106 protein-coding genes and 2 tRNA genes (1 of these 108 cut by a window edge) are annotated in these 112516 nt (G+C 61.8%); 47 read left to right on the top strand and 61 right to left on the bottom strand.

Annotated features, from left to right (window positions below; genetic code table 11):
• Positions 1 to 821 carry the 5' portion of an MFS transporter gene (locus tag BLT09_RS23105; RefSeq protein WP_091597114.1) on the bottom strand. It extends 640 nt beyond the left edge of the window, so 821 of the gene's 1461 nt are visible here — the first part of the coding sequence; it begins with the start codon at positions 819 to 821; its stop codon lies off the left edge, out of view.
• A 132-nt stretch (positions 822 to 953) separates the two neighbouring features.
• On the opposite strand from BLT09_RS23105, the gene BLT09_RS23100 reads away from it, so the two are divergent.
• Positions 954 to 1568 (top strand): TetR/AcrR family transcriptional regulator, encoded by a 615-nt coding sequence (locus BLT09_RS23100; RefSeq protein ID WP_091597110.1) that lies wholly within the window; start codon positions 954 to 956, stop codon positions 1566 to 1568.
• A gap of 54 nt (positions 1569 to 1622) precedes the next feature.
• Here the strand turns inward: BLT09_RS23100 and BLT09_RS23095 are convergent, their stop codons facing one another.
• Both BLT09_RS23095 and BLT09_RS23090 read right to left on the bottom strand, forming a co-directional pair.
• Positions 1623 to 2231, bottom strand: a complete 609-nt coding sequence (locus BLT09_RS23095; RefSeq protein ID WP_091597107.1) for a flavin reductase family protein — start codon at positions 2229 to 2231, stop codon at positions 1623 to 1625.
• Positions 2232 to 2816, bottom strand: a complete 585-nt coding sequence (locus BLT09_RS23090) for a nitroreductase family protein (RefSeq protein WP_091597104.1) — start codon at positions 2814 to 2816, stop codon at positions 2232 to 2234.
• 155 nt (positions 2817 to 2971) lie between these two features.
• Between BLT09_RS23090 and BLT09_RS23085 the strand changes: the two genes are divergently transcribed.
• Positions 2972 to 3937, top strand: a complete 966-nt coding sequence (locus BLT09_RS23085) for a hypothetical protein (protein WP_091597101.1) — start codon at positions 2972 to 2974, stop codon at positions 3935 to 3937.
• Between the two features lie 48 nt (positions 3938 to 3985).
• Here BLT09_RS23085 and BLT09_RS23080 read toward each other — a convergent pair whose 3' ends face one another.
• The 5 genes from BLT09_RS23080 to BLT09_RS23060 all read right to left on the bottom strand — a co-directional run bounded on the left by BLT09_RS23080 (position 3986) and on the right by BLT09_RS23060 (position 8964).
• Positions 3986 to 4924 carry a lysophospholipid acyltransferase family protein gene (locus tag BLT09_RS23080; protein WP_091597099.1) on the bottom strand — a complete coding sequence of 313 codons (939 nt, stop codon included), beginning with the start codon at positions 4922 to 4924 and terminating at the stop codon, positions 3986 to 3988.
• Positions 4925 to 5026: 102 nt separating this feature from the next.
• Positions 5027 to 7003: a threonine--tRNA ligase gene (gene thrS, locus BLT09_RS23075; protein ID WP_091597096.1), complete on the bottom strand. Its 1977-nt coding sequence runs from the start codon at positions 7001 to 7003 to the stop codon at positions 5027 to 5029.
• A 165-nt stretch (positions 7004 to 7168) separates the two neighbouring features.
• Positions 7169 to 8008: a class D beta-lactamase gene (gene blaOXA, locus BLT09_RS23070; RefSeq protein ID WP_091597093.1), complete on the bottom strand. Its 840-nt coding sequence runs from the start codon at positions 8006 to 8008 to the stop codon at positions 7169 to 7171.
• Positions 8009 to 8132: 124 nt separating this feature from the next.
• Positions 8133 to 8510 carry a membrane protein insertion efficiency factor YidD gene (gene yidD / locus BLT09_RS23065; RefSeq protein WP_027156263.1) on the bottom strand — a complete coding sequence of 126 codons (378 nt, stop codon included), beginning with the start codon at positions 8508 to 8510 and terminating at the stop codon, positions 8133 to 8135.
• 7 nt (positions 8511 to 8517) lie between these two features.
• Entirely contained in the window at positions 8518 to 8964 is a 447-nt protein-coding gene (locus BLT09_RS23060; protein ID WP_027156262.1) for an iron-sulfur cluster assembly scaffold protein, read from the bottom strand.
• A 240-nt stretch (positions 8965 to 9204) separates the two neighbouring features.
• Between BLT09_RS23060 and folE the strand changes: the two genes are divergently transcribed.
• From folE to BLT09_RS23045, 3 genes are all read left to right on the top strand, one after another.
• A complete protein-coding gene (gene folE, locus BLT09_RS23055; protein ID WP_027156261.1) occupies positions 9205 to 9840 on the top strand; it encodes a GTP cyclohydrolase I FolE in 636 nt (211 codons plus the stop codon).
• Positions 9841 to 9977: 137 nt separating this feature from the next.
• A complete protein-coding gene (gene hisI / locus BLT09_RS23050) occupies positions 9978 to 10448 on the top strand; it encodes a phosphoribosyl-AMP cyclohydrolase (protein WP_091597090.1) in 471 nt (156 codons plus the stop codon).
• An 84-nt stretch (positions 10449 to 10532) separates the two neighbouring features.
• Complete coding sequence (locus BLT09_RS23045) at positions 10533 to 11501, top strand: patatin family protein (protein ID WP_091597087.1); 969 nt, start codon at positions 10533 to 10535, stop codon at positions 11499 to 11501.
• 34 nt (positions 11502 to 11535) lie between these two features.
• Here BLT09_RS23045 and recJ read toward each other — a convergent pair whose 3' ends face one another.
• From recJ to BLT09_RS23020, 5 genes are all read right to left on the bottom strand, one after another.
• Positions 11536 to 13320 carry a single-stranded-DNA-specific exonuclease RecJ gene (gene recJ / locus BLT09_RS23040; protein WP_091597084.1) on the bottom strand — a complete coding sequence of 595 codons (1785 nt, stop codon included), beginning with the start codon at positions 13318 to 13320 and terminating at the stop codon, positions 11536 to 11538.
• A 61-nt stretch (positions 13321 to 13381) separates the two neighbouring features.
• Positions 13382 to 14365 (bottom strand): class II fructose-bisphosphatase, encoded by a 984-nt coding sequence (gene glpX / locus BLT09_RS23035; protein WP_091597081.1) that lies wholly within the window; start codon positions 14363 to 14365, stop codon positions 13382 to 13384.
• A gap of 142 nt (positions 14366 to 14507) precedes the next feature.
• Positions 14508 to 15821 carry a homoserine dehydrogenase gene (locus BLT09_RS23030; protein ID WP_091597078.1) on the bottom strand — a complete coding sequence of 438 codons (1314 nt, stop codon included), beginning with the start codon at positions 15819 to 15821 and terminating at the stop codon, positions 14508 to 14510.
• A gap of 47 nt (positions 15822 to 15868) precedes the next feature.
• Positions 15869 to 17086, bottom strand: coding sequence for an LL-diaminopimelate aminotransferase (locus BLT09_RS23025; RefSeq protein WP_091597074.1), 1218 nt, complete (start codon positions 17084 to 17086; stop codon positions 15869 to 15871).
• A 79-nt stretch (positions 17087 to 17165) separates the two neighbouring features.
• The gene (locus tag BLT09_RS23020; RefSeq protein ID WP_329608827.1) at positions 17166 to 17483 is read right to left on the bottom strand and encodes a hypothetical protein; all 318 of its coding nucleotides are present in this window, start codon (positions 17481 to 17483) and stop codon (positions 17166 to 17168) included.
• A 172-nt stretch (positions 17484 to 17655) separates the two neighbouring features.
• Between BLT09_RS23020 and BLT09_RS23015 the strand changes: the two genes are divergently transcribed.
• The 5 genes from BLT09_RS23015 (at position 17656) to BLT09_RS22995 (ending at position 22046) form a co-directional block, all read left to right on the top strand.
• On the top strand, positions 17656 to 19494 hold the full coding sequence (locus tag BLT09_RS23015) for a PHA/PHB synthase family protein (RefSeq protein WP_091597065.1): 1839 nt from the start codon (positions 17656 to 17658) through the stop codon (positions 19492 to 19494).
• Between the two features lie 212 nt (positions 19495 to 19706).
• Entirely contained in the window at positions 19707 to 20963 is a 1257-nt protein-coding gene (locus BLT09_RS23010; RefSeq protein WP_091597061.1) for a D-Ala-D-Ala carboxypeptidase family metallohydrolase, read from the top strand.
• Between the two features lie 189 nt (positions 20964 to 21152).
• A tRNA-Glu gene (locus BLT09_RS23005) sits at positions 21153 to 21227 on the top strand.
• 122 nt (positions 21228 to 21349) lie between these two features.
• Entirely contained in the window at positions 21350 to 21622 is a 273-nt protein-coding gene (locus BLT09_RS23000; RefSeq protein WP_091597058.1) for a hypothetical protein, read from the top strand.
• Positions 21623 to 21737: 115 nt separating this feature from the next.
• Entirely contained in the window at positions 21738 to 22046 is a 309-nt protein-coding gene (locus BLT09_RS22995) for a hypothetical protein (RefSeq protein WP_091597055.1), read from the top strand.
• Between the two features lie 299 nt (positions 22047 to 22345).
• Here BLT09_RS22995 and BLT09_RS22990 read toward each other — a convergent pair whose 3' ends face one another.
• Positions 22346 to 22639, bottom strand: a complete 294-nt coding sequence (locus BLT09_RS22990) for a hypothetical protein (protein WP_091597052.1) — start codon at positions 22637 to 22639, stop codon at positions 22346 to 22348.
• A 21-nt stretch (positions 22640 to 22660) separates the two neighbouring features.
• Positions 22661 to 23008, bottom strand: coding sequence for a hypothetical protein (locus BLT09_RS33850; protein WP_139172663.1), 348 nt, complete (start codon positions 23006 to 23008; stop codon positions 22661 to 22663).
• A 371-nt stretch (positions 23009 to 23379) separates the two neighbouring features.
• On the opposite strand from BLT09_RS33850, the gene BLT09_RS22980 reads away from it, so the two are divergent.
• The gene (locus tag BLT09_RS22980; RefSeq protein WP_091597046.1) at positions 23380 to 23883 is read left to right on the top strand and encodes a hypothetical protein; all 504 of its coding nucleotides are present in this window, start codon (positions 23380 to 23382) and stop codon (positions 23881 to 23883) included.
• Between the two features lie 3 nt (positions 23884 to 23886).
• Positions 23887 to 24432: a hypothetical protein gene (locus tag BLT09_RS22975; RefSeq protein ID WP_091597043.1), complete on the top strand. Its 546-nt coding sequence runs from the start codon at positions 23887 to 23889 to the stop codon at positions 24430 to 24432.
• 40 nt (positions 24433 to 24472) lie between these two features.
• On the opposite strand, the gene BLT09_RS22970 is transcribed toward BLT09_RS22975, so the two are convergent.
• Together BLT09_RS22970 and BLT09_RS22965 are read right to left on the bottom strand one after the other, a co-directional pair.
• Positions 24473 to 24832 carry a hypothetical protein gene (locus tag BLT09_RS22970; RefSeq protein ID WP_091597040.1) on the bottom strand — a complete coding sequence of 120 codons (360 nt, stop codon included), beginning with the start codon at positions 24830 to 24832 and terminating at the stop codon, positions 24473 to 24475.
• Between the two features lie 331 nt (positions 24833 to 25163).
• Entirely contained in the window at positions 25164 to 26096 is a 933-nt protein-coding gene (locus BLT09_RS22965; RefSeq protein ID WP_091597036.1) for an alpha/beta hydrolase family protein, read from the bottom strand.
• 137 nt (positions 26097 to 26233) lie between these two features.
• On the opposite strand from BLT09_RS22965, the gene BLT09_RS22960 reads away from it, so the two are divergent.
• Positions 26234 to 27298, top strand: coding sequence for a DUF2332 domain-containing protein (locus tag BLT09_RS22960; RefSeq protein WP_091597032.1), 1065 nt, complete (start codon positions 26234 to 26236; stop codon positions 27296 to 27298).
• A 58-nt stretch (positions 27299 to 27356) separates the two neighbouring features.
• Here the strand turns inward: BLT09_RS22960 and BLT09_RS22955 are convergent, their stop codons facing one another.
• From BLT09_RS22955 to BLT09_RS22945, 3 genes are all read right to left on the bottom strand, one after another.
• Positions 27357 to 29069 (bottom strand): GNAT family N-acetyltransferase, encoded by a 1713-nt coding sequence (locus tag BLT09_RS22955; protein WP_167366513.1) that lies wholly within the window; start codon positions 29067 to 29069, stop codon positions 27357 to 27359.
• A gap of 51 nt (positions 29070 to 29120) precedes the next feature.
• Positions 29121 to 30125 (bottom strand): D-alanine--D-alanine ligase family protein, encoded by a 1005-nt coding sequence (locus BLT09_RS22950; RefSeq protein WP_027156252.1) that lies wholly within the window; start codon positions 30123 to 30125, stop codon positions 29121 to 29123.
• Positions 30126 to 30320: 195 nt separating this feature from the next.
• The gene (locus tag BLT09_RS22945) at positions 30321 to 31385 is read right to left on the bottom strand and encodes a glycoside hydrolase family 88 protein (RefSeq protein WP_139172661.1); all 1065 of its coding nucleotides are present in this window, start codon (positions 31383 to 31385) and stop codon (positions 30321 to 30323) included.
• Between the two features lie 426 nt (positions 31386 to 31811).
• Between BLT09_RS22945 and BLT09_RS34405 the strand changes: the two genes are divergently transcribed.
• Together BLT09_RS34405 and BLT09_RS22935 are read left to right on the top strand one after the other, a co-directional pair.
• A complete protein-coding gene (locus tag BLT09_RS34405) occupies positions 31812 to 32405 on the top strand; it encodes a hypothetical protein (protein WP_167366512.1) in 594 nt (197 codons plus the stop codon).
• A gap of 320 nt (positions 32406 to 32725) precedes the next feature.
• Positions 32726 to 33205, top strand: coding sequence for a transglutaminase-like cysteine peptidase (locus BLT09_RS22935; RefSeq protein ID WP_084647033.1), 480 nt, complete (start codon positions 32726 to 32728; stop codon positions 33203 to 33205).
• A 197-nt stretch (positions 33206 to 33402) separates the two neighbouring features.
• On the opposite strand, the gene BLT09_RS22930 is transcribed toward BLT09_RS22935, so the two are convergent.
• Positions 33403 to 33885 (bottom strand): hypothetical protein, encoded by a 483-nt coding sequence (locus tag BLT09_RS22930; protein WP_027156248.1) that lies wholly within the window; start codon positions 33883 to 33885, stop codon positions 33403 to 33405.
• A gap of 8 nt (positions 33886 to 33893) precedes the next feature.
• Entirely contained in the window at positions 33894 to 34604 is a 711-nt protein-coding gene (locus tag BLT09_RS22925; RefSeq protein ID WP_236377182.1) for a helix-turn-helix transcriptional regulator, read from the bottom strand.
• A 659-nt stretch (positions 34605 to 35263) separates the two neighbouring features.
• Between BLT09_RS22925 and BLT09_RS33840 the strand changes: the two genes are divergently transcribed.
• The 5 genes from BLT09_RS33840 (at position 35264) to BLT09_RS22895 (ending at position 45420) form a co-directional block, all read left to right on the top strand.
• The gene (locus tag BLT09_RS33840; RefSeq protein ID WP_139172659.1) at positions 35264 to 37342 is read left to right on the top strand and encodes a hypothetical protein; all 2079 of its coding nucleotides are present in this window, start codon (positions 35264 to 35266) and stop codon (positions 37340 to 37342) included.
• A gap of 147 nt (positions 37343 to 37489) precedes the next feature.
• Complete coding sequence (locus BLT09_RS22910) at positions 37490 to 39493, top strand: hypothetical protein (protein WP_091597020.1); 2004 nt, start codon at positions 37490 to 37492, stop codon at positions 39491 to 39493.
• Between the two features lie 172 nt (positions 39494 to 39665).
• On the top strand, positions 39666 to 42359 hold the full coding sequence (locus BLT09_RS22905) for a type I secretion system permease/ATPase (protein ID WP_244529115.1): 2694 nt from the start codon (positions 39666 to 39668) through the stop codon (positions 42357 to 42359).
• Positions 42360 to 42371: 12 nt separating this feature from the next.
• Entirely contained in the window at positions 42372 to 43709 is a 1338-nt protein-coding gene (locus tag BLT09_RS22900; RefSeq protein ID WP_091597014.1) for an HlyD family type I secretion periplasmic adaptor subunit, read from the top strand.
• Positions 43710 to 43731: 22 nt separating this feature from the next.
• Positions 43732 to 45420, top strand: coding sequence for a GNAT family N-acetyltransferase (locus tag BLT09_RS22895; protein ID WP_091597011.1), 1689 nt, complete (start codon positions 43732 to 43734; stop codon positions 45418 to 45420).
• A 36-nt stretch (positions 45421 to 45456) separates the two neighbouring features.
• Here BLT09_RS22895 and BLT09_RS22890 read toward each other — a convergent pair whose 3' ends face one another.
• Positions 45457 to 46137, bottom strand: a complete 681-nt coding sequence (locus BLT09_RS22890) for a DUF2161 domain-containing phosphodiesterase (RefSeq protein WP_023802536.1) — start codon at positions 46135 to 46137, stop codon at positions 45457 to 45459.
• Between the two features lie 134 nt (positions 46138 to 46271).
• On the bottom strand, positions 46272 to 46568 hold the full coding sequence (locus BLT09_RS22885; RefSeq protein ID WP_091597008.1) for a DUF982 domain-containing protein: 297 nt from the start codon (positions 46566 to 46568) through the stop codon (positions 46272 to 46274).
• 301 nt (positions 46569 to 46869) lie between these two features.
• Between BLT09_RS22885 and map the strand changes: the two genes are divergently transcribed.
• Positions 46870 to 47697 (top strand): type I methionyl aminopeptidase, encoded by an 828-nt coding sequence (map, locus tag BLT09_RS22880; protein WP_023802538.1) that lies wholly within the window; start codon positions 46870 to 46872, stop codon positions 47695 to 47697.
• Positions 47698 to 47746: 49 nt separating this feature from the next.
• A complete protein-coding gene (gene radC, locus BLT09_RS22875) occupies positions 47747 to 48511 on the top strand; it encodes a RadC family protein (protein WP_027156241.1) in 765 nt (254 codons plus the stop codon).
• A 45-nt stretch (positions 48512 to 48556) separates the two neighbouring features.
• Here the strand turns inward: radC and BLT09_RS22870 are convergent, their stop codons facing one another.
• Positions 48557 to 50005, bottom strand: coding sequence for an MFS transporter (locus BLT09_RS22870; RefSeq protein ID WP_413468445.1), 1449 nt, complete (start codon positions 50003 to 50005; stop codon positions 48557 to 48559).
• A 148-nt stretch (positions 50006 to 50153) separates the two neighbouring features.
• Between BLT09_RS22870 and BLT09_RS22865 the strand changes: the two genes are divergently transcribed.
• The gene (locus tag BLT09_RS22865) at positions 50154 to 51062 is read left to right on the top strand and encodes a LysR family transcriptional regulator (protein WP_091597002.1); all 909 of its coding nucleotides are present in this window, start codon (positions 50154 to 50156) and stop codon (positions 51060 to 51062) included.
• A gap of 10 nt (positions 51063 to 51072) precedes the next feature.
• Here the strand turns inward: BLT09_RS22865 and BLT09_RS22860 are convergent, their stop codons facing one another.
• Complete coding sequence (locus BLT09_RS22860) at positions 51073 to 51381, bottom strand: hypothetical protein (RefSeq protein ID WP_091596999.1); 309 nt, start codon at positions 51379 to 51381, stop codon at positions 51073 to 51075.
• Between the two features lie 127 nt (positions 51382 to 51508).
• Here BLT09_RS22860 and coxB point away from each other — a divergent pair, with 127 nt between their 5' ends.
• From coxB to BLT09_RS22830, 6 genes are all read left to right on the top strand, one after another.
• Positions 51509 to 52324 (top strand): cytochrome c oxidase subunit II, encoded by an 816-nt coding sequence (gene coxB, locus BLT09_RS22855; protein ID WP_023802543.1) that lies wholly within the window; start codon positions 51509 to 51511, stop codon positions 52322 to 52324.
• Between the two features lie 89 nt (positions 52325 to 52413).
• Positions 52414 to 54183, top strand: coding sequence for a cytochrome c oxidase subunit I (gene ctaD, locus BLT09_RS22850; protein WP_023802544.1), 1770 nt, complete (start codon positions 52414 to 52416; stop codon positions 54181 to 54183).
• Positions 54180 to 54884 (top strand): cytochrome c oxidase subunit 3, encoded by a 705-nt coding sequence (locus BLT09_RS22845; RefSeq protein WP_091596997.1) that lies wholly within the window; start codon positions 54180 to 54182, stop codon positions 54882 to 54884. The genes ctaD and BLT09_RS22845 overlap by 4 nt, the downstream gene beginning before the upstream one ends.
• Positions 54885 to 54897: 13 nt before the next feature.
• Complete coding sequence (locus tag BLT09_RS22840) at positions 54898 to 55620, top strand: heme-copper oxidase subunit III family protein (protein ID WP_023802546.1); 723 nt, start codon at positions 54898 to 54900, stop codon at positions 55618 to 55620.
• Between the two features lie 31 nt (positions 55621 to 55651).
• Positions 55652 to 56056, top strand: a complete 405-nt coding sequence (locus tag BLT09_RS22835) for a cytochrome C oxidase subunit IV family protein (RefSeq protein ID WP_091596994.1) — start codon at positions 55652 to 55654, stop codon at positions 56054 to 56056.
• A 179-nt stretch (positions 56057 to 56235) separates the two neighbouring features.
• Positions 56236 to 56709, top strand: coding sequence for an aminoacyl-tRNA deacylase (locus BLT09_RS22830; protein ID WP_023802548.1), 474 nt, complete (start codon positions 56236 to 56238; stop codon positions 56707 to 56709).
• A 57-nt stretch (positions 56710 to 56766) separates the two neighbouring features.
• On the opposite strand, the gene BLT09_RS22825 is transcribed toward BLT09_RS22830, so the two are convergent.
• The 3 genes from BLT09_RS22825 to BLT09_RS22815 all read right to left on the bottom strand — a co-directional run bounded on the left by BLT09_RS22825 (position 56767) and on the right by BLT09_RS22815 (position 59431).
• On the bottom strand, positions 56767 to 57585 hold the full coding sequence (locus BLT09_RS22825; RefSeq protein ID WP_091597213.1) for a DUF2189 domain-containing protein: 819 nt from the start codon (positions 57583 to 57585) through the stop codon (positions 56767 to 56769).
• Positions 57586 to 57991: 406 nt separating this feature from the next.
• Complete coding sequence (locus BLT09_RS22820; protein ID WP_091596990.1) at positions 57992 to 58939, bottom strand: heme o synthase; 948 nt, start codon at positions 58937 to 58939, stop codon at positions 57992 to 57994.
• A gap of 111 nt (positions 58940 to 59050) precedes the next feature.
• Positions 59051 to 59431, bottom strand: coding sequence for a c-type cytochrome (locus tag BLT09_RS22815; protein WP_091596987.1), 381 nt, complete (start codon positions 59429 to 59431; stop codon positions 59051 to 59053).
• Positions 59432 to 59724: 293 nt separating this feature from the next.
• Between BLT09_RS22815 and BLT09_RS22810 the strand changes: the two genes are divergently transcribed.
• Both BLT09_RS22810 and BLT09_RS22805 read left to right on the top strand, forming a co-directional pair.
• The gene (locus BLT09_RS22810) at positions 59725 to 60606 is read left to right on the top strand and encodes an alpha/beta fold hydrolase (protein ID WP_091596984.1); all 882 of its coding nucleotides are present in this window, start codon (positions 59725 to 59727) and stop codon (positions 60604 to 60606) included.
• Positions 60607 to 60682: 76 nt separating this feature from the next.
• Positions 60683 to 61000 (top strand): antibiotic biosynthesis monooxygenase family protein, encoded by a 318-nt coding sequence (locus BLT09_RS22805; RefSeq protein ID WP_091596982.1) that lies wholly within the window; start codon positions 60683 to 60685, stop codon positions 60998 to 61000.
• Between the two features lie 43 nt (positions 61001 to 61043).
• Here BLT09_RS22805 and BLT09_RS22800 read toward each other — a convergent pair whose 3' ends face one another.
• From BLT09_RS22800 to BLT09_RS22780, 5 genes are all read right to left on the bottom strand, one after another.
• A complete protein-coding gene (locus tag BLT09_RS22800; protein WP_091596979.1) occupies positions 61044 to 62555 on the bottom strand; it encodes a sugar ABC transporter ATP-binding protein in 1512 nt (503 codons plus the stop codon).
• 22 nt (positions 62556 to 62577) lie between these two features.
• Positions 62578 to 63573 carry an ABC transporter permease gene (locus BLT09_RS22795; RefSeq protein WP_091596976.1) on the bottom strand — a complete coding sequence of 332 codons (996 nt, stop codon included), beginning with the start codon at positions 63571 to 63573 and terminating at the stop codon, positions 62578 to 62580.
• A gap of 14 nt (positions 63574 to 63587) precedes the next feature.
• Entirely contained in the window at positions 63588 to 64481 is an 894-nt protein-coding gene (locus BLT09_RS22790; RefSeq protein ID WP_091596974.1) for an aldose 1-epimerase, read from the bottom strand.
• A 3-nt stretch (positions 64482 to 64484) separates the two neighbouring features.
• Entirely contained in the window at positions 64485 to 65534 is a 1050-nt protein-coding gene (locus tag BLT09_RS22785) for a zinc-dependent alcohol dehydrogenase family protein (RefSeq protein WP_091596971.1), read from the bottom strand.
• A 117-nt stretch (positions 65535 to 65651) separates the two neighbouring features.
• A complete protein-coding gene (locus BLT09_RS22780; RefSeq protein ID WP_091597210.1) occupies positions 65652 to 66629 on the bottom strand; it encodes a substrate-binding domain-containing protein in 978 nt (325 codons plus the stop codon).
• 294 nt (positions 66630 to 66923) lie between these two features.
• Here BLT09_RS22780 and dgoD point away from each other — a divergent pair, with 294 nt between their 5' ends.
• The 3 genes from dgoD (at position 66924) to BLT09_RS22765 (ending at position 69725) form a co-directional block, all read left to right on the top strand.
• Positions 66924 to 68096, top strand: coding sequence for a galactonate dehydratase (gene dgoD / locus BLT09_RS22775; RefSeq protein WP_091596967.1), 1173 nt, complete (start codon positions 66924 to 66926; stop codon positions 68094 to 68096).
• 42 nt (positions 68097 to 68138) lie between these two features.
• Complete coding sequence (locus BLT09_RS22770) at positions 68139 to 68915, top strand: SDR family oxidoreductase (protein ID WP_091596964.1); 777 nt, start codon at positions 68139 to 68141, stop codon at positions 68913 to 68915.
• A gap of 66 nt (positions 68916 to 68981) precedes the next feature.
• Positions 68982 to 69725 carry a FadR/GntR family transcriptional regulator gene (locus tag BLT09_RS22765; RefSeq protein ID WP_091596961.1) on the top strand — a complete coding sequence of 248 codons (744 nt, stop codon included), beginning with the start codon at positions 68982 to 68984 and terminating at the stop codon, positions 69723 to 69725.
• 52 nt (positions 69726 to 69777) lie between these two features.
• Here the strand turns inward: BLT09_RS22765 and tig are convergent, their stop codons facing one another.
• Entirely contained in the window at positions 69778 to 71250 is a 1473-nt protein-coding gene (gene tig / locus BLT09_RS22760; RefSeq protein ID WP_091597207.1) for a trigger factor, read from the bottom strand.
• On the opposite strand from tig, the gene BLT09_RS33835 reads away from it, so the two are divergent.
• Complete coding sequence (locus BLT09_RS33835) at positions 71228 to 71662, top strand: hypothetical protein (protein WP_139172655.1); 435 nt, start codon at positions 71228 to 71230, stop codon at positions 71660 to 71662. The genes tig and BLT09_RS33835 overlap by 23 nt on opposite strands.
• Positions 71663 to 71896: 234 nt before the next feature.
• On the opposite strand, the gene BLT09_RS22755 is transcribed toward BLT09_RS33835, so the two are convergent.
• Positions 71897 to 72748, bottom strand: a complete 852-nt coding sequence (locus BLT09_RS22755; RefSeq protein WP_091596959.1) for a hypothetical protein — start codon at positions 72746 to 72748, stop codon at positions 71897 to 71899.
• A 427-nt stretch (positions 72749 to 73175) separates the two neighbouring features.
• On the opposite strand from BLT09_RS22755, the gene BLT09_RS22750 reads away from it, so the two are divergent.
• Both BLT09_RS22750 and BLT09_RS22745 read left to right on the top strand, forming a co-directional pair.
• On the top strand, positions 73176 to 73853 hold the full coding sequence (locus BLT09_RS22750; protein ID WP_091596956.1) for a DUF5343 domain-containing protein: 678 nt from the start codon (positions 73176 to 73178) through the stop codon (positions 73851 to 73853).
• Positions 73850 to 74335: a TIGR02391 family protein gene (locus BLT09_RS22745; RefSeq protein ID WP_091596953.1), complete on the top strand. Its 486-nt coding sequence runs from the start codon at positions 73850 to 73852 to the stop codon at positions 74333 to 74335. The genes BLT09_RS22750 and BLT09_RS22745 overlap by 4 nt, the downstream gene beginning before the upstream one ends.
• 6 nt (positions 74336 to 74341) lie before the next feature.
• Here BLT09_RS22745 and BLT09_RS22740 read toward each other — a convergent pair.
• From BLT09_RS22740 to BLT09_RS22730, 3 genes are all read right to left on the bottom strand, one after another.
• Positions 74342 to 74426: transfer RNA gene (locus BLT09_RS22740), tRNA-Leu, on the bottom strand.
• A gap of 320 nt (positions 74427 to 74746) precedes the next feature.
• Positions 74747 to 75328 (bottom strand): GDYXXLXY domain-containing protein, encoded by a 582-nt coding sequence (locus BLT09_RS22735; RefSeq protein ID WP_091596950.1) that lies wholly within the window; start codon positions 75326 to 75328, stop codon positions 74747 to 74749.
• Positions 75325 to 76440: a DUF2157 domain-containing protein gene (locus BLT09_RS22730; RefSeq protein WP_091597204.1), complete on the bottom strand. Its 1116-nt coding sequence runs from the start codon at positions 76438 to 76440 to the stop codon at positions 75325 to 75327. Before BLT09_RS22730 ends, BLT09_RS22735 begins: the two co-directional genes overlap by 4 nt.
• A 236-nt stretch (positions 76441 to 76676) precedes the next feature.
• Between BLT09_RS22730 and BLT09_RS22725 the strand changes: the two genes are divergently transcribed.
• Entirely contained in the window at positions 76677 to 76817 is a 141-nt protein-coding gene (locus tag BLT09_RS22725; protein ID WP_091596947.1) for a DUF1127 domain-containing protein, read from the top strand.
• A gap of 54 nt (positions 76818 to 76871) precedes the next feature.
• A complete protein-coding gene (locus BLT09_RS22720) occupies positions 76872 to 77012 on the top strand; it encodes a DUF1127 domain-containing protein (protein WP_023802557.1) in 141 nt (46 codons plus the stop codon).
• Positions 77013 to 77381: 369 nt separating this feature from the next.
• Here the strand turns inward: BLT09_RS22720 and BLT09_RS22715 are convergent, their stop codons facing one another.
• Complete coding sequence (locus BLT09_RS22715) at positions 77382 to 77981, bottom strand: hypothetical protein (RefSeq protein WP_236473774.1); 600 nt, start codon at positions 77979 to 77981, stop codon at positions 77382 to 77384.
• A gap of 99 nt (positions 77982 to 78080) precedes the next feature.
• Between BLT09_RS22715 and trmFO the strand changes: the two genes are divergently transcribed.
• The 3 genes from trmFO (at position 78081) to BLT09_RS22700 (ending at position 80167) form a co-directional block, all read left to right on the top strand.
• On the top strand, positions 78081 to 79490 hold the full coding sequence (gene trmFO, locus BLT09_RS22710) for a methylenetetrahydrofolate--tRNA-(uracil(54)-C(5))-methyltransferase (FADH(2)-oxidizing) TrmFO (protein ID WP_091596944.1): 1410 nt from the start codon (positions 78081 to 78083) through the stop codon (positions 79488 to 79490).
• Positions 79491 to 79560: 70 nt separating this feature from the next.
• Positions 79561 to 79863 (top strand): type II toxin-antitoxin system ParD family antitoxin, encoded by a 303-nt coding sequence (locus BLT09_RS22705; protein ID WP_091596942.1) that lies wholly within the window; start codon positions 79561 to 79563, stop codon positions 79861 to 79863.
• The gene (locus BLT09_RS22700) at positions 79835 to 80167 is read left to right on the top strand and encodes a type II toxin-antitoxin system RelE/ParE family toxin (protein WP_208602527.1); all 333 of its coding nucleotides are present in this window, start codon (positions 79835 to 79837) and stop codon (positions 80165 to 80167) included. The genes BLT09_RS22705 and BLT09_RS22700 overlap by 29 nt, the downstream gene beginning before the upstream one ends.
• A 61-nt stretch (positions 80168 to 80228) precedes the next feature.
• Here BLT09_RS22700 and BLT09_RS22695 read toward each other — a convergent pair whose 3' ends face one another.
• From BLT09_RS22695 to yajC, 4 genes are all read right to left on the bottom strand, one after another.
• Positions 80229 to 81080 carry a phytoene/squalene synthase family protein gene (locus BLT09_RS22695; protein WP_167366511.1) on the bottom strand — a complete coding sequence of 284 codons (852 nt, stop codon included), beginning with the start codon at positions 81078 to 81080 and terminating at the stop codon, positions 80229 to 80231.
• Between the two features lies 1 nt (position 81081).
• The gene (locus tag BLT09_RS22690; RefSeq protein WP_091596936.1) at positions 81082 to 81471 is read right to left on the bottom strand and encodes an Mth938-like domain-containing protein; all 390 of its coding nucleotides are present in this window, start codon (positions 81469 to 81471) and stop codon (positions 81082 to 81084) included.
• 15 nt (positions 81472 to 81486) lie between these two features.
• Positions 81487 to 84039, bottom strand: coding sequence for a protein translocase subunit SecDF (gene secDF, locus BLT09_RS22685; protein ID WP_091596933.1), 2553 nt, complete (start codon positions 84037 to 84039; stop codon positions 81487 to 81489).
• 326 nt (positions 84040 to 84365) lie between these two features.
• A complete protein-coding gene (gene yajC / locus BLT09_RS22680; protein ID WP_023802565.1) occupies positions 84366 to 84704 on the bottom strand; it encodes a preprotein translocase subunit YajC in 339 nt (112 codons plus the stop codon).
• A gap of 277 nt (positions 84705 to 84981) precedes the next feature.
• Between yajC and BLT09_RS22675 the strand changes: the two genes are divergently transcribed.
• The gene (locus BLT09_RS22675) at positions 84982 to 85857 is read left to right on the top strand and encodes an ATP-binding protein (protein ID WP_091596930.1); all 876 of its coding nucleotides are present in this window, start codon (positions 84982 to 84984) and stop codon (positions 85855 to 85857) included.
• A 194-nt stretch (positions 85858 to 86051) separates the two neighbouring features.
• Here the strand turns inward: BLT09_RS22675 and BLT09_RS22670 are convergent, their stop codons facing one another.
• The 13 genes from BLT09_RS22670 to BLT09_RS22610 form a co-directional block, all read right to left on the bottom strand.
• The gene (locus tag BLT09_RS22670) at positions 86052 to 87557 is read right to left on the bottom strand and encodes a LysM peptidoglycan-binding domain-containing M23 family metallopeptidase (RefSeq protein ID WP_091596927.1); all 1506 of its coding nucleotides are present in this window, start codon (positions 87555 to 87557) and stop codon (positions 86052 to 86054) included.
• A 201-nt stretch (positions 87558 to 87758) separates the two neighbouring features.
• Positions 87759 to 88424: a protein-L-isoaspartate(D-aspartate) O-methyltransferase gene (locus tag BLT09_RS22665; RefSeq protein WP_027156219.1), complete on the bottom strand. Its 666-nt coding sequence runs from the start codon at positions 88422 to 88424 to the stop codon at positions 87759 to 87761.
• Positions 88421 to 89179: a 5'/3'-nucleotidase SurE gene (gene surE / locus BLT09_RS22660; RefSeq protein ID WP_027156218.1), complete on the bottom strand. Its 759-nt coding sequence runs from the start codon at positions 89177 to 89179 to the stop codon at positions 88421 to 88423. The genes BLT09_RS22665 and surE overlap by 4 nt, the downstream gene beginning before the upstream one ends.
• The gene (gene serS / locus BLT09_RS22655; RefSeq protein WP_091596924.1) at positions 89179 to 90483 is read right to left on the bottom strand and encodes a serine--tRNA ligase; all 1305 of its coding nucleotides are present in this window, start codon (positions 90481 to 90483) and stop codon (positions 89179 to 89181) included. The genes surE and serS overlap by 1 nt, the downstream gene beginning before the upstream one ends.
• Positions 90484 to 90609: 126 nt before the next feature.
• On the bottom strand, positions 90610 to 91419 hold the full coding sequence (gene tatC / locus BLT09_RS22650; RefSeq protein ID WP_051407946.1) for a twin-arginine translocase subunit TatC: 810 nt from the start codon (positions 91417 to 91419) through the stop codon (positions 90610 to 90612).
• Between the two features lie 44 nt (positions 91420 to 91463).
• Entirely contained in the window at positions 91464 to 92138 is a 675-nt protein-coding gene (gene tatB / locus BLT09_RS22645; RefSeq protein ID WP_091596921.1) for a Sec-independent protein translocase protein TatB, read from the bottom strand.
• Between the two features lie 29 nt (positions 92139 to 92167).
• A complete protein-coding gene (locus tag BLT09_RS22640; protein ID WP_023802572.1) occupies positions 92168 to 92389 on the bottom strand; it encodes a twin-arginine translocase TatA/TatE family subunit in 222 nt (73 codons plus the stop codon).
• 178 nt (positions 92390 to 92567) lie between these two features.
• Positions 92568 to 93347: an SMC-Scp complex subunit ScpB gene (gene scpB, locus BLT09_RS22635; RefSeq protein WP_091596919.1), complete on the bottom strand. Its 780-nt coding sequence runs from the start codon at positions 93345 to 93347 to the stop codon at positions 92568 to 92570.
• Positions 93344 to 94144: a segregation and condensation protein A gene (locus tag BLT09_RS22630; RefSeq protein ID WP_091597197.1), complete on the bottom strand. Its 801-nt coding sequence runs from the start codon at positions 94142 to 94144 to the stop codon at positions 93344 to 93346. The genes scpB and BLT09_RS22630 overlap by 4 nt, the downstream gene beginning before the upstream one ends.
• 126 nt (positions 94145 to 94270) lie before the next feature.
• Positions 94271 to 95290: a beta-N-acetylhexosaminidase gene (nagZ, locus tag BLT09_RS22625; protein WP_023802575.1), complete on the bottom strand. Its 1020-nt coding sequence runs from the start codon at positions 95288 to 95290 to the stop codon at positions 94271 to 94273.
• A 163-nt stretch (positions 95291 to 95453) separates the two neighbouring features.
• Complete coding sequence (locus tag BLT09_RS22620; protein WP_091596916.1) at positions 95454 to 99218, bottom strand: SPOR domain-containing protein; 3765 nt, start codon at positions 99216 to 99218, stop codon at positions 95454 to 95456.
• Between the two features lie 103 nt (positions 99219 to 99321).
• Entirely contained in the window at positions 99322 to 101079 is a 1758-nt protein-coding gene (argS, locus tag BLT09_RS22615) for an arginine--tRNA ligase (RefSeq protein ID WP_091596914.1), read from the bottom strand.
• A 67-nt stretch (positions 101080 to 101146) separates the two neighbouring features.
• On the bottom strand, positions 101147 to 102361 hold the full coding sequence (locus BLT09_RS22610) for a deoxyguanosinetriphosphate triphosphohydrolase (protein WP_091596911.1): 1215 nt from the start codon (positions 102359 to 102361) through the stop codon (positions 101147 to 101149).
• A gap of 129 nt (positions 102362 to 102490) precedes the next feature.
• On the opposite strand from BLT09_RS22610, the gene erpA reads away from it, so the two are divergent.
• From erpA to xth, 3 genes are read left to right on the top strand one after another with little or no spacing between them, the layout of a single operon-like run.
• Positions 102491 to 102838: an iron-sulfur cluster insertion protein ErpA gene (gene erpA, locus BLT09_RS22605; RefSeq protein WP_006335221.1), complete on the top strand. Its 348-nt coding sequence runs from the start codon at positions 102491 to 102493 to the stop codon at positions 102836 to 102838.
• Between the two features lie 3 nt (positions 102839 to 102841).
• Positions 102842 to 103234, top strand: coding sequence for a VOC family protein (locus tag BLT09_RS22600; protein WP_091596910.1), 393 nt, complete (start codon positions 102842 to 102844; stop codon positions 103232 to 103234).
• Between the two features lie 7 nt (positions 103235 to 103241).
• A complete protein-coding gene (gene xth / locus BLT09_RS22595) occupies positions 103242 to 104036 on the top strand; it encodes an exodeoxyribonuclease III (RefSeq protein WP_091596908.1) in 795 nt (264 codons plus the stop codon).
• A gap of 462 nt (positions 104037 to 104498) precedes the next feature.
• Here xth and BLT09_RS22585 read toward each other — a convergent pair whose 3' ends face one another.
• The 4 genes from BLT09_RS22585 to BLT09_RS22570 all read right to left on the bottom strand — a co-directional run bounded on the left by BLT09_RS22585 (position 104499) and on the right by BLT09_RS22570 (position 111834).
• Complete coding sequence (locus tag BLT09_RS22585; RefSeq protein WP_023802582.1) at positions 104499 to 105335, bottom strand: tetratricopeptide repeat protein; 837 nt, start codon at positions 105333 to 105335, stop codon at positions 104499 to 104501.
• Positions 105322 to 107046 carry a dihydroxy-acid dehydratase gene (gene ilvD / locus BLT09_RS22580; RefSeq protein WP_091596904.1) on the bottom strand — a complete coding sequence of 575 codons (1725 nt, stop codon included), beginning with the start codon at positions 107044 to 107046 and terminating at the stop codon, positions 105322 to 105324. The genes BLT09_RS22585 and ilvD overlap by 14 nt, the downstream gene beginning before the upstream one ends.
• A gap of 299 nt (positions 107047 to 107345) precedes the next feature.
• Complete coding sequence (locus BLT09_RS22575; RefSeq protein ID WP_091596901.1) at positions 107346 to 108614, bottom strand: OmpP1/FadL family transporter; 1269 nt, start codon at positions 108612 to 108614, stop codon at positions 107346 to 107348.
• 436 nt (positions 108615 to 109050) lie between these two features.
• Positions 109051 to 111834: a valine--tRNA ligase gene (locus BLT09_RS22570; protein WP_091596899.1), complete on the bottom strand. Its 2784-nt coding sequence runs from the start codon at positions 111832 to 111834 to the stop codon at positions 109051 to 109053.
• Between the two features lie 403 nt (positions 111835 to 112237).
• On the opposite strand from BLT09_RS22570, the gene BLT09_RS22565 reads away from it, so the two are divergent.
• On the top strand, positions 112238 to 112516 hold a 279-nt coding region (locus BLT09_RS22565), incomplete at its 3' end, for a helix-turn-helix domain-containing protein (RefSeq protein WP_139172653.1).

The following is a 112516-nucleotide window of genomic DNA, read 5'->3' as shown; positions in this document are numbered from 1 at the left end:
ATGGCGATGGAGAAAATGGCGTCTCGGAACAGGTCCAGGTCGAGCAGCGGGTAGTCAATCCTGCTCTGTCTGCGCACGAACAACCCAACGGCAAGGATGCCGACGATGCCGATGCTCATTAGTGTCGGCGTGAAGCCATGCGCCGCCGCGCTCTTGAGCGAATATGTGAACAACAGGATACCTGCAAAGGACAAGATAAGGCTCACCAGATCGATTCGCCCGTAGGCAGTCGAACGCACCTCCTGCAGCAGTACCGGTGCACAGACCAGGAAGCCGATCACGACGGGGACATTGATCAGAAACACGGCGCCCCACTCGAATTGCCGCAACAGCAGTCCGCCGATGACAGGCCCGATGGCGAACCCGGCCGCAAAAGTCGCCGCAAAAATCCCGATCGCCTGAGCGCGCGTGCGCGGATCGGGGAACAGCGAGCTCACGATTGCCAGCCCGGAGGGTAACAGTGTCGCGCCGCCTAATCCCATAAGGGCGCGCGAGGCGATCAGGCTTTCAGGCGTCTGCGAAAAGGCTGCGCCGAGCGATCCAGCACCGAAGACCACCGCGCCGATCATGATCAGCTTCAGCCGCCCATAACGGTCGCCGATATTGCCGAAGGCGATCAGCAGCGATCCAACCACGAACCCGTAAATGTCGAGAATCCAGAGTGCTTGGTCGGCGGTCGGCGTGATGGCCGACGTCACACGCGGCATGGCGAGATAGAGTATCGAGCCGTCCATGGCTACGAGCAGGACCAGGGGCAAGACAGCCATGAGGCCCAACCATGCCCTGCGGTTGGTCGGGCGTACAAGTGAAGTATCGGTCATAACGCACACAAATCCTCTGCCTGCGGCATGCGAAGGCGTGCCGCTTCGGCCGCCGGGGGGAACGCCGGCGGATGGTTGCGATCGAAGAGCGAACTCTATATACTTAAGGTAAGTTACCTTTGGTATATAGTCATGTCAAGCATGCCGAAAAAAAGCCAAGCCGCTGAGAAACGCGTTCGTCTCAGTCGCGAGCAGCGGCTAAGCCAACTTCTTGAGGTGGCGAGGCGCCTGGTTCGCGACGAAGGCACCGACGCTTTGACACTGCCGCGCCTGGCCGAACAGGCCGGTGTCGCCAAGCCGGTGGTCTATGACCATTTCCGGACGCGCAACGGTTTGCTGACCGCCCTCTATCAGGATTTCGACGCGCGCCAGACGGCGCTGATCGACGCCGCTCTTGAAGGAAGTGCTCCGGGTTTGGAGGAGAAAGCTTCTGTCATCGCATCGTCTTACGTCGAATGCGTGCTGGCCCAGGGTCGTGAGATCCCCGGCGTGCTGGCCGCGCTGGCAGGCTCGCCCGAACTGGAGACCGTCAAGCGGGACTACCAACTGGATTTTATCGAGAGGTGCCGAAAGGTGTTGGTCCCGTTTATCGGGCCAAGGGGGATCATGCAGGCCGGTTTTTGGGCGATGTTAGGCGCAGCCGACACCTTGTCCAATGCTGCCGCGACAGGAGAAATCACCGCTCAACAGGCGCGGGACGAACTTTACGAGACGATCGTTGCGATGATCACGAGAAGCAATCGTTGACGCATGCCTCCTAACCAAAGTTAGGGTTCCACCCGATCCATCGGAGATCAGGTTCTAATCCTTTCTCCAGCGAGGCCGGCTCATTGAAAATATCTCGCTGACGCTGGCATAATCCATATAACCGAGACGGCCGACATTGCCCGCCCTGACGATATCGAAGATGCCGTCTTTCAGGAAGGCGTCGTCGATATGCACACCGACGACTTCGCCGGCGACGACGATGGCGCCGGTCGGTGTCCCGTCCAGCGCCTTTGGACGCATGATCTCCGTCACCCGGCATTCAAGCGCCGCGGGCGCCGCCGCCACGCGGGGTGGCGCAACCAGCCGCGACGGCGCCATGGCGAGATCGGCATAGTCGAATTCGGTGACGCCGCGCGGCGCATCGACCGCGGTGCGGACCATTTTTTCAGCGAGATCGCGGCTGACGAGATTGGCGACGAACTCGCCGGTTTCTTCGGCGAATGTGGCGCTGTCCTTCTCGCCTTCGGATGAAAACCAGACGATGAAGGGCCGCGTCGAAAACGCATTGAAGAATGAATAGGGGGCGAGGTTGACCTCGCCGGCCTTGTTCACCGTCGAGATCCAGCCGATCGGCCGTGGCGCCACGATCGCCTTGGACGGGTCATGCGGCAGCCCGTGGCCTTTAGACGGCTCGTAGAACATTCAGCCCACCCATGGCCCTGCATAATCGCCATAGAGCTTTGCCGGATCCGGCCGCGGCCGCTCGGGCGCCGGCCCTTGGTAGGTGCCGATATGGATGAAGCCGACCACCCGCTCATGCGGCGCCAGCCCCAGGATCGCCCTGCCCTCCGGCACGTCGGAATACCAGTTGCTGATCATGTTGGTGCCATAGCCCAGCGCATTGGCTGATAGCATCAGGTTCATCGCCGCCATGCCGCCGGACAGGAACATCTCCCATTGCGGGATTTTTGGGTTCTCCTTCGGGCTCGACACCACGCCGATCACCAAAGGCGCGCGCGAAAAGCGCGCCAGTTCCTGGTTATGGCGGCCTTCCGGCAGCGGCCCTTCGCGCTGTGCGGCAAGGGCTGCCAGCTTCTTGCCGATCTCGACGCGCGCCTCGCCCCGGTAGAGGATGAAGCGCCAGGGCTCGAGCCGGCCGTGGTCCGGCACCCGCGAGGCGGCTGCAATCATCGTCGCGATGTCAGCGTCGCTGGGCGCCGGTTCCTTCAACTCCGGGATCGGCGCGGAATTTCGGGTCAGCAGAAAGTCGATGATCGGCGACGCCATGGGCGCAAGTCTCCTTGGAATTTAAGCTGAAGCGCACCATCGGGGCATCGGGCGGCTCGGGCATTGGCGCGGCGCGCCGACAAAGAGCCTCTAGCAGAAGCTGATCAGACTTTTGAGCCTTGAAATTGCCACCGCCTTGGGCTTCAACGCAAGCCATGTTTGAGGGGACATCGCGACTTTTCCCGATCTGGCTCGCAGCCGCACTGTTGATGGTGCCGGTTTCGCTTGCCGTCGCGCAGGATGCGGACGGCCTCGGTGATCTGAAACTTCCCGGAATGTCGAACTATGCGCCCCCACAAAGCGAGGCACCGCTGGCAGCGGCGAGCAGCGGGGCGATCACGCTGTCGGCGCAATTGACCGACAAGGGCGCCGACATCACACGCGGCATCGTCTGGCGCGTCTTCAAGCCTGACGCCACCGGCGACGGCAAGCTGCCGATGGTCGCTTCCGCCCATGGCGGCAGCGCGGTGTTCCAGCTCGAGCCCGGCAGCTATCTGGTCCACGCCTCTTACGGCCGGGCCGGAGCCACCAAGCGCATCACCGTCGGCAAGGACGCCAAGCGCGAAAGCCTCGTGCTCGATGCCGGCGGACTCAAGCTCGACGCCGTGCTGTCAGGCGGGGTGCGCATACCGCCGAAGAAATTGCGCTTTTCGATCTATGAAGGCCAGGCCGAAGCCAATCACGATCGCGCCCTGATCATACCCGACGTCGAGCCGAACAGCGTCGTGCGGCTGAACGCGGGCGTCTATCACGTCGTCTCGACCTATGGCTCGGTGAATGCGGTCATCCGCTCCGACATCCGCGTCGAGGCCGGCAAGCTGACCGAAGCAGCCGTCGAGCATCGTGCGGCGGAGATGACCATGAAGCTGGTGCGCGAGCCGGGCGGAGAGGCGATCGCCGACACCTCCTGGTCGTTGCTCAACGAATCCGGCGACCCCATCCAGGAAACCGTCGGCGCCTTTGCTTCGATGGTGCTTGCCGAGGGCGACTACACCATCATCGCCAAGAACCGCGACCGCATCTACCAGAAAGATTTTACGGTCGTGGCCGGGCAGAACCAGGAAATACAGGTTTTGGCCACGGAGGCCTCGGCGATCGATCCTCAGGAAGGCGCGGACTAGACGTCCGAACCCTGTGCGGGAACCGGTCCAGCAGCGTATGATTGCCGATCAAGCCGCGTTACGCATGCGTTGCGGCAGAAACTGGCCGCGGCCGCGCGGTTCGGCCGGAGCCAGATCGAAGACAGCCCGGTAAAGCCGCTCGAGCAAAGCCTTGCGGTCGCCCACCTGCTCCAGTTCGTCCCATCCCAGCACGTCGCCGACGCGCACGTCGATCGACTTGCCGGACAGCCGACCGAATTCGTGGATGAGCAGCGAAGTACGCAGGGTCAGCGAAGCCCTGCCGACGAACTTCGCGACGCGCCCGTCACGCTCGGCCAGGTTCATGGGTCCGCTGACCAGGTGGAACAGCCGCCCGTTCTGGCCGGAAAAGTGCATTGGGACAACCGACGCCTTGGCATCCCTAACGAGACGGGCCGGAAACATCTTCCACGGCAGGTCGCGCGCCCGGCCAAAACCTTTCGGCGCGGTGGCGACGCCGCCCGCGGGGAAGACGACGATGATGACGCCGTCTTTCAGCAGCCGCACCGCCTCATGGCGCACCGCCATGTTGTTCCTGAGCGCGTCCTTGGTCTCGGAAAAGTCGATCGGCAGCGAATAGGGCTCCATCTCGCGGATCTTGAGCAGATCCTTGTGGATCATGACACGGAACGGGCGCTGAAGCTGCTCGGCCAGCGACAGCACCGCAATGCCGTCGCCGATGCCGAACGGGTGGTTGGCGACGATCACCAGCGGCGTGTCAGGCAATTTTTCCGGCGGCCATTGGCCGGTGGTCCGCACCCTGACATCGATCAGCTCCAGCATGCGGCTGAACACGCGCTCGCCGCTCGGCGCCACATGGCTGCGCCAAAAGTCATAGAGCGCCGCGAAGCGGTCGCGGCCGGACAGGCCTTCGATGGAGTGGATGAACCAGCGCGTCAATGCCGGCTGATGCGGGCTGGCATAGGAAAGCTCGGGAAACGGTCTTTCGCGCATCTTCAGCTTGAGCATGAGGCTCGTTACTAGGCTGGCGTGACAAGCGTATGAATTGGCGGGTATCTGAAAATGGCGGTGGATCGCTCCACCGCCATTTCGTCGACAATCCGGCTGAACTCAGGCCACTCGTTTGCGCCTGCGGTCGGGCGTCACCGCCTCTTCGGCAAGCATTGCCACTGCCTGGCCAAGGCCAAGCGACTCCTGGTCGCGCGAGCCGAGCCGACGGATGTTGACCGTCTCTTCCTCCGCCTCGCGCTTGCCGCAGACGAGGATGACCGGAACCTTGGCCAGGCTGTGCTCGCGGACCTTGTAGTTGATCTTCTCGTTGCGAAGATCGGCTTCCGCCAACAGTCCGGCCGCCTTCAGCTGCGCGACGACCTTTTGCGCGTAGTCGTCGGCATCGGAGGTGATCGTTGCAACCACCACTTGCAGCGGCGCGAACCACAGCGGGAAATGGCCGGAATAGTTCTCGATCAGGATGCCGAGGAAGCGCTCCATCGAGCCGCAGATGGCGCGATGCACCATTACCGGCTGCTTTTTTTCCGAATCCGAGCCGATGTAGAAGGCGCCGAACCGTTCCGGCAGGTTGAAATCGACCTGCGTGGTCCCGCATTGCCAATCGCGGCCGATGGCGTCCTTCAGCACATATTCGAATTTTGGCCCGTAGAACGTGCCCTCGCCCGGATTGACGCCGGTCTTGATCCGGTTGCCCGACCGCGCTGCGATCTTGTCGAGCACGTCCTGCAGCACGCCCTCGGCATGATCCCACATAGCGTCGGTGCCGACCCGTTTTTCGGGACGCGTCGCCAGCTTGACGGTGATTTCGTCGAAGCCGAAATCGGCATAGGTCGACAGGATCAGGTCGTTGATCTTGATGCACTCGTCGGCGAGCTGTTCCTCGGTGCAGAAGATGTGGGCATCGTCCTGGGTAAAGCCGCGCACGCGCATCAGCCCATGCAGCGCGCCGGACGGCTCATAGCGATGCACATTGCCGAATTCCGCAAGTTTTACCGGCAGATCGCGGTAGGACTTCAGACCGTGCTTGAAGATCTGGACGTGGCCGGGGCAGTTCATCGGCTTCAGTGCAAACATCCGGTCGTCGTCGGTGTCGTCGCCGGCAACCGTCACCTTGAACATATTGTCCCGGTACCAGCCCCAGTGACCTGACGTCTCCCACAGACTCTTGTCGAGCACTTGCGGCGCGTTGACTTCCTGATAGCCCTGCTCGTCGAGGCGGCGGCGCATGTAGTTGACCAGGTTCTGGAACAGTCTCCAGCCCTTGGCATGCCAAAAGACGACGCCCGGCCCCTCCTCCTGGAAATGGAACAGGTCCATCTCGCGGCCGAGCTTCCTGTGGTCGCGCTTTTCGGCTTCCTCCAGCATGGTCTGATAGGCATCGAGCTGCGCCTGATCGGCCCAGGCCGTGCCGTAGATGCGGGTCAGCATCGGGTTGTTCGAATCGCCGCGCCAATAGGCGCCAGCCACCTTCATCAGCTTGAAGGCGCTGCCGATCTGTCCGGTCGAGACCATATGCGGGCCGCGGCAGAGGTCGAACCAATCGCCCTGCGCATAGATTTTTAGGTCCTGATCTTCGGGAATGGCGTCGATCAGTTCCAGCTTGTAGCGCTCGCCCTTGTCGGCGAAGATCTTCTTCGCCTTCTCGCGCGACCAGACCTCTTTGGTGAACGGCTTGTTACGCGCGATGATCTCGCGCATCTTCTTCTCGATCACCGGGAAATCGTCGGGCGTGAACGGCTCGTTGCGGGCAAAATCATAGTAGAACCCGTTCTCGATCACCGGGCCGATGGTCACCTGCGTGCCCGGCCACAATTCCTGCACGGCTTCGGCCAGCACGTGCGCTGCGTCATGTCGGATGAGCTCCAGTGCGCGCGGGTCTTCGCGGGTGATGATCTCGACCTTGCCGGACTTGCCGAGCGGGTCGGAAAGATCGCGCACCACGCCATCGATCGAGTAGGCGACCGCCTTCCTGGCCAGCGACTTCGAGATCGATTCCGCCAGGCCGGCGCCGGTCATCGCCGCTTCGTAGTCGCGGACGGAGCCATCGGGAAATGTCACGGAAACGGAATTCAGCATAAAATTCTCCTATCCAGTCCCGCAAACGAGCGCGGGTGGTGAATGCATGTCGCCCAAAAGTGTGCAGCGGTTTTTGGCCGACGACATGCATAAAGTAAAAAGCCGGATGCGTCCGGCGGCAGTCTTTTATGGGCAGATTTTCGTGCCGTAAAGGCGAATGGCCGATCACTTGCTGTTGTTGATGAGATTCGGCAGCTCTTTCAGGAACATCGTCCGCGCCTGAGGCCCCTTCGGCGTATCGGAACGTTTCGTATCGATTACCAGGCGGGCAAAGACGATGCTGCGCGTATCCTTGTTGGCCCAGCCGACAAACCAGCCAAGCGAGCGCCAGCCAAGCGGGCCCTTGTCGGCGCTTTCGCCAAGCCTGGTGGTCCCGGTCTTGCCCTGCACCGTCCAGCCACCTGACCGGAAGGTCGGCAGGATCGCCCTGGTCATCGCGTGGGCCTTGTCCGAAACCGGCAGTTCGCCGGCAAGCAGGCGGCGCAGGAAGTTTGCCTGTTCGACCGGCGATATCTCAAGCGAAGGATTCACCCAGGACCGGGTGAGGCCGTCATTCTTGCCGGCAGTGCCGGCAATATCGGTATTGCCGTAGTCGAATTTCGAGACGTAGCCGGCAAACCGCTTGCTGCCGAGCCGGCGGGTGATTTCCTGCGAAAACCACAGCACCGAGTCTTTTTCCCAGATCGTCGGGTCGACGGTTTTCTGGTCCCTCTTGACCGCCTTGAACTCGGGCTTGTAGTCCCAGGCCGGCGTGTGCTCGTCGCTCAGGATTCCCGAATCATAGCCGATCAGGGCCAGTGGGACCTTGAAAGTCGAGGCGGGACTGAAGCGCTGGTCGCAGACCCCCTCCCGATACAGCGTTTCACCGCTTGCAGCATCCAGGATCAGCGTGCATTCGACCTCCTCCAGCGGCGCCGATTGAGCGCCGATCGGAAAACCGAAAAGCCATCCCAGCAGGTAGAGAACCAAGGCGAAAACGAATGGACGGCGGTCGATCTGGCGCATTTGGAATCTCTCCTGAGGGCTGGCAGGAGCGGCTTAGCGAGGCGTCTTGTCTCGATTTTGTCTTAAATCGGCAACGTGCGGTTAACCCTAGCAAATCGTAAAGATCCTGCTCTGTTTGCAGAGCTTACGCCCCACCGGCATCGGTTTCCGGATCACTGCGCTTTTTTCCGATCCGCCAGTACCGCCAGGGCATGAACCAGACATAGCGCTCGGTCAGCACCTCCGGCACCCGGTCGATGCCATGCGTTCCGCCCGGCCCACAGCGCAGCACGCGGAACAAACCCATCCAGCCGCCGGCCCATAGCCCATGGCGGGCAATCGCTTCGTGCGCGTATTCGGAGCAGGTCGGCAAATGCCGGCAGGAATTGCCGACAAAGCCGGACAGCGTCAGCTGATAAAAACGCACGAGCGAGGTGCCCAAAATTCGGCCGGGCGTCTTGCGCCAGGGACCTGGCCAGTTGCGCGTGTATCGCGGCCTCTGATGCGTGTGATCCGTGGCCATTTGACGGCTACGCCGCCTGTTCGGCGCGCTTCTTCTCGATCTGGCCGATCGCGTCGACCACCGCATCGAAGGTCAGCATGGTCGAGGCATGGCGCGCCTTGTAGTCGCGCACCGGCTCGAGATATCTGAGGTCGGCGAAGCGGCCTTGCGGCGGCGCGCCGTTTTCCTTCAGCATCTTCAGCATGGTCTCGCGAAGGCTGCGCAATTCATCCGCGCTGGCGCCGACGACATGCTGCGCCATGATCGAGGACGACGCCTGGCCAAGCGCGCAGGCTTTGACGTCATGGGCGAAATCGGTGACGACGCCGTCATCCATCTTCAGATCGACGGTCACGGTCGAGCCGCACAGCTTGGAATGCGCGCGCGCGGTTGCATCGGGATGGTCGAGCCGGCCGATCCGCGCGATATTCCCGGCAAATCCCAGAATTTTCGCATTGTAGACGTCGTCGATCATATTTTTCCAATCCGTCGCCGCCAAGCGAACAGCGATTGCCGCTGACGGTCTTCCTTTCGCTCGCAACGATCATATATAATGCTGGTACTCGGGTATGGACAAGGCAACCAACGACCGCGTCCCTGCTCAAATCACTTCACGCCGCTTACGGGCTGGAAACAGGGCACGTTTCTAACACCCGAAAGGTCGTGGTCCGTTCAACTCGTTCCTCCTGAGAGGGGAACTACGGGAGACGCCTTTATGGATGCCGTCATCAAGAAATTCATGCCCTCGTCCGCCTATATGGAAAAGCCGGTCACCGATCGGCCGACCGAAGCCGAAGCCGAGGCCGCTGTTCGCACGCTGTTGCGCTGGACCGGCGACAATCCGGACCGGGAGGGCCTGGTCGATACGCCAAAGCGTGTGGTGAAGGCCTATCGCGAAATGTTCGGCGGCTACGACAAGTGTCCGGCCGAAGAGCTCGGCCGCACCTTCGAGGAAGTCGCCGGCTATGACGACCTTGTCCTCGTCAAGGATATAACGTTCCATTCGCATTGCGAGCACCACATGGTGCCGATCATCGGCAAGGCGCATGTCGGCTATCTGCCGGACGGCAAGGTCGTCGGCCTGTCGAAGATCGCCCGCGTCGTCGATATCTTTGCCCAGCGCCTGCAGACCCAGGAAGCGATGACCGCACAGATTGCCGGCGTCATCCAGGATGTGCTCAATCCGCGCGGCGTCGCCGTCATGCTCGAAGCCGAGCATATGTGCATGGCGATGCGCGGCATCCGCAAGGAAGGCTCCACGACGCTAACCTCGACCTTCACCGGCGTCTTCAAGGACACGCCCGAGGAACAGGTCCGTTTCGTCACCATGGTGCGCGGCGGCAGGGGCTGAACGAGCCTCGCCGGCCGCCAGCCATGGTCGCGAGAAATGAGAACCGGTTCTCGGATCAGATCATGGCCAAACAACAAGACAGAGCCTCGCCCATTCCGATCCGATCGGACTGGGCGAGGTTCTGAACAAGGACCGCGATGTCGGCAGTGGAATTTCCGAAAGCTCCATCAGACAAGAAAACACTGGAAGAAAGCACGGTCTTTTCGCCGCGCTTCGATGCCGGCGGCCTGGTCACCGTCGTCGTCACCGATGCCGAAGACGGCATGCTGCTGATGGTCGCGCATATGAACGCCGAAGCGCTGGCGCTGACGCTGGAAACCGGCATCGCCCACTACTGGTCGCGCTCGCGCAGCGCACTGTGGAAGAAGGGCGAAACGTCCGGGAATGTCCAGAAAATCGTCGAGATGCTCACGGATTGTGACCAGGACGCAATATGGCTGCGCGTCAAAGTGATGGGCCACGACGCAACCTGCCACACCGGCCGGCGTTCCTGCTTTTATCGGACGGTGGGACTGATCGACGGCAAGGGGACGCTTGCCAACGATGGCAGCAAGCCGCTGTTCGATACGCAAGAAACGTATCGAAAGCCTCATGAACCATTTATTTGAACCATTCGCCGAACTGCAATCACGTATATTCATGATTTCGATACGGCCCGCCGATACGCTAGCCGCGGGACAAGGGAGATTGTGATGCTCGAATGGGCGTCATTGCATAACAGACCAGACGTTCGGGAGGCCAATGGCCTGTCATCGTCCGCCGGTGCATCCGAAAAGAGCCCCGCCAGGAAAACAGGCATTTCGCTGGCGCTGGGCGGCGGCTGCGCGCGTGGCTGGGCCCATATCGGCGTGCTGCGCGCGCTCGACGAAGCCGGCATCGAAGTGTCGATGATCGCCGGCACTTCGATCGGCGCGCTGGTCGGCGGCTGTTACCTTGCCGGCAAGCTGGATGAGTTGGAAGAATTCGCCAGAAGCCTGACCAAGCGGCGCATTTTTGGTCTTCTCGATCTCAACCTGCGCGGCAGCGGACTGTTCGGCGGCATGAAGCTCGATGCACGGCTGCGCGAGCACATGGCCGGCATCCGTTTCGAGGATCTGCCAAAACCTTTCGTCTGCGTCACCACGGAGATCCGCACCGGCCATGAAATCTGGCTGTCGGGCGGCTCGCTGATCACCGCCATGCGCGCCTCCTATGCCCTGCCCGGCGTATTCGAACCGGTCAGTTGCAACGGTCGCGTGCTGGTCGACGGTGCGCTGGTCAATCCGGTCCCGGTCTCGGTCTGCCGCGCCTACGAGCAGCCGCTCGTGGTCGCGGTGAACCTTCACTACGATCTGTTCGGCCGCGCCGCCGTCATCAAGCACAGCGCCGGCGAACTGGTCGTCGAGAAGGACGCGCCAAGGCCCGGCCTGATCAACACAGGGCACCAGTACCAAACACGGCTCGGCATCACCGGCGTTATGGTCGAAGCCTTCAACATCATCCAGGATCGCATTTCGCGGGCGCGACTTGCCGGCGACCCGCCCGATATGTCGCTGCAGCCAAAACTCAGCCACATCGGCCTGACCGAATTCCATCGCGCCGACGAGGCGATTCGCATCGGCTATCAGGTGACGATGGCCCAGATCGACGAGTTGGCCCGCCTGCAGGCGGTTCTGGCTTAAACGCGATCCGCGCGGCAGAATCGGGAAGCGATTCTCAGGCGCGCGCGGCATCGACGATGCGGAACTGCACCGTGCGATTGCCGTTCCAGTGATTGCCCGACAGCGAACCGGCGACATGCACCGGCCTGCCCCTGTTCTTGAACAGGAATTCGCCGAGCGCCGTATCGACGGCGCGAAACGCGATCGCCTGGATGCGTCCACCGCTCTCCGACTGCAACTCGGCGCGGATGTGATTGGTGCCGACCGGCCTCGCATCGGCAAGGCGATGGCGCGGCAGCGCGAAGACCGGTGCGACATGCCCGGCGCCGAACGGGCCGGCTTTCTCCAGCGCATCGAGCAGGCCAAGCGTTGCGCCTTCGGCGGCCAGCGCGCCGTCGATCGCCAGGCTTTCCTCGCCTTGCAGGCGGAACACCTCGGCCGCCGCTCGTTCCTCGAAGAAGGCCCTGAGCGCGCCAAGTTTGGCCCGCTCCACTGTGATGCCGGCCGCCATGCCATGGCCGCCGCCCTTGACGATCAGCCCGGCAATGGCCGCTTCGCGCACCAGCCGGCCAAGATCGAAGCCCGACACCGAACGGCCCGACCCGGTGCCGACGCCATTGGCGTTGAAGGCGATGGCGAAAGCCGGTCGGCGCGCATGGTCCTTGAGCCGCGAGGCCAGCAGGCCGACGATGCCCGGATGCCAGTTGGAGCTGGCGGTGACGACGATGGCTGGCCCGTTGCCGCCGGCAAGCTCGGCATCGGCCTCGACCCGTGCCGCGGCCAGCATTTCCAGTTCCATCTGCTGCCGCTCCTGATTGAGTCGGTCCAGCGTCTCGGCGATGGTGCGGGCCTCGACGGGATCGTCGGTGGCGAGCAGGCGGCTGCCGAGTGCTGCGTCGCCGATGCGCCCACCGGCATTGATGCGCGGCCCGATCAGATAGGCCAGATGAAAGGTGCTGACCGGCTCGCCGATGCGCGAGACCCGCGCCAATGCCGCCAAGCCTTCGTTCCGCTGCTGGCGTGCGATCTGCAGTCCCTTGACCACGAAGGCGCGGTTGACGCCGGTCAGCGGCACCACGTCGCAAACGGTGGCCAGGGCAACGAGGTCGAGCAGACCGAGCAGGTCCGGCGGTGCGGCGTCCGGCAACCGGCCGCGCAGGATCTTCGCCGTCTGCACCAGCGCCAGGAAGACGACGCCGGCGGCACAAAGATGGCCCTGCCCCGAAAGGTCGTCCTCGCGATTGGGATTGACGACCGCAACCGCTGCCGGCAGCGGACCGCCGAGCTGGTGATGATCGAGCACCACGACATCGGCGCCGGCAGCGTTCGCCGCGCCGACGGAGACGGCGCTGTTGGTGCCGCAATCGACGGTGACGATCAGCGTCGCGCCGCGCGAGACGAGTTCGCGCATCGCTTCCGGATTGGGGCCGTACCCTTCGAAGATACGGTCCGGTATGTAGATCTCCGCAGGCACCGAGAAATGCGTGAGGAACCGCTTGAGCAGCGCCGACGAGGCCGCGCCGTCGACATCGTAGTCGCCGAAGATCGCCACCTTTTCCCTGGCGACGACTGCCCCGGCGATGCGGGCGGCGGCCTTGTCCATGTCGGTCAGCGACGCCGGGTCGGGCAAAAGATCGCGGATGGTCGGATCAAGGAACCGCTCGGTATGCTCGGCGGTCACGCCGCGCCCGGCAAGCACGCGCGCAACGATGTCCGGCACGCCATAGCCTTGCGCTATGGCAAGCGCGGTCATGTCCTGCCGCTCGGTCAACCGGTGTTCCCAGGAAACACCTGATGCCGACTGCCTGACATCGAGGAAGATACGGTTTTCGCCCGTCATGCGACGCGCCGTCTGCGGATTATCATTGCTCACAATATGCGACGGCCAGCCGAGTCGGGAATCAAAACTTTTCCAGATCCTGGTGCCTGGCCTTGATCTCGCGCACGGTGCGCGACGACGAGCGCAGCACGATCGTATGCGTGGTGATAAAATTGCGGCCGAACTTGACGCCGGCCAGCATGTTGCCGTCGGTGACGCCGGTTGCTGCGAACAGCACGTCGCCGCGCGCCATGTCTTGCGCGCGGTAGACCCGCTTCGGATCCAAAATGCCCATCTTCGCCGCGCGTGCCTCCTTTTGCGGCGTGTCGAGGATCAGCCTCCCCTGCATCTGGCCGCCGGTGCAGCGTAGTGCTGCCGCCGCCAGCACACCCTCCGGCGCGCCGCCGGTGCCGAGATAGATGTCGATGCCGGTTTCGTCCGGATCGGTGGTATGGATGACGCCGGCGACGTCACCATCGCCGATCAGCCGGATCGCAGCGCCCGTGGCGCGCACCGCCTCGATCAGCGCGCCATGGCGCGGCCGGTCGAGGATGCAGGCGGTGATCTCCGACACCGCCACGCCCTTGGCCCTGGCCAGGCTGGCGATGTTTTCGGCCGGCGCGGCATCGATGTCGATGACGCCGTCCGCATAACCCGGGCCAATGGCGATCTTGTCCATGTAGACGTCGGGCGCGAACAGAAGGCTGCCCTTTTCCGCAATGGCGATGACCGCCAGCGCATTGGGCAGGTTCTTGGCGCAGATCGTCGTGCCTTCGAGCGGATCGAGCGCAATATCGACCGCTGGGCCTTTGCCGGAACCGACCTCTTCGCCGATATAGAGCATCGGCGCCTCGTCGCGCTCGCCTTCGCCGATCACCACCGTGCCATTGATGGCGAGGCGGTTGAGCTCTTCGCGCATCGCGTCGACCGCGACCTGGTCGGCGGCCTTTTCGTCGCCGCGTCCGCGCAATCTGGCTGCCGCAACGGCGGCCCGTTCGGTGACGCGCACCAGTTCCATGGTGAGTATCCGGTCAAGGCCGGCGACGATGTTCTGGGCAACGTTCATCGGTGGACAATCCTCGTTGGCGCATTGCCTCCCGCCAGGGGCGCGCCGGTTGTGTCAAAGCTCCATGACAACAGCAAGACCTCAGCGGGTCTTTTTTGAAAACACAACGATATCAAACGATTGAAGGAGAAAAGAGATACGCCTATTCCGCCCGCTCGATGCGGATGACCTGCGGCTTGTCGGTCAGATGATCGTCCCTGGTGATGCCGTCGACGGCCCTGCGGACCGCCGCTTCCGTCGTCTCGTGGGTGACGAGGATCACTGTTTTCTGCAAGGCGGTATCCGGCCCGGCGGCGTGCTGCACGATCGATTCCAGCGAAATCTCGTTGTCGGCCATGCGCTTGGCGATGGCGGCAAAGACGCCGATGCGGTCATGCACGGTCAGCCGGATGAAATAGCCGCCCGCATGGCTGCGCATCTGCGCCTTCTTGTACGGCCGCAATTCCTTCGCCGGCAGGCCGAACACCGGACCGTGCTGGAAGCCGGGCCGGCTCTTGGCAATGTCGGCAATGTCGCCGACCACCGCCGATGCCGTGGCGTTGCCGCCGGCACCGGGACCGGAGAGCAAAAGCTCGCCAAGGATATCGGTTTCGATGGCCACCGCATTGGTGACGCCGTGCACCTGCGCGATGACCGAGGCCGTCGGCACCATGGTCGGGTGCACGCGCTGTTCGATACCGCTTTCCGTGCGCTGGGCGACGCCGAGCAGCTTTATCCGGTAGCCGAGGTCGCCGGCGGCGCGGATGTCGGCCTGGCTGATGTTGGAAATCCCTTCCATATAGATGTCGTTGGCGGCGATCCTCGTGCCGAAGGCAAGGCTGGTCAGGATCGACAGTTTGTGTGCGGTGTCGTGGCCCTCGATGTCGAAGGTCGGGTCGGCCTCGGCATAGCCCAGCCGCTGCGCATCTTTCAGGCAGTCGTCGAACGACAGGCCCTCGGCTTCCATGCGGGTCAGGATGTAGTTGCAGGTGCCGTTGAGGATGCCGAAGACGCGGGTCACCGAATTGCCGGCCATCGCCTCGCGCATCGTCTTGATGACCGGAATGCCGCCCGCCACCGCCGCCTCGTAATTGAGCAGAACGCCCTTCCTTTCGGCGATCTCGGCCAGCGCAACGCCATGCTTGGCGAGCAGTGCCTTGTTGGCGGTGACGACGTGGCGGCCGGCTTCAAGCGCCGCTTTCACGGATGATCGCGACGGCCCTTCGTCGCCGCCGATCAGTTCGACGAAGACATCGATCTCGGCGGTCTGCGCCATTGCTACCGGATCCTCGAACCACTTGGCCGCGCCGAGATCGACGCCGCGGTCGCGTTTGGGATCGCGGGCCGAAACGGCCGTCACGACGACCTCGCGGCCGCATTGCCGCGTCAGTTCCGCCGCCTTGTCGCGCAGCACGCGCGCCACCGACGCGCCGACGGTGCCGAGACCGGCGATTCCAACACGCAACGCTTCAGCCATGTCCGGCGACGCCCCTCAAGAATTTGGTCGATGTGATCTGTGGCAACTCAACGATGCGCGGCGAGCGGCACCACATTGTTGGGCTGTTTGGCGCTGGACGCCAGGAAGCGCTTGATGTTGCGCGCCGCCTGCCGGATCCGGTGCTCGTTCTCGACCAGCGCGATGCGCACATGATCGTCGCCATGCTCGCCGAAGCCGACGCCCGGCGCCACCGCCACGTCGGCGTGCTCGATCAGAAGCTTGGAGAATTCGAGCGAGCCGAGATGCTTGAACGGCTCCGGGATCGGCGCCCAGGCGAACATCGACGCTGCCGGCGCCGGGATGACCCAGCCGGCGCGGCGGAAGGCGTCGACCATGACGTCGCGGCGCTTGTGGTAGATGTCGCGCACTTCGGCGATATCGGCGCCGTCGCCGTTGAGCGCATGCGCCGCCGCCACCTGGATCGGCGTGAAGGCGCCGTAGTCGAGATAGGATTTCACCCGGGTCAGCGCCGAGATCAGCCGCTCGTTGCCGACGGCAAAACCCATGCGCCAGCCGGGCATCGAAAAGGTCTTCGACATCGAGGTGAACTCGACCGCCACGTCGATCGCGCCCTGCACCTGCAGCACCGAGGGCGGCGGATTGCCGTCGAAATAGATTTCCGAATAGGCAAGGTCAGACAGGATGATGATGTCGTTCTTCTTGGCGAAGGCCACCACCTCCTTGTAGAAATCGAGCGAGGCGACCTGCGCCGTCGGGTTCGACGGATAATTGAGGATCAACGCCAGCGGCTTCGGGATCGAATGGCGGATGCCGCGCTCCAGCGCCGGAATGAAGCCGTCGTCCGGTTCCACCTGCAACGAGCGGATGACGCCGCCAGACATGATGAAGCCGAAAGCGTGGATCGGATAGGTCGGGTTTGGGCACAGGATCACGTCGCCGGGCGCGGTGATCGCCTGCGCCATATTGGCGAAGCCCTCCTTCGAGCCCAGCGTCGCCACCACTTGCGTGTCCGGGTCGAGTTTCACGCCGAAACGGCGGGCATAGTAATTGGCCTGGGCGCGGCGCAGGCCCGGAATGCCGCGCGACGATGAATAGCGATGCGTGCGCGGGTCGCGCACGACCTCGCACAATTTGTCGACGATGGCCTTGGGCGTCGGCAGGTCCGGATTGCCCATGCCAAGGTCGATGATGTCGGCGCCGCGCGATCGGGCACTGGCCTTCAGCCGGTTGACCTGCTCGAAGACGTAGGGCGGAAGCCGGCGGACCTTGTGAAATTCTTCCATGTCGTTTCCAGTGGTGGGTTCAATTCCAGACGGTCAAAGTGGTTTTGGCAAAGGTGGTTGTCGGTCGCGCGATATAATCCTATTTGCAGGTAGGGTCGAGGGCGGGATCGCATTTGGCTTCGATCTGCTTCAGCGCATCGGCGCCGTGCTGCTTCGCCAATGTGTTCAGCGCCGCCGGGTTCGCGACCTTGACCGCGCCGCCCTTTGAGCCCTGCGCCTGTGCCTCCGCCTTCAACTGGGCGAGCTTGGCGTTCTTTTCCGTCTCGGTGAATTGTTCCGCCGCCGCCTGCGGCGGGATATTCAGGTTCGGATAGGTGCCGGTGTTCTTCGGCCCGTCGGTAGCCGCGACAGGCGTGGTGCCCTCGATGTTGGTGCTCGAACAGCCGGCGATCGCCAAAAAGACGACCGCCGCGCCTGTGCGGCAAAAACGACCAGTGCCAGAAAAAACAGTCTTGCCAGTATCAGTCGTCATATTGTTTCCCGGGCAGCCAAGATAGAGCGCGTTGGACCCTGTTGGATGTGCCATGATACTATGTCAAGAAAACGCTTCGGGAGGAACCCCGCGAACCATGTCCAAAACACCCAATTCGGGCAAAGCGGAAGATGACCGGCCTTCGACCGTCGAGCAATATCTGGTCAAGGATCCGGAGCGCTTCGCCTTGAACATGGCGCGCATGATCGAGCAGGCCGGCAAGGCGGCTTCCGCATGGGCCGAGCCGCGCGAGAAAGGCGACGTGCGCGACCATGTCGCCGAGCCGGTCGTCGATATGGTGAAAACCTTCTCCAAGCTCAGCGAATACTGGCTTTCCGATCCGCAGCGCGCGCTGGAGGCGCAAACGCGGCTGTTCTCCGGCTACATGACCGTCTGGGCCAACTCCATCCAGCGCCTCAGCGACGGCGGCGAAGACGCCGAAGGCGCGTTCAAGCCCGAGCCCGGCGACAAGCGTTTCCAGGACCCGGAATGGGGCCGCAACGCTTTCTTCGATTTCCTCAAGCAGGCCTATCTCGTCACCTCGCGCTGGGCGAACGACCTGGTCGAACACGCCGATGGCCTGGACGAGCACACCCGCCACAAGGCCGGTTTCTACGTCAAGCAGGTGTCCAACGCCATTTCGCCGTCGAATTTCGTCCTGACCAACCCGGAACTGTTTCGCGAGACCATCGCCTCGAATGGCGAAAACCTGGTGCGCGGCATGAAGATGCTGGCCGAGGACATCGCCGCCGGCAAGGGCGACCTGAAACTGAGGCAGGCCGACTATTCGTCCTTCGAGATCGGCAAGAACCTGGCCACGACACCCGGCAAGGTGGTGGGCCGCAGCGACGTCGCCGAGATCCTGCAATATGATCCGGCGACCGAGACCGTGCTCAAGCGACCGCTGCTGATCTGTCCGCCATGGATCAACAAATTCTACATTCTCGATCTCAACCCGCAAAAATCCTTCATTCGCTGGGCGGTCGAGCAGGGCCACACCGTCTTCGTCATCTCCTGGATCAACCCGGACGAGCGGCACGGCACCAAGAGCTGGGAGGCCTATATCAGAGAGGGCCTGCAATACGGCCTGGACACGATCGAAAAGGCCACCGGCGAACAGGACGTCAACGCCGTCGGCTATTGCGTCGGCGGCACGCTTCTGGCAGCCGCCCTGGCGCTGTTGGCGCAGGAAGGCGACCACCGCATCAAATCGGCCACCTTCTTCACCACGCAGGTCGATTTCACCCATGCCGGCGACCTGAAAGTGTTCGTCGACGAGGAGCAGGTCGCGGCCGTCGAAAAGGCGATGAACGAGAAAGGCTATCTCGACGGCACCAAGATGGCGACCGCCTTCAACATGCTGCGCTCGGGCGACCTGATCTGGCCCTATGTCGTCAACAACTACATGCGCGGCAAGGATCCCCTGCCCTTCGACCTGCTCTACTGGAACGCCGATTCGACCCGCATGGCCGCAGCCAACCATTCCTTCTACCTGCGCAATTGCTATCTCGAGAACAGGCTTTCGCAAGGCGAGATGGAACTGGCGGGCCGCGTGGTATCGCTGAAGGATGTCACCATCCCGGTCTACAACCTCGCCTCCAAGGAAGACCATATCGCGCCGGCGCTTTCGGTGTTCCTCGGTTCGAAATATTTCGGCGGCGAGGTCGACTACGTCCTGGCCGGCTCCGGCCACATCGCCGGCGTCGTCAATCCGCCGGCTGCGCAGAAATATCACTACTGGACCGGCGGCAAGCCAACCGGCGACTTCAACGAGTGGCTCGCCAAGGCCACCAACCATCCCGGCTCCTGGTGGTCGCACTGGCAACGCTGGATCGAGGCCAAGGAGGACGACACCCGCGTGCCGGCCCGCAAACCCGGCAAGCACATGAAAACCCTGGGCGATGCGCCAGGCACCTATGTCAAGGTGCGTGTGTAACCTTCTGTAATGTGTGGTGAGTTGACGCGCCGGTAAAAGAGGGCGAAATGGGTTCGTCAACCCTTAAGCACTCCCGATTCTTCTCTAGCCGTCGAAATACTCTGGGGCTTGCGGATTTGACACAGGTCTCGTTTCCGTTCGGGGACAAGGGTTTATTGCGGCAGACGTTTCGGTGCCGCCAATGAAGTACCGACCGGACATCGAGGGGGAATTTGGTTTTGAAATCAGCAGGATCGCGCCTCGCGAAGGGAGAAAGCCGCGCCATTGCGGCCGCGCTTTTCTCCGTGCTCCTGGCGTCCTGCACCTCGGCCGGCGACCCGTCCCTGTCCGTGGGCATGCCCGGCTACAATGCCTCGGCACCGGACACGGCCTCCGGCAGCCAACAGGTCACCACGGATTCGTCGTCGCAGATGACGACTTCACAAATGACGATGACCGCCAAGGGCGACGCAAGCCTTCCCGAGCAGGTCGCTCATGTGCCAGCGGCCAAGCCCGGGGCGCAGGCCCTCCAGGGAGGCGCCAAATCGGATGCCGGCTTTCCCGTCCCGGCTAAAGCGGGCGCAGTGACGGCTGCGGGCCAGACGCCGCAGCCACAGGCGGCGCAGACGGTTGAACAGGCCGACGCTGCTGCGCAGAAGACTGAAACCGCCGATGCCGGCACTGCCGCGCCGAACTCCGCCGCGCCGGCGATGAACAACCCGGTCTATGTGACCGCCGCAGAGCCGCAGGCCTATGCGCCGAAGAAAAAGGGGTTCCTCGCCTCTTTGTTCAGCACGCCTGCCTCGGCAGCACCTGCCCCGCAGGCCAGCAACAGGTCGGGCGAGCAGCCGCCGGCGGCGCAGCCCAAGGCCGCACAGCCCAAGGCCGCTCAGCCCCAGTCGGAGGCAAAACCCGCCATCACCCTGGCCTCGGCCAAAACGGCTGAAAAGCCGGTGCAACTGGCTTCGCTCGGCGATACCAGCCGTTTCACCGATGACGCGCTGCCTGGCGTGCGCAAGACCGCGCTTTTCGAGATCAAGCGCAAATCCGGCCTCGACGACGACAGCGACGTCGATCTGAACGAGGATGAAGGCGGCGCCTATCAGGTGGCATACGCTCCCGGTCTTGCCCGGCTGGCGCCCAACGGTCTTTTGAAGCAGACCGAGAATGTCGACGTTGCCTGCCTGAAACCTTCGCTGGTCCGCGTGCTGAAGACGATCGAGGGCCACTACGGCAAGAAGATGATCGTCACCTCCGGCTATCGTGATCCGGCCCGCAATCGCCGCGCCAACGGCGCCAAGAATTCGCTGCACATGTATTGCGCCGCCGCCGACATCCAGGTTCCAGGCGTCTCGAAAGCGCAACTGGCAAGCTACATCCGCAGCATGCCCGGGCGCGGCGGCGTCGGCACCTACTGCCATACCGAATCCGTTCACATAGACGTCGGTCCCGAGCGCGACTGGAACTGGCGCTGCCGTCGGCGGCGGTAACGGCTGGTTCTCCCTCGTCCATGCAACGCCCGCCGTGTGCTGTCTCAGGACGGCACGTGATGCCGCGTCGAACCGGGGGAAATCGCCGAAAATGCGCGGCTTTGCTGCCACTGGAAAAAAGTTGTCGCAGGTAGCGGCAGACGGGTTGCCGGTTTGGTGCAACGCAACTATAAGCGCTCACATCTGAGCGCGCCCATCGTCTAGCGGTCAGGACACCGCCCTTTCACGGCGGTAACAGGGGTTCGATTCCCCTTGGGCGTACCAGTAAAATCAAGCACTTAGCTGAAAATCCCACCTTACTGTCCAATATCTGGCCAATTTCCTTCTGGCCTTTGTCGAGTCCAGCGATTCCTGTCACACTCCTCTCGTCACCACCGGAGGGGAAAATGACCGATTGGGACGAGATCCGAAAATATCGATATACGAAGGGTGCCCCACCGCCAGAATGGCCTGAGGGCGTCAGGGCCATAAGCTTGGAAGGTGTTACGCTCTTAGGCGTCAACCCAAAAACCAACAAACTCTATTGGGACGGCCAAGAGCTTGCGACGGAGAAGCGACTCGCCAATTTTGAGCGACGCATGGCGCTAGCAGTCACCATTGCTACAGTCGTCATGGCCGGAATCGAGATCGGGCGCGCCGCCGGCTTGATTACGCACTAAAAAGCCCGCCACCGTGAGGCACAGTGCGCGGGCCGGACAAGAGCGCTTTCCCATTCTGCGTGCTTGTAGGAATTCTCCGCTGTTTGCTAGTGTCGATGCGGGTAAGGAGGCTACTATGAAGACAATTAAGCACATTCGCACTGCTAGCATTTCGATTGCTGCGTTGGCCCTTGCCGTCACCTCGCTCGGGTCAACCAATGCCCAAGCCGGATCGGAGGCCTTCGACACCGGGTACCAAATGGCAGCTTTTCTGCTGTGTCCTTCCGTGTATAAGTATTCTGATATGAAGAACTTCAACAAGTACGATAAGACCAGCGAGTACAAACGAGGTTTTGCTGCTTTAAGAGCCGCACTAAAGGGTCCCCGCCCCAGCAAAGTTTGCTTCGATGCCGCCCGTGCAAGCGGTTGGTTTAACGCACGCTGAATAGTGATTGCTCCGACAGAAAGACCCGCCACCGTGAGGCCGCTGAGCAGAAGCAGAATTCTTAAATCCTTAAGCGGTTTCCCACCATTTTCCGATCCGAAAGGGTTCTTTTGGTGTGGCGCCATCTGCTTCGGTCTCGTGGCCGGCAGTCTTTTCTGGGTTGGTTCGCTGCCGTTGTCACTCACGTTTGGGGCGATCGCCGTGGCGAGCATAGCACTGGCCATCCTGTTCAGCGTTACGGGCAGGACATAAAAAGAACCCGCCACCGTGAGGCAGCGGGCTAAACGGGTTGGAAGTCGTCAGTGGCGCTCTGCCGGTGCGTCGAGAAATTCGAGGAATATGCGCTCGCCGTTTCGCTCGGCCTTTCCTGGAAGGGTGTAGCAGCCTCGCACGATAGCGGCGGCGATCTCCAGCCTGTCCGATCGGCTTCCGACAAGCTTGGTCACCACGGCGTTTTCAGGGCTGCCGTCATAAGATCGCTGCGAGACGAACAAAGTCAGCCTGAGATTGTCGCCCATGAACGTGAGCGGCGCGGCCCCAGTGACGAAGACATCAGAGCAGACACATGGTTCGACGATCGGTGCGGCGCTCATATTCCCCGTGCCCTCTCCATCTCATTTTGCTGCAACCCCGTTCTGACAAAATCCCTGATCGATTGGTGATCTTCGCCTCGGGCGCACATCTCTTTGACAGCGGAAATGATCGCTATGAATTCTATCCTCCAGTTGGTTCGCCTCTTCCGGCGGCAGCAACAGCAGCTTTGCATCGAGACTGGCTCTGCCCGTAGATGGGATCGGGCCAGCGACAGACGGCGCTGCGGTCGCGTCGATGAGCGTTGAAGCGGCAGCCAAGGCCGCCGCAGCGGCAGCAGCGGTTGAGGTAACCACGAGGCCAAGCAGAAGGCGGCGGCGGTTGATTGCGGGCATGCCTTCGGCGGCTGCCCGAACATGGGTGTTCGGCATCGGATCTTCTCCAATTCGGTTTCATGTGAGGTCTAGCGGCTTCCGCCAGAACGGGAATTCTGATATCAGAGTTTTTATGGCAAAGCAAGAAACCGTGATATCAAAGAAACGGCGGGGACCAGCCCCAACGGGAAAAGGCGTGCCGATCATGGTCCGCCTTCAACCGGACATGCTCGCGGGCGTCGATCAATTTGTTGCCGAGCATGATGTTTCGCGACCTGAAGCCGTCCGATTGATCATTCGTGATTGGTTGATCAGACACCAGGTACTGAAGGCTGAGTGAAAACCCGGCCGACTTTCCGTGCTGCCCTCGAATCCACCGGCGTCGAGTACATTCCCGAAAATGGCGGCTCTGGAGTGAGGCTGAGGAAATGAGCGAAGACAGGGAAGCGTTTAACCAACGCATAGAGCATGCCCGGATTGCCCACGAAAGCCACCGCGCATCCACTTCCAGTGCATACAGCGTGCTGTCACAATTTGCGAACACCGCCATGCGCGCGCCTGCTGTGGCCTCCGCAGGAGGCATCGCTGTCCTTCTGGGCTTCTATTCGGCTAACAGTTCCGTACTGAAGGGGTCAGCAGCTGTGGCAGATTTCAATGCCGCGCTGTTTTGGTTCTTCGTGTCGATCCTGCTCTGTGTCGCCGCTCCCGGATTGGCTTGGTTTTCACAGGGCTTTTTCTTCACCTCATCCTCCGCGTACGAACTCGCATGGGAACACCCATTTGTCAGAGCAACTGCAAAAACGAAGCGATTCAAGACAATGGGTAGGGTCTTGCAGGTGGTTTCGGTGCTTCTGATAGTCATTGCAATCGTTGCTCTCATTGCAGGTGCTTGGAAGTTCATGGCCGTAGCTGATTTTATCGCCAGGACCTGACTGATGGCAGAGATCACTAAGCTTGACGCGGCTCGCAGGCAGCTCTTGGCCGCAATCCATATTCATTGGTATCTCGAAGAGCCCCTTGCTGTGTATACCCTCGCCGCCAACAGTTGGGAAATTGCCGATGCACTCCTTAGTCAGACCACTAAACTCAGGATGATCGATCAGTTTGTTGCGGCCCATGGGAAGCCTGCAAAAGACTTCCGGAACCTGCTCAATGAGCCTCGCAATTTCATAAAGCATGCAGATCGTGATCCCTTTGCAGTTGCGCCCGACATTACGGACGAAGACTGCGATGGTGCCCTCATTTTCGCCTGCCTCGATTATATGATCATCGCCGGACGGAGCCCGTACATCCTTGGATTGTTCGTCGCATGGTATTCGGCTGTTTATCCTTCCAAGACGGGCGATTTCTTCCGCCGTGAGGCTGATTTGGAATTCCCAGGACTAGGGATGATGTCTAGGAGAGATCAGCGCGCCGCAGCGAGGGCATCTGCGGCGAAATGGGGAAAATCGCCTTTGATGGCAGATGCCAGAATGACCTGACAGACAATTCGCGATAGACCAAATTGCGAAATGCCCTTTGCTAGACCAGACAGACCGCCAGCGATTTCATGGCCTCGCCAAAGACGTCTGCCTGCTCGAAATCCCGGTGTGCGTCAGCCAGCGTGGTCAGATCTTCCTCTGTCAGCCGGCCGGTGGCCGCGAGGTGCGCAATTTCGGCTTCCTCGGCATAGGCGCCGGTGTTGTGATCGACGCGATATTGATCAGCGAGCGCCTTGGTGTCCTCGGCCTTGGCGATGAGCGCCTGCGCCGCCGCCAGGCCGGCCGGGAGCGGGTCAGGACGGGCTTGGGCCGTGTCTACCTTGCCGGCGACGATCGCCTCCCCACGGGCCTTCTGGCCCTCGTAGTAGCTGAGAAGCTCAGGAAGCTCGGGGGTGAACACGGAGTTTTTAGCTACGTCGCCGGCAACTCGAGAAATAGGCCCTGTCGCGTTCGGTGAAAGCCGGATGTCTTCTCCATGGACAATGGCGTCGATGCCTTCATTCAGCGCAATGCCGGCTTCCTGTGTGGTCTTCAGCGTCGAGAGCCGGGTTTCTGCCTCCGTCCTCGCCCGTGCGCTTTGGATGGCATCGCCATTAATTCATGGCAGATTGTGAATCTCCAACCTACCGGCCCTCCCCTGTCGCAACTTGTGCAGAAAACCGCACACTCCCCATCCAGCCACGTCGGAATCTAGGTCGAACAACTGCCGGTGAAGGCTGGCGGACTTCCCGCTATTTCCATTCAAACCTGTCGGTCGGCTCAAGGCTGGATTGAAACGTTTGACGAAGCGCCGCCAGAGCCGCTGTTTTCCCATTCAGGTAGGCATCGAAGAACGACACTGCTGCGTCTTGTACAACGCGTGTGTAGCGGGTCTCCTCCTCGGGGCCGTGGGCGTGTGGTCCGTGCTTCAGGCCGGAAAACGCATTGTGGCCAGCACCGTCGAGAACGAGCAGATATTGATGAGGGATGGTCAGCGCTTCGTAAGGGAGGGTCCGCTGTATCGGATCGAATTCCTTGTTACCGGGCACCGCATTGCCATCTTTCGTGCCGGTGATGTGAAAGAGCGGGATATCGATATCGCGGTAAAGGGCGGCCAAGTCGCCGCCCTGGATGGGTATGTTCGGGCTCATGACCAGGCCAGCGCGAATTCCTGGCTCCTTGAACGACCACTGCCCGCCCGGACCCATTCTCTGCCCTGCGGCAACCATCGTCGAGACGCCCCCATAAGAATGTCCGGCCATGCCGATGCGTGTCAAATCCAGGCGGCCGGCGAGCCGCCCCTCGCCGTTCATGCGCGCAAGCTCGCGCAGGGCAAAGGGCACGTCCTGAAATCGCGCGCGCGCCGCATTGGCGTCCCACATGGCTTCACGAAGAATGCGGTAGACTTCCGCAAGGGAGTTTGCCTGTTGCCAGATCGAACTGTCCGTCCCGGTATGCTGCAGGTGCACCGCCACGTAGCCGCTTTGCGCCAGGCGCCGCCCGAGGTAAGGCATCGCCTCGCGCGATCCGCCGATGCCGTGCGACACAACGATCACCGGGTAAGCGCCAGAGAGGGGCGCGGGGGCATAAAGCCGGTACGGCACGGAACGGCCGCGCGATTCATCGCGAAAGGCGCCATCAATGGTAGTATATCCCGAAGGTGAATCGTCCACGGTTTCGTTCATCCGCCAGTCTCACAAGAGTGTATGCTCGAGAGCCTCTCTTGTTCGGCCGGTTCCTTGACCCGCTGGGCCGAAAGCATTAAGGCAATTACAGGTGGAAGCCACATCCAAGACAATCTATTACCCGCTAGGTCCGTGCTATGGTGGTGTTTGAAACAAGCGCTCACTATTACCGCTTCTTTGCCAACGAGTCTCGTCGTGGCGGCTCTCCCCTCTATGAAAAGCTGTCGCTTGGGATTGCGGACAATGTCGCGCTGCAGCGCCTGGCGGCAGGGCGCAGGAAGGGTCAGCCGGCGGCGAACCTGGTCTTCGGCGCGGTACAGTATCTCCTGCTCGGCGGCGTCGACCATCCGCTCAAGGATTATTATCCGAGTCTGGGCGGAACGCGGCCGGCCGACGATCGCGCATTCGAACTTTTCGCCGCTTTTTGCGGTGCCCACGAAGCCGAACTCGTCGACATCATCTCGAAGCGCGCCACCAACACCAACGAGGCTGGCCGCAGCGCGCTGCTGCTGCCCGCATTCGATCTGGTGGCGCGCGAAGCCGCCGCTCCGCTTGGCCTCGTCGAGATCGGATCCAGCGCCGGCCTGAACCTGAACTTCGACAGCTATGGATATCGGTATACGGACGGGAAAGGCGCTCCGAAGCTGGAGCGGTGGACCGATGCGGATTTCGTCCTTTCCTGCATCCTTGAAGGGCCTGGCGTGCCTGTTTTGGGGACGTTCCCGGCCCCCGTTTCATCGAGGATCGGCCTCGAACTTTATCCGACCGATGTTCGGGATGAAAATGAACGCCGGTGGCTCAAGGCGCTTGTCTGGCCCGAGCGCATTGACCGGCTTACAAAACTGGATGGCGCCTTGAAGGTCGCCGCCGCGCATCCGCCCCGGATCAAAGGCGGCGACGCCGTGTTGAACCTGGCCTCTGCGCTGGCGGAGATTCCGCCTTATCAAGCCCGGTGCGTGTATCACACGATCATGGGCTATCAGCTTTCCGGCGATCAACACCGACGCATAAACGATATCCTGTTGGAGGCGAGCAAGACGGCGCCGGTCTGGCGCGTCACCGTCGAAGGCGAGGTCGCACACCCCAACCCCACCGAGACGTTCAATCCTCTCAAGGTCAGCAGATACTTCAATGGCGAGCGCAGGGTCAAAACGCTCGCGATCTGCGATCCGCATGGGCTATCGATGGAGTGGAAAGGTTAGCAGGTCGACGGTTTACGCGGCCATTCCTGTCCTTGACCAGATGCAAACGCGATGCGCTTTACTCTAAGGTGTCCACATCATCGGCGATGGACAAACGATCGCGCGGCAGGGGCACACGCAACTGGTTGCGATTGGACAAGGCCTTGGCAAAGTCCGGTTTGAGCGTCAGCGCCTCGTCGAAGCTGGCGAGTGCCTCATCAATGCGCCCCAACGCCCGCAACGTCACCCCCCGATTGTTCATTGCCTGCACGAAATCGGGTTTCACCCCGATGGCTTTCTCGTAGCACGCAAGAGCCTCGTCATACCGTTTCAGGCCGCGCAAGGCATGCCCCCTGTTGTTGTACGCAGCTGCGGCTTTCGGATTGATCTCAGTGGCGCGAGCCAGGTAGGTGTCCGCTGCCTGATACCGACCGGCCTGAAGACATAGAACGCCCAACAGATAATTAGCGTCGTAATGCCGGGGATTTGCTGCCAGCACCTGCAGATAAATCCTCTGGGCATCCAAAAATTGCTTGCTCCGATGGCATTGCAAGGCACGCGCAAATTGCTCCTCAATACGCCTAGCCGCCACAAGCTCGTCCAGAAGCCGGCGCGCCTCCAGATTGCTCGGTTCAGTTTCGAGCACCTGCCTGCAGCCGCGCTCGGCCAGATGGAACTTCCCCTCCTGACGCAGCTTTCGCACCGACGAAATCACCGAGGGAAGGCTTCTTCGATCCAGCCTGTTCCCGCGGCTGTTGGTGGAGTCGATCCGGACACCCTCTACAAGCCGCTCCTTCGATCCGAAACTGTACTTGTAAGAAAAATCTCCAGTGCCAAGGTCGTAGGTCCTGAGGCCGTTTTGAATTGCCCAACGGATGCTGTAGGCGTGAAGCACCAACCCCGGTGGAGGCTTCCGAATTGCGAGATTGCGGCTGACAAGGAAACAGACGAGTGAACCCTTTGACCTGTCGATAAACGTAATGTGTACTCCTAATGGAGTATCGCCTTTCCACAATACGGGCGCGAACAGCACACCCGCCTTGTGGCACTCAAGTAACATATGGCGACAGTTGGCAATAACACCCTGAGCATAGACGCGACTTTTGGCCTCCCACTGCGCAAGCCAAAGTTGATAGAAAACCTCCAGGTCGCTTTGGATTGTCTCGAAGTCTGCCAAACTTATCCGGTATTCTCCGCTATTTTCGACCTGACGAAGAAAATGGCGGACATCACGACGGGTTTTCGAGCCAAGGTTGCCATCCAGGAATTCGTCCCAATCGGCTGGCAAATCGACATACATGTAGATGTCATGATTTATGTTTTCGCCTGTTCGGGTTGTATGGCGACGTCGTTCAATCTTTTCTTTCACAAAATCGTTGTCAGAAAAGCTTCCAAGCAGCATTTGACGGCGCCTGGCCGATATCGAAATGTCGTCGCAGTGTAACGTTGTCCAATTCAGCGCCTGCAGGCGGTCGGCGAACGAGGAAACGACTTGCTCTTCGAATTCGGGAACGCAGATGAAGCCCGTATAGGTGGCGAAATACGAGCCGGCCATCCTTATGCTGCTATAAAACCCCGTCTGCTCATCAAGCCCGGTGACGAGTTGCAAAGGGAAGAAGGCGACATACTCGTTCGACCCGGGAGACCGCGCAGCCAAAATCACCCAATTTGGGCGTCGCAGCCAATTCGACATCCATGGCCACGACAGGAAGAAGTTCGCCTCCGGATCGGAGTCATATATCCGGTCCCAATTCTCTCTCAGCGGCTGCAACGCTTCGAATTTGTCGACCATATCGATTTGCATGCGCTGACCATCACTGAAGTGCCTTATCGAGCGTTGCGGTTATCTTTGCCGCTTTCTCTGACGCCTGAGACTGTGCGTCAAAACATGTCCCACCAGTTCTTCATACTTGATCCCATGCAGGGCGGCCGAACGATAGACCGCCGAGGCCGGCGCCATGTTGCAGGCGATGTTCACTTCGATGAAAACGGTCCGCCGCGTGTCGGGATCATAACGGAAGTCGAAGCGGGCATAATCGAATGGCGACATCTCGGCCACCATTCGTGCGGTTGCCTCCGAAACCTCTTCAGCTCCCGGTCCGTCGTAAGGAGCGGACTTGTAGGAACTGTTGAGCCCTCGCTTTGCTTCATTGGTCAGAACATTGTCGCCAGGGCGGCCACGCTCCTCGAAGACCGCCAATGAACCCGGGGGGAAGCCCTCGACAATTGGAACCGTCAGATTGAGGCCCGGCACAAACTCTTCTGCAATGAATTCACGGCCGCCGTGACGCGGATCCGAGATGGTTGTCAGCGCATCCCGCCAATCCGCTTCATTCTCGACCTTTACAATTGCGTCGGAAGCGATACCTCCTCGCGGCTTGACAATCCAGGAACCGGGCAGGCTGAACTTGTCATTGCTGACCTCACCGGGCTGCATGATCCTGTGCTTGGCGACATCGAGCCCCAGCGAAGCAGCCAGTTGCTTGGCCAATACCTTGTCTTCCGAGACCGCCCGACTTGACGCCGATGCGCCGAGACACGGGACGCCACGATAGGCCGCGATTGCCGGCGCCAGGAGCTCGTGACCATCGAATATCGCATGCGAGTGAATGGCATAGAGGAAATCGAAGTCGAGAGGCCCGAACAGCACCTCGTGCTCGCTCGCCGGCGTGACCCTGAAACCCAGCCCGCGCAGCGTTTCGAGCATGATGGCATGGTAGACGACGTGGTAGCCGTACTTGGCCCTGCGCTCCGGGCTGGAGTCGAGGGCATGACGCGCCAAAAACAGCACATGGGTTTGCGCCAGCTCTTCCGGCGATGGGGTCAACAGGTATTCCAACGTCGGCATTTATGAGCCTGATGTGTTCAAAACGCTTTTCCATGCTTGCATCATGGCTTGAGCCGGTCAAGCAGAACCATGGGCAATATTTTGGGTGGCGTTGAAGGTCGAAATGGTACAGATCCAGACTGGGATGCTGGCCGCACCACCCGGGTGAAGAAACGCAGGAGCAGTTCGGGGCTCCCGGCTGTCCTTTGACGGGAGTCAAAGCCTCAGCTCGAATGTAGAAGCCTGCTTGCTTCCGAGAAAATTCCCCAAGGCCTGGATAGCGTCTATCGTATGCTGGGCATTGTCTATGCGAGCCCACCTATTTTTCTCTGCATTGGTCCTGATGGCTCCTCGGTACGCATAAAAAGGAAGAGAAGATTCATCCAGTTTTTCTCTATACTGCAAGGATGCGATGTTTTTCAACGAGAGCATAATAGCGTCAAGGTATCGCCCTGCCCTCACCTCATCCCCTGTCCGCTGCGCCATCTCGAATGCATAAGCCAGCCCCTCGGTATAAACTCCGTCCGAGGACGCGTGCGGAAGGCCGTACTGAGGGGTTGCTGGATTGAAGAATCGTCCAATCCTGTACGACCGGTCCTGAAGTTCAAGCAATTTGTCGTTCAGAGTAAACACCGCCTCGGCGAATTTATCGGCTTTCGTCAACTCATATAGATGCCGATAAGCGATGGTGTGCCAAGGCACGTATGCCGGGTAATAATTATCTGCGATATTGCGGACATATTCATCTAAATAGAATTCTGCACTGCGCGACGCTTCGTCGAAATAACGGGTTAATCCAGTCCGGAAATAATATTCCAGCAAAGCTACCAGTGCTTCCCCTGAGTAAAATGTTAAGAGGTATTTTGCGTCGAAGGAATAATTCGGCTCCTTTAGCCAAGGGCGAAAAGACCCGTCTGCATTCTGGAGCGCAAGGATGCCCTCCGCGGCTGCCCTGGCCTTTGACTGGAACTGTCCAAAATGAGGGCTTGCCGCGAATGTGCGAAGCAGCATCGCATTCGCCCCGAGTTTTGACTTGCCATCATATTCAATATAACCAATGCCACGCTCTTCCCTATACCATGTATTCATGATGAACGATAAATTGCGGCGATGAACAGGGCGAAGCGAGAGATTTCCTACGCTCATTTCCGCCAACGTGCGCGATGACATAAGCTGTCTTAGTTCATTGTTTTTTTCAGATTTCTCGCCCGTATACGGATTGATACTGTAGGTAAACAGGCCCTTTTTTCCAATATTGCGGATTATCCAGGCTTCCGCCAAGTCTCGGATCCTTGCCATCTCCTCCGGCAGCGACACGTCCGTCCGTCGTTCGGGAGACCGTTCGGCCCGATGAAAGTTCCTCTTTGGCATGAGGCGTTTGGAGGTTTGAATCCGTTGGGCGGACATGGTTTCGCCGAGATTGATCGAGTGTTGGGCTGCTCTTCAACCGTCGACTGTAATGGCAGGGTCTATGCGGTGGCAACGGCCTCGGCTGTAGGGCCGGGCTCCAAATGAGCGTAGAGAGCCGTGAAGATCCTGGTTTGTCGCTGCAATTGAAGGGCCGGTCTGCGACGAAGCGCGGCGCGGAGGAGTGAAGATAGCTTCGCGGCCGATAAGTCAGCCTCGCGCCGGCCTCCAGTTGAGTATCCCAAACGGAAGGTGAGCGCCTTTAGACGCTCACCTTCGCGATTATCGAGCGAACATCTGGTGGGGTCGTTAGCCGCCGCTGCCGCCGCCACCGCCGCTGCCGCCGCTACCACCGCCGCCGCCGCCGCCGCCGCCATCGCCGCCGCTGCCACCGCTGCCACCGCCGCCATCGCCGCCGCTGCCGCCATCGCCGCCGCTGCCGCCGCCGCCACCATCGCCGCCATCGCCGCCGCTGCCGCCGCCGCCACCACCGCCGCCGCCACCGCCGCCGCCACCGCCGCCACCGCCGCCGCCACCGCCGCCGCCATTGCCGCCGTCGCCGTCGCCGTCACCATCGCCGTCGCCGTCACCATCGCCGTCGCCATCGCCGTCGCCGTCGCCGTCACCATCGCCGCCATTGCCGCCGCTGCCGCCGCCATTGCCGCCGTCACCATCGCCGCCCTCGTTCAAGGCGGCGGTGATAAGGGCCGTGGTAACCGGCGGGCACATGTCGATTTGCGCGGCGGAAAGAATGCTGGTGCGGTTGGCTGCAATACAGCAAAGCGCGAAATTGGCTTCAGTGAGAGGTTGGCACTGTGCAGCCGCAAGCCGAGGACGTTGACTCTGCTGTGCGGTTGCCGGTGTGATCATTGCCACCGTGAAGGCAGCGGATGAAAGGAGCAGTATTCTTAGAATCGTGCTTGAGACGTCAGGGTACAGGTGCATTTTCTTCCTCCTTGAGGGAAAAAAAGGCGCTCCCGTCCCCTTTGGTTGCGCGAAGGATCAATATTACCGACCATCGGTAACACTTTGTTAAGTATGGCAAACAATTTGTTCCTGCGCAATCGCGATTCTCAGGATTGATTTACCAACCCCCATAAGGATTATGGCGACCCACCAAAAGGGGACACTCAGTGATTCGTTCAGCGACGCTTCTCGCGGCGGCCATTTTGTTGGCCGGCTGCAGCAATCAAACAACCGGAACAGCAACGAAGATGGCCACGCAAGGCTACGCCTTTGCACCGGCCGCCTTCTACAAATTCTGCGCCAGCGATCCGGCGCTGTGCAGCACCCGCGGCAAGGTCAAAGCGGTCGAACTCACGCCGAGGCTGGAAGCGGAACTTGCGAGCGTGAACAAGTCGGTCAATCGCCGCATCAAGGAGAGAGGCGACAGAGACTCCGCAGGACGAGCCGACGTCTGGGGCTTGCCGACCGGCGAAGGCGATTGCGAGGATTTCGCCATCCTCAAGAAAGCCGAGCTGTTGAAACGCGGGTGGCCCGCATCCGCCATGTTGCTGACCGTTGCGACGCTTGGCGGCGCAGGTCATACGGTCCTGACGGTGCGGACGAACCAGGGCGATCTGGTGCTGGATAACAGGACGGGCGCGATCAGGAACTGGTCACGGACCTCGTACCGTTATTTTGCTCGGCAGTCCCAGTCCGAAAACGGCAAGTGGACGCGGATAAGAACCTGACACCCGTGCCTTGATCGCCCCGCGCCGATTTCGACGCGGCGCTAACCGGATCTATCTTTCATCTGGTGTCCTCAGCCCGACCGTTGGCCGCGACGTCACTGGCTCTGCGCGATAATGCGTCCAGGCGGACGTCACGGCGGCCCGGACCCGATCGCCGCCTACGTCAACTTCGATGCGCGCGGCACAGGACAAGCAATTCAATGCGGGAAGGAATTGCTTTCGACGACCCGCCAAATATCCTTGTTGATTGCGCTGATCGCCTGGATGGAGGCGCTGATCCGCTTCATCTCGGAATCGTCGAGCTCCTCGATCTTCCCATATTTGATTGCATCCTTGCTGTCGAAGATGCGCATTAGTTGCGTGCTCGCATGCGTTCCCGTTTCGTCGAACGAATAGATGCAGTGGCTGTATTTGTTGCGCAGCTTTCCCTGCCGGGTAAGCTGGCTGGCGATCTCCAGGACCTGGCGTCGGCATTCAACCGGTGTTCCCGCCATCTTCGCCAACCGCTCGACCAGTTCGATCCGTGCACGCGTGGTGTTCAGCGTCAGGAAAATGACGATCGCAGTCTCCTTGTCTACTTTCGCCAGACCGGCAATCAGGTAAATCAGCAAGCTTTCTGTGTTGGTCCATGTGTAGTTCAATTGACCAACAAGCAGTAAAATCTCCTGGAAGCGTGGCATCGACCTGCTCACGTGAGAGTTGAGATCACCGGGCGATCCGCACCGGGAACCATTCCAGCGGCCGCAACCCGTCTGGCATGAAAAAGGGCTGCGGCTTCAGTCCTGTTGTGGGCGCCCAGCTTGTTGATGATGTTGTGCATGTGAATTTTGACGGTGTGTTCGGAAAGGCGAAGTGCGGCCGCTATGGTTTTGTTCTGCAGTCCCTGCGACGCCATCTCCAGGATCTGACTCTCCCGACATGTCAGCTGGCCTGACTCCTCGAGTGCGGCTTGCCGTTTGATGGCGGGCTTCGCTTCCTTCGCGTCGCTATGTGGGATGCCGTTGTTCAGGTACGGCTGGAACATGGCCAAGGGGAAATATTCGCCTCCGCGCAGCATGAGCCTGATTACGGAAAGCCACACATCCAGCTTCAGGTTCATGGGAAGCACGCCGCGCACCACTCGCGACGCAAAGACCTCATCGGGGGAAAGCGGCCTCCTGCCGTCGTCCTGCATCACAGCGGTCATGGCTGCCGGGTGGAAGCGGGCCAGCTGGGCGGAACAGGAATCGATCTCGCTCAGAAACACCGCATCGATCAGAATGAGGGAAACCGAGGGATCGAACGCAGCCCAGGTGGCGGACAGGTCGCGAACGCGCTCAGCCCCGATCCACGGGAATTCCCTTTCGACGGCATGCACCAGGCTATCGGAGATCGTGTCGTCAGGGGCGATGAACAGCAAGGTTCGTCGGGCCCAGGATTCTCTATCGGCTGTATCAGCTCGACCTCGTCCGCTCGCCTCCACCCCATCCACCCCACTCATGGCCCACCCCGTTACTAGCACTCACTAAAGGCCGGGAACCCCTACCCGGACGACACACGTTAACGACTTCCTAACTCAAAAATAGGCGAAAAAATATAGTCCTGACGAGCTAGGCAATTGCTAGGGCAACCCGTGCTGGCAGCGGCGCGGCGCGCAACTGTCCGCGATTCACGATTGCTGCCGACCTAGTCACCGTCCAGGATTTAACCCTTCATGGCGAGCAGCTCGTCCCAAACGGGCTAGCTCCAACTATCAGCTTACATTTTACCGCTGACGGTCACAGACTTCCAATGTTCCGAATTGGGAGCTTGGGGAACATCCAGAGAGTCACGAGAGCAGCGAGCGACCGCACCGTTGGGCGGCGCAGGCGGAAACTCGTGCGCAACCTGGCTGCCTCGCTCCCCCGTCAAAGGGAGGTGACGCCGTACAAACAGACGATGACCGGATCTCCGGCCTTAGTCCCCTAGGCGCAGGCGATCCAAACCAACCACATGAAAACTTAACGGCCGCGAGCAGCCCAAGACCACGTCAGAATGAATGTGGTTCGGTTGTCGCGGCCCCTAACCGAGGGAACGACAATGACTTCTCGCACCAACAATAACACCGGTTGGCAGTTCATCGGCGACGTCGCCGATGCCGATGCCGATGCAAAATCCGACGCTGACGCCAAGAGCGACGCCAGCGCCGACGCCAAGAGCGACGCCAGCGCCGACGCCAAATCCGATGCCGACTCAAAATCCGACGCTGACGCCAAGAGCGACGCTGACTCCACCGGTGTCGGCGTCGGCGTAGGCGTAGGTATCGGAGCCGGCATCGGCATTGGCGACGCTGACGCTACGGCCAATTCGACCAGCAACAACAACAACAACAATAGCAATTCGAGCAGCAACAACAACAGCAACAATAGCAACAACAACAACAACAACTCCAACTCCAACACCAACCACACCGACGTTAAAGCCAGTGTTAGCGCCCACGCGTCGTCGGACGGAAAGTCGGACGACGATTTCGCTGACCTCGACCACGTGGCTGTCGGCCTCGGCGGCGTCATGATGTTCAGCCGCGACGGCGACATCAGCTTCGATCCGGGCGACGACGTCAGCTTCTCGGATGTCCTGAACGGCGCGTTTGCCGGGGCTGGCAATGGCCACAGCGCCACCATCATCAACCAGACCGGCGACATGAAGGACAACGACTATCTCGGCAGCGCGACGGTCAAGAATGATGGCTACTTCGGCAACAAGGGCGACGCCAAGGGTGGCTACGCCAAGTCCGAGGAAGGCATTGATGCCGGCGGCGACGGCGGCCATGCTGGCGATTCGGTCGCTTTTGGTGGCTTCGGCGCCAAGGGCGGCGATGCCGATAGCGGCGACGCCAAGGCTGGCGACGCCAAGGGCGGCGGTGTGGCCGTGAGCGTGCCGATTGTCGTCGGCTCCGCTGACGCCAAGTCCGACGGCGGCAACGCCAATGGCGGCGACGCCGTGCCGATCGCGGTTAGCGGCGACGCCAAGGGCGGCGACGCGAACGGCGTGGCAGTCGGTGCAGGCCTCGGCGGTGACGGCAAGGGCGGCTACGGCGACAGCGGCGAAGCCGATGGCGGCGACAGCGGCGACGCCAAGGGCGGCGACGGCGGCGACGGCGTCGGGCTCGGTCTGGGCCTCGGCCTGGGCGTCGGCGTCGGCGGCGACTCCAAGGCCGACGGCGGCAATTCCGACGCCAAGGGCGGCGACGCTGGCGCGCTTGGCTTTGCCGACGCCAAGGCTGGCGACGGCGGCAACGGCGGCAATGGCGGCAACGGCGGCAACTCGACCGCGGTGCCGGTTGCCCTGGCGCTGATGGACGATGCCGAAGCTGGCAGCGACAGCGATGCCTGGTTCTCCAAGGATGACAACGTCGCCGTAGCTATCCCGATCGCCGCGAATGGCGACACCGATGCCGGCAACACCGGCGGCGGCGGCGGCGGTGGCGGCGGCGGCGGCGGCGGCGGCGCGAATGCCGGCAACTTCGCCGATGTCGATGGCGGTGCTGCAACCTCGACTGGCGGCGCGGCAGACTCGACCGGCGGCGCTGGCTCAGGCTCCGGCTCCGGCACTGGTTCTGGCTCTGGCGTCGGCGGCGCCGGCGGCAGTGGGACCAGCGGCGCGGGTGGGGCTGGCACGAGCGGCGACGCAACCGGCGGAGCCGGCAGCGGCGGCGCCGGCAGCGGCCTGGCGAGCAACGTCAACACCGGTGGCGCAGCTGCCAGCGGTGCGGCCACGAACGGCGACGCGACTGGCGGTGACGCGACCGGCGGCGCTTCGACGGCGACCGGTGGAACGGGCGCGGTTGCTCTCAGCGGCGCTTGGGCTGACGGTGCGGACGGTGGCTATGCCTGGAGCGGCGACGCCACGGGCGGCGCTGGCGGCAACGGCGGCGCAGCGACTGCGACCGGCGGCGCGGCTGGCGCTGGCGGCGACGGCGGCAGCTGGGGGTCGAATATCGGCCACGACCAGCACATTGAAGCCATCAGCCAGGCCAACGCCAATGGCACCATCGACATGAACGGCTTCAACCAGCAGATCGTCATGGGCGCCAACCTGCAAGGCCACTCGGTCGACATGACCGTAGTGGGCGGCAACCTCACCAGCTCGGTGGTTGGCGAAGACGACGCGACATAACTGGCATGGCAGGTCTCGCAACGGCGGGACCTGCAAAAAAGGGACTGCGCGGGGGAAAACCCCGCGCAGTCTTTCGAACCAGAGAAGAGAAGCGCGACCCGGCAAGGGCGCGGATGATCTCGAAAACCGGAGGAAACTTCCGTGTATATGGACAAGATCACCGAGGCGATCAGCCACTTTGTGGGACTCTTTGAAATCACGCTGGAGCAAACCCGTCTCAGGAAAGCCTATGACGAATTCAAGGCGGCCCAGGCGGTCGAGGAAGAAACGCCAGAGCTTGCCAGTCAGACGGTCAACGTCGACGCAGGATACACTCTGAAGGATTTCGTTCCCTCCATCGAGTATTCGCCAGTTCCACCAAAACTTGTCCTGTCGACACCCTGGTCGGATTTCCAATTCGTTCCTCCAGACATCCCCGCGATCCCGCAGCCGGACGTCGCCTATCCAGGTTTCCTGCTTCCCCAGGAAGCGTACCCGATGGGGAGTGCGCCCTCACGCCTGATCCTGCCCCATATCGAGCCCCCTGGCTCGGTGGCGGTCCTTATCAATCAGGAGGTTCGGCTCTCCGACAACGACTATACAGGCGCTGGCGGACATGGCCTGAAATTCTCTCCCGCAGCAGCGGACCATGCTGCCGAAATGGCAACCTTGCTGGGCGCGGCGGCGGATCTGTCGCCGATCGACGATCTGGAAATGCCGGGTTCGTCCGAGGAGATAGTGGCTGTCATCAAGACAGCCGGCGAACGGCTCAACGGCTATCCGGAGGAAACGGATGGCGAAGCCGATGTTTTCGTCGTCAAGGCCGACGTCATCGAGGGCACTTACGTCAATGGGCAATCCGTGGACGAAGCGCCCAAGCTCGACGATCACCTCCCGGAGAAGCACCGTCGAGCCGAGGAGGAGGACGAGGACGAGGAAGAAGAGGCCGAGCAACCCTCCTACACGCCTGGGTCCGGAAGCATCGACATCGATGTTTCGGTCGAGCTGGAAGCCGGCGGCAATCTCCTCGTCAACAGCGTGGCGATGGCCAACAATTGGCTGCAGTCGCCGGTTTGCGCGGTGATGGGCGACCATGTCGAGCTCAACGCGATCATTCAGATCAATGTCTCGTGCGACAGCGACCTCGTCAGTTCCTCCATCAACGGTTGGGGCCTGAACGCCACCGATCCGACCCAAGGCTTCAATATCGCGATGTTCAAGCGCATCGATCCGTCGGCGGAAGCTGCGGCGTCGCAGGCCAAGCAGGGTGACTTTCCCAAGCACTGGGTTGTCACCGAGGTCGAAGGCGACCTGCTCATCATGAACTGGATCCAGCAATACACCTTCATGATGGACAATGACGTTTCCATCCTGTCGTCATCGGGAGTCAAGACGCTGGTGACAGCCGGCGCCAACACGGCGGCTAACGACATTTCGCTGGACGAACTGGGCTTCAATTACGACCTGATCGTCGTCGGCGGAAACATTTACGACGCCAACATCATCCATCAGTTGAACGTGCTCCTGGACAACGACCTGATCGGCGCGGTCGATGGTTTCCAGACAACCGGCGAAGGCGCGGCCTCCACCAGCGACAATCTGCTTTGGAACCAGGCCAGCATCGTCAATTACGGCGCCGGCGATCGCTTCGAGGCGATGTCTGAAGCTTATCGCAAGGCGTGTGAAAGCCTGCAGAACGGCAACGGCGACCTTTCCGACATACTGGGCGATGGCCCATTCGCGGGCATCGGGGCGATTCGGGTGCTCTACATCTCCGGCGACATCCTCAATCTGCAATACATCAAACAGACCACCATTCTTGGTGACAGCGATCAGGTGGCCCTGGCCATGAATGCGCTGGCGCATCCGGAGGCGGACTGGACAATTTCGACGGGAACCAACTCGCTGGTCAATTATGCCTACATTGCCGACGTGGATTCCACCGGCAAGACCTATGTAGGCGGCGGCATCTATTCGGACGAGATCCTCATCCAGGCGGAGCTGATTTCCACCGGCCCCGATCTTGGCGGCCAGAATCCCGACGTGCTGGTGAATGAAGCGGTCGCTTTCCTCGACGATGACATGCTTGCGCCGGAAGCCTCTCAAAACGTGGCGTATCCCTCGCTCGTGCCTGAGACCTATTCCGATCCGATGCAAGGTGTTCTCGCGTGATTTTCGAACCGGGGTGGCAGCAATGACCGAAGATCGCGATCAAACCGGGCGCGCTTTCGCCCAGGAACCAGAATGGGATCGGCCGGATGACGGCGGCGAAGCAGTCGGGCGAAGCGCCGCCGAACCGATCGCACAGTCTTTGTTTCGTCACAGCAGGGCGGTCGATCGTTCGGTGGAAAAACTGGACGATGTCGTTGCCGAATTGTGGCGCATAGTGGACGCCCGGCCAGCCGAAACGCCGACATCGCTTCGCCACGCGACGCCAGCCAAGGTCACCGAACAAGCCAAGATCACCGAACAAGCGCGCCCTTCAACCGCGCCTTTACCTGGTGATAGAAGCGCTCAGCAACGCGAGGTGCAACCTCCCTCCCCGCAAGCAAAAGTGCCTTCGGCTCCGTCGCCGGCCACGCCCACTGCTCCAGCCGCAGACAGCATGAGAAGGCCCGACCCCATCCGGCCACCGAGCCCTCGGATCTCCGAGCCGGCCCAGCGCGCCGTAGCGCCAATGGAAGAGCCGGCGCGCCGGCCCGGGCCGGAAATATTGGAACGGAAGACGCCGAACGCACCGAAGGACCCGCCCGGCAAGCAGGACCAGCCGAGCGCGCGAGTAGAGCCGCCCACGCAGGAGATCCGGCCACCGAGCCCTCGGATCTCCGAGCCGGCCCAGCGCACCGTATCACCAAAGGAAGAACCGGCGCGCAAGCCCGAGCCGGAAATATTGGAACGCAACACGCCGAACGCGGCGAAGGACGCGCCCGGCAAGCAGCACCAGCCGAGCGCGCGAGTAGAGCCGCCCACGCAGGAGATCCGGCCACCAAGCCCTCGGATCTCCGAGCCGGCCCAGCGCGCCTTGCCACCAAAGGAAGAACCGGCGCGCAAGCCGGAGCCGGAAATATTGGAACGCAAGACGCCGAACGCGCCGAACGACGCGCCCGGCAAGCAGGACCAGCCGAGCGCGCGAGTAGAGCCGCCCACGCAGGAGATGAAGAACAAGCCGGTTCTGCCCGGCGTGACAATCGAGGGCGACCGCGGTCCCTTACTTGCCCGGGAAGTGCCTGGCGGCGGCGGCCCGACCGGAACCGGCAAGGGGGGCGGCGGTGGCGGCGGCAATGGCGGCGGCGGCGGCGCATTCCACAAGCGTCTCGGCCCAGTCGATCTCTCGGCCAGCCTCACAGCCGGCCTTCGCGCGGTCAAGAAGAACCTCATTGCGGTGATGATCTTCACGATCGCGACCAACGTGCTGGTGCTTGCGATACCTGTCTACCTCTTCCAGATTTCGGATCGCGTGCTGACGAGCCGCTCGGTCGACACCCTGGTGATGCTGACGATCGTGATCGTCGGCGCAGTCATCCTGCAGTCGGTTTTTGATGCCATCCGGCGCTTCATCCTCATGCGCACAGCGGTCGAGGTCGCCGCCCAACTGGGCGGACCAATCCTCAGCGCAGCCGCCAGGGCTTCACTGCACAGCAACGGGCGCGAATATCAGACGCTGGGGGATCTTCAGCAGCTGCGTACGTTTCTGGTGTCCGGCACGTTGCTGTCTCTTCTCGATGCGCCGATGGCCCCGTTGTTCATGCTGGCGATATTCCTGATCCACCCCGACCTCGGCTTTATCGTCGTGGCGACGGCGCTGCTGCTGCTGGCCATCACGCTCGCCAACCAGCGCGCAACCGCCAAGCCGTTCGGCGAGGCCAACACAAGCCAAACCAAAGCCAACCTCCACGTCGATTCGATGTCGCGCAACTCGCAGATCATCAACGCGCTGGCGATGATCCCCGAAGCCGTGTGGATCTGGGGCAAGGATACCGGCAACTCGCTCAAATGGCAGGTCATAGCTCAGGACAGAAACATAGCCTTTGCTTCTCTTTCCAAGGGCGTCCGGCTGCTGACCCAGGTCATAATGCTCGGCTGGGGCGCCTATCTGGCCATCGAAGGCTCGGTCACGGGCGGCATGGTCATCGCCGCGTCAATCATTGCCGGTCGCGCACTTGGCCCGATCGAGGGTGCGATTGAAGGGTGGAACCAGGTTGTGCAGTCACGCGCCGCCTTTGGCCGCATCAGTGCGCTGCTAAAGGAATCCCCGCTGAACTTCGAACGCCTGAAGCTGCCGCGTCCGGAAGGGCGCCTCGATGTCGAGCGGCTGCTGTTCGTGCCGCAAGGAACCAAACGTGTCGTGCTCAATGGCATCGGCTTTGGGCTGGAGGCCGGAGACTCGCTGGCGATCATCGGCAATTCGGGCGCCGGTAAAACGACCCTGGGCAAAATGCTCGTCGGCTCGATCCTTCCCACTTCGGGAAGCGTGCGGCTCGACCTGATGGACCTGCGGAACTGGGATCAGCGGCAATTTGGTGAAAGCATCGGCTACCTTCCCCAGGACGTGCAGCTTTTCCCGGGGTCGATCAAGGCGAACATCGCCAGAATGCGCGAAGACGTCGACGATGGCGCAATCTACGAAGCCGCCAAGCTGGCCGACGTTCACGAACTGATCGCCTCGCTTCCGCATGGCTACGAGACCTTTGTCGCCGCCGACGGCGCGCCGCTTTCTGGCGGGCAGAAGCAGCGTATCGCTCTGGCGCGCGCCTTTTTCGGCAGCCCGAAATTGGTGGTCCTCGACGAGCCGAATTCGAACCTCGACACTGCTGGCGAGTTGGCTTTGTCGCGCGCTCTACAGCAAGCCAAAGAGCAAAAGATCACGATGGTCACGATCACGCAGCGGCCTGCTTTGCTGCAGACCGTGGATAAGATCCTGGTGCTCGTCAACGGCACCGTGGCTCTTTTCGGAATGCGTCAGGACGTGCTCCAGGCTTTGGCGGCGCGCGGCATGAGCCTCGATGGCGGCCATTTTGCCAATATTCAGGTCAAATGAGAGAGAACGGCCGTGAAGGAAATAGCCAAGATCGAAGACGCTCAATGGTATGGCGCCGTTCCGCGTTCCATTTGGAAGCAGACGACCGCCGGATTGCTGCTGATGGCCGTCACCTTCGGCGGATTTGGCACCTGGGCATTCACGGCACCGCTCGCAGCCGCGATCGTCGCGCAAGGAAGCTTCGTGGCCACTGGGCAGAACAAGATCATCCAGCACCTCGAAGGGGGTATCATCAAGCAGCTTCTGGTTAGCGAAGGCGACCATGTCGTAACCGATCAGCCTTTGGTGCTGCTCGACGAAACGGCCGCGCGGGCAAAGGAACGGCAGTTGTTCTTCCGCCAGGCGCGCCTTGAAGCGATCGTGGCACGCTTGACCGCCGAGGTGCACGGGGCGGAGACGATTACGTTCCCGGCCACAATAACCGAAAATCGCGACGACCCGGAAATTGCTTCGATCGTGCATAGCCAGCGTCTCAACTTCGAGGGCTCGCGCACCAAAATGAGCAGCGAGATCCGATTGCTCGACCAGAACATCGGCGCCCTGAAGTTCCGGGCGGGCGGTTATGAGCAGTTGCTGAAAGCGGTCACGATACAGCTCGGTCTGCTACGCGAGGAGTATACCGGCAAGAAGACCCTGCTCGACCAAGGATTGATCCGCGCGACCGAGATCAAGGCAATTCAGCGCGCCATAGCAGATGCCGAAGGGCAGATGGGGCGGCTCTCAGCCGAGATATCCGAGACCGGCGCCCAGGTCATCAAGCACGAACAGGAGATGCGGCAGACAGAAAACGCCTACCGCCAGGCGGCGCTCGACGAACTCGAGGGCGTTGAAACCGAACTGGACAGCATCCGCGAACAGTCCCGCGAGGCGCAAAACGTGCTGCGCCGAGCGACGATCAATGCGCCGGTTTCGGGCACTGTTGTGCGGCTGTTCTACCACACGTCCGGCGGCGTGATCGAGAGCGGCAAGAGCATCATGGAGATCTTGCCGGCGAATGTGCCGCTTATCATAGAAGCGCAGGTGCCTCGCACCGAGATCGACAATGTCAAGGTCGGACAAAAGGCGACGGTACGGCTGGTCGCGCTCAACGCGCGCACGACGCCGGTTCTGAACGGCGAAGTTTACTACGTCTCGGCCGACTCGCTCCCCGACGCCTCCGGCCCGACCGCAAAGGAGGTCTATTTGGCGCGCGTCAACCTGCCAGTCAGCGAATTGGCTCGCGTGCCTGGATTTGTTCCGACGCCAGGCATGCCCGCTGAAATTCTCATCCAGACGGCGGAGCGGACCTTTTTCAGCTACCTGTCCAAGCCGATCAAGGACAGCATGGCTAGGGCATTTAATGAGCGCTGACCGTAGAGGCGGGGGGGTAAATATGCAGATCGACGTCTTGACACGCCCGGAAGAACTGAACGGGCTTCGCGACAACTGGGACGACCTCTACGCCAGGGATCCTGACGCGCATTTCTTCGTCTCGTGGGACTTTCTTTCCCACTATCTTCGACGCTTCGACGGTGAATGGTTCATTTTGGCGGCGCGCAAGGGGCCGCCGGGTTCTCCCTATGTCGCGCTTCTGCCGCTCCGGCTGCGCACCAGCATGAGGAAAAATACCGGCGAAATCTACCATGAAGTGTATATGGGGGGAAACCTCGCAGCCGATTATACCGGCATCCTCTGCGCGCCGGAATACGCCTACCGGGCAATCGCGGTTTTCGCGAAGCATCTGAAGACGATGCATTGGGCCAGCCTGCATCTGGAAAACCTGCGGATGTCGGAACGCAGGATAGGCTGGCTGATGGAGCAGCTTTCCGACAATCGGCTGACGATGCGTCGGATAAGGCGCGTCAACCAGGTTGACAATATTGACAACTGCATATGCCCGGCCATCGACCTCCCGTCCTCATGGGAAGATTATCTTCTGCACAATCTCAGCGCTAACACCCGCCAAAAGATGCGGAGATTTCTCCGGAAACTGGAGAACTCTGACGAGTTTCGCATAACGCATGCCGACGCCTCTACCATCGAGCGCGATATCGACATCCTGCTCGAGTTCTGGCGCATCAAGTGGACGCCGCGGAAAGGGAAGCTGGTTCCCGGCCTGGTCAAGAGCAACCGATCGCTGTTCAGGCAAGCTTTCGAACGGGGCACGCTGTTTGTGCCTGTACTTTGGCACGGCGACCGGCCCTTGAGCGCTCTCGCGATCTTCCTCGATCCGGTCAAGAAGAGCATGCTGTTCCACATGGTCGGGCGCGACGAGACGGCCGACATGCTGCCGTCGGGACTGGTCCTGCACGGTTATTGCATCCGCCGCGCGATCGAGAACGGTTTCCGGACATACGATTTCCTGCGCGGCAACGAACCTTACAAATATTCCTTCGGCACCCACGACACCGTCCTCAACTGCACTCTTGTGCGGACCAAAACCGGCCGGAACCTTGGCGACCAGTTGGACAGGCGATCCTTGGTCGGCGCGTTGCAGCAGGCGGCCGGCCTCCACAAGAAGGGTTGGATCATCCAGGCCGAAAACATCTATCGCCAGATCCTGAACACCGAGCCGACACATGATCAGGCTCTGTACGGACTCGGTCACGTTCTGGGCACCAAGGGCGATCACCGTCAGGCTGCGGAATGCTTCGGCGCGCTTGCAGCCATGTCGCCGCAATCTGTAAACGCCTGGCTTTGCCTGGGCATTGCACAGCAGTCGCTAAACGACCACTCCGCAGCCATCGAGTCGTTTGGGCGAGCAACGGACCTCAATCCAGGCCTCATTCTGGCGCCTTATGCGCTGGGCCGCAGCCTTCTCGCTCTGCAGCGGACGGACGAGGCGGCCCAAGCTTTCACGCTGGTCCTTGAGAATGGATCGCCCGCCCCCGCGGAAACCGCCCTGCGCGCCAAGGCCCGGCGACAATTGCAGCAGCTGAGGACAGCCAAGCCGCTCTACATTCTAAAGAAACCTGAGCGCGAGAAGCCCGTCATCCAGCCGTCGCTGCCGCTGGGGCTGACCACTCTGCTCACGGTTGCGCGGCCGGCAACCGTAAGCCGCTCCACCTCTTCTGTCACTTGACGGGGGCTTCGTTGTCTGCCTGCCGCTGCAAGTCGCTCAAACGACTCGTGCCGCCTCGTCGGAAGCCGATTGAGGCCAGCGCTGTAGCGCAGCACGGCCAACGTCGGTAAGCGCATAAACGCCGCGCTCGGCCCTGGCGAACCAGCCATAGACATTGTGAAGCAGGATATTGGCGGCGCGTGGCGAAATGGTTTTCAGATCGCGCGGGCGTTTTGGGCCGTCGACCATGGCAGCGGCGCAGGCCAGCGCGTCCTGCCGGTAAGCGGTCATCACCGGCGTACGGGAGCCGCCGCCGACTACAGGGTCGCCGCGCCGGCGCCGATGCTCGTCCACCAGGCGCGATCTTCGCCTCGGGTCTCGCCGGGGCGGCAAGGCGGCCGGACTGAGCAGCAATTCGACGTTGCCGGCGGAGCCAACCCCGAGAAGGCCGAAACCGAGCCGCCGGCACAGCGCACGGAACCGGCGATCGTGCTCGCGGCCCTTGCCTCGACTTGACATCCTCGCCGCGAGCCAGACCTCGTCGCATGACGCAGCACGGTCAACACCTTGAAGAATGAGCTCGAGGTTGAACTGCAGCTTCAATTCGCAGATGACGAGCACGGGCGGCTCGCCGTCACGCAGTCCCACGACATCGCAGCCGCCAACCTCGCCTTTGACAGTGAAGTCCAGACTCTCAAGAAACCGCTTCACCGGGATGTAGAGAGACGTTTCCTGCATGCGCGACGCATAGCCGATTCGTGGCTGGTTGGCACAGCATCACCGACAGGCGTTGCCACCGAGGGCAGATTTGCCACTCGTCAACACACGGAGCCATGCATCAAGCAATTTGCTGGGACTTGCCCACTCAGCCGTTAAGCCCTCAGCCCCCTCGCCTCGCCTCCGCGCTTGCGCGGGACCATCATATCCCTGGCCAGCAGGCGGCTCATCCGGCAGAATGCCATGAACGCCCGGCAAGCCTCCTCGGTCTCGACCAGGTCGACGGTGGCGCCGAAGCAGGCGTTGAACGCGGCCTGATAGACTGGGCCCTGGCGGCGAACCGGCCAGCCTTGCAGGAAATCCAGCGCCTGTTCGACGCTGTATATTTCCTCGACCGGCAGGCCAGGCGCGGTCGTGATGCGCACCGGCACCTCGAATTGCAATCTGTCCATTCCTGTCTCTCCAGAACGCGCAGCAACCCCGCTCGCCGCAAAAAGTTGCTTTGACCAGCTTTCCGCTCAGGCCCCGCTTCTTGCCCAGAAACTTCTTGCTCACAAAATATGTCGTCAGTGCGGACGAACGGCCCGGCATGGGGCCGGACACGCACAAGATGAAGCCGCAAAGCATGAATATCGCCGGCTTGAGCCCAATCGCCGGCAGTTCGTCCTTGAACCTGGCGCCGTCCGGTGCCAAATCTGGGGGACTTTTCTCGCGGGCTCAACAGAAGCCCTTTCACCCGGCAAGACGGACACAATGGTCACCTATCTCGACGCCGCCACGGCACCGCTCAGAAACACCGGCCAGATCCGCCTCTATGGCGAAGAAGGCTTTGCCGGCATGCGCAAGGCCTGCGATCTCACCGCGCGCTGCCTCGACGAACTGGTGTCGATCGTCGCGCCGGGCGTCACCACCGAAACCATCGACCGCTTCGTCTTCGAGTTCGGCATGGATCACGGCGCATTGCCGGCGACGCTCAACTATCGCGGCTACACCAAGTCCTCCTGCACCTCGATCAACCACGTCGTCTGCCATGGCATCCCCGACAGCAAGCCGTTGAAGGACGGCGACATCGTCAACATCGATGTCACTTACATCCTCGATGGCTGGCATGGCGATTCCTCGCGCATGTATCCGGTGGGCACGATCAAGCGCGCCGCCGAGCGCCTGCTCGAGGTCACGCATGAATGCCTGATGCGCGGCATCGCCGCGATCAGGCCCGGCGCCCGCACCGGCGCCATCGGCGCCGCCATCCAGACCTATGCCGAAGCCGAGCGCTGCTCGGTGGTGCGCGATTTCTGCGGCCACGGCGTGGGCCAGCTCTTTCACGATGCGCCGAACATCCTGCACTATGGCAGCGCCAGCGAGGGCGTCGAGATGCGGCCGGGCATGATCTTCACCGTCGAACCGATGATCAATCTCGGCCGGCCGCACGTAAAAGTGCTGTCGGATGGCTGGACGGCGGTGACACGCGACCGCTCGCTGTCGGCGCAGTACGAGCACACGATCGGCGTCACCGAAACCGGATGCGAGATTTTCACGCTGTCGCCAAAAAACCTCGACCGCCCCGGCCTGCCAGCATAGTGTTTGCGCGAGGGCCGGATCTTTCCGGTCAAGAAAATGCGGGCGGCCTATGGGAAAGACCAGCGACGATGACGAACGGATCTTCTTTCCCGAAACACCGATAAAACCGCTCGCGAAAGCCAATTCGGTCGATAAGTCGCCCGAAAAGCCGCACTATCTCGGCCATCGCGACCGCTTGCGCCAACGGTTTGCGGCCGGTTCCGACGCCCTCCCCGACTACGAATTGCTGGAGCTCTTGCTGTTTCGCCTGATCCCCCGCGCCGACACCAAGCCCGTCGCCAAGGCATTGCTGGCACGATTCGGCACGCTGGCCGAGGTGCTTGGCGCGCCGGTCGCGCGGCTTGAGGAGGTCAGAGGTATCGGCCCGACGGTGGCCCTTGAGCTGAAGATCGTTGCCGCCACGGCCCAACGCGCGGCGCGTAGCGAGATCAAGGGCCGCGAGGTGCTGTCGTCCTGGACGCAGGTTCTCGGATACTGCCGGTCGGTCATGGCCTTCGAGGAGCGCGAGCAGTTCCGTATCCTGTTTCTCGACAAGAAGAACGCGCTGATCGCCGACGAGGTGCAGCAGGTCGGCACCGTCGACCACACGCCGGTCTATCCGCGCGAAGTGGTCAAGCGCGCGCTCGAGCTCTCCGCCACCGCGATCATTCTGGCGCATAATCATCCGTCAGGCGACCCGACGCCGTCGCGCGCCGACATCGAGATGACCAAACTGGTCATCGAGACGGCCAAACCGCTCGGCATCGCCGTCCACGATCACATCATCATCGGCAAGAAGGGTCATGCCAGCATGAAGGGCCTGCTGCTGATCTGACGCCCTGCTTGAACATGCGTCGGCCCGAAAGCGTTCCGTCTGGTATCATGACACGCCAGGCAGTGACGGGCGTGCCGCGAGAACGCGGCCTCCGACCGCAACGACGAGCGCGACGATGATCAGTATTGCCGCGACTGCAAACGTGATGCGCAAACCGGTGGCGACGGCGTCGGGCCGCGCCGTTGGGATGTCGATGGCCTCTGAGGCGAATGCGAACACAGCGCCCATGACGGATGCGCCGGTGATGAGCCCGAGATTGCGCGACAAATTGAGCAAGCCGGAAATGACGCCCCGCTGGTCCGGGCGGATATCCGACATGACAGCGGTGTTGTTTGCCGTTTGAAACAGCGCATAGCCAGATGTGATGACGGCGATCGGGGCGATGTAGCCAGGGATGCCCGATATTGCCGGCATCACGGATAGAATGAAGCAACCGGCGGCTATCGCGATAAGCCCAATGACGGTCATGCGCCCAGCGCCAAAACGGTCGGCTATGCGACCAGCCGGCACACCTGTCAGCGCGGCGACAAGCGGACCGACCGACATGACGATGCCAACAACAGCGGCGTCGAGCCCGAGCGCACGAGACAGATAGAACGGCCCGACCACCAGTGTCGCCATCATCACCGTCGCAACGAGCGCGCTCGTGGCGAGGCTCGCGCTCAACGTCGTATTGCCGAAAGCGGCCCATCGGATCAAAGGCGACGCCACTCTCGCCTCGACAAGCACAAACAAACCGGCCGCGAAGACTGCAGCCACGAATAGAGCCAGGTTGAGCTGACCAAAACTGCCACGCCCGATCGTCATCGCGAGCGCATAGGCGCCAAGCGTCAGGGCAAGCAGCAGCGTGCCGACAACGTCGAAGCCGGCCCGATCCGTCTTCGGCTCCCGGCGATCAGCCGGCAGATAGCGGTAGGCGAGACAAAATGCCAGCAAGCCCAGTGGCACGTTGACGAGGAAGATCGCCCGCCAACTGGCTCCGGCAATCAGCAGACCGCCGAGCGAGGGACCGAGAGCGGTGCCGATCGCCGACATCGTTCCGAGCAGCCCCATGGCGCTGCCGGTCCTTGCCTTCGGCACCGTCTCACCGACAAAAGCCATGGTCAGGGTCATCATGATGGCCGCCGCCAAGCCCTGGGCCGCCCGGGCTGCAATCAGCAGCCAGAGCGTCGGCGCAACGCCACACAGGACCGAGGCCACCGTAAACAGGAACAGCCCGGCCAGCAGCAGCCGCCGGCGACCGGTGATGTCACCCAGTCGCCCGACGCTGACGATCAGGGTGGTGATGGCGAGGAGGTAAGCCAGCACGATCCACTGGACCTCCTGGAACGAGGCGTCGAACGCCTGCGTCAACGTCGGCAAGGCGACATTGGCGATGCTGATGCCGAGCGAGGACAGCAACATCGATAGCGAAAGGCTGGCGAGCGCCCACCGAACCGCAGGTGCCCGTTCTGGATTTTCGGCGACTGCCCGTCCTGCATCGATTGGCTTCAACATGAACTCCGTTTTCTGGCGCGACTCCCGAAACGGAGCTGGCAGACAGGTAGTCCTTTGCTTGAGATGGCGGAAGGCGCATCAATTTGCACGTAATTGTTGCGTTTGACGCCATGTCAGAGCGTGCCGGCCATGCTACGATCATCATATGTCGCATCCCGACCTCAATCTGCTTGTCACGCTTGACGTGTTGTTGACGGAAGGCAGCGTGGCGCGCGCCGCCAGAAGGCTGCGGCTGAGCCCGTCGGCGATGAGCAGGGCGCTGGCGCGATTGCGTGAGACGACGGGCGATCCGCTGCTGGTCAGGGCCGGACGCGGCCTCGTTCCGACACCTCGGGCCCTCGAGCTCCGCGAGCGCGTCGGTCAGCTTGTGCAGAGCGCCGAAGCCGTTTTGCGTCCTGTTGAGATACTCGACCTGAAACGGCTTGAGCGGACCTTCACGCTTAGAAACAGGGATGGCTTTGTCGAGAATTTCGGGCCGGATCTCATTGCGCGCGTCGACGAACAAGCACCGGGCGTGCGGCTGCGTTTTGTGCTGAAGCCGGACAAGGACAGCACGCCTCTGCGCGACGGTAGCGTAGACCTGGAAACCGGCGTTGTCGGAAAGGCCACGGGACCGGAGATGCGCGCGCAAGCGCTGTTCCGTGATCGTTTCGTCGGCGTCGTGCGGATGGGACATCCATTGTGCGAGGTCACGATGACCCCTGCCCGCTACGCAGCCGGCCGGCACATCCTCATCTCCCGTCGCGGACTCGACAGGGGACCGATCGACGATGCCCTTGCGCCGTTAGAGTTGAAACGGGAGATCGTGACGGTCGTCAGCGGCTTTTCGGAAGCTCTGGCTCTGGCGCGTGCCTCAGACCTGATCGCCAGCGTTCCCGAACGCTATACGGGAAACCTGCGCGATGGAATGTTCTGGTTCCCTCTGCCGGTTACCCTGCCGGAAATCTCGGTCTCACTTTTGTGGCACCCGCGGCTGGATGCCGATCCGGCGCACCGGTGGCTGCGCGGCTGCGTTCGAGACGTTTGCACCGGAAAAACTCACTGGATCTCTTAAAGCGCAACGGTCAAGGGAGCGTTGCTGATTTGATCACAGCAACTCTATGTTGCAGGTGCCGGCGATTCCGACCGACCGCCTCGCTGAACCCGGTTAGGTCGAAATCGGCCTCGCCTCGCCCCGACAGCAGCCGAATCGCCAGGGACAGCAGGAGCCGGTCGGCGAAAAAACAATCGCCTTTATCGCGTCGGCACCATTCCGAACCAGCCTCCTCCCCCGCGAGCCGGCGGCCTTTCACGATCCGGCAGAACGCCGTGTTGTTCGCTGCCCCAGCAGGTTTTTTCTTCGCCGCAGCCTTCTTCTTCTTGGGTTCTTCCACATCATCGCCATTGCGTTTTCGTCTGACGGGAAGACCGCACTAGAATTTCGACCGGAAATCGAGCTATGATGCATTTGGCATTTCCTGGGACGGCTTCGCGCCCTTGGAATGCCGGGAGGAACGGGATATGGCCATAGCGCTTGTACTCGTTTTGGTAGTTGTGGGCTCAGTGTTGTTCCACTTCCTGAGCCCATGGTGGTGGACGCCGATTGCCTCTAATTGGGACTATATCGACAACACCATCATCATCACCTTCTGGATCACCGGCGTCGTCTTCGCCGCCGTCGTCCTATTCATGGCTTATTGCGTCTTCCGCTTCCGTCACCGGGAGGGCAACCAGGCTGCATACGAACCCGAGAACAAGCGGCTCGAATGGTGGCTGACGATCGTCACCGCAATCGGCGTCACCGCCATGCTGGTTCCCGGCCTGTTCGTCTGGAATCAGTTCGTCAGCGTCCCAAGCGACGCAACCGAGGTCGAAGTCGTCGGCCAGCAATGGCAGTGGAGTTTCCGCTTGCCCGGCAAGGACGGCAAGCTCGGCACGTCCGACACCCGCAACGTCAGCCCTGAAAATCCTCTCGGCGTAGACCCCAGTGACGCCAACGGCCAGGACGATGTCGTCGTCGAAGCCGCCGATCTGCATCTGCCGGTCGGCAAGCCGGTCAAGATGCTGCTCCGCTCGATCGATGTGCTGCACGATTTCTACGTGCCGGAATTCCGCGCCAAGATGGACATGATCCCGGGCTCGGTCACCTATTTCTGGTTCACCCCGACCAAGACCGGAACTTTTCAGGTCCTGTGTGCCGAGCTTTGTGGCCAGGGGCACCCGTTGATGAATGGCGTGGTGATGGTCGACACGCCGGAAGACTATCTGGCGTGGCTCGGCGAACAGCAGACTTTTGCGCAATTGTCGGCCCCCCAGCAGGTGGGCTCGGCAGAGTAGACGCCGGCAAAGACGGCGATTTGGGTTGAAATTGCGGCACGGCTCGAAACTGTCGAGCCTGGCCGAAAAGGACACGGAGGTGTTCCTATATGGTCGATGTCACACCTGCAGATGGGGTACCGCCGGCCGAAGTCGCGGAGATGGAACTCTACCATCCGCACAGCTGGTGGACGAAGTACGTCTTTTCGCAGGACGCCAAGGTCATCGCCATCCAGTATTCGGCGACGGCGACGGCAATCGGCATGGTGGCGCTGGTGCTGTCCTGGATGATGCGGCTGCAGCTCGGCTTCCCCGGCACCTTCGACTTCATCACCCCGGAAGCCTACTACCAGTTCATCACCATGCACGGCATGATCATGGTGATCTACCTGCTCACGGCATTGTTCCTGGGCGGATTCGGCAACTACCTGATCCCGCTGATGGTCGGCGCGCGCGACATGGTCTTTCCCTATGTCAACATGCTGAGCTACTGGATCTACCTGCTCGCCGTGCTGGTTTTGGTGTCGAGCTTCTTTGCGCCCGGCGGACCGACCGGCGCCGGCTGGACGCTCTACCCGCCGCAGGCGATCATGACCGGCACACCAGGCGGCCAGGACTGGGGCATCATCCTGATGCTCGTCTCGCTGATCCTGTTCATTATCGGCTTCACCATGGGCGGCTTGAACTACGTCGTGACGGTGCTGCAGGCCCGCACACGCGGCATGACGCTGATGCGCCTGCCGCTGACCGTCTGGGGTATCTTCACCGCGACAGTCATGGCGCTGCTCGCCTTCCCGGCGCTGTTTGTCGCCTGCGTGATGATGCTGTTCGACCGTGCGCTCGGCACCAGCTTCTTCATGCCGGCCATCGTCGAGATGGGCGAACAACTGCAGCACGGCGGCGGCAGCCCGATCCTGTTCCAGCATCTGTTCTGGTTCTTCGGCCACCCCGAGGTCTACATAGTGGCGCTGCCGGCCTTCGGCATCGTGTCCGACCTGATCAGCACCCATGCGCGCAAGAACATCTTCGGCTACCGGATGATGGTCTGGGCCATCGTCGGCATCGGCGCGCTGAGCTTCGTGGTCTGGGCGCACCACATGTATGTCAGCGGCATGCATCCCTATTTCGGCTTCTTCTTCGCCACCACGACATTGATCATTGCCGTCCCGACCGCGATCAAGGTCTACAATTGGGTGCTGACATTGTGGCGCGGCGACATCCACCTCACCGTGCCGATGCTTTTTGCGCTGGCCTTCATCGTCACCTTCGTCAATGGCGGGCTGACCGGACTGTTTCTCGGCAACGTCGTCGTCGACGTTCCGCTATCGGACACGATGTTCGTCGTTGCCCATTTCCATATGGTCATGGGCGTTGCCCCGATCCTCGTGATCTTGGGGGCGATCTATCACTGGTACCCGAAGGTCACTGGCCGGATGCTGAACGAGGCCATGGGCCAGTTCCATTTCTGGGTCACCTTCCTCGGGGCCTATCTGATTTTCTTTCCCATGCACTACATCGGCCTGATGGGCGTGCCGCGCCGCTACAACGAACTGACCGCCACGACGGTGATGACCGAGTCGGCCCACGATCTGAACGCGTTCATCAGCATCATGGCGTTCCTCGTCGGCTTCGCCCAAATCGTGTTCCTGTTCAATCTGATCTGGAGCATTCGCCACGGCCGCGAGGCCGGCGGCAATCCGTGGCGCGCCACGACGCTTGAATGGCAGACGTCCGAAACACCGCCCGCCCATGGCAATTTCGGCAAGGAACTGCCAATCGTCTATCGCTGGGCCTATGACTACAGCGTCCCGGGCGCCAAGGAGGACTTTATCCCGCAAAACATGCCGGGCTCCTTCGGATCCTCCAGGGAGCCGGCATGAGCGTCATTCTGGTCTTCCTCCTCGTCATCGTCGGCTTTGTCGGATGGTGGCTTTCCCATCAGCGGCTGATGGCCAAGCCATGGCTCGAGCAAGGTTTGATCGGGGATATTATAGGCCCGGAAGGATCGGCGCTGCCGACCGCCAAGATCGGGCTCGGCGTCTTCCTCGCCGTCGTCGGCTGCCTGTTTGCGCTTTTCACCAGCGCCTACTTCATGCGCATGGCGCTGTCGGACTGGCAGGCGCTGCCGCTGCCGCGCGTGCTCTGGTTCAACACCGGCGTGCTGGTCCTGAGCAGCATCGCGCTGCAATGCGCCTCGGTCGCTGCGCGCCGGGGCGAGATCGACGCGGTCAGGCTCGGCCTCGTCACGGCTGGGCTCACCGCGCTTGCCTTCCTGGTTGGACAGCTTGTGGCTTGGCGGGAACTGACCGCCGACGGCTACTTGCTGACCGCCAATCCGGCCAACAGTTTTTTCTACCTGATAACCGGGATGCATGGGCTGCACATACTGGGCGGGCTGGTGGGCCTGGGCAGAACAACTGCCGGCGCCTGGAACGGAGCACGGCCGGAGCGGCTTCGCCTCAGCGTCGAACTGTGCGCCATGTACTGGCATTTCCTGCTTTTCGTCTGGCTCGCCATTTTTGCACTTCTGGCCGGCTGGGCCGCGACTTTTATCGAAATTTGCCGACAGCTGCTGACCTAGGAGGGCCGGACGGATGGCAGACACGACAGTGACGCATACCGGCCAGGCACAGGCGCGGCCGGCTGGCTTGCAAGGCGTCGCCGCCGACTGGTCCTCGGATCAGCGCGCGTTCAAGAACGTGTCCTGGGGCAAGGCCATGATGTGGATCTTCCTGCTCAGCGACACCTTCGTCTTCGGCTGCTTCCTGCTCTCCTACATGACCGCGCGCATGTCCACCCGAGTGCCGTGGCCCAATCCGAGCGAGGTCTTTGCCCTTCATATCGGCGGCTCGAATATTCCACTGATCCTTATCGCGATCATGACCTTCGTGCTGATCTCGAGCAGCGGAACGATGGCCATGGCGGTGAATTTCGGCTACCGCCACGACCGCCGCAAGACGGCGATCCTGATGCTTTTGACCGCAGCGCTCGGCGCAACCTTCGTCGGCATGCAGGCCTTCGAATGGACCAAGCTGATCTCCGAGGGGGTGCGGCCCTGGGGCAATCCGTGGGGTGCGGCGCAGTTCGGGTCATCCTTCTTCATGATCACCGGCTTTCACGGCACCCATGTGACGTTCGGGGTGATCTTCCTGATCATCGTCGCGCGAAAGGTCTGGCGCGGAGATTACGAAACCGGCCGGCCCGGGTTCTTCACCAGTCGCAGGGGCCGCTACGAGCACGTCGAGATCATGGGGCTCTACTGGCATTTCGTCGACCTGGTCTGGGTGTTCATTTTCGCATTCTTCTATCTTTGGTGAGAGGCAGACATGGCTTTGGTGAGAGGCAGATATGGCTGAAGCAACCGCAAACGGTCTGGGGCAACATACGCTGCACGGAACGCAAGCGCATGATGCGGCAGCAGCAGGCATTGCCCCTGCGGAAGTCCATCAGGAGCACCCGATCAGGCTCTATCTGGTGGTCTGGGCATGGCTGTTCATCCTCAGCGCCTGCTCCTATCTGGTCGACTATGTCGGCCTCCACGGCTATCTCAGATGGTCGCTGATCTTGATCTTCATGATGCTCAAGGCCGGGCTGATCGTCGCGGTCTTCATGCACATGGCCTGGGAGCGGCTGGCGCTGACCTATGCGATCATATTGCCGCCGATCCTGGTGCTGGTGTTCGTGGCAATGATGGTCTTCGAATCGGAGTACACGCTTCTCACCCGGACGCTGTTTTTTGGGACCGAGCCCTGACGCGCAATCCGGGTTCGGGCAGCATTTCCCGTCGCGGGCCGGAGGGGCTGTTCACGGCCCGCTCTGCGTTGCCTTGAAACGGTCGACAGCTGGCCCATTTTTGTCACCACCGGAAAACGACAGAAGGAGAACGATTTTCGTCGGTTCTCCGTCGCGAACTCCAGGAAGGGAGGCTCAAGATGACGATCGCAAACAGATTGAAGGACTTTATCGACGAGAAAGGAATTTCCTACGATACCGTCGAGCACCACCGCACGTCGACAAGCAGGCAGTCCGCCCTAGCGGCACATGTGCCCGGCAGCATAATGGCCAAATCGGTGGTGGTTCACCACGACGGTGGCTATGCGCTGGCCGTGGTCCCGAGCACGCACAGGATCGAGCTCGGCACATTGCAGGACGTCATGCACCAGCGTATTGGGCTCGCCTCCGAGGACGAGGTGGTTTCGCTCTTCGAGGATTGCGACACCGGCGCCATCCCGCCGATCGGCGCGGCCTACGATGTGCCGGTGATTGTCGATGAAAGCCTCGGCAATGCCGGCGATATCTATTTCGAGGGTGGCGACCACAGGACGCTCGTGCATGTCAGCGGCAAGGATTTCCGCAACCTGACCAGCGACGCACAGCAAGCCCGCTTTAGCTACCCGGCTTACTAAGCACTCTTGCCAACCTGCCGCAGCGGCCTCTCGCCGGTGCGGCAGGGCAGAGTTTTTTCAGTCCGCCGGTCTGGTGGAGGCTGGCGATTCCACGACTTTCCGATAGACGTGCCAGGTGGCGTGACCGAGGATCGGCAGCACCACCGCCAGCCCGGCGAACACCGGCAGCGAGCCTATGATCAGGGCGACGGCGACAATCAGGCCCCAGACAGCCATCACGATCGGGTTCGCCAGGACCACCCGCACCGAGGTGTGGATGGCTTCGTAGGCGCCGACGTCGCGGTCGAGCAACAACGGGAACGCGACGACCGTGGTGCACAACACCACCGCGGCGAAAACGAAGCCGATCGCGTGGCCAACGATAATCAGCGTCCAGCCGCGCCCGGTGGCGAATATTTCACTGATGAAGCTGGGCAGTGATTCCGGCGGGGCTGGACCGAACACCTGCTGATAAAATATCTGCGCGGTCAACAGCCAGGCGACAAAGATCGCAAGCAGCATGATCCCGACCGCCGCGATGGCCGGCAGCGCTGGAGAATTCCTGACCTCGAAAGCGTGGCTCCATGAGGCGTCGAGCCCGGCCTCCCGCCTCCGGCTGATCTCATACAGGCCGAGCGCCGCGAACGGGCCAATCAGCGCAAAACCAGACACCAGCGGAAACAACAGCGGCAACGTGTTGTTGCCCGACGTCCAGACAGCGAGCACGACGCCGACAAGCGGATAAATCAGGCAGAGGAAAACGATGTGCGACGGTTTGACCATGAAATCGTCGACGCCACGCTTGAGCGCGTCGAAAAGGTCGGAAACGCCTATCTTTCGAATTCTGGTGTGCTCCAGCGTCTCGCTGGCGCCTGCAATCACGTGAAAACTTGCCATGACCATTCCTCCAGACCAGGTCCGGTAAAGGTCGCGATTTCACGGTGCTGTCGTTCAGCGTGACTGGCCACGCAAAACCGCGACCCGCACCATGATCAACATACGCTCTTGCATGGCATTTGTCGCCGCCCTTTGTCTGCGGGGACGGCTCCGGTGATCCCGCTAGCTCTAACGGCCTTTCTTCGCTAGTCTCAAAGCTGGGTTGAAGGGTGAAGGTCATGGATGGAAAGACCGTTCTTATACTCGGCCTTGGCATAGTTATTCTGCTGGTGCTGGGATTCTGCGCAGTGCCAACGTGAGGTTTGAGCAGGTTCGGACGCACCTCGTTCAGCAATCGCCGATTCTCAACCCGGCAAACAATCCGAGAACATCAGGATTCAATGCAGCCACGAGGCAGGTCATGCCGTCAATTTCCGGCTGACATGACGACACGCATTGCAACGGTATCGGCAAGCAGCACGGCAAAGATCGCGAAAAGATAGAGAATCGAATAGGCAAACAGCGCCTTTGCGCGTTTCATCTCCCACCCTTCAGCCAATCTTTTGTCGACCAGAAGCTTCCAGGCATGCCAGATGAAACCCGCGCCCAATGCGGCCGAAACAATCCCGTACAATCCGCTCGCGAATCCGACAGCCCAAGGGAGCACGCCGATTGGCGCCAGGATCAGCGAATAGACGAAGATTTGCTTTCTGGTCGAAGCCTGGCCGGCCACGTTCGGCATCATCGGAATGCCGGCCGCAGCATAGTCGCCGATCTTGAACAGCGCGAGCGCCCAGAAATGCGGCGGCGTCCAGAGGAAAATGATCAGAAACAGGACGAGACTTTCAACCCCGACGGCGCCGGTGGCGGCCGCCCACCCGATGACCGGAGGAAGCGCGCCCGCGGCACCACCTATGACGATGTTCTGCGGCGTCGAGCGTTTCAGCCACATCGTGTAGATGACGACGTAGAAGAAGATGGTGAAGGCCAGCAGCGATGCGGCGAGCCACCCCACCAGCACGCCGAGCGTCATGATCGAAAGTACGGAAAGCACCATGCCGAAGCCGAGCGCTTCGCCTGGCGTGACCCGGCCTGACGGGACCGGCCGCTTTGAGGTGCGCGACATCAACGCGTCAATATCGGCATCGTACCACATGTTGAGTGCCCCGGCCGCTCCCGCTCCAACCGCAATTGCACCGATTGCAATCACGGCGATGACCGGGTTCATCGCCCCGGGCGCCACCATCAGGCCGACGAAAGCGGTAAAGACAGCAAGCGCCATGACGCGTGGTTTCAAAAGCGCGAAGAAATCACTGACCGTCGCTTCAGAGATCTGGATACCGGTATCCTTGAGGCCGCTTTCCCGAGCCGACATTTCAGGCGACTACCGATTGGCACACGCAATCTGGCCGGCCCATCGGCCGACGGAAGAACCGGGTTACTTCCTGGCGGAAGAACCGGGTTACTTCCTGGCGGAAGAACCGGGTCATTTGGAGAATTGCTTCAGATAGGCGATGACGTTGGCGAGATCCTCGTCCTTCTTGAGGCCGGGAAACGCCATCTTCCCACCTTTGATCATGGCCTTGGGATCGCGAAGATAATTCGTCAGCGTGGCGTCGTCCCATTTGACGCCGGACGCGCCCGCCTCAGTCATGGCTTTGGAATACTTGAACCCGGGATGCGTGCCGGCCGTCCGGCCGATGACGCCGCTCAGCGACGGACCGACCTTGTTCTGGTCCTTGTCAACGACGTGACAAACCTTGCATTTGGCGAAGACCTTCTCACCGGCGGCGGCATCCTGTGCCTGGGATTGGCTCGTGACAAAGGTCGCAACGGACACGACTGCGAAAAACGCGATTGCACGCATGGCATTTCCTCCCCGATCGCCAAATCTGCCTTGGACGATCTGCGCCTGCCGACACTTTCGCCGTCATGCGCCCCTTGCACGACAGAGCGGAATATCCGCGTCTCCCGCATGGAATTGCGGCATCTACATACCACAAAATCTGGCCGGCAGATAGAAGAAGTCGACCAGCAAGATTGGCGCCGAAGCGACGAGGCAGGCCGATCGGCGTCGAGCGCAATCGGAACGCATACCGGGTAATGGCGTTAGACCAGCTACGGTTAAACATCTGGAAGATCAAAAGATCAGAGAAGTGTATGAACGACAGGAGCGACCTGGAGGTGCGCCACGGCACCCGCACGATCGACGGCGACACCGTCTTTTACAGACAAGCAGGTCCTGAAACCGCGCCGGTGTTGCTGCTTCCGCATGGCTATCCCTGCTCATCCTTCCAATATCGCCGGCTGATGCCGGCGCTCGCCGATCGGTGGCGGACGGTCGCGCCGGATTTCCCCGGCTTTGGCTACAGTGGCGATCCGGCACGGTTCGGTTATGATTTTGATGCCTATGCAACGTTCCTGGAGCGGTTCACCGACGCGCTGGAGCTCGACAGCTACGCGCTATGGTTGCACGACTACGGCTCGCAGATCGGCCTGCGCCACGCCATAGCGCACCCATCGCGGATCAGGGCCCTGATCATCCAGAATGGCGACATCTACGCCGATGCTCTTGGCCCGAAATACGAAACGATCCGGCGCTTCTGGCGTGATCCTTCGCCAGCCAACCGTGCACCGCTCGAACAGGCGGTGAGCGAAGACGGCTTTCGCGCCGAGTTCGTAGGCGAAGTCGATGACGACGTCGCTCGACGTGTCCCGCCCGATCTGTGGAAGTTGCATTGGCCGCTGATGGATACGCCTGTGCGCCGTGCGCTTTCGGTCGGACTGATGGAGAAGCTCAAAGCTAATCTCGACTGGTTCCCTCGTTACCAGGCATACCTGCGCGAACACCGGCCACCGGCAATGATCCTTTGGGGAACGAAGGACGAATACATGCCCGAGCCGGCAGCGCGCGCCTATCTGCGCGATCTCCCCGAGGCCGAGCTGCATTTGCTGGACGACGCAGGGCACTGGCTGCTGGAGACACACTTCGAGGTCGCCCTGCCACTGGTGCGACGGTTTCTGGGCAAGGTCCTGCATTAATCGCCCGCACAACACCGCAGCGGATCCGCCATCGCTGCCCCATCCTCATGACAATCCATCGAGAGGAGCGCACTCCATGATCGACAACGCCGCAATCGCCCGGATCTGGCGGGGAACGACACGCCGTGATCTGGCGGACGTCTACGAGCCCTATTTACGCCGCGAAGGCATTCCGCCGCTTCAGGAGAAGGCACTTGGCGTGCAGTTGTATCGCGAAGAAGAGACAGAGTTCGTGACGATCTCGTACTGGCCTGATGTCGAAGCCATGGCGAGCTTCACCGGCGGTGACCCGCATAAGATCCATCACCTGCCGCGCGACGAAGAGTTCCTCGTCGAGTTGCCCGAACGGGTCACCGTGATGCGAATCATCGTCAATCAGTCGTCTCGCGATTAGGGCGGCGGCGACGGCTGATACTCGCGATTTCGTCAGCGGAGTCCTAAAGACAGGCGGCCATCAGCGCGTCGGTCTCAATCCCGGGCGCGACGAATTCCTGCACGAAGCCCCCATCCTTCAACACCAGGACCCGGTCGCAGACCTTGGGCAGTTCCTCGATCTCGCTGGACACGAAAATGATGCTTTTCCCCTCTCCGGCAAGCCGCCGGATGAGAGCGTAGATTTGCGACTTCGCTTCGACGTCGACACCGCGGGTCGGCTCGTCGAGCAGCAGGATCCGGCTGCCGGCATAGATCCAGCGGCCGATCACCACTTTCTGCTGGTTACCGCCCGAAAGCGTGCCGACCGGCGTATCGATACGCGCCGTCTTGATGCCGATACGACGGATGGTGTCGCCTGCCGCTTCTGCCATCTTTGATGCCGAGATCACCCCGTTCACCGCCACCTTCGAGAAGTCGGTGGCGACGGTGTTTTCGTCCACACCGAGCAGCGGCATGATGCCGTCCTCCTTGCGGCTTTCCGGCGTCATGCCGATACCGCTCTTGACCCGCTCGCCATAGGAGCCGCGAGTGATGTCCTTTTCATCGAGCAGGACCGTGCCGGCGCGCACGGCATCGAGCCCGCCGATCGCCCTGAGCAACTCGGTGCGGCCGGAGCCGAGCAGTCCGGCAAAGCCCAGCACTTCACCGCGCTTGAGGTCGAAGCTGACACCGGCGAGCTTCGGCGGCACGGCAAGATGCCGCACCGACAGCACCGTATCGCCTCCCCTCGCCTCGCCGACGAGCCGATCCTTCTGCTCGCTGTGACCGAGCATCAGCCGGATGATCTCTGCGGTGTCGGCGCCGGCAACCTCGACGGTTCCCGCAACCCTGCCGTCGCGCATCACCGTGGCGGCCTCGGCGATCTGCCGGATCTCGCTCATGCGATGGCTGACATAGATCACCGCGATGCCGGCGGCGGCCAGGCTGCGCACTGCCTTGAACAGGAGTGCGACCTCGGCGGCCGCAAGCGAGCTGGTCGGCTCATCGAGGATGACGAGCTTCGGTTCGCCGATCATGACGCGGGCGATCTCGACGAGTTGTCGTTCGGCCGGGCTCAGCGTCGCGACGCGGCGGCGCGGATCGAGCTTCAGCCCGAGTCGGGCCAGCGTCTCGCGCGCCTGATGTTCCATTTCGCCATGGGAAAGCACGCCCATACTGGACGGCCAGCGACCGAGGAACAGATTCTCGGCGATGCTCATGCCGACGATCAGGCTGAGCTCCTGATAGACGGCGCGCACACCGAGCCGGGCAGATTCGACCGTGCGCTGGGTGCCGGAACCGGTCAGCGCCGCGCCATCGATCGTGACCTCGCCGCTGTCAGGTACAGTGGCCCCGGTCAGCAGCCGGATCAGTGTCGATTTCCCCGCACCATTCTTGCCGAGCAAGGCACGGACTTCGCCCTGGTGAATTTCGAAATCGACATCGTCGAGCGCAAGCACGCCGGGATATTGCTTCGTCGCGTTATGCACTGCGGCGACCAAGGTCTGCCGATCCTGCTGGCGCGCAGTCTGCATGGGCTGATCCTCCCGGTTCCCGTCACGCGCCGAAAATGCGGCGTTCGCGATAGCGCGTGACCAGGATATTGGCGAGCACGGCGGCGACGATAATGACGCCGCGCACCACTTCCTGGAAGAACGGATTGATGCCGCGCAGCACCAGCCCGTTGCCGATCAGCGTGATGACGAAGACCCCGAGCAGCGTGCCAAGCATCGAGCCGCGTCCACCTGATAGCGCCGTGCCGCCGATGACGACGGCGGCGATCACGTCAAATTCAAGGCCGGAAGCGGTGCCGGCATTGCCGGAGCCGAGGCGCGCGGTCAACAGCACGCCGGCAAGTGCGGCCATCACGCCCGACGTGGTGAAGATCAGCACGCGAATGCGCGCGACGTTGATGCCGCACAGTTCGGCGGCATTGGCATTGCCGCCGACGGCAAAGATCGACCGGCCGTAGGCGGTCTTCTGGCTGATGAAGGAGAAGATGGCGAATAGCACCAGCATGACGATGGCCGAGGTGGGGATGCCTAATATCTTGTCGGCAAGGATGTCGAGGAAGGCGTTGGCGGGAAAGGTGACCGGCAGCGCATTGGTGGTGAAGAACGACATGCCGCGCAGCGCGCTCCACAGACCGAGCGTGGCGACGAAGGACGGCACCCCGAAATAGGCGCGCAACGATCCGGCGAAGGTGCCGAGCGCGCCGCCGATGGCAAGCGCAGCCAGGATGGCGAGCGCGACATTGACGTCGGCTTTCAGCATGAAGGCGAGGCAGACGGAGGTGAAGGCGACCATCGGCCCGACGCTGACGTCGATTTCGCCGGCGATGATGATCAGCGTCACCGCCCAGGCGGCGATCGCGATAGAAGCCGCGTCGCGTAACAGCGATAGGTGATTGTTGGCCGACAGAAAGCCATTGGTGGTCGCGCCAAAGCCGAAATAGAGCAGGAGCAAAATGACGATCAGGCCGATCTCATTCATATCGAGCGCGAGCAGGCGAAAGCGGCGCCGACGGCTGGAGGTGGTTGTGGTCGCACTCATCGCATTCTTCCTCGTCAGGAGCGGTGGCAAGTGTAGCGGACGGAGCCTGTGAGGCCTTCACCGGGTGCCAGCCTTACCAGCCCGCCGCCGGAGGGCATGTTGTGCCCGTCGGCGCTGTGGCTCATTGGTTCGAAACAGAAGAAATCATAGTCGTAGCCAGCATCGAAGGCCGGATCGGAGACAAAGACCAGATAGCGCGAAAAGAGCGGATCGGCATCGATCGCCAGCGAAATCCCGTTCTCAGGCCAGTCGATCTTCGCCTCGCCGTTCCAGCCCTCGAAGACCGTGTTGACCCAGCGGCGCGGCAGGCCGCGCGGCTGGGAGAAGTCGATATCGCCAGCGACCGGATGCTCGACGGTCGGCAGCCAGGAAGAATCCTCTTCCCAATAGGAGCGAGCGGCCGCCTTGAGCGTGGTCTCTTTTGTTAACGGAAAATACGGGTGCCAGCCCAGACCAAATGGGAGCGCGAACTCGCCACGATTGGTGACGGACAGTGTCGTCGTCAGCGTCGGACCGGCGAGCGTGAAGCGCTGCTCGGCATCGTAGGCATAGGGGGTCTCGGTGCCGCGATGGCCAAAGGAAAGCACGATCTCGCCTTTCGCATGGCTGGCAAGGCGCCATTCGCCGGTCCAGCCGTCGCCATGCAGATAGTGCCTGTCCCAGCCCATATTGGGTTCGAGCGAATGCTTGCGGCCTTCGAAGGAAAAACGGTTGCCGCGCACCCGGTTGCCGAAAGGCACCAGCGGAAAGCAGCCCGATTTCAACGCCGCGCGTTCCCGCCCTTGCGACGGCTGGCGGAAGAGCGGCGTCTCCAAGCTGTCCGAGCGGGAAATGAAGCGCCAGATCGCTCCGCCGGTCGTGGTGACTGTCAGGCTTATTGCTTCGTTGGCGATTTCGATATCGGCCATCGCTCACTCCGGAAATTCGACGATGACTTTTCCGGAGCGCCCGCCTGCCATCAGTGCATAGGCCTCGGGCGCTTTTTCCAGCGGGAAGGCGTCGGTGATAATATCATGCGGGTGCAGGCCCCAGGCGTCGAGGTCCTCGCAGCACTGGTCCATATTGTGGACGCTGGTCACCCATGAGCCGTAGATGGTCCGCTGGCGGTGCAGGAGGTCGTCGCTGACGTCGAACTCGACCTTGCCGGTTTCCCCGATATAGACGCAGCGCCCCCATGTCCGCGTCGCCTGCAGCGCCAGCACCCGGCCGCGCGGATTGCCGGAGCAGTCGATGGCGACCGCCGCACCGCCCTTGGTCAACTCGTTAATGGCGCCGAGCGCGTCCGGCCCGGCGACGAAGCCGCGATCGAGCAGGCCAAGTTTTTTCGCCGTCTCGACCCGGTCGGGCTGAGTGTCGACACCGATCGCCAGGTGCGCGCCACGGCCCTTGGCCAGCATCAGCGCCGCCATGCCGACCGGCCCGAGACCGACGACGAGCACCGCATCGCTACCCGAAACATTGCCGCGCAGCACGGCCTCATAAGCGGTGCCGACGCCGCACGAGATGAAGCAGCCGTCGCGATAAGACAGTGTGTCAGGCAGGTGCACGAGATCGCGCTCGTCGGCGACGAGATATTCAGCGTGGCCACCGTCGCGCTGCCAGCCATAGGCGGCACGCTGCGGATCGGTGCAGGATATCTGGAACCCCTTACGGCAGTTGCGGCAGAAGCCGCAGCCGGAAATATGATAGACGGCGACACGATCGCCCGGCTTGAAATGCCGGCAGCCGGCGCCAAGATCGACCACCTGCCCGGCCGGCTCATGCCCCGCCACGACGCCCTGATAGGACGTGCGCGGATCGTCGCCGAGATGCTTGTGATAGATGTAATGGATGTCGCTACCGCAGATGCCGGACGCCTTCATCTTTAGAAGCACCTGGCCGATGCCCGGCTTCGGACGGTCGATTTCGCGCAGGTCGACTGTGGAATTGCCTGGAAGGTAGGCGGCAAGCATTTTTGGCATGGTCAAGCTCCGGACCCCGGTCCATTCAACCGCGGGCAGTATCCGAGATTGTCGGTTTCCCGAAAGGACTGGCCGCCGGGATGCGGCCACCAGTATCGCATGTTCGGGAGGATGCGATCAGGATAGGCCGTCCTTGTGGGTTTCGAGCCACTTCTTGGCCTCGTCTGCCGATTTGAAGATCGATATGCCCATCGGCACGATGATGTCGGCGGCTTTCTTGCCTTCGGCGCCATTCAGCGCCTGTTCGAGCGCCAGCTTGCCGATGCCCTGGCCGGACACGTCGGCGACTGCCTTCATAACCGAGAAGTCGGCGAGTTCGGTCGCGGCTGAAGACGTCATATCGGCGGCGAAGACGACGACTTTTCCGGCCAGGCCGCGTTGCTTGATGGTGCGCACCGCACCGGTGCCGGCATCGCCACCCTCGCCGAAGAAAGCGTCGATATCTGGATTGGCCGACAGCATCTGATCGCTGACCGACACGGCATCATCGAGCACCGTGCCGCGCTGGTTCGCAGCGATGACGTAGCCCGGAACCTTGGCTTTGAGCGCCGCTTCGAAGCCCTCGCGGCGCTTGACGCAGACTTCAACGAACTCGCAGTTGAGCACGCCGATCTTCGGTTCCTTGATCCCCTGAGCGATGAAATAATCGGCCGCGACGTCGCCGAGCTGGCGACCGAACTCCGTCGGATCGGCGACCGCATAGGCATAGACATATTTCTTCATGTCGGCGTCGTTGATGCAGGTGTTGTAGCACACGACCGGAATGCCGGCCTCATGCGCCCGCTTGATGGCGCGCACCGAACCGTCGGCGGAGACGGCGGACAGGATGATCGCCTTGACGTTTGCCGAGATCAGGCGGTCGATGAAAGAGGCTTCGGCGCCCGGATCGGCGCGAGCATTCGTCTCGAGCAGGTCGATCTCCTTGCCCATCGATTTGGCGCTGTCCTGGATGCCCTTGCGCACGGCGGCATAGAAACCGACGTCATCGAGATAGATGGCGCCGATGCCGGTCGAATCGGCCAGCGCCGGCGCGGCCACCGAACCAACCGTGGCCGCAGCAAGCGCTGCGATTGCAAACTGCTTTATGGATTTCATGTCGTCCTCCCAACGGATGGTGAATTGCGCCCGTCGCGGCGCCGCAGCCGGGTCGGGCTGCAGGCTCTCCCTACGGAACTTGCCCAATCCGAGATTAGCGTCATAGATCGGATCAAACTGATTTATAGATAATATGTTTAATACGGCTGTCAACACATTATTCGAATCCCGCATTGCGGGGAAGTGGCATTTTACCGTGATCCGCCGCCGCAATTGGACGTTGAACATAATGTCAAAGTCGACTAATGTGCCGGATAGATATGATCTATTAATGGATTGCGCAGGAGTCTCCGAGTGAGGATCACAAGCATCGAAACCCGCGTGGTCAACGCGGAAATGCGAAACTGGGTGTTCGTGAAGGTGCTGACCGATGACGCGGGGCTTCATGGCTGGGGCGAAGCGACACTGGAATGGAAGACCCGGGCGGTGGTCGGCGCGGTCGAGGATCTGGCGCCGCTGATTATCGGGCGCGACCCTCGCGACATCGAGCAGTCCGTGCGGATCATGCGTAAGCAGTCGTTCTGGCGGCTCGGCGCGATCGGCATGAGTGCGATCTCGGGTATCGAGATGGCATTGTGGGACATCATGGGCAAGCATTTCGGCGTGCCAGTGTGGCGGTTGCTTGGCGGCAAGGTGCGCGACAAGGTCGGCGTCTATACCCATCTCGGTCTTGGCGACATGCGCGCCGTTTACGAGACGATGGAGGCTGATCCATTGGTCGAACGCGCGCATGCCGTGGTCGAGAAAGGCTACCGGGCCTTCAAGGCGGTGTTCATTCCCTATACCCACTATCACGCTCCACTGCCCGACGTGGACAAGGTGGCGCGGCTGATGGAGGCGCTGCGTAATGCAGTCGGACCTGGGATCGAGATCATGGTGGATTTTCATGGCCGCCCGGCGTCGGTTTCCGCCGCACTTGCCTATGTCGAGGCGCTCGCCCCCGGTCGGCCGATGTTCATCGAAGAGCCATTGCCGCCCGGCGACACGGTCGGCTTGAAAGCGCTCGCCGCCCATACCTCGGTGCCGCTGGCGACCGGAGAGCGACTGGTCGAGCGCGCCGAATTTGCCGAACTGCTTTCGGCGGGCGCGGTCAGCATCATCCAGCCCGACATCTGCCATTGCGGCGGTCTCTCCGAGGCCAAGAAGATTGCTGCCCATGCCGAGTCTGTTGGCGTCGGCGTCGCTCCCCATAACCCGCTCGGGCCGATCGCCGGCGTCGCCGCCCTGCACTTCGCCGTCTCGACACCAAACCATATCGTCCAGGAGGAAATGGTCGGCGCGGTGCCGTGGTATTTCGACGTGGTCAAGGGCCCGATTCGCATGGTTGACGGTTTCTGGCAGGTCCCCGAAGCGCCGGGTCTCGGCATCGAGGTCGACGAGGCGGTCTGCGCGCGCTATCCCTTCGCGCCCGAGGTACTGCACACGCAGAACGCCGTAATGCCGGACGGTACTATCGTCGACTGGTGAGGACGGGCCGACTGTTGAGGATGGCCAACTGTTGAGGATGCAATGACTGGACGCCTGCAGGACAAGGTCGCGATCATAACCGGCGCCGGGCGCGGTATCGGTGAGGCGATCGCTCGGGCCTTCCATCGCGAAGGCGCCAAAGTCGTCATCGCCGAGATCGATCACACGACCGGCGAAGCGGTCACAACGGATCTTTCGCCAAACAGGGCAAGCGCCCTGTTCGTGCCATGTGACGTCCGCCAGACCGCTTCCGTCGAAGCCGTCGCCGCGCTGGCGAAGGAGACCTTTGGCAGGATTGATATCCTCGTCAACAATGCCGGCATCAACGTCTTCCACGAGCCGCTGGAAACAAGCGAAGCCGAATGGCGGCGCTGCTTCGATATCGATCTCGACGGTGTCTGGCGCATGAGCAAGGCTGTGCTGCCGGCCATGCTCGACCAGGGCGCCGGCTCGATCGTCAACATTGCGTCCACGCACAGTTTTTCGATCATTCCCGGTTGCTTCCCCTACCCCGTCGCCAAGCACGGGCTTTTGGGCCTCACCCGGGCGCTCGGCATCGACTACGCTGCAAAGGGTATTCGAGTGAACGCCATCGCACCCGGCTACATCGAGACGCAGATCGCCGTCGACTACTGGAGCACTTTTCCGGACCCCGAGGCCGAACGGCAGCGTACCTACGATCTGCACCCGCAAAAACGCATTGGCAAGCCCGAGGAGGTGGCGATGACGGCGGTGTTCCTCGCCTCTGATGAGGCACCCTTCGTCAACGCCGCCTGCATCGTCGTCGATGGCGGCCGGTCGGTGCTCTACCATGACTGACAGCGTCGTTGCGTAGCGCGCCAGTCGCGCCTATGAGGTGCAAAGCTGAAGAAGGGCCGGGAAACCATGGCATCTGACCTCGCGATCGCCGAAGACGGTTCGTGGCGCCTGGCCGAAGGCGCCGGTGGCAGCCGCATCCACGATTCCGTGGTCAACGTGCTCGGCAGTCGCATCCTTGGCGGCGTCTATCGGCAAGGCGACATGCTGCCGCGCGAGGAAGAACTCTGCGCCATGTTGGGTGTGAGCCGCACCTCGGTGCGCGAAGCGATCAAGGTGCTGTCGGCAAAGGGGCTGGTCGAGGCGCGCCGCCGGGTCGGCGTGCGCGTCCTGTCGCGCGATGACTGGCGGCTACTCGATCCCGTGGTGCTGAGCTGGCACCCGGATATCAAGAATGACAGCGAACTGATTTCCGGTTTGATCGAGGCACGCCGCATCTTTGAACCCGCTGCGGCCGAACTTGCCGCCAGGCGCGCCACCGGCTCCGATCTCGCAGCGATCGAGGCTGCCTTCAACTCCATGCGCGATTCGATCCCGCACGACCTCGACGGGGTCTGCCGAGCGGACCTGGCTTTCCACCGCAGCGTGATAGCGGCAAGCCACAACGTCGTGCTGAAAGGGTTGATCGGGATGCTGGAGGCGGCGCTGAGCGCGTCCTTCCTCGTCACCAACAGGCTGATGGAAGCGCAGTCGCGGGCGCTGGCGGCGCATCAAACCGTGCTCGAGGCGATCCGTATGCGGGATACGGCCGGAGCCAGGGCCGCAATGAACCGGCTGCTCGATATCGCCGCCGACGATCTGCAGGTCGCCTAGAAGATGAAAGGCCGCCTCGAGGGCGGCCTTTCACATCCATCAGAATGCCGTGTTATTCGGCGTCCTTGGCAGCTTTCTTCTTCGGCGCGGCTTTCTTCTTGGGCTCTTCCGCATCGTCGGCCTTGTTGGCGTCGGCCTTCTTTGCTGCGGCTTTCTTGGCCGGCTTCGCCTTGGCCGTCTCGCTGTCCTCGTCGTCGGCCATCAGTTCTTCCTTGCTGACCTTGACGTCGGTGACCGAAATCTGGCTGAGCAGATGGTCGACCACCTTCTCCTCGAACAGCGGCGCGCGCAACGTGTTCAGCGCTTCGGGATTGCTGCGATAGAATTCGAAGGCTTCCTGCTGCTGGTTGGCCGGATAGCGGCGCACCTGCTCGAGCAGGCCGCGCTGCAATTCCTCGTCCGACACGGTGACGCCGGCCTTCTCGCCGATTTCGGCGAGAACCAGGCCGAGACGCACACGGCGCTCGGCAAGCCGCATATATTCGGCGCGCGCCTCTTCTTCCGTCGTCTCCTCGTCAGCGAAGGTGCGGCCGGCGGCTTCCAGATCGCGGTTGACCTGGTTCCAGATGTTGTTGAACTCGGCCTCGACAAGCTTCGACGGCGCCTCGAACGAGTAGGCGGCATCGAGCTGGTCGAGCAGCTGGCGCTTGATCTTCTGGCGCGTCATCGAGCCGAACTGGTTCTCGATCTGGCCGCGCACCACCTCACGCAGGCGCTCCAGCGACTCCAGGCCGAGATTCTTGGCCATTTCGTCGTTGATCTCCAACGCACCGGGCTGGGACACTTCCTTGACGGTGACGTCGAAGGTGGCTTCCTTGCCGGCAAGATGCGCCGCCTGGTAGTTTTCCGGGAACGTGACCGTGACCTGCCTCTCGTCGCCGGCCTTGCTGCCGATGAGCTGATCCTCGAAGCCGGGAATGAATTCCTTGGAGCCGAGCACCAGCGGCTGGTCGGTGCCGGCGCCGCCGCTGAAGGCTTCGCCGTCGATCTTGCCGACATAGTCGATCGTCACGCGGTCGCCCTCGGCGGCCTTGCCGGTCTTCGGTTCGTAGGTGCGCGCCGATTCGGCGACACGCTTGACCTGCTCGTCGATTTCCGAATCCGGCACGTCGAACACCTGGCGCGTCACCTTGATGTCGGAGAAATCCTTGATCTCGATCGGCGGAATGATCTCGTAGTTCAGGCGGAACTCAAAGTCGGCGCCGCCGGCCAGGATCTTCTCGGCCTCCTTCTCGTCCTCGGTCATGATCACTTCGGGCTGCATGGCAGCCTTTTCGCCACGGCCGGTAATGATCGAACGGGTCGAATCGTTGAGGATCTCGTTGACCACTTCGGCCATGAACGACTTGCCATAGACCTTGCGCAGGTGCTGCACCGGCACCTTGCCGGGGCGAAAGCCGTTGATGCGGACCTTGCTCCTGGCATCTGAAAGCCGCGCCATCAGCTTGGCTTCCATGTCACCGGCCGGCACGGTGATCTTGATCTCGCGCTTGAGACCGGAGTTGAGCGTTTCGGTGACCTGCATCATAGAACCTTCGTTTCCGCAGCCAAACGGCTCTTGCCGTTTACAGCCTGCCGGTATGATCTTGCCGGGAATGGCTTTTGGTGCGGGACTTGGCGATCTGTCCACTCAACGCGGCTCAAAATCGTCCAGAAACACGCTCCAAAATGTGAATAAGTCTTTGTTTTTCCGACTTCTTATCACATTCTGCAGAAGTGGATCGTCGCATCCCGTCACATTCGACACGCCTTTTGTCACAGGCGCGGCCGATTTTCAACCATCTTCGCGTCTACAGCGCCGCGCGTCATCTTGGACGCGCACAGGAAGCTGGAGCACCTTGATTTTGGCGCATGATCCCCAAAAATACGATTTTTCTTTTTTCGGGATCATGCGCCGGCGAACGGCCGCTATTTTGACCGCGACATTGACAGAATGATGGCTGCCTGCGGGCAACGCGGATGCGGCGGAATTGCTGGACGCGCTGGATTTTAGGCTCCACTCCGACTTGGCTCCCGCTGGTGTAGCTCCCCGAAGTCGTCAGCCGCTTGGCGCAGCGGTCCTGACGCAGAGAAGCCCGCCACCTTCCGAGTGGCGGGCCGGCCGCGAGCCAGGAGAGTGTTGTCAAAGCCTGTACGGCCGATGCGACACTCCCGTTTGCGCAACAGTCTTCTCAGCGGCGTGCGATCAGCAAGCAAAGCTCACGCAGGTCGCGATCGTATGTGCCGCCGCTCCCGAGCACATCCACGCAGCGCTTCTTCATCCGTATCAACTGGCTGCTGGACAACTGCGCGACCACGCTCACGCCAGGTGTTCCAGGAGTCCCGGGTGTTCCAGGAGTCGCGGGTGTGCCAGCAAGGGTCCCGCCGCCGACGCCTACACCGACGCCGACCCCGGTCGTCCCACCAACATTGGCACTCACACCCGCTGCAACGAGGCCGGTGCCGCCTCCATTTGCGCCTGCGCCAGCAGTGATACCGCCGGTGCCGCCGGCATTGGCGCCCAGGCCGGCCGTGACGCCACGAGTGCCGCCGAGATTGGCACCCAGGCCAGCCGTGACGCCACGCGTGCCGCCGACATTGGCGCCCAGGCCAGCCATGACGCCACGAGTGCCGCCGACATTGGCGCCGGCACCAGCGCTAATGCCCCTGCTGCCGCCGATCGATGCACCGGCGCCGGCATTCACCCCGCTTCCGCCCCCGATCGAAGCGCCGACACCCGCGATAGTGCGTTTCTTGCCGCCGATCGATGCGCCGGCTCCCGTATTTACCCCGCTGCTACCGCCGATCGAAGCGCCGACTCCCGCATTGACGCCGCCACTGCCGCCGATCGAGGCGCCGAGACCGGCGTTTACGCTGCCTCGGCCGCCAACCGATGCGCCGAGACCGGCGTTTACACCGCCTCGGCCGCCAACCGATGCGCCGGCGCCGACGCTAATGCCGCCTGCGCTGGAGGGAAAAGAAAGAGATAAAACAAGTGCACTACAGGCCAAAGCTGCGGCGAAACTGTTAACGACGTTTGCCATGACACTCTCCTTTGGAAATTACCCCACAGCAGCAGTTTCAAATTTGCTACTTTAGCAACAACGAACCCAGAGCGTGTTTGAATCGCTAACACGAAACAATGTTTGCGGTCGTGACTTACGGGTAGAAAAATATTCCGAATCAATTTGAAAGAATTTGAATACATCCTTGGGCAGGTAGACCCGGCCGCCGACGAGTTCGTTCGCGCCGCAAACTGTCACTCAAGCCATTTCGAGCGCATTACGATGCAATTGACCAGCTGCGCAGGAACCTAAGAAGGCCCTCAACTTATTAAACGATAGGCCGGCGGGCTACGAGAAGCCCCATGCAGCGCCGATGTCGCGGGCATAGGCTACCAATTACTCTGATCCTCAGTTGACCGGCTTCTAGACTCGGTAGAACTTACCCCCTCAACTACTAGGGGGAAAAATGGCGACGCACCCGTATATTTCAGGCCCAGGCAACGTCACGCAGATGATCCAGTTTCTGCGGAAGAACTTTCCGGCAACTGTTAATTCAGACACGGTGAAAAGACTTGGCCTCGCCTCAAACAACGAGAGCTACGTAATCAACGTACTCCAGTTTCTCAAGCTCGTTGACGAGCAGGGCAAGCGTACGGATAAGGGGCATGAGGTCATGACGATCCATGACGATCCTTCCTTCCACGAAGCCTTTAGCGATCTGGTCCGGACGGCCTACGCCGACCTTTTTGAACTCAGAGGTGATGACGCCTGGAATTTTACTCGAAATCAGTTGACGAGTTACTTTAGGTCAGTGGACAAAACGAGCGACATTATTGGGTCTCGTCAGGCAGGAGTTTTCATAGCGCTGCGTGAATTGGCGGGTCATCAAGCTTCGGAACCCGATGGCAACCTCAGGGCCAAACCTTCTGGCCCAAGGGCAAAGCCTGCCACTTCAGTGAGACCTAAGCCCGCGCAGGCGTATGCTTCAGGGCCGCCCCCAGCAGCGTCCACTCCGCCCCCTACCGCGAAAGTGAAGGCCGACATGGCCCTCACTGTTAGGATTGAGATCAATTTGCCTGCCGAAGGCACTCAGGAAACGTATGACGCCATCTTCAAAAGCATTAAAGCCAACCTGTTTCCATGATCGACCGGCTGACCCAATTTGAACGGGTTGTCAGGGTAGCGAAGAATGTCGGCGCGACACTCGACAAGGCTGATCGACGCACCGCGCATCCGTTCGATGAGCGCAACATTCACACGGACATATCGTCGGTATCCCTCAAACTCTTTGACAATGGCCATTTTTCTCAAGCCACGTTCGAGGCGTTCAAATTGCTCGAACATCGCATACGGATGCTATCCGGCTTAGAGGAAACAGGCTTTAGCCTAATGATGAATGCCTTCAATGAAGGTGGCCCGAAGATCGCTCTGACCGACCTGATAACGATCAGCGACAAGGATGAGCAAAAGGGATTCAGGCATATCTTCGCTGGCGCTCTGGCCGGCATTCGAAATCCACGCGGCCACGACATACGAGTAGATCCAATTGATCTCTGTTTGGATCACCTCTCTGTGGCATCGGTGTTGCTTCGTACGCTGGAGGCCCGAAAGTCACCGCCGGCATGACCGCTATGGTGCGCGTGAAGGGACTCGAACCCCCACACCTTGCGGCGGCAGGACCTAAACCTGCTGCGTCTACCAATTCCGCCACACGCGCTCCGGCGCTTCCTCTACAGGCACCGGACACTTGGCGCAAGACTGTGCCCGAAAGTGTGTCCGGTATGCCCGTACTGTGCCCCGGCATGTCCAGCGTATTGCCAAATTACGCAATGAAATCAACGCAGCACTGACACCGTCCATGGGATTTAGGTTCTGGCGTAAGAACGTGGGGGTTCGAGTCCCTCTACCCGCACCACTGCTCCCCTTGAACAGTGGATCAAGGTTTTGGTGACGACTCCTCGAACACCTGGAGCGTGAACCATCTGTCAATTTCGCAGATTCAGGTCCCAGCATGCGATCGTCGCCGACCGGCCAATACTAATAGAGCGGTTCCTCGAACAGCGTCTTGTCGCCGTCCATCAGCGCCTTGATCTGCGCGGCGCCATCGGTTGCGATTGCGACGCGGACGCCGAACGGCCGCACCCGCATGTCGTTCTGGATCGCCATCCCCTCGCCTTCCGGCAGATAGAGGCGCTCGATGCCGTAATTCGGCGCGATCGTCGTGGCTGCGCTGAGATCCCACCCTTCTGACACATGCCCGACGATATCGACTTCATCGGATGCTGCCGGTGCCGGCGCTTGCCCGAACCAGGCCGTGGTCGCGCCCCAATAGCCGTCGGAGCCCCGTCTCAGCCTGACCACGATCGGCGTATCGTCGCTCGTCAGCTTGCCGGTCGGAATGTTGGCGATCAGCTTCACCGGCAGGCGCGAAATATCATAGCTGAGTATAATGTAGTCGCCGCGCAGCAGATCGCGCGGGTCGATCGGTTCGACCCTCAGCAGCACCTGCTCGCCGTCGCGCAGGATCGCCGCCCGGCCGGCGATGATCCACATCAGGAAGCCGATCTGGACGAGTGCCAGCACCAGCGCTGAAATGATCAGTTTTTTGCCGGTCATCATGCCGCTGCTCCTTCTACGCTCGGGAGCCTCATGCGCTTCTCCACGCGGAGGATGACAAGGGCAAGCAGGCCAAGAAGCATAGCGGCTGCAAGGAAGAAGCCTGCCGTGTCGAGCATCGACTGCAGCATCACCACATAGATGATGGCGAGTTCGAAGGCGAAGCCGGCATAGGCAACCCAGCGCAAGCCCCTGCTCTCGCGGCCGCCCAGCACGATTGCCGCGACAATGCCGGCAAGCGCAATGGCCGAGGCAATGCCGAAGCCGCTGTTATTGCTTTCACCAGCCAGTTCGAACTGGATCATCGCCAGGCCGGTGAGAAACCCGATCAGCGCATGCAAGGGCAGACGGCCGCCAAGCTGCAATATCCGGTCGACGGGCTCGGCAGCGAAGATCGCAGCCGCGAAAAGCAGCGCCGACACGACAATAAGCGGGATGGCGACCTGCAGCGTTTCGTATTCCGTAAACAACAGCACGAGATAAAAGATGACCGACAGGACGATCAGATGCCGCGCCGCCTGGCTGCGGGTCCAGAACGAAATGGCGAACAACACGATCGCCATGGCGACGAACAGGTGCGGAAATTCCGAGCGCCTGAAATAGTCGAAGCCTCTCAGGAACAGCCACGCGTCGGCAATGCCGACAGAAGCGACGGTCAGCGGGTTCGAGCGCAGCGCAACTGCCGCCAGGGCGGTGCCCGCGCCCCAGGTGATCAAGGCCGACGCTTCATCACCGGACAAATGGTACATCTGGCCGATCAGCGCAATCGATCCGCCAAATGCCGCCGCGGCGACGATCCAGAATGCCTCGCCGATTGCAGCATGGTCGCGTGTCTTCAGCACGGCGCCGCCGACATAGCCGGCGAAGATGATGGCGAAGAGCCCAGCCACCCGCGCCAGCCGCGGGATCGCTTCCCAGTTGGCGGCGACGAAGATCAGCACGGCCGCACCAAAAAGCAGCGCCGCCATCATCGCCAGGATCGAACCGAAGCTCAGTGAATTGCGCTCATTGGCGTCGACGTCGCGCGTCAGCGCGTCGGCCGTCGAGGCGTCGATCAGGCCGGCCTGCAGCCATCGTGCGATATCGGCCCTGACCAGCGACGAATAGCTCGCCATGCCTTTCTCCTCCAGCTTGGTCGTTTCTTCAGCCGACCCGGACAAGCCGTTGACGCTACGGCATTTTCCGATTCGGGCCAATCTATGGCGAAGACGAGAATTGCCGGTGATTGTGCATTGCACAATTTGCATTGCTGCCATGCACCAATAGCGCTTTTAAATCGATATGACCCGACCTATCTTCTGGTCGTACACAAAGACGGAATAATCCGGAAGAAAGACGAAACGAGAATACCATGAACCTGATCCGCAACTACCGCAACTGGCGCCGCTACCGGGACACTGTTTCCGAGCTGAGCCGCCTGAGCACCCGTGAACTGACCGACCTCGGCATCAGCCGCAGCGACATCCACTACGTCGCCCGCAAGGCGGTCTAATCCTCTTCGGACCGCAAATGGTCCGAACCAGTTTGACTTGAAAAGAGAACGATAATGAACCTGATCCGCAACTATCGTAACTGGCGCGTTTATCGCTCGACGGTTACCGAGCTGGGTCGCCTTTCGAACCGCCAGCTGCATGATCTCGGCATCGTCCGCGAAGAGATCAAGAGCATCGCCCGCAAGGCGATCTAGTCAGAATTTCGCCAGGGTCGACCTCCTCCCCGACCCTGACGGATACGGTCAGCCTTCACCTCCTCCCGAGGGTTGACCACAAAAACGGCGCCCGCCGCACCTCCTCCCGCGGCGGGCGCTGTTTCCCCCAGGGCGAAGCGATTTCGTCCAAAAGGGTTTCGCCCCCTTCCATCAGGCGAAAGGAATTTCGTCAAAGCCGACCTCCTCCCCGGCGATGGCGAATACGGTCGATCTTCACCTCCTCCCGAGGATCGACCAGCAAAACGACACCCGCCGGATCCTCCCCCGGCGGGTGTTGTTGTTTTTCAGGCTCGACGCACACTCTGAGAATCGTTCTGGGAATTCGTCCTGGCGGGGAAGTCCCTGTCGTCAGTCGAGCGCACCGCTTTCCAGCACACCTCGCTTCTTCCACTGGCTCAGCGGAAAAATGTCCGGTGCGCCACCCATCGGCGCATACCAGGAATCCACCACCCACTCGGTGCCCCTGCGGTCGCTGATCACCGCCGTCCAATGGGGATAGCGCCCGTCGACAAACAAGCCTCGCGAGGCCTTGTCCTCGACCTTGTGGAACCTGAGCAATTTTCGCTCGGCAAGATAGGCCAGCAGCGCATGTGTATTGGTCGATTCGTCGACACAATCCATCTGGCCCCTGATGCGCGATGCGCCGAATTCCGACTGCGGCAGATCGCGAATGCCGGTGGCCCGGAAAATGCGCTGCTCGAAATAGCGAACAGCCTTCGAAATGGCGGCTCGCTCGGCTTGGGGCGAACCGGCGCCGGCACGCAGGATAGAGCGGAAACGCGCGCCGTCACCGGGGCCAAGCGCCAGCATCGTGCGATAGTTGCAACTGTAGCCGTGGCAGATGGGGATCCGCTTGGAAGCCGTCGCGGCCAGTTCGCCGGCGGCCGCTGATCCGCCCACGGCGATCACGACTGTCAGAAATGTCGCTCTGGCAAAGATCCCAAGCATCCCGTCCATTCTCCGACAGTAGACGATTGCCGCACTTGGCGGCAACGCGGCCGGCTCGTGTAATTGCAATCGCAGCTACAAAGGATTATTTCGGCGCTCATGAACAAGAATTCCATTCACGTCATCGGCGGTGGCCTGGCCGGTTCTGAAGCCGCTTGGCAGGCGGCCGAAGCCGGCGTTCCCGTCGTGCTGCATGAAATGCGTCCCATCCGCGGCACCGATGCGCACAAGACGGATGGATTGGCCGAACTCGTCTGTTCCAATTCCTTCCGCTCCGACGATGCGCAGACCAACGCCGTCGGCCTGCTGCACGCCGAAATGCGGCTGGCCGGTTCGCTGATCATGAGCGCCGGCGACGCGCACCAGGTGCCGGCCGGCGGTGCGCTGGCTGTCGACCGCGACGGGTTTTCCGGAGCGGTGACAAAAAAGCTCGAAGCGCACCCGCTTATCACCATCCAGCGCGAGGAAGTGCCAGGCCTGCCGCCGGCGGATTGGGACCAGGCGATCATCGCCACCGGCCCGCTGACCGCACCTGGGCTCGCCCAATCGATCGCGGAAGTGACCGGGGCCGATGCGCTCGCCTTCTTCGACGCCATCGCGCCGATCGTCCATTTCGACACGATCGACATGGACATCTGCTGGTTCCAGTCGCGCTACGACAAGGTCGGACCTGGCGGCACCGGCAAGGATTACATCAACTGTCCGATGGACAAGGAGCAATATCTTGCCTTCGTGCAGGCGCTTGTCGACGGCCAAAAGACCGAATTCAAGCAATGGGAAGGCACGCCCTATTTCGACGGCTGCCTGCCGATCGAGATCATGGCCGAGCGCGGCGTCGAGACGCTGCGCCATGGGCCGATGAAGCCGATGGGGCTGACCAATGCGCACAATCCGTCGGTAAAGGCCTATGCCGTCGTGCAGCTTCGCCAGGACAATGCGCTGGGCACGCTCTACAACATGGTCGGTTTCCAGACCAAGCTGAAGCACGCCGAGCAGGTGCGCGTGTTCCGCACCATCCCGGGCCTCGAAAACGCCGAGTTTGCCCGCCTCGGCGGCCTGCACCGCAACACCTATATCAATTCGCCGACGTTGCTTGACCAATCGCTGCAGTTGAAATCACGGCCCGGCCTGCGCTTCGCCGGCCAGATCACCGGCTGCGAGGGCTATGTCGAAAGTGCCGCCATCGGCCTGCTTGCCGGGCGCTTTGCCGCCGCCGAGCGGTTGGGCCACGCGCCGGCGCTGCCGCCGATGACCACAGCCTTTGGCGCGCTGCTCAACCATATTACCGGCGGTCACATCGTTTCCGACGACGAGCCGGGAAAGCGCTCATTCCAGCCGATGAACATCAATTTCGGCTTGTTCCCTCCGCTGGAAGTGCCGCAAGCCGAGGGAAAACGCCTGCGCGGCAAGGACAAGACCGTCGCCAAGCGGCGTGCGGTGACATCGCGCGCGCTGGCCGCCTGCCGCGAATGGCTGGGGCTGCCTTCCCAGGCGGAAGCGGCCGAGTAGCCCGCCTGTCTGTTCTTGTCGATCGGTCGACAGGAGAGTAGGATAATATCCTACTATAGGGAGCAATTCCATGGAACCCGCAGAGAAACTGTCCGTCACTGTCACGCCCGCCATGGCGCGCATGATCCGCGAAAAAGTCGAGGATGGCACCTTTGGATCGGCGAGCGAGGTCATCCGTGCAGCCCTTCGCGCCTTCCAGCGCGAGGAGGAAGAGCATGCCGAGCGCATGGCCTCGATCAGGGCGCGCGTGAAGGCATCGATCGAGGATACAAGGCCCGCTGTTTCGCTCGAAGAAGCAATCGACAGGGTAAAGAGCAGGATTTCACAACGCGAGCGAGACAATGATGATACAGCGTCTCGCCGTCGCTCTTAGCGAAGAAGCTATTGCCGATCTCGAAGCGATGGCTGCCTACATCCTTGAGAGCAGCGGCAGCGAAAGCATCGCAAATGGTTTTGTCGATCGGATTAAACAACGCTGCCAGAGCATCGGCAATGCGCCTCGTGGTGGCCGGTCGCGCGATGACATTGCGCCGGGATTGCGGTCAGTGCCGTTCGAGCACTCTGCCATCATCGCTTACGTTGTCGATGACGAACTCGTCCGCATCGTCAACATCTTCTATGGCGGTCGCGACTATGAGGCGTTGATGCGCGATGGCGGATCGAGCGACCCATCGTGACAGACGTCTACGGCTGCCGTGATAGTTCCAGCTTTCCGGATTCCTTCATGCTTGGCAGCCTTCAGGCGTCCGGCCAGCCTCGCGTCGCGCGGCGCAACAACAGAAAATGCCGGCGCCAGGTCGAGAGCCGCGCCACCCCGTTCAGAGGTGACTGACGAGAACTTTCCATCTTGCCGAGATAGGCGCGCGACAAGGCCAGCGGCAAAAATGCTGGTCTGAGCGAATCCGGCAACGACGATGCACCGCTTTCAAAAGCTGCAAGATGTTCTTGCGCCAGCGCGATCATTGCGGCGACGGCGCGTTTTGCTCCAGGCCCGTCATTGCCCGCAACGAACTCCTCGGACGATGATCCTGCCGCGGCCAGAATGTCGGCCGGGACAAAGCATTGCCCACGCTTGCGATGCAATGGCAGCAGCAGCAAAAGGCCGGTCATCGCTTGTGCGCAACCTGCCCTGCCCGCAAGTTCGGCGAAACGCGGCGCTTCGACGGGATCGAGCACCATCGCTGCAAGCTGGATGAGCGCAGCTGCTGTCTCGCCGCAATAGCCTTCCAGATCGGTGCGCGACGGCATGGGGTCGTCATAGAGATCGAAAATACGGGCTTCGAGCATGTTCTCGAAGGCGGGCTTCGGCAGGTGATGGGCGGAAATCGTCGCCTTCAACGCGTCGGCGACGGGGTGGCCGGTGCCTACCCCGGCGTCCTCGGCGGCGATGACATCGCGCCACCATTGCAGTCGCACCTCGCCGGGCAGTGCCTCGCGGATACGGTCGCGAATGCCTGATATCTCGGCATTGAAGGCATAGAGCGAAAACAACGCGTCACGCTTGTCCTCGGGCGCATAGAGCGCGCAAACATAGCGATCATGGTCGGCGGCGCGCACCGTTTCCATGACGATTTTGGCGTTTTCGCTCACGTTACTCGACGGCAATCAGCGCGGCGGCCACCGCACGGTTTTCCGCCAGGAGAACATTGTAGGTCCGCACGGCAGCACCAGTCGACATCGGATCGGCCGCAATGCCCGCCGCCTTCAACACAGCACGCAGCGCCGCCGGCAACGGCCTGAGATCCTTGCCGGCGCCGACCAGCAGGATCTCGACCTGGTCAGCCTCGTTGAGCAGCTTGGCGAGATCCGCCGCCGTCAGTGCCAGGGGATCAGCCGGCTCCCAGCCATAGATGCCCGACGGCAGGCACAGGAGCGAGCCGCGATGCGACATGTCGGCGAAACGAAACCCACCATTGCCATAGGCCTCGATCGGCGCACGGCCGGGGAAATGCGCTTCACGGATGACAATGCCTTTGGTCATCCCGTTGGCCGCCCGTCAGATTGCTATGGCTTTGCCGCCGCTCACCGGCTTCTCCACATCGGCCGTCGCGGTTTCCGGCCGCAGCTTGAACAGGATGAGCAATGGCGCGGCGATGAAGATCGACGAATAGGTTCCGAAGACGACGCCGAACAGCATCGCCAGCGTGAACGAGCGGATCACCTCGCCGCCGAACAGCACAAGCGCCAGCAGCGCGAGCATCGTCGTCACCGAGGTCAGCGTCGTTCGCGACAGCGTCTCGTTGATGGCGTTGTTCAACAATTGCGGCAGCGGCATCCTCTTGTATTTTCGCAAGTCTTCGCGAACACGATCATAGACGACGATGGTGTCATTGAGCGAGTAGCCGATGATGGTGAGTATCGCTGCAAGCGACGATTGGTTGAATTCGAGACCGGTGATGACAAAGAAGCCGATGGTCATGACCACATCGTGGACCGTGGCGATGATGGCGCCGACCGCGAACTGCCATTCGAAGCGGAACCAGACATAGACCAGGATTCCGAGCAGCGCGATCAGCATGGCGATGGTGCCTTGCTTGGCAAGCTCGCCGGAAACCGTCGGTCCCACCACCTCGACGCGGCGGAAATCGTAATGGTCCTGCAACTCGCCACGCACCTTGTCGATGACGGTCTGTTCGGCGTTCTCGCCGCCCTCCTGCGTGCCGACGCGGATCAAGACGTCGTTCGGGTCGCCGAACTGCTGCACCTGCACTTCGCCGATGTTGAGTTCTGAAAGCCTGCCGCGGATGTCGGCAATATCGGCGGTGCCATCCTTGGCCTGGACCTCGATCAGCGAACCGCCCTTGAAGTCGATGCCGTAATTGATGTCGACGGTCATGAACAGCACGACCGCCAGGATCGACAGCACGCTGGACAGCGCGAATGTCCAGCGGCGGATGCCCATGAACGGAATTCGCGTGCCCGGCGGGACGAAGGTCACCGGCGCGCGCGGCAATTCCTTCGGGCGGGCGCGGCGAAGCCAGATCGACACCAGCAGGCGGGTGAAGGTGAAGGCGGTGAAGACGGTGGTCAGAATGCCGATGGCGAAGGTTACGGCAAAGCCCTTCACCGGCCCGGTCCCGAGCCAGAACAGCACCACGGTCGCGATCAGCGAGGTGACGTTCGAATCGACGATGGTCGCCAGCGCTTTGGAAAAGCCCGTGTCGATCGCCTGGATTACCGAGCGACCGTTTCGTCGCTCCTCGCGGATGCGCTCGTAGATGAGAACGTTTGAATCGACCGCCATGCCGATGGTCAGCACGATGCCGGCGATGCCGGGCAATGTCAGTGTCGCGCCAAGCAATGACAACAACCCGATGATCATCGCGACATGCACCGCCAGCGCGATGTTGGCAATGAAGCCGAGAAAGCCATAGGCCACGAACATGAACACGACGACGAGGATGGAGCCGATCACGCCGGCAACCTTGCCGGCGTGAATGGAATCTTCGCCGAGCCCAGGGCCTACCGTGCGCTCTTCGATCACCGTCAGCGTCGCCGGCAGCGCGCCGGCACGCAGCAGCACGGCGAGATCGTTGGCGCTCTCGGCGGTGAAATTGCCTGAGATCTGGCCGCTGCCGCCAAGGATCGGTTCGCGGATCTGCGGCGCCGAAATCACCTGATTGTCGAGGATGATGGCAAACAGCTTGCCGACATTCTGCGAGGTGGCCTGGCCGAAACGCGCCGCCCCCTTGGAATCGAAGGTGAACGAAACCACCGGCTCATTGGTCTGGGAATTGTACGTCGCCTGCGCATCGACGAGATTTTCGCCAGAAACGATGACGCGGTTCTCGATCAGATAGGGAACCGGCGGATCATCCTGCGAATACAACACCGAGGATCCGGCCGGCGGACGACCGTTGAGCGCGTCCTGCACCGGCATCGACTGGTCGACCATCTGGAAGGTCAGCTTGGCGGTCTGGCCTAGAATGTCCTTCAGCCGTTGCGGATCCTGCAGGCCCGGCACCTGCACCAGAATGCGGTCGTCGCCTTGGCGTTGCACGATCGGCTCGGTGGTGCCGAGTTCGTTGACGCGGCGCTCGACGACTTCGAGCGACTGCGCCAGCGCCGTCGACGTGCGATACTTGATGCCGGCATCGGTGAAGGCGAATTTGAGCAGGCCGGGCTCGGAATCATCCAGCGACATTTCCTGGACGGAGCCGCCGCTGAACAGGCCGGCGGCCACCGGGTCGGTCAATGTCTTCAGCGCCGTCTTGGCGGCTTCGACCTGACCGGGATCTGTGATGCGGACCTGCACGGCCCGGCCTGATCCGGCAAGGCCGCTATAACCGATCTTGGCATCGCGCAGCCGCGTCCTGATTTCGTCGCGCGTCGTCTCCAGCCGATCCTTGATCAGATCGTTCGGATCCATCCTGAGCAGGATATGCGAGCCGCCCTGCAGATCGAGGCCGAGCGTCATCTGGCGCTTCGGCACCCAGTCGGGAAGCTTGGCGAGCGTGCTTGCCGAAAAAAGATTGGGCGCAGCCAGGATCACTGTGGCGGCCACGGCCAGCCAGATCAGGATCATCTTGAAGCGCGAGAAATAGAGCATATGGCGTCGTCCGTCACGGCATTCGGGCGGATCGTTCCGCCTGGAATTGGGTTATTTCTAGGCGCTCTGGTTCGCCACTGGCTCGCCGTGGTCCGCACAAAGGTTGATGTCGAGCACAAGGCAGTTCACTTTGATGCTGCCATCGGGCTTTCTTCAACTATTGTCAATCTTGCCGTCTTGGGACCAGCGCGCAATGGCATCACGAGATCGTTGGCGCCCCGTGGTACCGGCGGCCAGCCAGATCAGGTTCGTCCTGAAGCGCGACAATACAGCAAATGGCGTTTGTCGGTCTGGGTGTATCCGCAGATCGTCCGCCGACAATCGGTTTATTTCTTGGCGTTCTGGTTCGCCACTGGCTCGCCCTTGACGCGCACATCGGCAATCGTCGAGCGCAGCGCCGTTACCTTGGTGCCACCGCCGAGATCGATCTCGAGCTCGTTGTCGTCGATGACCTTGGTCACCTTGCCGACGAAACCGCCGCCAGTGACGACCGTATCGCCGCGGCGCACCGCCGCCAGCATCTCGCCGCGCTTCTTCAACTGCGTGCGCTGCGGCCGGATGATCAGAAAATACATGATCACGAAAATCAGGACAAACGGCAAAATGCTGATGAACATATCCGGGGAGGTGCCGACGCCTTGGGCATATGCCGGTGTCACGAACATCGAAGTACTCCTGAATTTTGAAAAACAGCCGCCAAACGGGTAATTTGGCGGCCCCGTGAAATTTGGCCGGAATATAGTCGGTAAAGTTGCCAATGCAACTGCGGCCGAGCATTTCAGCTGCTTTTCCGGCTGGTTGAGCCGTGTTAGAGCATGGTCCCGAAAGATGGAGCGCGGTTCTCGAAAAAGATCGTGCCCTAACAAAAGGTTGGAGCCGGTTCCGAAACCGCCGGAATCAATAGGTTCCGTTGCTTCGTGAATGCAAAAACAAAAGACAAGAATGACCGACAGCACCACCGAAGCCCTGAACAGGAAGCTCGACCGCCTGATCGAGGCGGTCGCCCGCCTCGCCCCGCCTCCGGTGCCGGAAACCGATCTAGGCGGGGCCGACTGCTTTGTCTGGCAGGCTGATCCCGGCTATCTGGAGCCGGTGCGCAAGGTCAACCGCGTCGACATCGGTTTGATCCGCGGCGTCGACCGCGTACGCGACATACTGGTCGACAACACCGAGCGTTTCGCCTCCGGTTACGCAGCCAACAACGTGCTGTTGTGGGGCGCACGCGGCATGGGAAAATCCTCGCTGGTCAAGGCCGTGCATGCGGCGGTCAACGCATCGGCAAAGCTGGACCTGCCACTCAAACTCATCGAGATCCACCGCGAGGACATCGACACGCTGCCGAAGCTGATGGCGCTGCTGAAGGCAGCGCCTTACCGTTTTATCCTGTTTTGCGACGACCTCTCATTCGACCGCGACGACACGTCCTACAAGTCGCTGAAGGCGGCGCTCGAAGGCGGAGTCGAGGGCCGCCCGGCCAATGTGATCTTCTACGCCACGTCGAACCGGCGCCACCTTTTGCCGCGCGACATGATCGACAACGAGCGCTCGACCGCCATCAACCCGTCGGAAGCGGTCGAGGAAAAAGTCTCGCTCTCCGACCGTTTCGGCCTCTGGCTCGGCTTCCACAAATGCTCGCAGGACGAGTATCTCGACATGATCGACGGATATGTCCGCCATCACGGACTCGCCATCGATCCCGAGACGCTGCGCGCCGAGGCGCTGGAATGGGCGACGACGCGCGGCAGCCGTTCGGGCCGCGTCGCCTGGCAGTACACCCAGGATCTGGCAGGCCGGCTCGGCAAGTCGCTCCAGGATTAGACCATGATCCCGAACCGAAGGTCAGCGTAGCAAAAAGTGGAGCCCGGTTTTCGGACAAGATCATGGTCCGGAAAAGCCCCTGAAAAAGCCCGCCCCTTGCGGAGCGGGCTGAGCCGGCGGGCCGGACTGGAGGTCAGGCGGCCCGCAATCGCTTTTCTTGTTCTATTCAAGATAGGTCGAAGGATCGACTTTCTTTATTCAAGATAGGTCGAAGGATCGACCGGCGCCGAATTCTTGCGCACTTCGAAATGCAGTTTCGGCGAGTCGGTGGTGCCGCTCATGCCGGACTGCGCGATTTCCTGGCCGCGCTTGACCTTCTGGCCGCGCTGGACCTCTATCGAACGGGCGTGACCATAGACTGTGACCAAACCGTTCTCGTGGCGCACCAGCACCGTATTGCCGAATTCCTTGAGGCCATCGCCGGCATAGATGACGACGCCGTTCTCGGCCGCCTTGACTGGCGTTCCTTCCGGCACGGCGATGTCGACACCGTCCTTGCCGCCGCCGAAACTGGAGATCACGCGGCCGCGCACCGGCCAGCGCATCTTGCCGATACCGGTGGCGTTCGGCGCGACCGCGTCGTCGTCCTCGGCCTGCTGGATGACCTTTTCCTTCTTCGGCGGCGTGTAGGCGGCGAGCGTTTCCGACGGCGTCGTCTTAGCCGCAGGCGGGGTGGTGGCAGTTGTTACCGGATCGACCTTTGCCGGCTTGGCGTTGGCCACCGTCGCGGTTCCGCCGGCCGGCACCTTCAATGTCTGGCCGATCTTGAGCAGACCGTCCTGCATGCCGTTCGCCTGCTTCAACGCAACCACGCCGATGCCGGTCTTCCTGGCTATGGCCGACAGCGTATCACCCTGCTGCACGGTGTAGGAGCCACCGGCACCAGCCGCCTTGGGTGCGGCGTCCTTCGGCTGGCTTGCTGCGGCCGATGCATCCACCTGCGCGGCGGACTTGCCCTCCCTAGGCTTGGGCTGCTGCGGCAGCACGGCCACCATCTCCGGCGCCTTGGCCGGCACATCGTGTTTTGTGTCGTTCGCAGGCTTGGCGTCGGCAAGCTTCGGCGCCGGTTTCTTGCCCGAATAGGCATAGGCCGGGATGACGATCTTCTGGCCGGTCTTCAGCCCGTTGGTCGCGCTTAGCCCATTGACCTTCATCAGCGCGTCGGCGGGCACGCCGTAGCGCCGCGACAGGCCGGAAATGGTCTCGCCGTCCTTGACGATGATCTCGGCTGCACGCGGTTCGCCGCCCGCCGTCGCCATGCGCGGAGCATCGGGCTGTGACTCTTTGAACGGCTTTGCCACGGTTCCGGTCGCAGTCCGGTCGACCCGGGGAGCGGCTGGCGCCGAAGCGGTGCGAGCCGGACTGGCGGCGGGCGCCGACGCGGCAGCCGGCTGCGCCTGGTCGACCGGCGGCAATTGCTGCGTCGTGACCGGTTCGAGGCTTGAACGGCTTACCGACTGGGTGTGGCTGCCGTCGAGCGGCGCGGCCGAAACCGCGGCGGCATCGCCGGGATAGGGCTGGGCGGCGTCCTGCTTGTCGATGATGGCGCGCTGGTTGTTTGTCGACGACGTGAAGACATCGTCGACGCTGTTGAACCGCGAGACCTGGGAACTGCATCCCGCCGTAGTGCCCGCAACCATCAGGACGGCGATACCCCGCGCCAGGTTGCGTCCGTTTGCCTTCAAAATACTGAATTGCATCGCATTTACCCGCAGATACCCGGTACAGACTGACCGTGATTAAAGCGCGTTAATGTTACCGGCCGGTTAAACCTCTAGAATCAGACGCAAATTTTCTTAAAATATTTAAAGCTGCATTGGACGGGCGTGATTGAGAGCTGAGGCAAGCCGGAGACGGACCAGACAGGTGAGTTGCGGGCATCACCTGAATATCGACAGATCCTAGATGACGGCGGCCACGCTGCGCAGGATCGGCTGCAGGCGTACGAGACCGATGTCCTCGCGTTCGAAGCGGCTGCCGACCTTGGTCAGCTTGGCCAGCACCTGCTCGCCCTCCTCGGGTCCGATCGGAGCGATGACGATGCCGCCGCTCGACAATTGATCGAGCAGGAAGCGCGGCAGGCTGTCGAAGGCCGCCCACGCGACGATACGGTCGAACGGCGCTTCATTGGCCAGTCCGTTGGAGCCGTCCGCCTGGCGCACGATGACATTGCCGATGCCGAGCGCCTCGAAGCGCTGTTTGGCCTGCTCGACCAGCGTCTTGTAGCGATCGATTGTGACGACGCGCGCGGCGAGCCGCGACATCACCGCCGCCGTGTAGCCCGACCCGGTGCCGATCTCGAGCACCCGGTTGCCCGGCTCGATGGCAAGTGCTGCGATCACCGCAGCCTGCAGGTCGGCGCCCTCGATCGCCTCGCCGCATTCGATCGGTAGCATGCGGTCCGACCAGGCGATCGGATGGAACTGTGCGGAAAGGAAGCCGCGCCGCGGCGTCGCCTCGAAGGCGGCGATCAGCGCCTTCGGCACCACGCCCTTGCCGCGCAGGCGGAGCAGGAAAGCGGCGAAGCCTTCGCGGTCATCGGCCGTCGGACCATGGTTCAGGTTCATGCGAGCGCCTTGGTCAGTTGATCGCGAATTTCATGCGCCGTGAGATCGAGCTGCAGCGGCGTCACCGACACCAGCCGGTTGCGCATGGCATGGAGATCAGTGCCTTGCTTGCCCTCGACCGGCTCGCGGCCGAAGCGCAGCCAATAATAGGGAAGCCCGCGGCCGTCGCGGCGCTCGTCGACCCACAGGCTGTGGACGAGCTTGCCTTGCGAGGTGACCACCGTGCCGGCGATCTCTTCGGGAAGGCAATTCGGAAAATTGACGTTGAGCAGCACGCCATCCGGCAGCGGCATGGCAACCAGTTTTTTGAGCAGCGCCGGCGCCAGCGCCTCGGTGGTCTCGTAGGGGACGAGGCGATCCTCGCCGACATAGGAATAAGCCTGGCTGAGCGCGATCGAGCGCACACCGAGCAGCGCGCCTTCCATGGCGCCGGCAACGGTGCCCGAATAGGTGACGTCGTCGGCGATGTTGGCGCCGGAATTGACCCCGGACAGGATCAGGTCTGGTGCTGCGGGCAGGATTTTTTTTACGCCCATGATGACGCAGTCGGTCGGCGTGCCGCGCACGGCAAAGTGCTTTTCGCCGATCTTTCTCAGGCGCAGCGGCTCCGAGATCGACAGCGAATGCGCATAGCCGGACTGATCCTGCTCCGGAGCCACCACCCAGACATCGTCCGACAGCGTGCGGGCGATGCGTTCGAGCGATGCAAGGCCCTCGGCATGGATGCCGTCATCATTGGTCAGGAGGATGCGCATTATCTCGATTCGATCTTTTCCAGACCGCCCATGTAAGGCCGAAGCGCTTCAGGAATGGTTACGCTGCCATCCTCATTCTGGTAGTTTTCGATGACGGCAATAAGGGCGCGGCCGACGGCGGTGCCGGAACCGTTCAGCGTGTGGACGAAGCGGTTGCCCTTGCCGTCCTTGTCCTTGTAGCGGGCATCCATGCGCCGTGCCTGGAAATCGCCACAGACCGAGCAGGACGAAATCTCGCGATAGGCGTTCTGGCCCGGCAGCCAGACCTCGATGTCATAGGTCTTGCGCGCGCCAAAGCCCATGTCGCCGGTGCACAGCGTCACGGTGCGGAACGGCAGGCCGAGCCGCTTCAGCACTTCCTCAGCGCATTCGGTCATCCGCTCGTGCTCGGCAAGCGAGGTGTCCTGGTCGGTGATCGACACCAGTTCTACCTTGTAGAACTGGTGCTGGCGCAGCATGCCGCGCGTATCGCGCCCGGCCGAGCCCGCTTCCGAACGGAAGCACGGCGTCAGCGCGGTATAGCGCAGCGGCAGTTTTTCATGCGGCGTGATGTCTTCGCGCACGAGATTGGTCAGCGGCACTTCGGCGGTGGGAACGAGGCCAAGCCTGCCGTCGCCATGCGGGGCGAAGAACAGATCCTCCTCGAACTTCGGCAGTTGCCCGGTGCCGAAAAGAGCTTCGTCGCGCACCATCAGCGGCGGCTGGATCTCCTCGTAGCCATGCTCGGTCGTATGCAGATCCAGCATGAACTGGCCGAGCGCGCGCTCCATCCGTGCCAGTCCGCCCTTGAGCACCGTGAACCGCGAACCGGACAGTTTCGCCGCACGCTCAAAATCCATCATGCCGAGCGCTTCGCCGATCTCGAAATGCTCCTTCACCCAGTTCGGGCGGGCCGGCACCTTGCCGACGGTGCGCTTGACGACGTTGTCGTGCTCGTCCTTGCCGACCGGCACGTCGTCGAGCGGCACGTTGGGCAGCACCGCCAATGCGTCGTTCAGCGCCTTGTCGAGCTCGCGTTCGCGCGCCTCGCCGTTCTGGATGAAGGCCTTGATCTCGCCGACCTCGGCCTTCAGTCTTTCGGCAAGGGCGGCGTCGCCCGAGCGCATGGCGTTGCCGATTTCTCTCGAGGCGGCGTTGCGGCGCTCCTGCCTGGTCTGCAGCTCGGTCAGATGTTCGCGCCGCGCCTCGTCCCTGGCGATCAGATCATCGACCGTGGACTGCGCCTCCGCAACCGGCCACGAGCGCTTCTGGAGCGCCTCGACAAGGGCCTTCGGATTGTCGCGAATCCATTTGATGTCAAGCATGGTCTGTTCGTCCTCAAGCAGGCTTAGAGGGGGCGTAAACCGCATCCTTGACCGATGCAAGATGTGAAGATCGAGTTCCCTCGCGCCCCGCGCTGTCCCGCAAACCTGAAGATAACGGCGATGCCGCTAGGTCGATGACGCGTCCGCCGGCTTTTCGGCCGCCGCTTCCGCAGCCTCCCGCTTCTCGCGCGCCAGACGTTCCCGTTCCTTGCTGCGCTCGATCAGCCGGGCCGACCAGATCGAGACCTCGTAGAGAAGGATCGTGGGAACGGCCAGGCCGATCTGGCTTATCGGGTCGGGCGGCGTCAGAATAGCCGCGACGACGAAAGCGATGACGATTGCCCATTTGCGCTTTTCGACCAGCGCCTCGGACGACAGCATGCCCACCCGCGTCATCAGGCTGGTCACCACCGGCAACTGGAACACCAGACCGAAGGAGAAGATCAGCGTCATGATCAGGCTGAGATATTCCGACACTTTCGGCAGCAGCGAAATCTGCACCTGGTCGTCGGTGCCGGCCTGCTGCATGGCGAGGAAGAACCACATCACCATCGGCGTGAAGAAGAAATAGACCAGCGACGCGCCCATCAGGAACAGGATCGGCGAAGCGATCAGGAACGGCAGGAAGGCGTTGCGTTCATTCTTGTAGAGACCGGGCGCGATGAATTTGTAGATCTGGGTGGCGATCAGCGGAAAGGCGATCACCATGCCGCCGAACATCGCCAGCTTGACCTGGGTGAAGAAGAATTCCTGCGGCGCCGTGTAGATCAGCTCGACCTTGTGCGGGTCGAGCCCTGCCCATTGCGTCGCCCATTTGAACGGGATGACCAGCAGGTTGAACAACTGCTTGGCGAAGAAGAAGCAGAACAGGAAGGCGACGAAGAACCCGCCGATCGACCACATCAGCCGCCGGCGCAACTCGATCAGATGCTCCATCAGCGGAGCCGCCGACTTGTCGATCTCGTCCTTTTCTGAAATGCTCACTTGGCGGCTCCCGCCGTCTTTTTGGCGGCTGTGGCCGGCTTCTTCACCGTTGCTGGTGCGGGCTTCGGCTCGGCCTTTTTAGCCGCGGTCTTTGTCACAGCAGGTTTTGCCGCTGGCTTCGCTGCGGCCTTGGAGGCCGGCATCGCTTTCGCTGGCGCGCCCTCCGTCTTCGCCGCCGAGGCCTTTGGCGATGCGGCCGGCGTCGCCGTCGCGACAGGCGGTGTCACCGAACCATCGGTCATCGCCGGAAACGTCGGCGCCGCCGGCGCCGCTTCCGGGGCATCGACGCCCGGCAGCACCGTCGCGCCATTGTTCAGCTCGGTATCCTGCGGCGTCGAAGCGGCGACCGGGTCTGCGGCCGGCTTCGGCTTCATCACCGCGTCGACGCCTGAACGGACGTCGGCCGCCGCCTGCTCGAACGGGTTGAGCTGTTTCCTGATCTCGGCGGCCGGGTTGAGGCTTCTGAGTGAATCGACCGACTTCTTCACGTCGTCAAGCTCGGCCTCCTTCAGCGCATCGTTGAACTGTTTCTGGAAGTCAGCTGCCATGCCGCGCATCTTCGCCGTCGTGCGGCCGAAAGTGCGCAGCATCTTGGGCAAATCCTTGGGCCCGACGACCACGATCATGACGATCGCGATCACCAGCATCTCGGTCCAGCCGATGTCGAACATGGCGATACGTTCCGACTAAAGTTTTGGGCTCAGCTCTTGCTGGCCTTTTCCTTCGCTGCCGAAACGGTTTCGTCGGCACGGTGCTCGACGGTGCGCTTGTCCTCGGCAACCTCGTCGTCGGCGATGCCCTTCTTGAAGCTCTTGATACCCTTGGCCATGTCACCCATCAGCTCGGGAATCTTGCCGCGACCGAACACCAGCAGCACGATCACCAGCACGATCAGCCAATGCCAAATCGAAAATGAACCCATAACAATCTCTCTCGAAAGTTTTCTCTGACGATGATCTATGCGCTTTCGCGCCGGGATTCAAACACAACCGCGACAGAGTTCATAAATGAGTGGCCGAAGTCATGCAGTTTCGGCGCCTCAGCCCGCTACCAATCGGCGCAGCCGTTAAATACCATCGCTTTCGGCACGTCGCTTGCGGTCAATCTTCCTCGACGCGCGGCGTCAACAGGCCGAGTTCCTCAAGGTCGATGTCGGTCAGCGGATCCTCGTCATCGGTCAGCACGTCCGGGTCGGCCGGCGGCATCGGAATGGAAAAATTCGACGGCATGCGGCCCGAAAGCAGCCCGGCACCCTTCAATTCCTCCATGCCTGGGAGATCGCGGATCTCCTCCAACGCGAAATGGTCGAGGAAGATGTCGGTGGTGCCGTAGGTGACGGGACGGCCGGGCGTGCGGCGCCGGCCGCGCATCTTCACCCATTCGGTCTCCATCAGCGTGTCAAGCGTGCCCTTCGAGGTCTCGACGCCTCTGATATCCTCGATCTCGGCGCGCGTCACCGGCTGGTGGTAGGCGATGATCGCCAGCACTTCGAGCGCCGCACGGGAAAGCTTCTTCTGCTGCACCGTGTCGCGGCTCATCAGGAAAGCGAGATCGCCGGCGGTGCGGAACGCCCAGGCATCGCCAACGCGCACCAGATTGACGCCGCGCCGCGCATAAATCTGCTGCAGTTCAGCCATCGCCGCGGCAATATTGATGCCGTCGGGCAGGCGCCCGGCAAGCTGCTTTTCGCTGACCGGCTCGGCGCTGGCGAAAACGATCGCCTCGGCCATGCGCACGGCCTCTGCCATATGCAGCCGCTCGCCAGGATTCTGGGACAAGTTCTGGGCCTGACTTTCTGCCGGCACCTCGGCGAGCACGCCGTCTTCGGTCTCGTCGTCGACCTTGAACGGAATGACCGAAGCGTTGGTGCGCTCGCTCATGATGCCACCTCAACTGCCCTGATGCCTTGCGCACGACCGCGCAGATAGAGCGGCGCAAACACCTCGTCCTGCCGCATTTCCATTTTGCCTTCGCGCACCAGTTCCAGCGTCGCCGCAAACGAACTGGCAATCGCGGTACGCCGCTCGTCCGGGTCGGTCAGATATTCGACCAGAAAACGGTCCAGCGCCGTCCAGTCGGCAAGCGTGCCGATCAGCCTGTTCAGGATGTCGCGCGCATCCTTGAGCGACCACACACCGCGCCTGGCGATCGTCACATTGGTGATCGCCTGCTTCTGGCGTTGCGCCGCATAGGCGGTCAGCAGATCGTAGAGCGAGGCCGAATAGGCGTTGCGTTTCTCGACGATGACCATTTCCGGCATGCCGCGGGCGAACACGTCGCGCCCGAGCCGATTGCGATTGACCAGGCGTGCCGCCGCGTCACGCATCGCTTCCAGCCGCTTCAACCGGAATTGCAGCACGGCCGCCAGTTCCTCGCCGCTTTCACCGTCGTCGCCGGGTTGCTTGGGGATCAAAAGCTTCGACTTGAGAAACGCCAGCCACGCCGCCATCACCAGATAGTCGGCGGCAAGCTCCAGCCTGAGGGCCCTCACCTTTTCGACGAAGGCCAGATATTGCTCGGCCAGCGCCAGGATCGAGATGCGCGACAGATCGACCTTCTGGTTGCGGGCAAGATGCAGCAGAAGATCGAGCGGGCCCTCGAAACCGTCGACATCGACGACCAGCGCGGGATCGCCGGTCAGCCGCGAATCGTCGTTCTCGGCCCAAAGACGGTCCATCGGTGCGGCCTTGCCGGCCTTGCTGTCCAACGTTTCCGCCACTTCCTGTCGCTTCCTTTGCTTCTAACTTCGTGTTTGACCGTGATCTGTTCCGAAAAACCGGCTCCCACCGTTCGGGATCATGGTCTAGGCCACCGCATCGAAATAGGTGGCGAATTCGGCGCGTATCTCGGTTTCATCAGCCCGATCGCGGTTCTTGATATAGGTCAGTGCCCGCTGCGCGCGTTGCAGCGACGTGCCTTCAAGCCCCGTTGTGCGCGACGCAATGCCGACCATCTCCTCGAAAACGCCGTTGCAGTGAAGGACCAGATCGCAGCCCGCCGCAAGGATCGCCGCCGCCTTTGTCGGGAAATCCCCAGAAAGTGCCTTCATCGAGGTGTCGTCGCTCATCAGCAGCCCGTCGAAACCGATTTCGCCGCGGATGATCTCGTCGATGACCTTGCCGGAGGTGGTGGCCGGGTTCTTCGGGTCGATCGCGCTGTAGACGACATGCGCCGTCATCGCCATCGGCAAATGATTGAGCTCCCTGAACGGGGCGAAATCATGCCGCTGCAAGTCGCTCATCGAGGCATCGACGGTCGGCAGTTCGAAATGCGTGTCGGCAAAGGCCCGTCCATGCCCGGGAATATGCTTCATCACCGGCAGCACGCCTCCCGACATCAGGCCCTCCGCCGCGGCGCGGCCCAGTTCGATGACGGCACGAGGCTCCTTGCCATAGGCGCGCGCGCCGATGACGTCGCTGGCGCCCTCGATCGGCACGTCGAGCACCGGCAGGCAATCAGCCGTGATGCCGTAGCGCAGCAGGTCGAAGGCATGCAGCCGCGCCATCAGCCATGCTGCGCGGTTGCCGGCATCGTGGTCGTTGCGCCACAAGGCGCCGAGCGCGCCACCGGCCGGATAATTCGGTGCCAGCGGCGGCCGCAGGCGCTGCACACGGCCGCCTTCCTGGTCGATGAACACCGGGGCGTCCGGGCGCTCGACACAATCGCGCATCGCGGCGACCAGATCGCGGATCTGCTCGGCCTCGCCGATGTTGCGGGCAAACAGGATGAATCCCCACGGGCATTCGCTGCGATAGAAACTGATTTCGTCGCGTGTGAGCGATTTCCCGGCGCAGCCAAGGATCATGGATTTTGATTCGGTCATGGGCGGGAGTTTAGAGCTTCACGCAGACAAAGGGAATCGCATCGAGCCACATCGCTCGGGCCGGAATCCCTTCCACACGAGGAACTCCTTCCACCATAGAAAACCGGCGCGGTCTGTGACCGCGCCGGTTCTTTCGGCCCAAGGGCGGGAGATTCGAAAATGGTTAGCGCGACACGAAACAGTTGCCGCCGGCAGCCTTGTAGTTGGTGCACAGGCTGATCGCATCGTTGCGCGACTTCGCCGGGACGCGAACGCGATAGAACGTTCCCTTGCCGGCGATCTCGGCCTTGACGATGTTGGCCGTGTGGCCGGAAAGCACGCTGCCATAGCGACGCTGCAGATCCTGATAGGTCGACTGGGCGCTTTCGACGGTCGGCTGCGAGGCGATCTGCATCGACCACGAGCCACCGCCGGTCGAGGCCGCCGCCGGACTGATGGACGCAACCTGGTCGGGCTTGACCTCACCGACGACGTCGACCGGCTGGTCGGACGGACGCTGCGGCGCCACCGGAACCGTGGCCGGCGTGTTGGCAGGCTGGTTGGTTTGGCCTTCAGCCTCAGCCGTGGGCACGGCGGCCAGATTGACTGCTTCCGGCGTGGCGGTTTCGGCCCGGTCGCCGGCCACTGGGTCGCTCACCGGGTCGCCGCCCAACAGGTCGCCACTTGCCTGGTCGGCAACAGACGCAACGGTACCGGTCTGCTCCGCGTCGCCGGCCTGACCCGCCGGGGCCACAAGCTGCGGCGCCGGATCGACAGGCTCGACGGCAGCCACCTGCGATGCAGCAGGCGCCGGATCCTCGCGCGCAACCAGTGAACCATCTGATTTGACCACCATGGTTCTCACCTTGCGTGGCGCAACGGCGACGACATCCGGATCGATGCCCTGCTCGGACTCTTGCAGAACCTGGGCGATACGATCCTCGGACTTGGGTGCCGGCGCGGCGGCATCGGCATTCCCGGCCGCTTGCGTGCCGCCGGCCGCTTGCGTGCCGCCGGCCGCATCGGCGGCTTCAGCCGTGTCGATGTCATCGGGCGAAAGATCGACCACACGGCTCTGCGGCGGTTCCTTGGCCGCCACGTCCACCGGCTCTTCGGCGTTGGTGACCAGTTTTTCCTGGACCGGTTCGGCAGGCCTCGCGCCCCCCTTGGCCACGGCGTCGTAAACCTTGTTGTCCTGGTTTGGCACGACGGTGCCGCCCGGGTTTTCCGGCCTGACCTTGATCGGTGCGTTGTCCGCCTTGACGATGACCGGCGCATCGGTGCCGCCGTTGCCGCCGAAAGACAGCGCGAAGGCGCCGAGACCGCCGGCGATCGCCACGGCGCCGACGACTGCGGCGACCAGCAGGCCGCGGCTCCGGGGCCTCGCGGCATTCTGCTCGGCCAGGCCTGGAACCGACATGGCCTCATCCAGTTCGGGGTCGTAGTCGAGTTCGTCCAGGGCAAAATCGTTGGCTTGCGCTTGCGAAACCGGCCGGCCGCTGGGCAAGTCGCCCAGATCGAAGCCGCTGGCGGCATCGGCGTAAGACGCACTGACGGGAGCTGCTGCCGGTCTCGCCGCATAGGTCCGCGTTTCAACGCGGTCGGGCTCATGGCCTGACTGGAACCCGGCCGCTGACTGGAACCCTGCCCTCGGCTGGGGTCCGGCCCCCGGCTTGAATCCGGATTTGTAGGATTCGTCGTCATACGCCGTGCTGCGCGCCGGGCCGGCAGCGACGTCCACGGCATTCATTTCCGAGAGAAGGTTGGCGAACTCGGTATCGAGATCGTCATAGGCAGGCGCCGGCGGTGCGTCTTCATTGACGTCGAGTTCCGGAATATCGAGGTCGTCCGCCAGCGCTACGACGCGCTCGGGCACATCGACCGTCTCGACCTCGGGCATCTCGTCATATGCAGAGGCTTGTTCGCTTTGCACTGGCGCAGGTGCCGCATTGGCGGCATCGTCTTCGGCCGGCTCATCCTGATAGGCCGGCTCATCCTGATAGGCCGGCTCATCCTGATAGGAGGGTGCCGCAGCGGTTGGCGGTGTCGTTGTTTCTGTGGTCGCCGAAGCCGTCGGCTGGGTTGCAAAGGCGGGTTGCGGCTGTGCCACCGGCGTCACGCGGCTCCACGAACGGGCCGGCGCAGGCGCGGCGGAGGGTGCCGTCATCCAGCTGAGCGAATCATTCGGATCCTGCTGTGGAGCGGTGGCCGCAACGTCATCGCCATGATCCAGACCGATGTCCTTGGCGAAGGCGGCGTGCAATGCATCGTCGTCGAAATCGATATCAGCCGGTCCGGCAGCTTCTTCAGCGCCGAAATCATGGCCCTCGAGCCCGTCGAGGAGAACGGTGTCGAGATCGGCGTCGGCGGCCTGGACCGCGTCTTCATTCGACTGCTCCGAAAGGTCTTGCTCGTCAAGGCTCCCGGCCAGTTCGTCGGTGGGATCCACTGGTTCGTCGGCGGCTTCTCCAGCCGCGGCTACAGGTTGCTGGACCATGGCGGCCGCGGACGCTGCCACCGGGGCAGCCCGTGCGCTCATGGTGCCCAACAGCGCGTTCAATTCGTCTTCGAGGCTCCGCTCCTCAGCGACGGCGGCTGGCGCCGTCGGTTCGGCTGCAACGCCGGGGGCCTGAGTAGCCGGCTTCTCGGCTTCATCGGCAAGCGTGTCGTCGAAGCTCAATTCAAAATCGTCGTCCAACGCATCTTCCGGGGTCGCGGCGGAAGGCTCGTCGTCGTTGGCGGCGATAGAATCCGGCTCGTCAATTTCTGGCTCGTCGACTTCGACCGGCTCAGCCGTGCGAATGTCGAAATCCATGTCGACGTCAGGCATGGTGTCGTGGTCGGCAAAGTCCTCGTCGGACGCATCCGAAACGGCCCAAACAGCCGCAGCGGGAGCCTCGATAGCGGCCTCGATCGGCTCATGCTCGTCGAGCGTCAGCTCGTCTTCGAGCGAGCTTGCGACGGCGTTGTCGAATTCATCGTCGAACGCGGGTTCGGCGGCCGGCGTGGCGATGTCGGCGGCTTCGGCAGCCTGCTCCACCTGCACGGGCTCGTCGAGCGTCAGTTCGTCTTCGAGCGAGCTTGCGACGGCGTTGTCGAATTCATCGTCGAAGGCGGGCTCAGCGGCCGGCGCGGCGGTGTCGGCGGCGGTATTCTGTTCGTCCGTCGCATCGTCGTCCAGCCGGAAATCCTGTTCGAGCGACGCAGAGAGTTCGTCGTTTACCGGCAAATCGTCTTCGAACGGCGACACGTCTTCGAGCGAACTGGCGATCGCATGGTCAAAATCGTCGTCGAACGCCGCTTCAACAGCCGGCGCGGATACTTCGGCAACACCGGAACCCAGGTCGGCGGCGGCAACGGCATGGGCAGTTTCGTCCGCCGTGTCGTCGTCCAGCCGGAAATCCTGTTCGAGCGACGCGGCAAGCTCGTCGTTCCCAAGCTCGTCGTTCCCAAGCCTGTCGTCCACCGGCAAGTCGTCTTCGAATAGCGACACGTCTTCGAGCGAACTGGCGAGCGCTTCGTCGAAATCGTCGTCGAAAGCAGCTTCAGCAGCCGAGGGAGTTCCGGCAACGCCAGAGCGCACATCGTCGGCAGCAATGGCAACGGCGGTTTCGTCTACCGCATCGTCGTCGAGCAGGAGATCCTGTTCGAGCGACGCGACAAGCTCGTCGTCGATTGGGTCAGTAGCAGCCGCGTCGAAAGCCGGCTCGCGAAGCTCGGCTGCGCCGTCATTGGCGTCGCCGCCGAATTCGCCCATCAACTCCTTCTCGAGGTCGATGCCGAAATCGCCGTCGTCCGCTGGCTGACTTGCTGCAGCCGCCGTCGACTGGGCCTGCGGCTTGACCGGCTGGCGCGGGTCGAAGCCCATGATCCTGGTCAGTTCCGCGAACGGATCATCGTTGGCGATATCGTTTTGGGCGGCTGCTTTCAGCTGGGTTCTGTCTGCCATTATTGTTCCCGAACTCGCACTCATTCGGACGCCGTTGACGTCGCGCAGGGTTGGCCCTTACCAGCGCAATGTGGGCAAAAGGTGACAGGTTTTTTAGTCAAACCTAACGCATTTCGGTGGGCGCATCGGCTCCGATCAGCGTCAGGCCGGACGTCAAAACGTCCGAAACAGCCTGCACCAGCCCTAGTCTGGCATGGGTCAATTGTCGGTCGTTAACCTTAACAAAACGTAAGTCGGGATTTTCGGTGCCGCGGTTCCAATGTCCGTGGAAGCTGGAGGCGAGATCGTAGAGGTAGAATGCCAGCCGGTGCGGCTCGAGCGCAAGCGCCGCGGATTCGATCAGCCGCGGATATTCGGCAAGCTTCCTGATCAGGCCGATCTCGCCTTCGTCGGTCAGCGAAGCGGTGGCGGCGGCCAGCCGATTGCGGTCGAAATTGGCCTCGCCCAGCTGTTCGCTCGCCTGCCGGAACACCGAATGGCAGCGCGCCGAGGCGTACTGGACGTAGAACACCGGATTGTCCTTCGACTGCTCGGTCACTTTGGCGAAGTCGAAATCGAGCGGCGCATCGTTCTTGCGGTAGAGCATCATGAAGCGGATCGGGTCGCGACCGACCTCCTCCACCACTTCGCGCAGCGTTACGAAATCGCCCGACCGCTTCGACATGCGCACCGGCTCGCCCTCGCGAAAAAGCTTTACCAACTGGCAAAGCAGCACGGTGAGCTTCACCTCGTCGCCGGAAATCGCCCGGGCGAGCGCTTCCAGGCGCTTCACATAACCGCCATGATCGGCGCCAAGCACATAGATCAGCTCGACGAAACCGCGATCGACCTTGTCCTTCAGATAGGCGACATCAGCGGCAAAATAGGTGAAAGTGCCGTCCGACTTGACCAGCGCCCGGTCCATGTCGTCGCCGACCGCTGTCGAGCGGAACAGCGTCTGCTCGCGATCCTCCCAGTCGTCCGGCTTCTCGCCCTTGGGCGGCGGCAGCTTGCCCTTGTAGATATGGCCCTTGAGGGTCAGGTCGTTGATCGCCGAGCGGATTTTCCGGGCGTTGTCGGCGTGCAGGGTGCGCTCCGAGAAAAAGACGTCATGATGCACATTGAGCAGCGCCAGATCCTCACGGATCATTGCCATCATCGCGTCGATCGTCCTGTCCTTGACAATGGCAAGCGCTTCCTCATCCGGCATCTGCAGCAAGGAACGGCCAAATTCGCTTACCAGAGCCTGGCCGACCGGCACGAGATAGTCGCCTGGATAGAGCCCGGCAGGAATCTCGCCGATGTCGTCGCCGAGCGCCTCGCGGTAACGCAGCATGGCGGAGCGGCCGAGCACGTCGATCTGCGAACCAGCGTCGTTGATGACATACTCCTTGATCACGTCATAACCGGCGAAGGCCATCAGATTGGCGAGCGCATCACCCACGACCGCGCCGCGGCAATGGCCGACATGCATCGGTCCGGTCGGGTTGGCCGAGACATATTCGACATTGGCCTTCTTGCCGCCGCCAACGGTCGAGCGGCCGTAATTGCGGCCTTCGCCGAGCAGCGCAGTCAGATGCACCTGCCAGAACGCGTCCTTGAGCCTGAGATTGACGAAGCCCGGACCGGCAATTTCTGCAGCGGCGATGTCCGGGTCGGCGCGCAGCGCTTGCGCCAGCCTTTCAGCCAGTACGCGCGGCGGCTGGCCGGTCGGCTTGGCCAGCACCATTGCCGCATTGGTCGCCAGGTCGCCATGGCTGGCGTCGCGCGGCGGCTCGACGGCGACGCGCGACAAGTCCAGCGAACCGCCGTCTTTGTCTTTCAAATCAAGCGCTTCGACGGCCTTTATAATTCGCGCGTTGAAATCGGCGAAGATGTTCATTGGTGTGGCCCTGGCTCTGGCGGCTTTGCGGGAATCCGGTCTATTGGCCGGCAAAATCGAGCCCCGCCTAGCTTAATTCAGGCGTATGGTCAAACAAACGGCGGTGTTCCTTCAAAGCGTAGGTATCCGTCATGCCCGCCAGGAAATCGGCGACGCTGCGCGCCTTGATGCGATCATCAGCCCGGTCGAGCCCTTCGCGCCAGCCATCGGGCATGGCGCGCGGATCGGCGAAATAGACCTCGAACAGGTCGTTGACGATCTGCTCGGCCTGGTTGCGCACGCGCACAACTTCGCTGTGTCGATAGAGATGCTTGTAGAGAAAGGCTTTCAATTCCTCTTCGAAAGCGGCCATTTCGGCTGAAAAGGTCACCATCGTCTCGCCTGCCGCCCTCACCGTGTCGGCGCTGTCCGGCTTGATGCGGGCCAGATTGGCGGTGGTGGAGACGATGACATCCTCGACCATCATCGTGATCTGCCGGCGCATCAGTTCGTGCCCTGTCCTCACATCGTCCAGCGCCGGATAGCGCTGACGCACGCCGTCGAGGATCGAGCCGGGCAGCGAAACCTTTTCCAGCATGTCGAGCTTCAGAAGGCCCGACCTCAGGCCGTCATCGATGTCATGGCTGTTGTAAGCGATGTCGTCGGCGATCGCCGCGCACTGCGCCTCGATGCCGGCGAAGCGGTCGAGCTCGAGGTCGTGCAGCTCCGAATAGTCGCGGATCGCTTGCGGCACCGGCCCCTTCAGCCCTTTTCCGCTGGCGTCGGTCAGCGGTCCGTTGTGCTTGACCAGCCCCTCCAGCGTCTCCCAGGTGAGGTTCAGCCCGTCGAATTCGGCATAGCGGCTCTCCAGCCGCGTCACCACGCGCAGCGACTGTGCATTGTGGTCGAAGCCGCCCCAGGCCGCCATCTTCTGGTTCAGCGCATCCTCGCCGGTATGGCCGAAGGGCGTGTGGCCGAAATCGTGCACCAGCGCCACCGCCTCTGCCAGGTCCTCGTCGCCGCGCAGCGCCCGCGCCAGGGCGCGCGCGATCTGCGCCACCTCGATCGAATGCGTCAGCCGGGTGCGGTAATGGTCGCCCTCATGCGCGACGAACACCTGCGTCTTGTGCTTCAGCCGGCGGAAGGCCGTCGAATGGATGATGCGGTCGCGGTCGCGCTGGAACGGCGTCCGGGTCGGGCTCTCCACCTCGTCGAACAGCCGCCCGCGCGACTTTGCCGGATCGCAGGCATAGGCGGCGCGCGGCCGATAACCAAATCCGATGTCGCCCAACTCATTTGTCATCGCCCCAACCGATTTCCATAACCCCAACCAATTTCCATAGCCCCGCCAATTTCCATAGCCTACGCCGCAGTTGACTTGCCCCCTCGCGCTTCATACCTATCATGTGAAACCGAAAGCAAGGTGACGCCCATGGGCGCTGATGCCAAGACCGCCATGAAAGTCGAGATGACCGACGCCGCCGCCAGGCGGATTGCCAAGATTGTGTCTGGCGAAGCCGGCAAGACGGCGCTGCGCGTTTCGGTCGAGGGCGGCGGCTGTTCCGGCTTTTCCTACAAGTTCGACCTGGTCGACACCCGCAACGATGACGACGTCGCCATCGAGAAGGACGGCGCCACCGTGCTGATCGATGACCTCTCGCTGGTCTATATGGGCGGCTCGGTGATCGATTTCGTCGACGATCTGATGGGCCAGTCGTTCCAGATCAGGAACCCGAATGCGGTCGCCTCGTGCGGCTGCGGCACCAGCTTCAGTATTTAGAGAATGCCTGCCATTAGCGCGGTCCGTCAGGTCGCGCTTTCAGCCGGGCGCGATCTCGATGCAACGCTGGCGTTCTGGCAAGACGTGCTTGGCATGGCCGTGCACGTGCGCTTCGATCCGCCTGGCATCGCCTTCATCATGGCCGGCGATGTGCGGCTGCTGTTCACCGATGGCCTGCCGGCCGGCACCGTCTATCTCGACATTTCGGGCCTTGACGATTTCCACGCCTCGGCAAAAGCCGCCGGTGTCCCCTTCACTGCGCCGCCGATGCTCGTCCACCGCGATACCGAGGGCCTGTTCGGGCCGGCGGGGGAAAGCGAATGGATGGCCTTCCTAAAGGATCCGGCAGGCAATACGATCGGCCTCGTCGAACGCCATCCGCCCGAGCAGCAATGAGGCCGTCATGAAAATCGTCACCTGGAACATCAATGGCGTTCGGGCCCGTATCGGCAATTTGACCCACTGGCTGACGGAAAGCGCGCCCGACATTGCCTGCCTGCAGGAGATCAAGACGGTCGACGAGCAGTTTCCGCGGGCCGAGATCGAGGCGCTTGGCTACAACGTCGAAATCCATGGCCAAAAGGGTTTCAACGGCGTCGCCATCCTGTCGAAGCTGCGCTTCGACGAGGTCATCAGGGGCCTGCCGGGCGACGATGCCGACGATCAGGCGCGTTTCATCGAGGGCGTGTTCTCGACCGACAAGGGCGCGTTGCGCGTTGCCTCGCTCTACTTGCCGAACGGCAACCCGATCGATGACGAGAAGAAGTTCTCCTACAAGCTGTCCTGGATGGCGCGGCTGGAGCGCTGGGCCGAGGAAAGGCTCGTGCTCGAAGAGGCGCTGGTGCTGGCCGGCGACTACAATGTCATCCCCGAACAGATCGATGCGAAGTTTCCGGAGAACTGGCTCGGCGATGCGCTGTTCCAGCCGCAGACCAGGCAGGCGTTCCGCCGGCTGAAGAACCTCGGCTTCACCGAAGCCGTGCGCGCGGTCACCGACTCGCCGGACATTTTTACGTTCTGGGACTATCAGGCCGGCGCCTGGCAGAAGAACAACGGCATCCGCATCGATCACTTGCTGCTCTCGCCCGAGGCCGCCAATCGCTTTTCCTCGGCCTCGATCGAAAAGCATGTGCGCGCCTGGGAAAAGCCCTCGGATCACGTGCCGGTCGCCATCGAACTGGGTTTTGCGCCAATCTGATCATTCGGGGCCCGAACCGCCGGATTGCCGGTGGATGGACCGTCATATCGCCACAATCGGGGTTTCCGCTGCAATCCGGGTTCGGCCGGGGTTCAGGATGACGATCAGGTTTGCGATTTGCCCATGTGCCGCCGCGCTCGCCCTCGCGGCAACGTCGGCGTTTGCCAATCCTGCATGCCTGGCCAACGGAACATCATTCCAGATCGGCCAGGTCGCCTGCCTGACGCTTTCCGGTCGGAGCCATCTCGCCCGCTGCGACATGGTGCTCAACAACACGTCATGGACAAGGATCCGGAACGATTGTCCTAAAACCAAGCTGGCGCCGCCAGCCACGCCGATTTCAACGCCGGAGTCCGGTCCCGTTCCGACGCAACCGACCGAGAATTGATCTCGACTTTTCGAGATCCCCACTCTTCCTGGCTATTGACCCAGCCTTTACTGGCTGTTGGCTTCGTGCTGGTTTTACCGGTCGCCGCCACCCTTGGTGAGGATGTCGTCGGCCAGCGAAATCGCGGTGCGGCGGTCGGCCTCGCCCGCGGCGGCAAACGCCTCTTCCTGCATGCCGCGTATCCATGGCTGGTCGGAAGGCGCGGCCCGTTCAAGCGCCGCGGTCATCATCGCCAGCCCCCGAACGATCTTGCCGCTCTGGAAGAGCAGGTGGCCGAGCGTCGCCTGCGCGCCGGCATGGCCCTTTTCCGCAGCGAGTTGGAACCAGCGTCCGGCCTGCTTGATGCTCGCCTTGACGCCGCCCTTGCCATTCAGGAAGATCTGGCCCATCTCGAACTGGGCATTCGGGTTGCGGTAGTTGGCGGCGGCGCGCATGTAGTACTCCTGGGCCGCTACCTCGTTCTCTTTGATCGGGCTGCCGGGGATGCCCTTCCTCAGATAGTCGCCGAGCGCCACGAGCGCATCCGAGACATAGCTCTCTTCCGGCGAACCGGGCTCGACGTCCTGGTCGACGATCTCGCTGAAGAACTTGAACGCCGCGTAGTCGTCGCGCTCGACGCCGTCGCCCTCGGCATACATGCGCGCAAGCTTCCAGGTGGCGCCGATCTGGCCGTTTTCGGCCGCGTATTTATAAGCCTCCGCAGCCTGCTCCTTGCGGCCGTTCTTGTAGGCGGAGAAGCCGAACTGGAACACCGCCCACGGGCTCGACTGCGGCTTCACGCCGGTCTTGTCGTCGAACACCTTGTCATCGAAGGCCATGGCCTGGCCCGCGGCGCCCAAGGTCGCGCCAAAAGTGGCGATCGCGACCAGTGCCGAAAAGACAGACAGCCTCAGCAACTCAGATATCCGCATAACAATGTGTTTCTCTCGCACCACCGGGATGGGTGACCGCCCCGTCGCGGGCAGGCCCTACCGTCTGTGCATATTTCCAGATCGCGCCCGACTGATAGTCGGTCGCGCGCGCCTTCCATGCCTTTGCCCTGGTCGCCAGTTCGGTGTCGGACAGCGCCACCTCGATGGTGCCGTTCACCGCGTCGATCGAAATCAAGTCGCCATCCCTGAGCAGCCCGATCGGGCCACCCACGGCGGCTTCCGGCCCGACATGGCCGATGCAGAAGCCGCGTGTCGCGCCCGAAAAACGCCCGTCGGTGATGAGAGCCACCTTGCCGCCCATGCCCTGGCCATAGAGAGCCGCCGTCGTCGATAGCATTTCGCGCATGCCCGGACCGCCGCGCGGTCCCTCGTAGCGGATCACGAGGACCTCGCCTTCGCTGTAGCTGCGATCCGTAACCGCCTGGAAACATTCCTCTTCCGAATCGAAGCAGCGTGCCGGGCCAGAGAATTTAAGCTCCGACATGCCCGCGACCTTCACGATCGCGCCTTCGGGGGCAAGGTTTCCCTTCAAGCCCACGACGCCACCCGTTCGGGTGATTGGTCGGTTGGCGGGACGGACCACATCCTGGCTATCATTCCAGGCAACGTGCTCCATATTTTCGGCTAAAGTGCGGCCGGTCACGGTCAGGCAGTCGCCATGCAGATAGCCGTGGTCGAGCAACGTCTTCATCAAGAGCGGAATGCCGCCGGCCTCGAACATGTCCTTGGCGACATATTTGCCGCCCGGCTTCAGGTCGGCGATATAAGGCGTCTTCTCGAAGATCCTGGCGACGTCGAACAGGTCGAACTTTATCCCCCCCTCATGCGCGATCGCCGGCAGATGCAGCGCCGCGTTGGTCGAGCCGCCGGTGGCCGAGACCACGGTCGCCGCATTCTCCAGCGCCTCCAGAGTGACGATGTCGCGCGGGCGGATATTTTTTGCGATCAGCTCCATGATCTTTTCGCCGGTGGCGAAATTGAAGCGGTCGCGCATCTCATAGGGCGCCGGCGCCCCGCAGGAATAGGGCAGCGCCAACCCGATGGCCTCGGCGACGGTGGCCATGGTGTTGGCGGTGAACTGGGCGCCGCAGGAGCCGGCCGACGGACAAGCGGCTTGCTCGATTTCGAGGAGTTCGGCGTCGCCGATCGTGCCGACCGAGTGCTGGCCGACGGCCTCGAACACATCCTGCACGGTGATCTGCCGGCCCTTGTAGGAACCGGGCAGGATCGAGCCGCCATAAATGAAGATCGACGGCACGTTGAGCCGCACCATGGCCATCATCATGCCGGGCAGCGACTTGTCGCAACCGGCAAGGCCGACCAGCGCATCGTAGCAATGGCCGCGCATGGTGAGTTCGACCGAATCGGCGATGACCTCGCGCGACACCAGTGACGATTTCATGCCCTGGTGGCCCATGGCGATGCCGTCCGTGACGGTGATGGTGCAGAATTCGCGCGGCGTGCCGCTAGCCGCGGCAACGCCCTTCTTGACCACCTGCGCCTGGCGCATCAGCGAGATGTTGCAGGGTGCCGCCTCGTTCCAGCAGCTGGCGACGCCGACCAGTGGCTGCGCGATCTCGGCCGCCGACAAGCCCATCGCATAGAGATAGGAGCGGTGCGGCGCACGCGCCGGACCGACGGTCACATAGCGGCTGGGCAGCTTGGCCTTGGAGATGACTCTGGCGTTCATTCTCTTCCCTTGCCGCGAGCGGTGCGACCTGCCCCATAGCCGAGCCTTTTGGCATGCCTGGGACGCATTCGAGGTGCGCCGGGTTTATGGCGGGAAGTAGGCAATGTCGGCGGGCGCGGTTGTGGCGCGAGGGTTGTTCAGAAACTGTTGCCAAAACATCACGATCGCGTGAGGCAGAGGGAAGCGGGGTCGTTGCAATGACGGAGCAATGCCATCAGCTTGGGACCACCGGCCAGAAGGCCCACTCAACCAAAAAGGCCGGGCATTGCCCGGCCTTTTTATCGTTTAATTTGAGTAACCTACCACTTGACCTTGAAGGAAGCTGAAAGGGCGGTCACGAGATCGTCGCCGAAATCGTATGAAACGTCTGTGCCGTGAGGAATTCCGTCCTCGTCAGTGACCACTCCGACCGAACCACTGGTCAGGATGCCGATGGCACCGCCAAAGCGGAGTTCGACGTTTTTGGTGGGCGAGAAAGACGCGCCGGCACCAACCGTCCAGGTATCGGTTTGGGTGCTCAAGCCCGTGGTCGTTCCGCGATCCCAGGTAAGCGTCGCTGCAGCGCTCCACTGATCGTTGAACTTGTGGCCGATACCGCCGGAGACGGTCCATCCGTCGCGATAGAGCAGATCCAGAGACGTGACGAAGCTCGGGCCTCCGAAGGTGCAGCCAACCGGAGCGCCGACAGCGCAGAAATTGACAATCTGCAGCACACTCCAGTCGACCCACTTCACCGACCCGAAGGCAAGCCAGCCCGGAGCAATACCCGACTGGACCTTGAACTCGACCGACTGCGGCATGCTCGCCGTACCGATCACAGGAATTACACCCCGGCCAGGGACCTGTGTAAGATCGACGTCCCCGGTCACGTCTCCCAAATCAACTTCGCTGTTGTAGACCAAGCTGGCACGGAGCGCGATTTCCGGAATCTCATAAGCGGCGCCGATGCGCCAGCCAACCCCGTTGCCTTCGAGGTCGATCCGACCTACGCCGGTGAAGGGTACGGGAAAGCCGGTAAAATCCTGGACCAGCCGCTCCTTGAAGCCACTGATATCCTGGTAGAACACACCGCCAATGAAGCGAAACTGGCCTTTGCCCGCATCCATCTTGTAGGAGCAGGTGGCTGCAAAATTTTCGCTTTCGATCTTGGTTTCGATATTGCTGTTGGCACCTGCCCAATTCAGACCGGGGGCCGAATGGATCCCCCAAGGCTGTGAATAATCGCCCATGCAATCGAGGTGGTCCCCGACTCCGACCTTAATTCCCATGCGGGGGACAAAATAGCTCTCCGAATCATCGGCAGAACCGGACCGAGAGTTCAAATCGCCACCGCCACGACCAGTAACGGGCGGTGGAAATGCGCTACTTGTATCCGTGTCTACGGCATTCTTGATCTTCCGTTCCGGCATCACATAAGTGCCCGAAAGCTCTCCGGCGACAGGCGCCGGATCGAAAAGCAGGTCGATGTTGTAGCCGCCGCGCTCAAGGCCGCCGGCATGCGCCGTCCCGATCAAAGCCAGCGAAAAGCACCCCGCCCCCAGCAGCGCTTTCCGACGCAAATTGTTCATGAATGTCCCTCCCCTAGTACGAATGGACTAAGCTAGAACCAATTCGAGTTAACGGCGCAACAACGAATTCTCGATGCGTACATGTACGCCTTCGCCGACCGCATTTCAGACAAAGTGACAGCTCCACAGCAAAGCCGGAAAACGGCTTGTTTGGCGGCAAATCGAGCAAAAACTCGGAAAAACGCACATGGAACGGCGCCAAAACCGCCCGTTTTGCGGCAACTGAGCCCATTGTTACATTATGGCAACAATGGGGCTAAAACATTCCGTTTACGTCAAGATTTACGCTGCGGAATGCCTATTTTTCGTGCAGCAAGCCGCCCGAAAAGCGCGGTCGCAGGACTCGCGAATCCTGAGCATCAGGCGCCCAAGAAGCGGAAGACGGTTTGGCAAATCCGCTCCTCCGCCAATTCGGTTCTCAAATACCACAGATGGGTCAACCGGCTTCGCGCACGCGTGTCAGCGCCACCGAAAGCTTCTCTTGCGCCTCGCGATACTCGGCGAGTTTTTCGCGCTCGGCTTCGACGACATCGTCTGGCGCGTTGGCGACGAATTTGTCGTTGGACAGCTTCTTGTGCAGGCGGGCGATCTCTTCGGTCACCTTGACCAATTCCTTCTGCAGCCGCGCCGCCTCGGCGGCAAGGTCGATCAGGCTGCCGAGCGGCAGGCAGATGGTGGCTTCGTTGAGCACGATCTGGGCGGAGCCCTTGGGCGCCGTATCGACAAGCGAGATGTCGCCGACCCGCGCCAGTCGCTTGACGGCCGATGCCTGACGCTCAAGCCTTTCGCGGGTTGCGGTATTGGCGCCGATCACCATCAGCGGCGCGATCGCCGCCGGCGGCACGTTCATTTCCGAACGCACGGAGCGGATGCCTGAGACCAGGTCGATCAGCCAGTTGATGTCGGCGGCCGCTGCCTCGTCCTCGAAGTCGGGCGACGGCCACGCGGCATGGCAAAGCAGCGACGGCCGTTGCTTGCCCTCACCCGATGTCTCAGCCCACAGCTCTTCGGTCATGAACGGCATCATCGGATGCAGCAGCTTGTAGATCTCGTCGAGCACGAAGGCGACGCAAGCCCGGCTCTCGGCCTTGGCTGCCTCGTCCTTACCCATGAAGACCGGCTTCAGCAGTTCCAGGTACCAGTCGCAGAACAGGTTCCAGACGAAGCGGTAGGCAGCAGTCGCAGCCTCGTTGAACCGGTATGAGGTGATGCCGTCGGTGATTTCGCGCGCCGCGCGTGTCAGTTCGGTCAGGATCCAGCGGTTGACCGCCAGCTTGGCGTCGTTCAGCCAGAAATCGTCGTTTCTCGCGACGTCGTTCATCTCGGCAAAACGCGTCGCGTTCCACAGCTTGGTGCCAAAATTGCGGTAGCCGGCGATACGAGCCGGATCGAGCTTCACGTCACGCCCTTGCGCGGCCATCACCGTCAGCGTGAAGCGCAGTGCGTCGGCGCCATATTCGTCGATGAGATCGAGCGGGTCGATTACGTTGCCTTTCGACTTCGACATCTTCTGCCCGTTCTTGTCGCGCACCAGCGCATGGACATAGACGGTGTGGAACGGCTCCTCGCCCATGAAATGCAGGCCCATCATCATCATGCGAGCGACCCAGAAGAAGATGATGTCGAAGCCGGTTACCAGCACGTCGGTCTGATAGTGGGTCTTCAGCTCCGGCGTCTGGTCCGGCCAGCCGAGCGTCGAGAACGGCCACAGCGCCGACGAAAACCATGTGTCGAGCACATCCTCGTCGCGGATCAGGATCTCGCCCGGCTTGAAATTCTCGAGCTTGTCCTCGACCCAGGCCTTCCACGGCCCTTCCAGCGCCAGATAATATTCGATTGCGGCGGCGAGCGCCTCCTCCTCGGTCTTCTCGACGAAGATGCGGCCGTCCGGCCCGTACCAGGCCGGGATCTGGTGTCCCCACCAGAGCTGGCGCGAAATGCACCAGGGCTGGATGTTCTCCATCCAGTCGAAATAAGTCTTCTCCCAGTTTTTCGGCACGAACCTGGTGCGGCCCTCGCGCACCGAGGCGATCGCCGGCCTGGCGAGCTCCGCCGCGTTCGCATACCATTGTTCGGTCAGGAACGGTTCGATCGGCACGCCGCCGCGATCGCCATGCGGCACGGCATGGCGATGCGGCTCGACCTTTTCGAGGAAGCCGCCCGCCTCCATCAGCTCGACGATCTTCTTGCGCGCGACGAAACGATCGAGGCCGTTGAGCTCATCCCAGACGGCCTGACGCTCGGGCGTTACCTCCAGCCCGGCGAGAAACTCGTCATTGTCGGTGAGGGCGACCGCCGCCTCGACGGTGAGGATATTGATCGCCGGCAGTTTGTGGCGCCTGCCGACCTCAAAATCGTTGAAGTCATGCGCCGGCGTGATCTTGACCGCGCCGCTGCCTTTCTCCGGATCGGAATATTGGTCCGCCACCACCGGGATCTTGCGGCCGACGATCGGCAGGACGAGGTTCCTGCCGACCAGATGCCGAAAACGCTCGTCGTCGGGATGCACCGCCACCGCCGTATCGCCCAGCATCGTCTCGGGCCGCGTCGTCGCGACGGTGATGAAGGTTTTTGGATTTTCCGGATCGAAAACCTCGCCCTCGACGGGGTAGCGGAAATGCCAGAGATTGCCGTTGACCTCCTGCTGTTCGACCTCGAGGTCGGAAATCGCAGTCAACAGCTTCGGGTCCCAGTTCACAAGGCGCTTGTCCTTGTAGATCAGGCCTTCCTTGTAGAGGGTGACAAACACTTCGAGCACCGCCCTGGACAGACCCTCGTCCATGGTGAAACGCTCTCGGCTCCAGTCGGCCGAGGCCCCCAGCCGCTTCAGCTGGTTGAAGATCGCGCCGCCGGATTCGGCCTTCCACTCCCAGACCTTCTCGATGAACTCATCGCGCGTCAGGTCGCGTCGGTGGATCTGCTTCTCCATAAGCTGGCGCTCGACCACCATCTGGGTGGCGATGCCGGCGTGGTCCATGCCGGGCTGCCACAGCACGTTCTTGCCGCGCATGCGCTCGAAGCGCACCAGAATGTCCTGCAGCGTGTTGTTGAGCGCATGGCCCATATGCAGCGAACCGGTGACGTTCGGCGGCGGGATGACGATGGTGAAGGCTTCCGCGCCCTCCTCGGCGCCTGCGCCGGCACGAAACGCGTCGGCCTCCTCCCAGACTTTGGCGATCTTCGGCTCGACGATTTTTGCGTCGTAGGTTTTTTCGAGCATGGGAAGGCGTCCGGGCTGTCGGGTTTTTGCTGGTCCGGTGTAAATCGGAAGGTTTTGGCCAAGTCAACCGCAAGCGAGCGGCAGACGGCCATGCCAGCAAATAGCGCCTGGGCAGATCGGGGCAACTTGCAGAAGTGAGCGTCGCAGGGCAATCGCTTAGAGGCTTGCGCTGCCCCTCATTGCCCTGCCGGGCATTTCTCCCCGTATAGTGACGGGGAGAAAGACACATCGCAAAAGATTTCGCCAATTTCCAGCGTTGCAGAAAGTGCGCCAAGGTTGCGGCCAGCCCCTTCTCCCCGTCCCTATACGGGGAGAAGATGCCGGTGTCCGAACCGGATAGATAGGTAACAGAATGGACTGATTGCATGGGTGACAGTTTTCTCCTTCGCCGGGAGGACCGGCGATGGTTTGGCGAGAGACTGACATCATGGATGAACGACTTCGGTTTGTTGTGGAGTGCCTGGCGGGTGATGAGACGATGACGCAGCTGTGTGCTGACTTCGGGGTGTCGCGCAAGATCGGCTACAAATGGCTGGGACGGTACCGGGAGTTCGGCCCGGAAGGTCTGCATGACCGGCCGCGGGCGCCGCTCAATCATGGCCGGGCGACGGCAGTGGATCTGGTGGAGCGGATCGTTGCGGCGAAGGAGGCACACCCGCTGTGGGGGCCGAAGAAGATCATG

Origin of the sequence: Mesorhizobium muleiense (genome assembly GCF_900099905.1) — a bacterium.
Taxonomy (GTDB): domain Bacteria; phylum Pseudomonadota; class Alphaproteobacteria; order Rhizobiales; family Rhizobiaceae; genus Mesorhizobium; species Mesorhizobium muleiense.
Note: the sequence above shows the minus strand (reverse complement) of the source record. Positions and strands in the feature narration are given on the sequence as shown.

What these genes read in the sequence shown, in the direction of transcription:
- BLT09_RS23100 (WP_091597110.1), top strand. Translation starts at nt 954, where the DNA reads ATGTCAAGCATGCCGAAAAAAAGCCAAGCCGCTGAGAAACGCGTTCGT.
- BLT09_RS23095 (WP_091597107.1), bottom strand. Translation starts at nt 2,231, where the DNA reads ATGTTCTACGAGCCGTCTAAAGGCCACGGGCTGCCGCATGACCCGTCC.
- BLT09_RS23090 (WP_091597104.1), bottom strand. Translation starts at nt 2,816, where the DNA reads ATGGCGTCGCCGATCATCGACTTTCTGCTGACCCGAAATTCCGCGCCG.
- BLT09_RS23085 (WP_091597101.1), top strand. Translation starts at nt 2,972, where the DNA reads ATGTTTGAGGGGACATCGCGACTTTTCCCGATCTGGCTCGCAGCCGCA.
- BLT09_RS23080 (WP_091597099.1), bottom strand. Translation starts at nt 4,924, where the DNA reads ATGCTCAAGCTGAAGATGCGCGAAAGACCGTTTCCCGAGCTTTCCTAT.
- thrS (WP_091597096.1), bottom strand. Translation starts at nt 7,003, where the DNA reads ATGCTGAATTCCGTTTCCGTGACATTTCCCGATGGCTCCGTCCGCGAC.
- blaOXA (WP_091597093.1), bottom strand. Translation starts at nt 8,008, where the DNA reads ATGCGCCAGATCGACCGCCGTCCATTCGTTTTCGCCTTGGTTCTCTAC.
- yidD (WP_027156263.1), bottom strand. Translation starts at nt 8,510, where the DNA reads ATGGCCACGGATCACACGCATCAGAGGCCGCGATACACGCGCAACTGG.
- BLT09_RS23060 (WP_027156262.1), bottom strand. Translation starts at nt 8,964, where the DNA reads ATGATCGACGACGTCTACAATGCGAAAATTCTGGGATTTGCCGGGAAT.
- folE (WP_027156261.1), top strand. Translation starts at nt 9,205, where the DNA reads ATGGATGCCGTCATCAAGAAATTCATGCCCTCGTCCGCCTATATGGAA.
- hisI (WP_091597090.1), top strand. Translation starts at nt 9,978, where the DNA reads ATGTCGGCAGTGGAATTTCCGAAAGCTCCATCAGACAAGAAAACACTG.
- BLT09_RS23045 (WP_091597087.1), top strand. Translation starts at nt 10,533, where the DNA reads ATGCTCGAATGGGCGTCATTGCATAACAGACCAGACGTTCGGGAGGCC.
- recJ (WP_091597084.1), bottom strand. Translation starts at nt 13,320, where the DNA reads ATGACGGGCGAAAACCGTATCTTCCTCGATGTCAGGCAGTCGGCATCA.
- glpX (WP_091597081.1), bottom strand. Translation starts at nt 14,365, where the DNA reads ATGAACGTTGCCCAGAACATCGTCGCCGGCCTTGACCGGATACTCACC.
- BLT09_RS23030 (WP_091597078.1), bottom strand. Translation starts at nt 15,821, where the DNA reads ATGGCTGAAGCGTTGCGTGTTGGAATCGCCGGTCTCGGCACCGTCGGC.
- BLT09_RS23025 (WP_091597074.1), bottom strand. Translation starts at nt 17,086, where the DNA reads ATGGAAGAATTTCACAAGGTCCGCCGGCTTCCGCCCTACGTCTTCGAG.
- BLT09_RS23015 (WP_091597065.1), top strand. Translation starts at nt 17,656, where the DNA reads ATGTCCAAAACACCCAATTCGGGCAAAGCGGAAGATGACCGGCCTTCG.
- BLT09_RS23000 (WP_091597058.1), top strand. Translation starts at nt 21,350, where the DNA reads ATGACCGATTGGGACGAGATCCGAAAATATCGATATACGAAGGGTGCC.
- BLT09_RS22995 (WP_091597055.1), top strand. Translation starts at nt 21,738, where the DNA reads ATGAAGACAATTAAGCACATTCGCACTGCTAGCATTTCGATTGCTGCG.
- BLT09_RS22990 (WP_091597052.1), bottom strand. Translation starts at nt 22,639, where the DNA reads ATGAGCGCCGCACCGATCGTCGAACCATGTGTCTGCTCTGATGTCTTC.
- BLT09_RS33850 (WP_139172663.1), bottom strand. Translation starts at nt 23,008, where the DNA reads ATGCCGAACACCCATGTTCGGGCAGCCGCCGAAGGCATGCCCGCAATC.
- BLT09_RS22980 (WP_091597046.1), top strand. Translation starts at nt 23,380, where the DNA reads ATGAGCGAAGACAGGGAAGCGTTTAACCAACGCATAGAGCATGCCCGG.
- BLT09_RS22975 (WP_091597043.1), top strand. Translation starts at nt 23,887, where the DNA reads ATGGCAGAGATCACTAAGCTTGACGCGGCTCGCAGGCAGCTCTTGGCC.
- BLT09_RS22965 (WP_091597036.1), bottom strand. Translation starts at nt 26,096, where the DNA reads ATGAACGAAACCGTGGACGATTCACCTTCGGGATATACTACCATTGAT.
- BLT09_RS22960 (WP_091597032.1), top strand. Translation starts at nt 26,234, where the DNA reads ATGGTGGTGTTTGAAACAAGCGCTCACTATTACCGCTTCTTTGCCAAC.
- BLT09_RS22955 (WP_167366513.1), bottom strand. Translation starts at nt 29,069, where the DNA reads ATGGTCGACAAATTCGAAGCGTTGCAGCCGCTGAGAGAGAATTGGGAC.
- BLT09_RS22950 (WP_027156252.1), bottom strand. Translation starts at nt 30,125, where the DNA reads ATGCCGACGTTGGAATACCTGTTGACCCCATCGCCGGAAGAGCTGGCG.
- BLT09_RS22935 (WP_084647033.1), top strand. Translation starts at nt 32,726, where the DNA reads ATGGCCACGCAAGGCTACGCCTTTGCACCGGCCGCCTTCTACAAATTC.
- BLT09_RS22930 (WP_027156248.1), bottom strand. Translation starts at nt 33,885, where the DNA reads ATGCCACGCTTCCAGGAGATTTTACTGCTTGTTGGTCAATTGAACTAC.
- BLT09_RS33840 (WP_139172659.1), top strand. Translation starts at nt 35,264, where the DNA reads ATGACTTCTCGCACCAACAATAACACCGGTTGGCAGTTCATCGGCGAC.
- BLT09_RS22910 (WP_091597020.1), top strand. Translation starts at nt 37,490, where the DNA reads ATGGACAAGATCACCGAGGCGATCAGCCACTTTGTGGGACTCTTTGAA.
- BLT09_RS22895 (WP_091597011.1), top strand. Translation starts at nt 43,732, where the DNA reads ATGCAGATCGACGTCTTGACACGCCCGGAAGAACTGAACGGGCTTCGC.
- BLT09_RS22890 (WP_023802536.1), bottom strand. Translation starts at nt 46,137, where the DNA reads ATGCAGGAAACGTCTCTCTACATCCCGGTGAAGCGGTTTCTTGAGAGT.
- BLT09_RS22885 (WP_091597008.1), bottom strand. Translation starts at nt 46,568, where the DNA reads ATGGACAGATTGCAATTCGAGGTGCCGGTGCGCATCACGACCGCGCCT.
- map (WP_023802538.1), top strand. Translation starts at nt 46,870, where the DNA reads ATGGTCACCTATCTCGACGCCGCCACGGCACCGCTCAGAAACACCGGC.
- radC (WP_027156241.1), top strand. Translation starts at nt 47,747, where the DNA reads ATGGGAAAGACCAGCGACGATGACGAACGGATCTTCTTTCCCGAAACA.
- BLT09_RS22865 (WP_091597002.1), top strand. Translation starts at nt 50,154, where the DNA reads ATGTCGCATCCCGACCTCAATCTGCTTGTCACGCTTGACGTGTTGTTG.
- coxB (WP_023802543.1), top strand. Translation starts at nt 51,509, where the DNA reads ATGGCCATAGCGCTTGTACTCGTTTTGGTAGTTGTGGGCTCAGTGTTG.
- ctaD (WP_023802544.1), top strand. Translation starts at nt 52,414, where the DNA reads ATGGTCGATGTCACACCTGCAGATGGGGTACCGCCGGCCGAAGTCGCG.
- BLT09_RS22845 (WP_091596997.1), top strand. Translation starts at nt 54,180, where the DNA reads ATGAGCGTCATTCTGGTCTTCCTCCTCGTCATCGTCGGCTTTGTCGGA.
- BLT09_RS22840 (WP_023802546.1), top strand. Translation starts at nt 54,898, where the DNA reads ATGGCAGACACGACAGTGACGCATACCGGCCAGGCACAGGCGCGGCCG.
- BLT09_RS22835 (WP_091596994.1), top strand. Translation starts at nt 55,652, where the DNA reads ATGGCTGAAGCAACCGCAAACGGTCTGGGGCAACATACGCTGCACGGA.
- BLT09_RS22830 (WP_023802548.1), top strand. Translation starts at nt 56,236, where the DNA reads ATGACGATCGCAAACAGATTGAAGGACTTTATCGACGAGAAAGGAATT.
- BLT09_RS22825 (WP_091597213.1), bottom strand. Translation starts at nt 57,585, where the DNA reads ATGGCAAGTTTTCACGTGATTGCAGGCGCCAGCGAGACGCTGGAGCAC.
- BLT09_RS22820 (WP_091596990.1), bottom strand. Translation starts at nt 58,939, where the DNA reads ATGTCGGCTCGGGAAAGCGGCCTCAAGGATACCGGTATCCAGATCTCT.
- BLT09_RS22815 (WP_091596987.1), bottom strand. Translation starts at nt 59,431, where the DNA reads ATGCGTGCAATCGCGTTTTTCGCAGTCGTGTCCGTTGCGACCTTTGTC.
- BLT09_RS22810 (WP_091596984.1), top strand. Translation starts at nt 59,725, where the DNA reads ATGAACGACAGGAGCGACCTGGAGGTGCGCCACGGCACCCGCACGATC.
- BLT09_RS22805 (WP_091596982.1), top strand. Translation starts at nt 60,683, where the DNA reads ATGATCGACAACGCCGCAATCGCCCGGATCTGGCGGGGAACGACACGC.
- BLT09_RS22800 (WP_091596979.1), bottom strand. Translation starts at nt 62,555, where the DNA reads ATGCAGACTGCGCGCCAGCAGGATCGGCAGACCTTGGTCGCCGCAGTG.
- BLT09_RS22795 (WP_091596976.1), bottom strand. Translation starts at nt 63,573, where the DNA reads ATGAGTGCGACCACAACCACCTCCAGCCGTCGGCGCCGCTTTCGCCTG.
- BLT09_RS22790 (WP_091596974.1), bottom strand. Translation starts at nt 64,481, where the DNA reads ATGGCCGATATCGAAATCGCCAACGAAGCAATAAGCCTGACAGTCACC.
- BLT09_RS22785 (WP_091596971.1), bottom strand. Translation starts at nt 65,534, where the DNA reads ATGCCAAAAATGCTTGCCGCCTACCTTCCAGGCAATTCCACAGTCGAC.
- BLT09_RS22780 (WP_091597210.1), bottom strand. Translation starts at nt 66,629, where the DNA reads ATGAAATCCATAAAGCAGTTTGCAATCGCAGCGCTTGCTGCGGCCACG.
- BLT09_RS22770 (WP_091596964.1), top strand. Translation starts at nt 68,139, where the DNA reads ATGACTGGACGCCTGCAGGACAAGGTCGCGATCATAACCGGCGCCGGG.
- BLT09_RS22765 (WP_091596961.1), top strand. Translation starts at nt 68,982, where the DNA reads ATGGCATCTGACCTCGCGATCGCCGAAGACGGTTCGTGGCGCCTGGCC.
- tig (WP_091597207.1), bottom strand. Translation starts at nt 71,250, where the DNA reads ATGCAGGTCACCGAAACGCTCAACTCCGGTCTCAAGCGCGAGATCAAG.
- BLT09_RS22755 (WP_091596959.1), bottom strand. Translation starts at nt 72,748, where the DNA reads ATGGCAAACGTCGTTAACAGTTTCGCCGCAGCTTTGGCCTGTAGTGCA.
- BLT09_RS22750 (WP_091596956.1), top strand. Translation starts at nt 73,176, where the DNA reads ATGGCGACGCACCCGTATATTTCAGGCCCAGGCAACGTCACGCAGATG.
- BLT09_RS22745 (WP_091596953.1), top strand. Translation starts at nt 73,850, where the DNA reads ATGATCGACCGGCTGACCCAATTTGAACGGGTTGTCAGGGTAGCGAAG.
- BLT09_RS22735 (WP_091596950.1), bottom strand. Translation starts at nt 75,328, where the DNA reads ATGATGACCGGCAAAAAACTGATCATTTCAGCGCTGGTGCTGGCACTC.
- BLT09_RS22730 (WP_091597204.1), bottom strand. Translation starts at nt 76,440, where the DNA reads ATGGCGAGCTATTCGTCGCTGGTCAGGGCCGATATCGCACGATGGCTG.
- BLT09_RS22725 (WP_091596947.1), top strand. Translation starts at nt 76,677, where the DNA reads ATGAACCTGATCCGCAACTACCGCAACTGGCGCCGCTACCGGGACACT.
- BLT09_RS22720 (WP_023802557.1), top strand. Translation starts at nt 76,872, where the DNA reads ATGAACCTGATCCGCAACTATCGTAACTGGCGCGTTTATCGCTCGACG.
- BLT09_RS22715 (WP_236473774.1), bottom strand. Translation starts at nt 77,981, where the DNA reads ATGCTTGGGATCTTTGCCAGAGCGACATTTCTGACAGTCGTGATCGCC.
- trmFO (WP_091596944.1), top strand. Translation starts at nt 78,081, where the DNA reads ATGAACAAGAATTCCATTCACGTCATCGGCGGTGGCCTGGCCGGTTCT.
- BLT09_RS22705 (WP_091596942.1), top strand. Translation starts at nt 79,561, where the DNA reads ATGGAACCCGCAGAGAAACTGTCCGTCACTGTCACGCCCGCCATGGCG.
- BLT09_RS22700 (WP_208602527.1), top strand. Translation starts at nt 79,835, where the DNA reads ATGATACAGCGTCTCGCCGTCGCTCTTAGCGAAGAAGCTATTGCCGAT.
- BLT09_RS22690 (WP_091596936.1), bottom strand. Translation starts at nt 81,471, where the DNA reads ATGACCAAAGGCATTGTCATCCGTGAAGCGCATTTCCCCGGCCGTGCG.
- secDF (WP_091596933.1), bottom strand. Translation starts at nt 84,039, where the DNA reads ATGCTCTATTTCTCGCGCTTCAAGATGATCCTGATCTGGCTGGCCGTG.
- yajC (WP_023802565.1), bottom strand. Translation starts at nt 84,704, where the DNA reads ATGTTCGTGACACCGGCATATGCCCAAGGCGTCGGCACCTCCCCGGAT.
- BLT09_RS22675 (WP_091596930.1), top strand. Translation starts at nt 84,982, where the DNA reads ATGACCGACAGCACCACCGAAGCCCTGAACAGGAAGCTCGACCGCCTG.
- BLT09_RS22670 (WP_091596927.1), bottom strand. Translation starts at nt 87,557, where the DNA reads ATGCAATTCAGTATTTTGAAGGCAAACGGACGCAACCTGGCGCGGGGT.
- BLT09_RS22665 (WP_027156219.1), bottom strand. Translation starts at nt 88,424, where the DNA reads ATGAACCTGAACCATGGTCCGACGGCCGATGACCGCGAAGGCTTCGCC.
- surE (WP_027156218.1), bottom strand. Translation starts at nt 89,179, where the DNA reads ATGCGCATCCTCCTGACCAATGATGACGGCATCCATGCCGAGGGCCTT.
- serS (WP_091596924.1), bottom strand. Translation starts at nt 90,483, where the DNA reads ATGCTTGACATCAAATGGATTCGCGACAATCCGAAGGCCCTTGTCGAG.
- tatC (WP_051407946.1), bottom strand. Translation starts at nt 91,419, where the DNA reads ATGGAGCATCTGATCGAGTTGCGCCGGCGGCTGATGTGGTCGATCGGC.
- tatB (WP_091596921.1), bottom strand. Translation starts at nt 92,138, where the DNA reads ATGTTCGACATCGGCTGGACCGAGATGCTGGTGATCGCGATCGTCATG.
- BLT09_RS22640 (WP_023802572.1), bottom strand. Translation starts at nt 92,389, where the DNA reads ATGGGTTCATTTTCGATTTGGCATTGGCTGATCGTGCTGGTGATCGTG.
- scpB (WP_091596919.1), bottom strand. Translation starts at nt 93,347, where the DNA reads ATGAGCGAGCGCACCAACGCTTCGGTCATTCCGTTCAAGGTCGACGAC.
- BLT09_RS22630 (WP_091597197.1), bottom strand. Translation starts at nt 94,144, where the DNA reads ATGGACCGTCTTTGGGCCGAGAACGACGATTCGCGGCTGACCGGCGAT.
- nagZ (WP_023802575.1), bottom strand. Translation starts at nt 95,290, where the DNA reads ATGACCGAATCAAAATCCATGATCCTTGGCTGCGCCGGGAAATCGCTC.
- BLT09_RS22620 (WP_091596916.1), bottom strand. Translation starts at nt 99,218, where the DNA reads ATGGCAGACAGAACCCAGCTGAAAGCAGCCGCCCAAAACGATATCGCC.
- argS (WP_091596914.1), bottom strand. Translation starts at nt 101,079, where the DNA reads ATGAACATCTTCGCCGATTTCAACGCGCGAATTATAAAGGCCGTCGAA.
- BLT09_RS22610 (WP_091596911.1), bottom strand. Translation starts at nt 102,361, where the DNA reads ATGACAAATGAGTTGGGCGACATCGGATTTGGTTATCGGCCGCGCGCC.
- erpA (WP_006335221.1), top strand. Translation starts at nt 102,491, where the DNA reads ATGGGCGCTGATGCCAAGACCGCCATGAAAGTCGAGATGACCGACGCC.
- BLT09_RS22600 (WP_091596910.1), top strand. Translation starts at nt 102,842, where the DNA reads ATGCCTGCCATTAGCGCGGTCCGTCAGGTCGCGCTTTCAGCCGGGCGC.
- xth (WP_091596908.1), top strand. Translation starts at nt 103,242, where the DNA reads ATGAAAATCGTCACCTGGAACATCAATGGCGTTCGGGCCCGTATCGGC.
- BLT09_RS22585 (WP_023802582.1), bottom strand. Translation starts at nt 105,335, where the DNA reads ATGCGGATATCTGAGTTGCTGAGGCTGTCTGTCTTTTCGGCACTGGTC.
- ilvD (WP_091596904.1), bottom strand. Translation starts at nt 107,046, where the DNA reads ATGAACGCCAGAGTCATCTCCAAGGCCAAGCTGCCCAGCCGCTATGTG.
- BLT09_RS22575 (WP_091596901.1), bottom strand. Translation starts at nt 108,614, where the DNA reads ATGAACAATTTGCGTCGGAAAGCGCTGCTGGGGGCGGGGTGCTTTTCG.
- BLT09_RS22570 (WP_091596899.1), bottom strand. Translation starts at nt 111,834, where the DNA reads ATGCTCGAAAAAACCTACGACGCAAAAATCGTCGAGCCGAAGATCGCC.